General features: G+C 69.5%; 115 protein-coding genes, 2 tRNA genes, 1 other RNA gene and 2 pseudogenes (2 of these 120 cut by a window edge). 55 read left to right on the top strand and 65 right to left on the bottom strand.

Features of this window, described 5'->3' with window-relative positions; genetic code table 11:
• Positions 1-202 carry the 5' portion of a DUF1702 family protein gene (locus tag HNR40_RS07940; RefSeq protein WP_184959280.1) on the bottom strand. It extends 683 nt beyond the left edge of the window, so only the first 202 of its 885 coding nucleotides appear in the window; its start codon is at positions 200-202; the stop codon falls past the left edge of the window.
• Between the two features lie 119 nt (positions 203-321).
• On the opposite strand from HNR40_RS07940, the gene HNR40_RS07935 reads away from it, so the two are divergent.
• A complete protein-coding gene (locus tag HNR40_RS07935; RefSeq protein WP_184959279.1) occupies positions 322-858 on the top strand; it encodes an RNA polymerase sigma factor in 537 nt (178 codons plus the stop codon).
• Positions 845-1291 carry a hypothetical protein gene (locus tag HNR40_RS07930; protein WP_184959278.1) on the top strand — a complete coding sequence of 149 codons (447 nt, stop codon included), beginning with the start codon at positions 845-847 and terminating at the stop codon, positions 1289-1291. Before HNR40_RS07935 ends, HNR40_RS07930 begins: the two co-directional genes overlap by 14 nt.
• Here the strand turns inward: HNR40_RS07930 and HNR40_RS56120 are convergent.
• Together HNR40_RS56120 and HNR40_RS07920 are read right to left on the bottom strand one after the other, a co-directional pair.
• Positions 1284-3833: a helix-turn-helix transcriptional regulator gene (locus tag HNR40_RS56120; RefSeq protein WP_184959277.1), complete on the bottom strand. Its 2550-nt coding sequence runs from the start codon at positions 3831-3833 to the stop codon at positions 1284-1286. The genes HNR40_RS07930 and HNR40_RS56120 overlap by 8 nt on opposite strands.
• Positions 3834-3853: 20 nt before the next feature.
• Positions 3854-4903 (bottom strand): hypothetical protein, encoded by a 1050-nt coding sequence (locus tag HNR40_RS07920; RefSeq protein ID WP_184959276.1) that lies wholly within the window; start codon positions 4901-4903, stop codon positions 3854-3856.
• Positions 4904-5057: 154 nt separating this feature from the next.
• On the opposite strand from HNR40_RS07920, the gene HNR40_RS07915 reads away from it, so the two are divergent.
• Positions 5058-5984 (top strand): NADP-dependent oxidoreductase, encoded by a 927-nt coding sequence (locus HNR40_RS07915; RefSeq protein WP_184959275.1) that lies wholly within the window; start codon positions 5058-5060, stop codon positions 5982-5984.
• A 97-nt stretch (positions 5985-6081) separates the two neighbouring features.
• On the opposite strand, the gene HNR40_RS56115 is transcribed toward HNR40_RS07915, so the two are convergent.
• Complete coding sequence (locus HNR40_RS56115) at positions 6082-6249, bottom strand: DUF3073 domain-containing protein (protein WP_184959274.1); 168 nt, start codon at positions 6247-6249, stop codon at positions 6082-6084.
• Between the two features lie 87 nt (positions 6250-6336).
• On the opposite strand from HNR40_RS56115, the gene HNR40_RS07905 reads away from it, so the two are divergent.
• A complete protein-coding gene (locus tag HNR40_RS07905) occupies positions 6337-6672 on the top strand; it encodes an ArsR/SmtB family transcription factor (protein ID WP_184959273.1) in 336 nt (111 codons plus the stop codon).
• Here HNR40_RS07905 and HNR40_RS07900 read toward each other — a convergent pair.
• The gene (locus tag HNR40_RS07900) at positions 6663-7223 is read right to left on the bottom strand and encodes a DUF3159 domain-containing protein (protein WP_184959272.1); all 561 of its coding nucleotides are present in this window, start codon (positions 7221-7223) and stop codon (positions 6663-6665) included. The genes HNR40_RS07905 and HNR40_RS07900 overlap by 10 nt on opposite strands.
• A gap of 75 nt (positions 7224-7298) precedes the next feature.
• Between HNR40_RS07900 and HNR40_RS07895 the strand changes: the two genes are divergently transcribed.
• Genes HNR40_RS07895 through HNR40_RS07885 form a run of 3 tightly spaced genes read left to right on the top strand, consistent with a single transcriptional unit; the run spans position 7299 to position 9631 of the window.
• Positions 7299-7811 (top strand): PadR family transcriptional regulator, encoded by a 513-nt coding sequence (locus tag HNR40_RS07895; RefSeq protein ID WP_184959271.1) that lies wholly within the window; start codon positions 7299-7301, stop codon positions 7809-7811.
• Between the two features lie 10 nt (positions 7812-7821).
• Positions 7822-8700 (top strand): 1,4-dihydroxy-2-naphthoyl-CoA synthase, encoded by an 879-nt coding sequence (locus HNR40_RS07890; RefSeq protein WP_184959270.1) that lies wholly within the window; start codon positions 7822-7824, stop codon positions 8698-8700.
• A gap of 7 nt (positions 8701-8707) precedes the next feature.
• Positions 8708-9631, top strand: coding sequence for an aminoglycoside phosphotransferase family protein (locus tag HNR40_RS07885; RefSeq protein ID WP_184959269.1), 924 nt, complete (start codon positions 8708-8710; stop codon positions 9629-9631).
• 2 nt (positions 9632-9633) lie between these two features.
• Here the strand turns inward: HNR40_RS07885 and HNR40_RS07880 are convergent, their stop codons facing one another.
• On the bottom strand, positions 9634-10095 hold the full coding sequence (locus HNR40_RS07880) for an HPP family protein (RefSeq protein WP_184959268.1): 462 nt from the start codon (positions 10093-10095) through the stop codon (positions 9634-9636).
• A 37-nt stretch (positions 10096-10132) separates the two neighbouring features.
• Positions 10133-10987, bottom strand: coding sequence for an alpha/beta fold hydrolase (locus tag HNR40_RS07875; RefSeq protein ID WP_221339959.1), 855 nt, complete (start codon positions 10985-10987; stop codon positions 10133-10135).
• Positions 10988-11075: 88 nt separating this feature from the next.
• On the opposite strand from HNR40_RS07875, the gene HNR40_RS07870 reads away from it, so the two are divergent.
• Positions 11076-11585, top strand: a complete 510-nt coding sequence (locus HNR40_RS07870; RefSeq protein WP_184959266.1) for a CGNR zinc finger domain-containing protein — start codon at positions 11076-11078, stop codon at positions 11583-11585.
• 103 nt (positions 11586-11688) lie between these two features.
• Here HNR40_RS07870 and HNR40_RS07865 read toward each other — a convergent pair whose 3' ends face one another.
• The gene (locus HNR40_RS07865) at positions 11689-12612 is read right to left on the bottom strand and encodes an NADP-dependent oxidoreductase (RefSeq protein WP_246508377.1); all 924 of its coding nucleotides are present in this window, start codon (positions 12610-12612) and stop codon (positions 11689-11691) included.
• An 80-nt stretch (positions 12613-12692) separates the two neighbouring features.
• On the opposite strand from HNR40_RS07865, the gene HNR40_RS07860 reads away from it, so the two are divergent.
• From HNR40_RS07860 to HNR40_RS07840, 5 genes are all read left to right on the top strand, one after another.
• Entirely contained in the window at positions 12693-12878 is a 186-nt protein-coding gene (locus tag HNR40_RS07860) for a hypothetical protein (RefSeq protein ID WP_184959265.1), read from the top strand.
• Between the two features lie 47 nt (positions 12879-12925).
• A complete protein-coding gene (locus HNR40_RS07855; RefSeq protein WP_184959264.1) occupies positions 12926-13417 on the top strand; it encodes a DUF1269 domain-containing protein in 492 nt (163 codons plus the stop codon).
• 140 nt (positions 13418-13557) lie between these two features.
• On the top strand, positions 13558-14115 hold the full coding sequence (locus tag HNR40_RS07850; RefSeq protein WP_184959263.1) for a hypothetical protein: 558 nt from the start codon (positions 13558-13560) through the stop codon (positions 14113-14115).
• Positions 14115-16199, top strand: a complete 2085-nt coding sequence (locus HNR40_RS07845; RefSeq protein ID WP_184959262.1) for an SPFH domain-containing protein — start codon at positions 14115-14117, stop codon at positions 16197-16199. Before HNR40_RS07850 ends, HNR40_RS07845 begins: the two co-directional genes overlap by 1 nt.
• 4 nt (positions 16200-16203) lie before the next feature.
• On the top strand, positions 16204-20970 hold the full coding sequence (locus tag HNR40_RS07840; protein ID WP_184959261.1) for a DNA repair ATPase: 4767 nt from the start codon (positions 16204-16206) through the stop codon (positions 20968-20970).
• A gap of 326 nt (positions 20971-21296) precedes the next feature.
• Here HNR40_RS07840 and HNR40_RS07835 read toward each other — a convergent pair.
• The 3 genes and pseudogenes from HNR40_RS07835 to HNR40_RS07825 form a co-directional block, all read right to left on the bottom strand.
• Positions 21297-21938, bottom strand: a pseudogene (locus HNR40_RS07835) (ATP-binding cassette domain-containing protein); the annotation flags it as partial.
• A gap of 389 nt (positions 21939-22327) precedes the next feature.
• Positions 22328-23497: pseudogene (locus HNR40_RS07830) on the bottom strand (ATP-binding cassette domain-containing protein); the annotation flags it as partial.
• 162 nt (positions 23498-23659) lie between these two features.
• Positions 23660-24163, bottom strand: coding sequence for a MarR family winged helix-turn-helix transcriptional regulator (locus tag HNR40_RS07825; RefSeq protein WP_184959258.1), 504 nt, complete (start codon positions 24161-24163; stop codon positions 23660-23662).
• A 51-nt stretch (positions 24164-24214) separates the two neighbouring features.
• Between HNR40_RS07825 and HNR40_RS07820 the strand changes: the two genes are divergently transcribed.
• Complete coding sequence (locus HNR40_RS07820) at positions 24215-25360, top strand: FAD-dependent monooxygenase (RefSeq protein WP_184959257.1); 1146 nt, start codon at positions 24215-24217, stop codon at positions 25358-25360.
• A gap of 7 nt (positions 25361-25367) precedes the next feature.
• Here HNR40_RS07820 and dapA read toward each other — a convergent pair whose 3' ends face one another.
• Positions 25368-26243: a 4-hydroxy-tetrahydrodipicolinate synthase gene (dapA, locus tag HNR40_RS07815; protein ID WP_184959256.1), complete on the bottom strand. Its 876-nt coding sequence runs from the start codon at positions 26241-26243 to the stop codon at positions 25368-25370.
• Between the two features lie 71 nt (positions 26244-26314).
• On the opposite strand from dapA, the gene HNR40_RS07810 reads away from it, so the two are divergent.
• Positions 26315-27175 (top strand): LysR family transcriptional regulator, encoded by an 861-nt coding sequence (locus HNR40_RS07810; RefSeq protein ID WP_184959255.1) that lies wholly within the window; start codon positions 26315-26317, stop codon positions 27173-27175.
• On the opposite strand, the gene HNR40_RS07805 is transcribed toward HNR40_RS07810, so the two are convergent.
• The 3 genes from HNR40_RS07805 to HNR40_RS07795 are packed head-to-tail and all read right to left on the bottom strand — an operon-like array spanning position 27165 to position 29057.
• Positions 27165-28103, bottom strand: a complete 939-nt coding sequence (locus tag HNR40_RS07805; protein ID WP_184959254.1) for a serine hydrolase domain-containing protein — start codon at positions 28101-28103, stop codon at positions 27165-27167. The genes HNR40_RS07810 and HNR40_RS07805 overlap by 11 nt on opposite strands.
• A gap of 34 nt (positions 28104-28137) precedes the next feature.
• Complete coding sequence (locus HNR40_RS07800; protein ID WP_184959253.1) at positions 28138-28536, bottom strand: VOC family protein; 399 nt, start codon at positions 28534-28536, stop codon at positions 28138-28140.
• Positions 28537-28550: 14 nt separating this feature from the next.
• Positions 28551-29057: a PadR family transcriptional regulator gene (locus tag HNR40_RS07795; protein ID WP_184959252.1), complete on the bottom strand. Its 507-nt coding sequence runs from the start codon at positions 29055-29057 to the stop codon at positions 28551-28553.
• Positions 29058-29113: 56 nt separating this feature from the next.
• On the opposite strand from HNR40_RS07795, the gene HNR40_RS07790 reads away from it, so the two are divergent.
• The 4 genes from HNR40_RS07790 to HNR40_RS07775 all read left to right on the top strand — a co-directional run bounded on the left by HNR40_RS07790 (position 29114) and on the right by HNR40_RS07775 (position 32971).
• Positions 29114-30526, top strand: coding sequence for an MDR family MFS transporter (locus HNR40_RS07790; RefSeq protein ID WP_312896228.1), 1413 nt, complete (start codon positions 29114-29116; stop codon positions 30524-30526).
• Positions 30527-30600: 74 nt separating this feature from the next.
• Entirely contained in the window at positions 30601-31602 is a 1002-nt protein-coding gene (locus HNR40_RS07785) for a polyprenyl synthetase family protein (RefSeq protein ID WP_184959251.1), read from the top strand.
• A gap of 88 nt (positions 31603-31690) precedes the next feature.
• Positions 31691-32353: a hypothetical protein gene (locus tag HNR40_RS07780; protein ID WP_184959249.1), complete on the top strand. Its 663-nt coding sequence runs from the start codon at positions 31691-31693 to the stop codon at positions 32351-32353.
• Positions 32354-32971 carry a thymidylate synthase family protein gene (locus tag HNR40_RS07775; protein WP_184959247.1) on the top strand — a complete coding sequence of 206 codons (618 nt, stop codon included), beginning with the start codon at positions 32354-32356 and terminating at the stop codon, positions 32969-32971.
• Positions 32972-33066: 95 nt separating this feature from the next.
• On the opposite strand, the gene HNR40_RS07770 is transcribed toward HNR40_RS07775, so the two are convergent.
• Both HNR40_RS07770 and HNR40_RS07765 read right to left on the bottom strand, forming a co-directional pair.
• The gene (locus HNR40_RS07770) at positions 33067-34497 is read right to left on the bottom strand and encodes an MFS transporter (protein WP_184959245.1); all 1431 of its coding nucleotides are present in this window, start codon (positions 34495-34497) and stop codon (positions 33067-33069) included.
• 21 nt (positions 34498-34518) lie between these two features.
• Entirely contained in the window at positions 34519-35235 is a 717-nt protein-coding gene (locus HNR40_RS07765; protein WP_312896227.1) for a class I SAM-dependent methyltransferase, read from the bottom strand.
• A gap of 124 nt (positions 35236-35359) precedes the next feature.
• Here HNR40_RS07765 and HNR40_RS07760 point away from each other — a divergent pair, with 124 nt between their 5' ends.
• Positions 35360-36751 (top strand): LCP family protein, encoded by a 1392-nt coding sequence (locus tag HNR40_RS07760; protein ID WP_184959241.1) that lies wholly within the window; start codon positions 35360-35362, stop codon positions 36749-36751.
• Here HNR40_RS07760 and HNR40_RS07755 read toward each other — a convergent pair.
• Positions 36748-37221, bottom strand: coding sequence for a tetratricopeptide repeat protein (locus HNR40_RS07755; RefSeq protein ID WP_184959239.1), 474 nt, complete (start codon positions 37219-37221; stop codon positions 36748-36750). The genes HNR40_RS07760 and HNR40_RS07755 overlap by 4 nt on opposite strands.
• A 69-nt stretch (positions 37222-37290) precedes the next feature.
• Between HNR40_RS07755 and HNR40_RS07750 the strand changes: the two genes are divergently transcribed.
• A complete protein-coding gene (locus tag HNR40_RS07750) occupies positions 37291-38226 on the top strand; it encodes an ATP-binding protein (RefSeq protein WP_184959237.1) in 936 nt (311 codons plus the stop codon).
• 88 nt (positions 38227-38314) lie between these two features.
• Complete coding sequence (locus HNR40_RS07745; protein ID WP_184959235.1) at positions 38315-38701, top strand: SCO5389 family protein; 387 nt, start codon at positions 38315-38317, stop codon at positions 38699-38701.
• On the opposite strand, the gene HNR40_RS07740 is transcribed toward HNR40_RS07745, so the two are convergent.
• Positions 38670-39704, bottom strand: a complete 1035-nt coding sequence (locus tag HNR40_RS07740) for an LLM class flavin-dependent oxidoreductase (protein WP_184959233.1) — start codon at positions 39702-39704, stop codon at positions 38670-38672. The genes HNR40_RS07745 and HNR40_RS07740 overlap by 32 nt on opposite strands.
• 55 nt (positions 39705-39759) lie before the next feature.
• Between HNR40_RS07740 and HNR40_RS07735 the strand changes: the two genes are divergently transcribed.
• From HNR40_RS07735 to HNR40_RS07725, 3 genes are all read left to right on the top strand, one after another.
• The gene (locus HNR40_RS07735) at positions 39760-40245 is read left to right on the top strand and encodes an RrF2 family transcriptional regulator (RefSeq protein ID WP_184959231.1); all 486 of its coding nucleotides are present in this window, start codon (positions 39760-39762) and stop codon (positions 40243-40245) included.
• Positions 40246-40317: 72 nt separating this feature from the next.
• Positions 40318-40755: a carboxymuconolactone decarboxylase family protein gene (locus tag HNR40_RS07730; RefSeq protein WP_184959229.1), complete on the top strand. Its 438-nt coding sequence runs from the start codon at positions 40318-40320 to the stop codon at positions 40753-40755.
• A 4-nt stretch (positions 40756-40759) separates the two neighbouring features.
• A complete protein-coding gene (locus HNR40_RS07725; RefSeq protein WP_184959227.1) occupies positions 40760-42019 on the top strand; it encodes an FAD-binding oxidoreductase in 1260 nt (419 codons plus the stop codon).
• Here HNR40_RS07725 and rnhB read toward each other — a convergent pair.
• Complete coding sequence (gene rnhB, locus HNR40_RS07720) at positions 42016-42687, bottom strand: ribonuclease HII (protein WP_184959226.1); 672 nt, start codon at positions 42685-42687, stop codon at positions 42016-42018. The genes HNR40_RS07725 and rnhB overlap by 4 nt on opposite strands.
• A 10-nt stretch (positions 42688-42697) precedes the next feature.
• Positions 42698-43633 (bottom strand): LysR family transcriptional regulator, encoded by a 936-nt coding sequence (locus HNR40_RS07715; protein ID WP_184959225.1) that lies wholly within the window; start codon positions 43631-43633, stop codon positions 42698-42700.
• A 79-nt stretch (positions 43634-43712) separates the two neighbouring features.
• On the opposite strand from HNR40_RS07715, the gene HNR40_RS07710 reads away from it, so the two are divergent.
• The 3 genes from HNR40_RS07710 (at position 43713) to HNR40_RS07700 (ending at position 48973) form a co-directional block, all read left to right on the top strand.
• Positions 43713-44996, top strand: a complete 1284-nt coding sequence (locus HNR40_RS07710; RefSeq protein WP_184959224.1) for a pyridoxal phosphate-dependent aminotransferase — start codon at positions 43713-43715, stop codon at positions 44994-44996.
• Positions 44997-45099: 103 nt separating this feature from the next.
• A complete protein-coding gene (locus tag HNR40_RS07705) occupies positions 45100-45747 on the top strand; it encodes a GNAT family N-acetyltransferase (protein WP_184959223.1) in 648 nt (215 codons plus the stop codon).
• Between the two features lie 244 nt (positions 45748-45991).
• Positions 45992-48973, top strand: coding sequence for an AfsR/SARP family transcriptional regulator (locus HNR40_RS07700; RefSeq protein WP_184959222.1), 2982 nt, complete (start codon positions 45992-45994; stop codon positions 48971-48973).
• 277 nt (positions 48974-49250) lie between these two features.
• On the opposite strand, the gene HNR40_RS07695 is transcribed toward HNR40_RS07700, so the two are convergent.
• Complete coding sequence (locus tag HNR40_RS07695; RefSeq protein ID WP_184959221.1) at positions 49251-50651, bottom strand: DUF7059 domain-containing protein; 1401 nt, start codon at positions 50649-50651, stop codon at positions 49251-49253.
• A 130-nt stretch (positions 50652-50781) separates the two neighbouring features.
• Here HNR40_RS07695 and HNR40_RS07690 point away from each other — a divergent pair, with 130 nt between their 5' ends.
• Positions 50782-51084 (top strand): hypothetical protein, encoded by a 303-nt coding sequence (locus HNR40_RS07690; protein ID WP_184959220.1) that lies wholly within the window; start codon positions 50782-50784, stop codon positions 51082-51084.
• Here HNR40_RS07690 and HNR40_RS07685 read toward each other — a convergent pair.
• Genes HNR40_RS07685 through HNR40_RS07675 form a run of 3 tightly spaced genes read right to left on the bottom strand, consistent with a single transcriptional unit; the run spans position 51059 to position 53177 of the window.
• Positions 51059-52033, bottom strand: a complete 975-nt coding sequence (locus HNR40_RS07685) for an NAD(P)-dependent oxidoreductase (protein ID WP_184959219.1) — start codon at positions 52031-52033, stop codon at positions 51059-51061. The genes HNR40_RS07690 and HNR40_RS07685 overlap by 26 nt on opposite strands.
• 35 nt (positions 52034-52068) lie before the next feature.
• The gene (locus HNR40_RS07680; RefSeq protein WP_184959218.1) at positions 52069-52668 is read right to left on the bottom strand and encodes a TetR/AcrR family transcriptional regulator; all 600 of its coding nucleotides are present in this window, start codon (positions 52666-52668) and stop codon (positions 52069-52071) included.
• On the bottom strand, positions 52665-53177 hold the full coding sequence (locus HNR40_RS07675; RefSeq protein ID WP_184959217.1) for a GNAT family N-acetyltransferase: 513 nt from the start codon (positions 53175-53177) through the stop codon (positions 52665-52667). The genes HNR40_RS07680 and HNR40_RS07675 overlap by 4 nt, the downstream gene beginning before the upstream one ends.
• Before the next feature lie 60 nt (positions 53178-53237).
• Here HNR40_RS07675 and HNR40_RS07670 point away from each other — a divergent pair, with 60 nt between their 5' ends.
• Positions 53238-53705: a winged helix-turn-helix transcriptional regulator gene (locus tag HNR40_RS07670; RefSeq protein ID WP_184959216.1), complete on the top strand. Its 468-nt coding sequence runs from the start codon at positions 53238-53240 to the stop codon at positions 53703-53705.
• Here HNR40_RS07670 and HNR40_RS07665 read toward each other — a convergent pair.
• Positions 53679-54326, bottom strand: coding sequence for a VC0807 family protein (locus HNR40_RS07665; protein WP_184959215.1), 648 nt, complete (start codon positions 54324-54326; stop codon positions 53679-53681). The genes HNR40_RS07670 and HNR40_RS07665 overlap by 27 nt on opposite strands.
• A gap of 127 nt (positions 54327-54453) precedes the next feature.
• Between HNR40_RS07665 and HNR40_RS07660 the strand changes: the two genes are divergently transcribed.
• From HNR40_RS07660 to HNR40_RS07650, 3 genes are all read left to right on the top strand, one after another.
• On the top strand, positions 54454-55233 hold the full coding sequence (locus HNR40_RS07660) for an SURF1 family cytochrome oxidase biogenesis protein (protein WP_184959214.1): 780 nt from the start codon (positions 54454-54456) through the stop codon (positions 55231-55233).
• A gap of 696 nt (positions 55234-55929) precedes the next feature.
• A complete protein-coding gene (locus HNR40_RS07655) occupies positions 55930-56673 on the top strand; it encodes a tyrosine-protein phosphatase (protein ID WP_184959213.1) in 744 nt (247 codons plus the stop codon).
• Between the two features lie 1033 nt (positions 56674-57706).
• Positions 57707-58903: an amidohydrolase family protein gene (locus HNR40_RS07650; protein WP_184959212.1), complete on the top strand. Its 1197-nt coding sequence runs from the start codon at positions 57707-57709 to the stop codon at positions 58901-58903.
• On the opposite strand, the gene HNR40_RS07645 is transcribed toward HNR40_RS07650, so the two are convergent.
• From HNR40_RS07645 to HNR40_RS07635, 3 genes are read right to left on the bottom strand one after another with little or no spacing between them, the layout of a single operon-like run.
• Positions 58884-59255, bottom strand: a complete 372-nt coding sequence (locus HNR40_RS07645; protein WP_184959211.1) for a YkvA family protein — start codon at positions 59253-59255, stop codon at positions 58884-58886. The genes HNR40_RS07650 and HNR40_RS07645 overlap by 20 nt on opposite strands.
• 58 nt (positions 59256-59313) lie before the next feature.
• Entirely contained in the window at positions 59314-60732 is a 1419-nt protein-coding gene (locus HNR40_RS07640; protein ID WP_221339957.1) for an amidase, read from the bottom strand.
• 14 nt (positions 60733-60746) lie between these two features.
• Positions 60747-61706, bottom strand: coding sequence for an LLM class F420-dependent oxidoreductase (locus HNR40_RS07635; protein ID WP_184959210.1), 960 nt, complete (start codon positions 61704-61706; stop codon positions 60747-60749).
• A 105-nt stretch (positions 61707-61811) separates the two neighbouring features.
• Between HNR40_RS07635 and HNR40_RS07630 the strand changes: the two genes are divergently transcribed.
• A complete protein-coding gene (locus HNR40_RS07630) occupies positions 61812-61994 on the top strand; it encodes a hypothetical protein (protein WP_184959209.1) in 183 nt (60 codons plus the stop codon).
• Here HNR40_RS07630 and HNR40_RS07625 read toward each other — a convergent pair.
• Positions 61963-62631 (bottom strand): TetR/AcrR family transcriptional regulator, encoded by a 669-nt coding sequence (locus tag HNR40_RS07625; protein ID WP_184959208.1) that lies wholly within the window; start codon positions 62629-62631, stop codon positions 61963-61965. The two genes, HNR40_RS07630 and HNR40_RS07625, sit on opposite strands and share 32 nt — an antisense overlap.
• 354 nt (positions 62632-62985) lie before the next feature.
• Here HNR40_RS07625 and HNR40_RS07620 point away from each other — a divergent pair, with 354 nt between their 5' ends.
• The gene (locus tag HNR40_RS07620) at positions 62986-63414 is read left to right on the top strand and encodes a hypothetical protein (RefSeq protein ID WP_184959207.1); all 429 of its coding nucleotides are present in this window, start codon (positions 62986-62988) and stop codon (positions 63412-63414) included.
• Positions 63415-63798: 384 nt separating this feature from the next.
• On the opposite strand, the gene HNR40_RS07615 is transcribed toward HNR40_RS07620, so the two are convergent.
• The 5 genes from HNR40_RS07615 to HNR40_RS07595 all read right to left on the bottom strand — a co-directional run bounded on the left by HNR40_RS07615 (position 63799) and on the right by HNR40_RS07595 (position 67706).
• Positions 63799-64857: an aspartate-semialdehyde dehydrogenase gene (locus HNR40_RS07615; RefSeq protein WP_184959206.1), complete on the bottom strand. Its 1059-nt coding sequence runs from the start codon at positions 64855-64857 to the stop codon at positions 63799-63801.
• Positions 64854-66143 (bottom strand): aspartate kinase, encoded by a 1290-nt coding sequence (locus tag HNR40_RS07610; RefSeq protein WP_184959205.1) that lies wholly within the window; start codon positions 66141-66143, stop codon positions 64854-64856. Before HNR40_RS07610 ends, HNR40_RS07615 begins: the two co-directional genes overlap by 4 nt.
• Positions 66144-66229: 86 nt before the next feature.
• Positions 66230-66760 carry a DUF5063 domain-containing protein gene (locus tag HNR40_RS07605; RefSeq protein WP_184959204.1) on the bottom strand — a complete coding sequence of 177 codons (531 nt, stop codon included), beginning with the start codon at positions 66758-66760 and terminating at the stop codon, positions 66230-66232.
• Positions 66753-67352 (bottom strand): recombination mediator RecR, encoded by a 600-nt coding sequence (gene recR / locus HNR40_RS07600; protein ID WP_184959203.1) that lies wholly within the window; start codon positions 67350-67352, stop codon positions 66753-66755. The genes HNR40_RS07605 and recR overlap by 8 nt, the downstream gene beginning before the upstream one ends.
• 3 nt (positions 67353-67355) lie before the next feature.
• Positions 67356-67706: a YbaB/EbfC family nucleoid-associated protein gene (locus HNR40_RS07595; protein ID WP_184959202.1), complete on the bottom strand. Its 351-nt coding sequence runs from the start codon at positions 67704-67706 to the stop codon at positions 67356-67358.
• 315 nt (positions 67707-68021) lie between these two features.
• Between HNR40_RS07595 and HNR40_RS07590 the strand changes: the two genes are divergently transcribed.
• Positions 68022-69455, top strand: a complete 1434-nt coding sequence (locus HNR40_RS07590; RefSeq protein WP_184959201.1) for a GAF domain-containing protein — start codon at positions 68022-68024, stop codon at positions 69453-69455.
• Between the two features lie 111 nt (positions 69456-69566).
• Here HNR40_RS07590 and HNR40_RS07585 read toward each other — a convergent pair whose 3' ends face one another.
• Complete coding sequence (locus tag HNR40_RS07585) at positions 69567-72254, bottom strand: DNA polymerase III subunit gamma and tau (RefSeq protein WP_184959200.1); 2688 nt, start codon at positions 72252-72254, stop codon at positions 69567-69569.
• Positions 72255-72284: 30 nt separating this feature from the next.
• Positions 72285-72380: signal recognition particle sRNA small type (gene ffs / locus HNR40_RS07580), an RNA gene on the bottom strand.
• 83 nt (positions 72381-72463) lie between these two features.
• On the opposite strand from ffs, the gene HNR40_RS07575 reads away from it, so the two are divergent.
• Positions 72464-72548, top strand: a tRNA-Ser gene (locus HNR40_RS07575).
• A 90-nt stretch (positions 72549-72638) separates the two neighbouring features.
• On the opposite strand, the gene HNR40_RS07570 is transcribed toward HNR40_RS07575, so the two are convergent.
• Complete coding sequence (locus HNR40_RS07570) at positions 72639-73046, bottom strand: VOC family protein (RefSeq protein ID WP_184959199.1); 408 nt, start codon at positions 73044-73046, stop codon at positions 72639-72641.
• Between the two features lie 5 nt (positions 73047-73051).
• Positions 73052-73495, bottom strand: a complete 444-nt coding sequence (locus tag HNR40_RS07565) for a helix-turn-helix transcriptional regulator (protein ID WP_184959197.1) — start codon at positions 73493-73495, stop codon at positions 73052-73054.
• Between the two features lie 113 nt (positions 73496-73608).
• Between HNR40_RS07565 and HNR40_RS07560 the strand changes: the two genes are divergently transcribed.
• A complete protein-coding gene (locus tag HNR40_RS07560) occupies positions 73609-74064 on the top strand; it encodes a hypothetical protein (protein WP_184959196.1) in 456 nt (151 codons plus the stop codon).
• Here the strand turns inward: HNR40_RS07560 and HNR40_RS07555 are convergent.
• A complete protein-coding gene (locus HNR40_RS07555; protein WP_184959195.1) occupies positions 74061-74522 on the bottom strand; it encodes an NUDIX domain-containing protein in 462 nt (153 codons plus the stop codon). The genes HNR40_RS07560 and HNR40_RS07555 overlap by 4 nt on opposite strands.
• A gap of 16 nt (positions 74523-74538) precedes the next feature.
• Positions 74539-75177, bottom strand: coding sequence for a LysE family translocator (locus HNR40_RS07550; protein WP_312896226.1), 639 nt, complete (start codon positions 75175-75177; stop codon positions 74539-74541).
• Positions 75178-75253: 76 nt separating this feature from the next.
• On the opposite strand from HNR40_RS07550, the gene ypfJ reads away from it, so the two are divergent.
• Positions 75254-76201 carry a KPN_02809 family neutral zinc metallopeptidase gene (gene ypfJ, locus HNR40_RS07545; RefSeq protein ID WP_184959194.1) on the top strand — a complete coding sequence of 316 codons (948 nt, stop codon included), beginning with the start codon at positions 75254-75256 and terminating at the stop codon, positions 76199-76201.
• Positions 76202-76314: 113 nt separating this feature from the next.
• Positions 76315-76614, top strand: a complete 300-nt coding sequence (locus HNR40_RS07540; RefSeq protein ID WP_184959193.1) for a type II toxin-antitoxin system VapB family antitoxin — start codon at positions 76315-76317, stop codon at positions 76612-76614.
• Positions 76615-76617: 3 nt separating this feature from the next.
• Here HNR40_RS07540 and HNR40_RS07535 read toward each other — a convergent pair whose 3' ends face one another.
• From HNR40_RS07535 to HNR40_RS07515, 5 genes are all read right to left on the bottom strand, one after another.
• Entirely contained in the window at positions 76618-77004 is a 387-nt protein-coding gene (locus HNR40_RS07535; protein ID WP_184959192.1) for a hypothetical protein, read from the bottom strand.
• Positions 77005-77123: 119 nt separating this feature from the next.
• Positions 77124-77210, bottom strand: a tRNA-Ser gene (locus HNR40_RS07530).
• 10 nt (positions 77211-77220) lie between these two features.
• On the bottom strand, positions 77221-77658 hold the full coding sequence (gene tadA, locus HNR40_RS07525) for a tRNA adenosine(34) deaminase TadA (protein ID WP_184959191.1): 438 nt from the start codon (positions 77656-77658) through the stop codon (positions 77221-77223).
• Between the two features lie 14 nt (positions 77659-77672).
• Complete coding sequence (locus tag HNR40_RS07520; protein WP_184959189.1) at positions 77673-78149, bottom strand: tRNA adenosine deaminase-associated protein; 477 nt, start codon at positions 78147-78149, stop codon at positions 77673-77675.
• A 16-nt stretch (positions 78150-78165) separates the two neighbouring features.
• On the bottom strand, positions 78166-78675 hold the full coding sequence (locus HNR40_RS07515; protein WP_184959186.1) for a tRNA adenosine deaminase-associated protein: 510 nt from the start codon (positions 78673-78675) through the stop codon (positions 78166-78168).
• 154 nt (positions 78676-78829) lie between these two features.
• Here HNR40_RS07515 and upp point away from each other — a divergent pair, with 154 nt between their 5' ends.
• From upp to HNR40_RS07485, 6 genes are all read left to right on the top strand, one after another.
• Complete coding sequence (gene upp / locus HNR40_RS07510) at positions 78830-79468, top strand: uracil phosphoribosyltransferase (RefSeq protein WP_184959184.1); 639 nt, start codon at positions 78830-78832, stop codon at positions 79466-79468.
• Between the two features lie 111 nt (positions 79469-79579).
• Positions 79580-79804: a hypothetical protein gene (locus tag HNR40_RS07505; protein WP_184959181.1), complete on the top strand. Its 225-nt coding sequence runs from the start codon at positions 79580-79582 to the stop codon at positions 79802-79804.
• Positions 79805-79901: 97 nt separating this feature from the next.
• The gene (locus HNR40_RS07500; RefSeq protein WP_165977494.1) at positions 79902-80060 is read left to right on the top strand and encodes a hypothetical protein; all 159 of its coding nucleotides are present in this window, start codon (positions 79902-79904) and stop codon (positions 80058-80060) included.
• Entirely contained in the window at positions 80057-80587 is a 531-nt protein-coding gene (locus tag HNR40_RS07495) for a PH domain-containing protein (protein ID WP_184959179.1), read from the top strand. Before HNR40_RS07500 ends, HNR40_RS07495 begins: the two co-directional genes overlap by 4 nt.
• A 97-nt stretch (positions 80588-80684) precedes the next feature.
• On the top strand, positions 80685-82025 hold the full coding sequence (locus HNR40_RS07490; RefSeq protein WP_184959176.1) for a helix-turn-helix domain-containing protein: 1341 nt from the start codon (positions 80685-80687) through the stop codon (positions 82023-82025).
• A gap of 148 nt (positions 82026-82173) precedes the next feature.
• Complete coding sequence (locus HNR40_RS07485) at positions 82174-82851, top strand: FadR/GntR family transcriptional regulator (RefSeq protein ID WP_184959174.1); 678 nt, start codon at positions 82174-82176, stop codon at positions 82849-82851.
• On the opposite strand, the gene HNR40_RS07480 is transcribed toward HNR40_RS07485, so the two are convergent.
• On the bottom strand, positions 82852-83136 hold the full coding sequence (locus HNR40_RS07480; protein WP_184959172.1) for a hypothetical protein: 285 nt from the start codon (positions 83134-83136) through the stop codon (positions 82852-82854).
• 60 nt (positions 83137-83196) lie between these two features.
• Between HNR40_RS07480 and HNR40_RS07475 the strand changes: the two genes are divergently transcribed.
• Positions 83197-83631, top strand: coding sequence for a MarR family winged helix-turn-helix transcriptional regulator (locus tag HNR40_RS07475; RefSeq protein WP_312896225.1), 435 nt, complete (start codon positions 83197-83199; stop codon positions 83629-83631).
• A 317-nt stretch (positions 83632-83948) separates the two neighbouring features.
• Here the strand turns inward: HNR40_RS07475 and dnaN are convergent, their stop codons facing one another.
• The 3 genes from dnaN to HNR40_RS07460 all read right to left on the bottom strand — a co-directional run bounded on the left by dnaN (position 83949) and on the right by HNR40_RS07460 (position 87225).
• On the bottom strand, positions 83949-85049 hold the full coding sequence (gene dnaN, locus HNR40_RS07470; RefSeq protein WP_184959168.1) for a DNA polymerase III subunit beta: 1101 nt from the start codon (positions 85047-85049) through the stop codon (positions 83949-83951).
• 104 nt (positions 85050-85153) lie between these two features.
• Positions 85154-85807: a LuxR C-terminal-related transcriptional regulator gene (locus HNR40_RS07465; protein WP_184959166.1), complete on the bottom strand. Its 654-nt coding sequence runs from the start codon at positions 85805-85807 to the stop codon at positions 85154-85156.
• Positions 85801-87225 (bottom strand): sensor histidine kinase, encoded by a 1425-nt coding sequence (locus tag HNR40_RS07460; protein ID WP_246508369.1) that lies wholly within the window; start codon positions 87223-87225, stop codon positions 85801-85803. The genes HNR40_RS07465 and HNR40_RS07460 overlap by 7 nt, the downstream gene beginning before the upstream one ends.
• Positions 87226-87334: 109 nt before the next feature.
• Here HNR40_RS07460 and HNR40_RS07455 point away from each other — a divergent pair, with 109 nt between their 5' ends.
• Positions 87335-88243 carry an ABC transporter ATP-binding protein gene (locus HNR40_RS07455; RefSeq protein WP_184959164.1) on the top strand — a complete coding sequence of 303 codons (909 nt, stop codon included), beginning with the start codon at positions 87335-87337 and terminating at the stop codon, positions 88241-88243.
• Entirely contained in the window at positions 88240-88974 is a 735-nt protein-coding gene (locus HNR40_RS07450; protein WP_184959162.1) for an ABC transporter permease, read from the top strand. The genes HNR40_RS07455 and HNR40_RS07450 overlap by 4 nt, the downstream gene beginning before the upstream one ends.
• 1 nt (position 88975) lies before the next feature.
• Here the strand turns inward: HNR40_RS07450 and HNR40_RS07445 are convergent, their stop codons facing one another.
• Positions 88976-89881, bottom strand: coding sequence for an SMP-30/gluconolactonase/LRE family protein (locus HNR40_RS07445; protein ID WP_184959160.1), 906 nt, complete (start codon positions 89879-89881; stop codon positions 88976-88978).
• 55 nt (positions 89882-89936) lie between these two features.
• On the opposite strand from HNR40_RS07445, the gene HNR40_RS07440 reads away from it, so the two are divergent.
• Together HNR40_RS07440 and soxR are read left to right on the top strand one after the other, a co-directional pair.
• Positions 89937-90374, top strand: coding sequence for an Lrp/AsnC family transcriptional regulator (locus HNR40_RS07440; protein ID WP_312896224.1), 438 nt, complete (start codon positions 89937-89939; stop codon positions 90372-90374).
• 9 nt (positions 90375-90383) lie between these two features.
• Positions 90384-90869 carry a redox-sensitive transcriptional activator SoxR gene (gene soxR, locus HNR40_RS07435; RefSeq protein ID WP_184959158.1) on the top strand — a complete coding sequence of 162 codons (486 nt, stop codon included), beginning with the start codon at positions 90384-90386 and terminating at the stop codon, positions 90867-90869.
• On the opposite strand, the gene HNR40_RS07430 is transcribed toward soxR, so the two are convergent.
• The 3 genes from HNR40_RS07430 to HNR40_RS07420 all read right to left on the bottom strand — a co-directional run bounded on the left by HNR40_RS07430 (position 90866) and on the right by HNR40_RS07420 (position 96394).
• On the bottom strand, positions 90866-91318 hold the full coding sequence (locus HNR40_RS07430; RefSeq protein WP_184959157.1) for a universal stress protein: 453 nt from the start codon (positions 91316-91318) through the stop codon (positions 90866-90868). The two genes, soxR and HNR40_RS07430, sit on opposite strands and share 4 nt — an antisense overlap.
• A 120-nt stretch (positions 91319-91438) precedes the next feature.
• Positions 91439-92404: a small ribosomal subunit Rsm22 family protein gene (locus HNR40_RS07425; RefSeq protein WP_184959156.1), complete on the bottom strand. Its 966-nt coding sequence runs from the start codon at positions 92402-92404 to the stop codon at positions 91439-91441.
• A gap of 126 nt (positions 92405-92530) precedes the next feature.
• Positions 92531-96394 (bottom strand): replicative DNA helicase, encoded by a 3864-nt coding sequence (locus HNR40_RS07420; protein ID WP_312896223.1) that lies wholly within the window; start codon positions 96392-96394, stop codon positions 92531-92533.
• A 281-nt stretch (positions 96395-96675) separates the two neighbouring features.
• On the opposite strand from HNR40_RS07420, the gene HNR40_RS07415 reads away from it, so the two are divergent.
• Both HNR40_RS07415 and HNR40_RS07410 read left to right on the top strand, forming a co-directional pair.
• Entirely contained in the window at positions 96676-97977 is a 1302-nt protein-coding gene (locus HNR40_RS07415; RefSeq protein ID WP_184959155.1) for an MATE family efflux transporter, read from the top strand.
• A gap of 83 nt (positions 97978-98060) precedes the next feature.
• Positions 98061-99515: an APC family permease gene (locus tag HNR40_RS07410; protein WP_184959154.1), complete on the top strand. Its 1455-nt coding sequence runs from the start codon at positions 98061-98063 to the stop codon at positions 99513-99515.
• On the opposite strand, the gene HNR40_RS07405 is transcribed toward HNR40_RS07410, so the two are convergent.
• The 7 genes from HNR40_RS07405 to rpsF form a co-directional block, all read right to left on the bottom strand.
• Entirely contained in the window at positions 99512-100255 is a 744-nt protein-coding gene (locus HNR40_RS07405; protein ID WP_221339954.1) for an amino acid ABC transporter ATP-binding protein, read from the bottom strand. The two genes, HNR40_RS07410 and HNR40_RS07405, sit on opposite strands and share 4 nt — an antisense overlap.
• On the bottom strand, positions 100252-101094 hold the full coding sequence (locus tag HNR40_RS07400; protein WP_312896222.1) for an amino acid ABC transporter permease: 843 nt from the start codon (positions 101092-101094) through the stop codon (positions 100252-100254). Before HNR40_RS07400 ends, HNR40_RS07405 begins: the two co-directional genes overlap by 4 nt.
• Entirely contained in the window at positions 101091-101954 is an 864-nt protein-coding gene (locus HNR40_RS07395) for an ABC transporter substrate-binding protein (RefSeq protein ID WP_184959152.1), read from the bottom strand. Before HNR40_RS07395 ends, HNR40_RS07400 begins: the two co-directional genes overlap by 4 nt.
• Positions 101955-102374: 420 nt before the next feature.
• A complete protein-coding gene (gene rplI / locus HNR40_RS07390) occupies positions 102375-102821 on the bottom strand; it encodes a 50S ribosomal protein L9 (protein WP_184959151.1) in 447 nt (148 codons plus the stop codon).
• A 16-nt stretch (positions 102822-102837) separates the two neighbouring features.
• Positions 102838-103074: a 30S ribosomal protein S18 gene (gene rpsR, locus HNR40_RS07385; RefSeq protein WP_020543048.1), complete on the bottom strand. Its 237-nt coding sequence runs from the start codon at positions 103072-103074 to the stop codon at positions 102838-102840.
• Between the two features lie 63 nt (positions 103075-103137).
• The gene (locus tag HNR40_RS07380) at positions 103138-103692 is read right to left on the bottom strand and encodes a single-stranded DNA-binding protein (RefSeq protein WP_184959150.1); all 555 of its coding nucleotides are present in this window, start codon (positions 103690-103692) and stop codon (positions 103138-103140) included.
• A gap of 80 nt (positions 103693-103772) precedes the next feature.
• Positions 103773-104063: a 30S ribosomal protein S6 gene (rpsF, locus tag HNR40_RS07375; protein WP_184959149.1), complete on the bottom strand. Its 291-nt coding sequence runs from the start codon at positions 104061-104063 to the stop codon at positions 103773-103775.
• Between the two features lie 186 nt (positions 104064-104249).
• Here rpsF and HNR40_RS07370 point away from each other — a divergent pair, with 186 nt between their 5' ends.
• A complete protein-coding gene (locus HNR40_RS07370) occupies positions 104250-104552 on the top strand; it encodes a hypothetical protein (protein WP_184959148.1) in 303 nt (100 codons plus the stop codon).
• Between the two features lie 52 nt (positions 104553-104604).
• On the opposite strand, the gene HNR40_RS07365 is transcribed toward HNR40_RS07370, so the two are convergent.
• Positions 104605-104766: a hypothetical protein gene (locus HNR40_RS07365; RefSeq protein WP_312896221.1), complete on the bottom strand. Its 162-nt coding sequence runs from the start codon at positions 104764-104766 to the stop codon at positions 104605-104607.
• A 96-nt stretch (positions 104767-104862) separates the two neighbouring features.
• Between HNR40_RS07365 and HNR40_RS07360 the strand changes: the two genes are divergently transcribed.
• Positions 104863-105609, top strand: coding sequence for a deoxyribonuclease IV (locus tag HNR40_RS07360; protein ID WP_184959147.1), 747 nt, complete (start codon positions 104863-104865; stop codon positions 105607-105609).
• Positions 105610-105666: 57 nt separating this feature from the next.
• Here the strand turns inward: HNR40_RS07360 and HNR40_RS07355 are convergent, their stop codons facing one another.
• The 3 genes in view from HNR40_RS07355 to HNR40_RS07345 are tightly spaced (each overlapping or abutting the next) and all read right to left on the bottom strand, a layout consistent with a single transcriptional unit that may run on beyond the window.
• Entirely contained in the window at positions 105667-106725 is a 1059-nt protein-coding gene (locus tag HNR40_RS07355) for a mannosyltransferase family protein (RefSeq protein WP_184959146.1), read from the bottom strand.
• Positions 106722-108026, bottom strand: a complete 1305-nt coding sequence (locus HNR40_RS07350) for a glycosyltransferase family 87 protein (protein WP_184959145.1) — start codon at positions 108024-108026, stop codon at positions 106722-106724. The genes HNR40_RS07355 and HNR40_RS07350 overlap by 4 nt, the downstream gene beginning before the upstream one ends.
• Positions 108023-109691: the 3' portion of a transglycosylase domain-containing protein gene (locus HNR40_RS07345; RefSeq protein WP_184959144.1), read on the bottom strand. Its footprint extends 641 nt past the window's final position; 1669 of the gene's 2310 nt are visible here — the last part of the coding sequence; the start codon falls outside the window, past its right edge — the gene reads right to left on this strand; the stop codon is at positions 108023-108025. The genes HNR40_RS07350 and HNR40_RS07345 overlap by 4 nt, the downstream gene beginning before the upstream one ends.

Here is a 109691-nt window from a genome sequence, read left to right as displayed (position 1 = left end):
ACGCCATCCCGGCGCCTTCGTAGGCGAACCCCCACATCTCCGGCGCGAGCCCGGAGACGTCCATCCCGTCGGGACCCGCGGCGTTGAACCCGGCCACGAAGGCCAGCCCGACGGCTTCCAGGTGGCCCCTCGCGGGCCCGAGCCGGAACCCGCGCCGCTCGAAATCGACCTGTGCGGCATCCTGACATAGGAGCTTTCTCATGCGTCCCCCCGCCAAGAAGGTAGGGACGTGACAGAGCGTGAACAAGCCTGCACACGACCGCATGAGGTGTTTATCGCCCCGGCATGAACCTTCCCGGACCATCACCCGACTGGACAGGCATGAGCGACGAGTTGCTGGTGGTCCGCTGCCAGCTCGGTGAGCGCGACGCGCTGGCCGAGCTGGTCAGAACATGGCACAAACCCGTCTGGACCTACGTGCGGCGCATGCTGGACGCCGAACGGGCCGACGACGTCACCCAGGAGGTCTGGGTGGCGGTGCTGCGCGGCCTGCCCCGGCTGAAGGAGTCGGGCAGGTTCGCGCCGTGGCTGTTCACCATCGCGCGGCGCGCGGTCGCCGACCGGCTGCGCGCCGAGTACGCCCAGCCGCCACCGGAAACACAGCCCCAGCCGGCCGGCCCGCAGGGTGACGCCTTCGAGGCGGCACTCGACCGGGCCGAGCTGGTCGGCGCGCTGTCCGCGCTGCCCGTGCGGGAACGGGACGTGCTCGCGCTGTTCTACCTGGAGGACTTCTCCCTGGAGGACTGCGCGCTGATCTGCGGAGTGCCGGTCGGCACCGTCAAGTCGCGGCTCAACCGCGCCCGTCGCCTGCTGTCGGAACACCTCACGCGAAAGGGATACGGCCATGAACTCGCCTGATGACATCATCGCCAGGTTGTCGCCCGTGCTGTCGCCGTGGCGGCGCGTCGGCGGGCTGACCGCGCTGATCGCCGGGCTCGCCGGCGCCGTCGCGCTGGGCGCGCTGTGGCTGACCGAGCCGGAACCACTGCCGGACCGCCTGCACCTCGGCTTCGGCCTGCTCCTTGCCCTCTGCCTCGTCTGGGCCGGATACGGCGGGTGGGTGCTGGCCCGGCGGACACCCATGTTCGCGCTGGACCGGGTGGTCGCGGGCTGGCTCGCGGTCGCCGCCTCCACCTTGACTGCGGTGTTTCTCGCCGTGGTCGGCGTCGTGCGCGACACGCCGGTCCTGTTCGTGGTGGGGCCGCTGTGCGTGGCGGTCGCGGCGGTGGTGACGTTCCTGGCTCACCGCCGGCGCAACGCCCTGCTGCGCAGGAAGGCCGAGCTCAGCTGAACAAGTGGGCCAGCTCGGTCCTGGTGGCCACGCCGAGCTTCGGGAAGGCCCGGTAGAGGTGGTGGCCGACGGTCTTCGGGCTCAGGAAGAGCTGGGCGCCGATCTCCTTGTTGGTGGCGCCCGTCGCGGCGAGCCGTACCACCTGCAGCTCTTGCGGGGTGAGGGCGGCCATCGCGTCGGGCGCGGCCTGCGCTGCGGTCTCGCCCGCGGCGCGCAGCTCGGCGCGGGCGTGTTCGGCCCACGGGTGCGCGCCCGCCCGCTCGAACGTCTCCAGCGCGGCCCGCAGCTGCGTGCGGGCCTCGGCCTTGCGCCGCTCACGGCGCAGCCACTCCCCGAACAGCAACCTGCTGCGGGCCTGCTCGAAAGGCCTGGCCCCATCCTGTACGGCCAGCGCGAACAACTCCTCCGGAGCCTCGGCCAGCAGGGCGCGGCAGCGGGCCAGCACCGCGTCGGCCCACGGCTGACCGGCGGCCCGCGCCCACCGCTCGAAGCGCTCAAGCGGTTCTGCGGCCCGGTCGGGACGGCCCAGCCTGACCGCCGCCTCGACCTGGTCGGGCGCGAAGTAGAGCGCGTGGTTCTGCCCGGTGAGCTGCTCCATGCGCTCCAGCGCCGCCTCGAAGCGGCCGCGCCCCAGGTCGAGCAGCGCGCCCGCGCGCTCGGCCCACTCGCCCTCGCCCTTCTCCTCCTCGCCGCGTACCGCGGCCAGCGCCGCGAGCAGGCCGCGCGCGTGCGCCTCGCGCTGGCGCTGGCCGGTGTCCCCGGCGATGCGGACGGTCTCGTCGACGCTGGCCGCCGCCTCGTGGAAGCGGCCCAGGAAGAACTCGGCCTCGGCCAGCGTGCCCAGCACCCCGGCCAGCCAGCCGATCATGCCACGCTGCCGGAACTCGCCCGCGAGCACCAGCATCGTCTCGCGCGAGCGGGCGAAGTCGCCGCTGAAAAAGTCCACCATCACGGTCGCCAGCCGCTCGCCGACCAGGCCGGCGCGGCGCTGGGGCATCGCGGCCACGTTCTCGCGCAGGATCCGCAGCCCCTCGCCGGGATCGCCGGACATCAGCTCGGCCGCGCCGCCGATGGCCGCCGCCAGCGACTCCTGCCCCGGCATGCCGGCCAGCAGGCCGTGCACGCGCCGCATGCCCGCGGGGTCGGCGCGCGTCCAGGCCGCCCTGGCCGCGTCGGTGAGCAGCCGTACCCGGGCCTCGCCCTCGGCACGGTCGGCCGCCTCGATGAGGATCGTGTAGGCGGCCCGCGAGTCGCCGTCCTCGAAGGCCACCTTGGCGCGCAGCGTGGCCAGCGCGTCCGGGTCGCCGCTCAGCCGCAGCGCCTCCTCGACCAGGCCGCCGGCCCGCCCGTTCTGTCCCGCGTCCGCCGCCGTCTGCGCGGCCGAGGTCAGTCGGCGCAGCCGCCGCTCCGGGTCCGGGGTCAGGTGCGCGGCGCGTTCCAGGGCCGCCGCCGCGGCCGCGTACCCGGTGCGGTCGCGTGCCCGCTCCGCCGCCGCTTCCAGTGCCGCCGCGACCTCCTCGTCCGGCCCGGTCGCCGCCGCGGCCAGGTGCCACGCCCGCCGGTCCGCGTCGGTCGCGGTCGCCGCCAGCGCCCGGTGTACGGCCAGCCGCTCGACGAACCCGGCGCTCTGGTAGGCGGCCGCCCTGGTCAGCGAGTGCCGGAAGGAGACCGTGGAGCCCCGCACGCTCACCAGCCCCTCGGCCTGGGCCAGCGCGTCATCGGGCAGCCCGAGCTCGCGGGTGGCGGCGAGGATCGTGCCCAGCTCGCCGGTGCCGGCCGCCGCGGCGACCACGAGCGCGCTGCGCGCCCGCGAGGGCAGGACGGCGATGCGCTGCCCGAAGGCCTCCTGCAGGCGGCGGGGCAGCGGCAGCGGCCCGACCTCCGCCAGCGCCGAGGCGGGCAGTTCGAGCAGGGCCAGCGGGTTGCCGCCCGACTCCTCGACCACCCTGTCCCTGACGTGGGGCGGCAGGCCGGGAAGGTGGCCGGCCAGCAGCGCCTGGGCATCCTCCCGGTCGAGCCCCTCGACCCGCAGCTCGGGCAGCCCGGCCAGCGACGCCTCGTCCCGGGCCGAGACCAGCATCGCCACACCCTCGGCGTGCAGGCGGCGGGCGGCGAACAGCAGGGCCTCGGCGGAGGCCCGGTCGAGCCACTGGGCGTCGTCGATCAGGCAGAGCAACGGCGCGTTCTCCGCGAGCAGCGTCAGCGTGGCCAGGCCGATCATGAACCGGTCGGCCACGCCGTCGGTGGCCAGGCCGAACGCGGTGCGTACGGCGGCGGCCTGGGGTTCGGGCAGGGTGTCGAGGTGGTCCAGGACCGGGCGCAGGACCTGGTGAAGGGCGGCGAAGGGCAGCTCCGACTCGCTCTCCACCGCCGATCCGCGCAGGACCGCGAACCCGTCGGCCCTGCGGCCCGCGTGCTCCAGCAGGGCGCTCTTGCCCACGCCTGGCTCGCCACGCAGGACCAGCGCGCCGCTGCCGCCGGCGCGGGCCGTGCCGAGCAGCCGCTCGATCGCGGCCAGCTCGTCCTTCCTCCCCTGAAGCACGCCCCAGAACTTAGCAAAGGTCAGGGAGGGGTCTGGGCTGCGTACGCGGTGGGCAGGAAGCAGGAGATCGTGCCCTGGCCGGGGTTGGTGACGCCGACGGCGACCGGCACGTCCGTACGGGATGTGTCGAACGTCATCATGAGCGCGTCGTGGTCGTGGAAGTTGGGGTCGTACAGGGCGAAGGTGACCCCGGTGCCGCTCACGTGGTAGCCCCAGACGAGCACCTGGTGGTTCTTGCCCAGGTCGGCGGGGTTGAGGCTCTTGGTCTTCACCAGGCAGATCGGCCGCGGGAAGCCCTGGTCGATCCAGTCCTTCACCCTCGGCCAGGAGTCCCTGACCATGATGGCCGAGCGGCCGGACATGAGCCCGATCGGCTCGAAGATGCCCTGGTCGGTGTCGGGGTAGGCCGGGTTCATCAGCTTGAGCAGGCTGAGCGGCAGGTCGGGCAGGTCGAAGGAGTCGAACAGCCGCGAGACGAAGTAGTCGAACAGCGGCACCCCTTCACCGGCGGGCGCGACGGTCTGCGCGGGCGCGAGCTGGTTGGACAGGAAGTAGTCCATGGCCGCGTAGACCATGCCGCCGCACAGCCCGTTGGTGGCGTCGCCGATCGGCAGGCTCACCACGCCGAGGTCGAGGTGCTTGAGCGTGGTGCCCTCCGGCCAGGAGTTGTTGAAGTGGAAGCCGTGCAGGCTGGGCCGGAACGTGGTGGTGTGCCACTGCGAGTTCTCCAGCACCCAGGACACCCGGGCGTTCTCGCCGTCGCCGCCGCTGCGCAGCAGCGCCTTGCCCGCTATGCACACCTCGTTGAACGTGTTGGCCCCGACGAACGGGTTGCTCCAGTGCATCTCGATGATCGGCCCGCCGTCGCCGACGCGGTACTGCACGCGGCCCTCGGTGCCGGTGGCGACGCCGTCCGACTCGCTCTCCCAGCTCACGGTCTCGCCGGGGACCACGGTCTGCGGGGGTTCGATGCCGTTGGTCCACACGCCGTGCATCAGCGCCTCGAAGTTCTTGCCGAGGATCTCTCCTGTGGTGTTGGTGAAGGTCACCGCCACACTTCTGGCCGCCATGGCCACCACCTCGCTTTTTTTCGCAATCGCTTTTTTCGCAATCGCTTCCTTCGCAATCGCTTCCTTCGCACCCAGCGTGCGGCCGGTCACGGATGGTGTCGTGAGTACGCCCCTACTCAGGTTGGCAAACCGGACACGCGGGCATGTATTTCCCATGCGTGCCATCGCCATCTCCGGCTACGGGCAAGAGCCCGAGCTCATGGAACTTCCGAAACCGACGCCGGGCCCCAACGGCGTCCTCGTCCGGGTCCACGCCGCCGGTCTCAACCCGGTCGACTGGAAGATCGCCGAAGGGGAGTTCAAGACCCCCGGGCCCTTCCCGAAGGTGCTGGGCATCGACGGCGCCGGGGTCGTGGAGGCGGTCGGCCCCGCGGTGACGGCGTTCCGCCCGGGAGACCAGGTCTACGGTCAGCTCAAGGGCAGCTACGCCGAATACGCCCTGGCGACCTCGGTCCTCGCGCGCATGCCCGCCGGCATGATCTTCACCCAGGCCGCCGCGATCCCCGTCGCGACCACCACCGCCTACAACATGGTCGAGACGGCCAAGATCGACCAGGGCAAGGTGGTCCTGGTCTCCGGAGCCACGGGCGGTGTGGGCCAGCAGGCGGTGCAGTTCGCCGCCAACGCCGGCGCCAAGGTCATCGCCACGGCCACCGCCGACATGGCCGAGCACATGCGCGGCCTCGGCGCCGCCGAACTCGTCGACCACACTCTCCGCCCGGTCGCCGAGCAGGTGCTGCAGCTTCACCCCGACGGCATCGACGCGGTGCTCGACACCGTGAGCACCGACCCGGCCGCGCTGGATCAACTCGCCCAGACGGTACGGCCCGGCGGCACGGTGGTCACCACGGTCTTCTCCGCGGACCCGGCCGCCCTGGCGGCCAGAGAGATCACCGGAGTCAACCTCGACAACAAGGCCGGCGCCGAACTCCTGGTCCTGCTCGCCGACCTGATCGACGCGGGCCGGATCAAGGTCCGCATCGACGATGTGGTGCCCCTGTCCGCCGCCGCGACGGCGCTGGCCAACAACAAGGCCGGCCGTTCACGCGGCAAGACCGTGATCGAGATTCAGCCCCGATAGCCGGTCCGACCGACCCGGAGCCCGAGACGCGAGAAGGCCGTGTCGCGCCGCCCGGTCCCTTCCCGGACGGCTGGCACACGGCTTCTTCGCACCCGCCTCAACGGGCGGGCTCGGACTCCTGGTCATGTGGTACGCCAGAGCCCTCATCATGCGACGTGTCCGCAGACAACTCCCTGCGCAACGCGTCGATGTCCATGTGTTGGCTGGTGTACTTCAGCTCGCGAGCGACCTTGGTCTGCTTCGCCTTCTGTCTTCCTCGGCCCATGGCAACTCCCTATTCCCCGGGTGTCATCCTAACCAACGACATTGCGACTTGAACAATTATGCAACTGCGCTGGATTAGCCTAGACGCATGCCCGTCCCGCTCTACCAGGCCAAGGCCGACTTCTTTCGGACGCTCGGGCACCCCGCTCGCATAAGGGTGCTGGAACTTCTCCAGGAGGGGCCGCTTCCGGTCCGGGATCTCCTGGCCCAGATCGACATCGAGGCATCGAGCCTGTCGCAGCAGCTCGCCATACTTCGCCGGGCAGGGGTCGTGAGCGCCGAGAGGGAGGGCAGCACCGTCGTCTACTCCCTGGCCACGCCCGAACTGGCCGACCTGCTCGACGCGGTCCGCCGCATCCTCACCGAGATGCTGGTGGACCAGGGCGAGCTACTGGCCGAGCTGAGGGCGGAAGCTCACGGCTGAATCCGGTACTTCGCCCGCAGATGCTTGGGGTACCACCCCGTGAAGAGCGCGGGCGCCACGAACGTGACCACCTTGACGGTGATGACCACGGCGGTCGCGTGCGGCGCCACGCTCAGCACCCAGGTCAACGCCAGGGCGGCGAACGTGAACGCCACGGCCCAGGCGGCGGTGATCACCACGTTGACCCGATAGAACTCCGGTCTGTGATGAACGTCACTCGGGGTCATGGACCTGGCGATGCCGAGGGTGAACGGCCGGCGGATGGCCAAGGAGCCCCAGGCGGTGCCCGCCAGCCACAGGTTGACGAGGGCGGGGCCGTACATGGTGAGGGGTGAGTCGGGGTCGGCCAGCGACAGGGCCGTGATGATGGCGAAGAAGACGACGGCGCTCGACTCGATCACCATCTCGTCCCAGTTCTTGCCCTTGATCCGGTCGATCACGACGAGCACGAGCGCGGTGGCGAGGCCGGTGATCGCGCCCCAGCGCCACTCGTCCCCGGTGGCGATGATGGCGTAGGCGATCCAGGGGATGAATCCCAGCAGGCCGGGCATCGAACTCTCCTTCGACGTTCCACTTGAGACATGTCGAAGCTAGAACCTCCTCTAGAGATATGTCAATATAGGAACATGAGTCTTCGCCACGCCGTCCTGGGTCTACTCTCCGAAGGTCCCGCGAGCGGATATGACCTGCTCAAGCTCTTCGACGCGTCCTTGAGCAACGTCTGGCCGGCCACGCAGAGCCAGCTCTACACCGAGCTCGGCAAGCTCGCCGACGCCGGGCTAGTCAGCGTGTCGGCGGAGGGACCCCGCGGCCGCAAGGAGTACTCCCTCACGGAGGCGGGCCTGGCCGAGCTGCGCCGGTGGATCATCGACGTCGAACCGGTCGGCACGGCCCGCAGCGACATGCTCCTGCGCGTCTTCTTCCTGGCCCAGGTCGACCCCGAGCAGGCGCGCGGCTACATCCGCCGCCAAGCCGAGATCGGGCGCAAGCACCTGGAGTACCTGGAGAGCATCCGCGCCTTCGTCGAGGAGGGCACCGACAACCTCTCCGTGTACGGCAGCATCGCCCTGGAGTGGGGCCTGCGCTTCACCAGGACGCAGCAGGAGTGGGCCGAATGGGCCGAGAAACAGATCCGTTAGGCTCGCCGTCATGGTCTCCGAGCTGTTCGATCCCCAGGCGTGGAAGGAAGTCGAAGGCTTCGACTTCACCGACATCACTTACCACCGCGCCGTCGACCAGGGCACGGTGCGGATCGCGTTCAACCGCCCCGAGGTGCGCAACGCCTTCCGCCCGCAGACCGTCGACGAGCTCTACCGCGCCTTCGACCACGCCCGCCAGAGCGTCGACGTGGGCTGCGTCCTGCTCACCGGCAACGGCCCCTCGCCCAAGGACGGCGGCTGGGCCTTCTGCTCCGGCGGCGACCAGCGCATCCGCGGCAAGGACGGCTACCAGTACGCCGACGGGACCCCGGCGACCGGCCGCCTGCACATCCTCGAGGTGCAGCGCCTCATCCGCTTCATGCCGAAGATCGTCATCTGCGTCGTCCCCGGCTGGGCCGCCGGCGGCGGGCACAGCCTGCACGTCGTGGCCGACCTGACGCTGGCCTCGCGCGAGCACGCCCGCTTCAAGCAGACCGACGCCGACGTGGCCAGCTTCGACGGCGGCTTCGGCTCCGCCTACCTCGCCCGCCAGGTCGGGCAGAAGTTCGCCAGGGAGATCTTCTTCCTCGGCGACACCTACACCGCCGAGGACGCCCACCGCATGGGCATGGTCAACGCGGCCGTCCCGCACGCCGAACTGGAGAGCACGGCCCTGGAGTGGGCGCGGAAAATCAATGGCAAATCGCCCACCGCGCAGCGCATGCTGAAGTACTCCTTCAACCTCATCGACGACGGCCTGGTCGGACAGCAGGTCTTCGCCGGTGAGGCGACCCGGCTTGCGTACATGACGGACGAGGCGGCGGAGGGTCGCGACTCGTTCCTGGAGAAGCGCGAGCCCGACTGGTCGCCCTTCCCCTGGCATTTCTAGGACGTTTGTGACGAAGATCGAAGTACCCGCCAAGCTCATCAGCAACCACGACGAGATCGGCGAGGGCGAGGAAGGCGGCCCCACCTGGATCGCCGGCCTGCCCGCCCTGGCCGAGCGCTACCTCGACGAGTGGGGGCTACGGCTCGACGGGGAGCCGATGCACGGGTTCGTCTCGCTCGTGCTCCCCGTGACCGGGGCCGACGGCGTACCGGCCGCGCTCAAGCTGCAGCCGGTCAACGAAGAGAACGCCAGCGAGGCGATGGGCCTGAAGGTCTGGAACGGCGACGCCATGGTCCGCCTCCTGGACGAGGACCCCTCCACCGGCACGCTGCTGCTCGAACGGCTGGAGGGCCACCGCACGCTGGCCACGGTCGCCGACGACACCAAGGCCCTGACGATCCTGGCCGACCTGCTCGCCCGCCTCGTGGCCTATCCGGCGCCCGAGGGCATGCGCACCCTCGCCGACATCGCCCAGGACATGATCGACGAGACCCCCGAAGCGGTGGCCGCCCTGGCCGAGGAGAGCGACCGGGAGTGGCTGAAGACGTGCGCCTCCGTCGTCGCCGAGCTGGTCACCGAGCCGGGCGACCGGCTGCTGCACTGGGACATGCACTACGAGAACGTCCTGGCCGCCGGGCGCGAGCCGTGGCTGGCCATCGACCCCAAGCCGCTGGCCGGCGACCCGGGCTTCGACCTGTGGCCCGCCCTGGACAACCGCTGGGACGACGTCGTGGCCACCGGCGACGTGCACCGCGCCGTGCGCCGCCGGTTCGACCTGCTGGTCGACCGGCTCGCGCTCGATCCCCGGCGGGCCGCCGGCTGGACGTACGGCCGGCTCCTGCAGAACGCCCTGTGGGACATCCAGGACGGCGGCACCTCGCTGGACGAGGACCAGCTGGCGATCGCCGAGGCGCTTCGCCCCCGCCTGTGACCTCACTTCCAGGAGGTCGGGTAGCTGTGGCCGGGTAGGAGCTTTCCGAGCACCACCCCTCCGGCGATCACCACGGCGCTGGCGAGGATGACCGGGTTGAGCAGGTAGAGCGGCTCCGGAGCGGTGAGCCCGACCAGCGCCGCGGTCGCGGCCGCGGGCGGATGCGGCGCCTTGAGCAGCATCATCGGCGCCGTCGACAGGGCGGCGGCCACCGCCGCCGTCCACACCGAAGGCGCCGCGACCGAGGTGATGAGCAGCGCCAGGGTCGTGGCGCTGACGTGCCCGAGCACGATGCTGCGCGGCTGCGCGAACGGCGCCGCCGGAGCCAGCGCCACGATCCCGGCCGTGGCCGCGAACGGCAGGGCGAACAGCGCCAGGCCGGTGGCGCTGGTGATCCCGGCCAGCAACAGGAGCCCTGCCAGGGCCGCGGTCGTCGCGCTGACCACGTTCTTGAGCGGCGGCATCAGTCCGACACCCCGACCACGTTCATGAGCGCCGACATTAGTCCGACAGCCCGTGCAGGAAGTCGCGGATCAGGGCGGCGCTCTGGCTCAGCCGGGTCGTGAGCGGGAAGTGCCCGGCGTCCAGCAGGTGCACGCGTGCCTCCTTCACGTCGCGGGCGTAGGCGCGGGCGCCGTCCGGGCCGAAGATCTCGTCGCCCCGGCCCCAGACCGCCAGCAGCGGAGGCTGGTGGGTGCGCAGGTACTCCTGCCAGGCCGGGTAGCGGCCTGGGTTGACGCCGTAGTCCAGGAAGAGCGCGAGCTGGATCTCCTGGTTGCCCGGCCGGTCGAGCAGCGCCTGGTCGAAGGCCGCCCGGTCGGGGTTGACCAGCGAGGTGTCGGGGACGCCGTGGGTGTACTGCCACTGCGTGGCCTCGGGGGTCAGCAGGGCGCGCAGGGCGTCGCCGTTCTCCTGGGAGGGGTCGGCCCAGTAGGCGCGGAGCTGGTCCCAGAACGGGGTCAGGCCCTCGTCGTAGGCGTTGCCGTTCTGGGAGACGATGCCGGTGATGCGCTCGGGGTGGCGCAGCGCGAGGCGGAAGCCGACCGGGGCGCCGTAGTCGTGCACGTAGATCGCGTATTTGCGGACGCCGATGGAGTCCAGGAGCTGGTCCACGACGTCGGCCAGGTGGTCGAAGGTGTAGTCCCAGGTGTCGGCGGCGGGCGCCGAGCTGTGGCCGAAGCCCGGGTAGTCGGGGGCGATCAGGTGGAACTCCCCGGCCAGCTCGGCGATCAGCTCCTGGTAGGCGATCGACGAGGTCGGGAAGCCGTGCAGCAGGACGAGCGTGGGCGCCGACGGGTCTCCGGCCTCGCGGTAGAAGACGTTCAGCCCCTCGATGACCGCGGTGTGGTAGCGCATGATCACTCCTTAACCGGCTAAATGCTGTTTGCTGGTTAAGTGATAGCATGACTGGCATTAACCGGTCAAATGGCTTTGAGAGGTTAGGATGAAGATCCGGCCGCTGCGCGGGGAGCCCGTCGGGCTGGACCTGGTCGACACCACCTGGATGTGGCAGGAGGAGCTGGTCGACCAGTTCGACACGGCCGAGGGGGTCGAGGCCTGGCTCGCCGATCACGGGCTGCCCGGGGGACCTGGCGTGCGGGAGCGGCTGGTCGAGGCGCGGGCCGCCATGCGCGACGCGCTCGAAGGACGGGGGCACGAGCGGCTCAACGCGGTGCTGGCCCACGGGAGCCTGCGGCCTCAGGTCGGGGCGGACGGGCCGTACGAGATGGTGGTCGTGGACGAGCCCGGGTGGCACGCGGCGTGGGTGGCGGCGGCCGACCTCGTGCGCGTCATGGGCGGGCGGGTCAAGCACTGCGCGAACCCGCGGTGCGTGCTCTGGTTCCTGGACGTCAGCAAGAACAGCAGCCGCCGCTGGTGCTCCATGGAGGTGTGCGGCAACCGGGCCAAGGTCGGGCGCTTCAACGAACGCAAGCGCCCGACCGGCCCCTCCTAGAAACCCTCACCCCACGTGTCTTCCCAGAGGTGAGGTCCTTGCCGGGTGTTCCGAGGTCTTGTCAGGTGTTCTGGTCGGGTGTTCCAAGGTCTTGTCGGGTGTCTTACGGGATCACGATGGCGATCTTGCCGCGGCCGTGGCCGGTCTCCATCTCGCGGTGCGCGTCGGCGGCCTCGGACAGCGGGTAGGTGCTGCGGATGTGGTACTTGAACTCGCCCGCCGCCACCTGCGCGGCATAACGGCCCAGGCGCTCGGCCAGCCGTTCGCCCACGGTGGTGCGGATGCCGAGCCCGGCGGCCTTCTCGTGCTCGAACAGCGTGAGGATGCGGTCGCGATCCGCCACCAGCTCCAGTGAGACCTCCAGCGCCTCGCCGCCCGCGCCGTCCAGGGCCGCGGTGACGCCGTTCGGGGCCAGGGCGCGGACCCGGTCGGCGAGGCCGGGGCCGTACTCGACGGGGATCGCGCCGAGATCGCGCAGGTAATCGTGGTTGACGGCGCGGGCGGTGCCGATGACCGTGGCGCCGCGCCGGATGGCGATCTGCGTGGCGGCGCCGCCGACGGACCCGGCAGCGCCGTGGATCAGCAGCGTGTCCCCGGCTCCGATCGCCAGGTTGTCGATGGCGATCTCGGCCGTCTGCACGCCCGCGGTCATCGCCCCGGCCACCTCCCAGGCGAGTCCGGCGGGCTTCGGCGTGACCGACGCCGACGGCACGACCGTGTACTCGGCGTAGGCGTTGAGCTGCGTGAACCCCAGCACCTCAGCGCCGATCGCGAAGCCGGTCACGCCCTCGCCCACCTGGTCGATCACTCCGGCGAACTCGTTGCCGGGAACGCGCGGCAGGTCGCCGGCGATGCCGGGCGGGGTCCATCCGGCGCGTACCGAGGTGTCGTACGGCTGCACGCCCGCGGCCTTGACCCGCACCCGGACCTGTCCGGGGCCCGCCTGTGGCGCGGGCAGTTCCATGACCTTCAACACTTCTGGGCCGCCGAACTCGGCGAACGCCGCTGCCTTCATCACTTCGCTCATGCCGACGAGGATGCATCCTCAACTTTGCTTGAGGTCAACCCGGTGACTTAAACTTCCCGCCAAAGGAAGGGCAAGCGACCATGCAGAAGATCGTCCACGTCAGGCCCCTCGACGACGCCATCGGCCACGAGGAGTCGCACGACTGCCCGTGCGGCCCGACCGGTCAGGGCGTGCACAACTCCGCCACCAAGAAGATGGTCGGCGTGATCTTCCACCACCACGGGCTCCAGCCGTGCCACGAATGGGAAGCATCCGACCTCGCGTAACCATCTGTGTACTATCGGTGAGGAGCTCATAGAAATCGGGGGACGGCATGAGCAACCTCATCGTCATCGACTATCCGGACGTCGCGACCGCGGAGACCGTACGCACGCGACTGTTCGAGCTGCAGAAACAGAACCTCATCACGCTTGAGGACGCGGCCATCGTCGAGCGCAGGGAAGACGGCAAGATCAAGCTTCACCAGACCACCAGCACCACCGGCATCGGCGCGGCGGGCGGGGCGCTGTGGGGCGGCCTCATCGGGCTGCTGTTCTTCATGCCGCTGCTGGGCATGGCGCTCGGCGCGGCCGCGGGCGCGGCGGGCGGCGCCCTCACCGACGTCGGCGTCAACGACGACTTCATGAAGGAACTCGGCGAGAAGATGCCCCCGGGCACCGCCGCCCTCTTCCTCCTGGTCCGCCAGAGCACACCGGACAAGGTCATCGAGCAGATCGCGCAGTACGGCGGCGAGATCATCAAGACCTCGCTCAGCACCGAGGACGAGAAGCACCTCAAGGAGGCCGTCGCGGCCGCGCGCGCCTGACACTTCCCACCCGAGGAGCGACCGGATTTCCGGTCGCTCTTTCGCATGTACGGCGCGGCAAACATCCCCATATCGGGAACTTTCCGCTTTACTTCGTCTTTACCTGTATAGAGTCCGACGGGGGATGTACCAGGGGGAAGATGTCTGAGTTCTTACAAGCCGTGCTGGGTTTTCCGACAATCCTGTTCAGCTTTCTGCTCGTGATCGTCGTCGCCTATTGGGTGATCGCGCTCACCGGCCTTCTGGACCTGGACGACGTCGACGCTTCCTGGCTCGGACTGGCAGGCGCGCCCGCCGGAGTGACGCTGTCGATCGTGATCACGCTGGGCTGGCTGCTCAGCCTGGTCGGCGGTCAGCTCGTCTCCGCGGTACACCTGCAGATCGCCGTGCTCATCGTGGCCCTGGCCGGCGGCTGGCTCGGGGCCCGCCTGCTGGTCGTGCCGCTCCGCCGCCTGTATCCCGACGAACGCGGCCCCTCGCGCCACGACTTCGTCGGCCGGCACTGCGTGATCCGCACCGGACAGGTCACCGCCGACTTCGGCCAGGCCGAGGTCACCGCCGCCGACGGGTCATCCGCGGTCGTCCAGGTCAGGACGACCGGCGACGACCGGCTGGCCCGGGGCGACAACGCCCTCATCTTCGACTATTCCTCCTCCGGGGAATTCTTCCTGGTCATGCCCTATGAAAGGGATCACTGATGGGTGTCATCTCCCTCGGCCTGGCGATCACGCTGGCCGTCGCCCTGCTCGTCGTCATCGCCATCCTCGTGGTCATCAGCCGCCTCTTCCACAAGGTCGAGCAGGGCAAGGCGCTGATCATCTCGAAGGTCAACCGGGTCGACGTGACGTTCACGGGCGCCGTCGTGCTGCCCGTCGTGCACAAGTCCGAGACCATGGACATCTCGGTGAAGACGATGGAGATCGTCAGGTCCGGTCGTGAAGGACTGATCTGCCGCGACAACATCAGGGCCGACATCCGCATCACGTTCTTCGTCCGGGTCAACAAGACCGCCGAGGACGTCATCAAGGTGGCCCAGGCCATCGGCACCGCGCGGGCCAGCGGCGAGGAGACGCTGCAGGAGCTGTTCAACGCCAAGTTCTCCGAGGCGCTCAAGACCGCCGGCAAGCACCTGGACTTCGTCGACCTCTACACCAAGCGCGACGAGTTCCGCGACGAGATCCTCCGGCTCATCGGCACCGACCTCAACGGCTACAGCCTTGAGGACGCCGCGATCGACTACCTGGAGCAGACGCCCCTCCACAACCTGGACAAGTCCAACATCCTCGACGCGCAGGGCATCCGCAAGATCACCGAGCTCACCGCCATCGAGCACGTGCGGACCAACGAGTTCCAGCGCAACGAGGAGAAGGAGATCACCCGCCAGAACGTGGACGCCCGCGAGGCGATCCTGGAGCTGGAACGCCGCCAGGCCGACGCCGAGACCAAGCAGAAGCGCGAGATCGAGACCATGAGGGCGCGCGAGGAGGCCGAGACCGCCCGCGTGCAGGCCGAGGAGCGGCTCAAGGCCCAGGCCGCCAACATCAGGACCGACGAGCAGCTCGGCGTCCACAACGAGAACCGCGCCCGCGAGATCGCCGTCGCCGAGAAGAACAAGGAACGCGTGATCGCGATCGAGACCGAGCGGATCGAGAAGGACCGCATGCTGGAGGTCATCGCCCGCGAACGCGAGACCGAGCTGTCGCGCATCTCCAAGGACAAGGAGGTCGAGACCGAGAAGCGCTCGATCGCCGAGGTCGTGCGCGAGCGCATCGCGGTCGACAAGACCGTCGCCGAGCAGGAGGAGAACATCAAGCGGCTGCGCGCGGTCGAGGAGGCCGAACGGCTGCGCCAGACCACGATCATCGCCGCCGAGGCCGAGGCTCAGGAGAACCTGGTCAAGGACATCAAGGCGGCCGAGGCCGCCGAGGCCGCCTCGAAGTTCCGCGCCCGCGAGGAGCTCGTGCTCGCCGAGGCCAGGCAGCAGGCCGCCGACCTCGACGCCCGCGCCAAGATCCGGCTCGCGGAGGGTGTCCAGGCCGAGAGCGCCGCGGCGGGGCTGGCCGAGGTGCAGGTGAAGGAGCGCGACGCGGCGGCGATCGAGAAGGTCGGCCGCGCCGAGGCGATGGTGCTGAGCGAGCGCCTGCGCGCCGAGGCCGAAGGCGCCAAGGCGATGGCGCTGGTCGAGGGCGACCGGCTCAAGGCCCGCGCCGAGGGCGAGCAGGCACTCGCGCTCGCCGCCGCCGCTGCCGTCGGCGAGAAGCTCAAGGCCGAGGCCGAGGGTCTGACCGAGAAGGCCGCCGCGCTGGCCGCGCTGGACGAGGCCTCGCGTACGCACGAGGAGTACCGCCTGCGGCTGGAGGCCGACAAGGAGATCCACCTCAAGCGCATCGACGTGCAGGCGAAGGTCGCCGAGTCGCAGGCCAGCGTGCTGGCGGCGGGGCTGGCCAAGGCCGACATCGACATCGTGGGCGGCGACACGATGTTCTTCGACAGGATCGTGGGCTCGATCACCGCGGGCAAGGCGGTCGACGGGTTCGTGGAGCACTCGGCGGTGGCCAGGACGCTGGCGGAGCCGTACCTCAACGGATCGGCGAGCCTGCCCGCGGACCTCGCGGCGATCGTCGGCGGGATCGGCACCGAGGACCTCAAGAACATCACCGTGTCCGCGCTGCTCATGCAGATGATCCAGAGCGGTGGGCCGGAGGCGAAGCTGACCGAGCTTCTGGAGACCGCGCGCAGACTCGGCGTCGCCGACTCCTCGGTCGCCGCGCTGAGGGCCTGAGCGCATGGCGGATCTTGAGGCGGGCACCTATGAGGTGCTCAGGAACCGCCTTCAGTCGCAGGCCAAGCTGCTGGCGCAGGCCGCGGAGGCGGTCAACGACGAGCGGCTGAAGGTCTTCGGCGGCGCCGAGCTCACGCTGCTCGGCACGGAGCGGATCAGGACCGAGAACAACTGCGTGCCCAGGGACATCATCTCCGTCGGGGAGGTGATGGTGTTCGGGTACAACGTTTTCATCGGACTTAAGCCGGAAACGGCTGTGGACGACGTGTTCTCCGTCCACAGGTTCACCCGCGACGGCGAAGCGTTCCGGTTCGATCCGGCACAGTGGGACGCGCTCACCGACCCCGCGTTCCAGAAGGACTTCGCCGAGTTGTACCGGTACTACAAGGAGACCCGCCTGCAGACCCTGCGGCAGGTCGAGGGCAAGTTGCTGGCCGTCTTTCAGACCGGGCCGAGCGACAGCAAGGTCCTGCGCTGGGACGTGTCCGGCAAATACCTCGACAACCGGGGCGAGCGCGACCACGTGTTCCCGGCGTCCCACGACTTCGAGTGGACCGTCACCACCCGCGACGACCACGTGCTCGGCCGCCATCCCCACATCTCCATCGAGGGCGAGGTCTTCGTCGAGACCGTCGGCGGCGACCTGACCATCAAGGTCGAGGACAACACCGAGATCGGCCACGGGATCTACTCCGAGCCGGTCACCGAGCCGCTGCAGTCGCTGGCCGACGCCGACGTCTCCTACGCCCGGGTCGGGCCGCTCATCCTGCTGCGCGTCCGGCCGTACAAGGAGCCGGAGTGGCGGCACCTGGTGTTCAACACCAGGACCAAGGCGGTGGTCCGGCTCGACGGCATCGGGCAGGCCTGCCGGAGGCTGCCGGAGGACCAGGGGCTGATCTTCCCCGGGGGCTACTACCTGGCGACCGGGGTCAGCAAGACGTTCGACCTCGACGTCAGCGAGCTGGAGTTCGAGCGCGTGGTCCGCTCGCCCAACGGCGAGGACGTGCTCTACGTCTTCCATGCCCGGGGTGACGGGCGGTCGTTGCTGCTGCCGTACAACGTGATCAGGAAGGAGGTGGCCAACCCCATCCCGTGCCACGGGTTCAGCCTGTTCGACGACGGCACGATGGTGGTCTTCCGCGCCACCTCCGACGAGCCGACCCGGGTCCATCCCATGCAGGTGTGGCAGACGCCCTATGTCTCCGACACCTACGCCGCCGCCCAGCCCACCGGCTCGGGGCCGCTGGAGCGCATCGGCAACGCCGAGCTGGTCCGCGGCATCTCCGACTGCCTGTCCGTGGCGCGCATGGTCGAGGAGATGTCGCCGTCGGCGGCGACCTTCGAGGCGCTGATCGCCGCCTGTGAGCGGGCCTTCGACCACTACCACTGGCTCGGTGAGCACGGACTGCGCACCCCGCTCACCGACGTACGCGCCACCGCCGGCCAGGTGCTCGACGAATACGAGAACGTCGAGCAGCTGACCGCGCAGGCCGCGCGGACGCTGGCCGCCGCCGAGGAGGAGACCGTCACCCTCGTCCGGCAGGCCCGCGGTGACCTGCCGGCCGGCGCCGACGCCTGGGTCAGCCTGCTGGCCACGCTGCGCCGCGCGCAGGGGCGGCTGGTGACGCTGCGCGAGGTCCGCTACATCGACCTCACCCGGCTCGACTCGCTGGCCGGAGAGCTCACGGCCGAACTCAAGGAGACCGGCACCCGGGCGGTCACGTTCCTGCAGGGTCCCGATGCCTTCACCGGCTACCACAGCGCGGTCGAGCGGCTCGCCGCAGACGCGGGCGCGATCGCCACGGTGGCCGACGCCGTCCCGGTGGCGGAGCTGCTGGCCGACCAGGCCGAGGGGCTTGAGGTGGTCACCGAGGTGGTCGGTTCGCTCGACATCGCCGACGCCACCGTGCGCACCTCCATCCTGGAACGCATCGCCGAGGTGCTCGGCGGCGTCAACCGCGCCCGCGCGGTGCTGGAGGGGCGGCGCAGGGAGCTGCTGTCCAGCGAGGGGCGGGCCGCCTTCGCCGCCGAGTTCGCGCTGCTCGGGCAGGCGATCACCGGAGCGCTGGCCATGGCCGACACCCCGGAGCGCTGCGACGAGCAGCTCGGCAAGCTCATGCTGCAGTTGGAAGGGCTCGAATCCCGCTTCGGGGAGTTCGACGACTTCGCCGCCAAGCTCACGACCAAGCGGGAGGACGTCTACGAGGCGTTCTCCGCCCGCAAGCAGAGCCAGCTTGACGAGCGGGCCCGCCGCGCCGACCGGGTCTTCGCCTCGGCCGAGCGCATCCTGGGCAGCGTCGCCAGGCGGGTGGCCGGGCTGGCCTCGCTCGACGAGGTCAACACCTACTTCGCCACCGACCCCATGGTCGCCAAGCTCCAGTCGGTCTCCGCCGAGCTGCGCACCCTGGGCGACCCGGTGCGCGCCGAGGAGCTCGACGGCCGGGTCAAGGCCGCCCAGCAGGAGGCCGGGCGCTCGCTGCGCGACCGGCTCGACCTGTTCGACGCGGGCGGCGAGACGCTGCGGCTGGGGCGCCACCGCTTCGCGGTCAACACCCAGCCCGTCGACCTCACGCTGGTCCCCCACGACGGCGCGATGCAGTTCGCCATCACCGGCACCGACTACCGCGCGCCGGTCCCGGCCGACTTCGCCGACACCCGCCCGTTCTGGGACCAGTTGCTCGTCTCGGAGACGCCCGAGGTCTACCGCGCCGAGCACCTGGCCGCCGCACTTCTCGGCACCTCCGACCACCCGTCAGCGGATCTCGTACGGCGGGCCGCCGAGGAACGCTACGACGAGGGCTACGAACGCGGCGTCCACGACCACGACGCCACCCTGATCCTCGACGCCCTGGTCCGCCTGCGCGACGGCGCCGGACTGCTGCGCTACTCCCCCGAGGCCAGAGCGGCGGCGCAGCTCTTCTGGGCCTTCCACACGGACGAGGTTTCACGTAAAACATTCACCACCAGAGCGTCTTCCCTGGTCAGAGCACGCGAGGCATTCGGCGCCAACGAGGCCGTGGCCGCCCTGGCCGAGGAACTGTCGTCTCTGATCACCGCCGCCCCCGGCGTGGCCCGGCTGGCCGGGGAATACCTCGTGGAGGAGCTGGCCACCACCCCGCCCGGCTTCGTCACCAGCAAGGCGGCCCGCGCCCTAGTGGACAACTTCCGCGCAAGGCTGGGTCCGGAGGCGCAGCGCTCGTTCGAGGACGACCTCAGCTCCCTCGATCCGCCCGCGCGCATCCAGCTCGCCGAGGCCTGGCTGGGCGCCTTCGACCAGTCACCCGAGCTGCCCGAGGCCATCGCCCTGCAGCTCTGCGGCGACCTGCCCCGCTACGCATCCAGCGCGACCGTCACCGCCGTGGTCGAGGGCCTGCTCGGCACCCACCCGCGCATCACCGAGCGCACGCTGCCCGTGCGGCTCGACGAGATCCTCACCAGGACCAGGATGTTCGCCACCGAACGCGTCCCCGCCTTCCGCGCCTACCAGAAACGCCGCGTCGAACTGGTCGCGGCCGAACGCGACCGTCTGCGGCTGGACGAGTACAAGCCCAAGGTCATGAGCGCCTTCGTACGCAACCGCCTGCTCGACGAGGTCTACCTGCCGCTCATCGGCGACAACCTGGCCAAGCAGCTCGGCGCGGCGGGAGCGGGCAAACGCACCGACCAGATGGGCCTCCTGCTGCTCATCTCCCCGCCCGGCTACGGCAAGACCACCCTCATGGAATACGTCGCCAGCCGCCTGGGCCTCGTCTTCGTCAAGGTCAACGGCCCGGCCCTGGGCCACGCCGTCACCTCGCTCGACCCGGAGGAGGCTCCCGACGCCACCTCCCGGCAGGAGGTCGAGAAGATCTCCTTCGCGCTGGAGACCGGCAACAACACGCTCCTCTACCTCGACGACATCCAGCACACCTCGCCCGAGCTGCTGCAGAAGTTCATCTCGCTGTGCGACGCCCAGCGCCGCATCGAAGGCGTCTGGAACGGCCGCACCCGCACCTACGACCTGCGCGGCAAGCGCTTCGCCGTGTGCATGGCCGGAAACCCCTATACCGAGTCCGGCAAGCGCTTCCGCATCCCCGACATGCTCGCCAACCGGGCCGACGTGTGGAACCTCGGCGACGTGCTGTCCGGCCGCGACGAGCTGTTCGCGCTCAGCTACGTCGACAACGCCCTCACCTCCAACCCCGTCCTGGCCCCGCTCTCCACCCGCGACCGTGCCGACGTCGAACTGCTGGTACGGCTGGCGCGCGGCGACCAGACGGTCCGCTCCGACCAGCTCAAGCACCCCTACTCCAAGGTCGAGCTGGACCAGATCCTGTCCGTGCTGGCCAAGCTGGTGCGGGTGCAGGAAGTCGTGCTGGCCAACAACCAGGCGTACATCGCCTCGGCTGCCCAGTCGGACGACGCGCGTACCGAGCCGCCGTACAAGCTGCAGGGCTCCTACCGGAACATGAACAAGCTGGCCGAGCGGATCGTGCCCGCCATGAACGACGCCGAACTGGAAGCGGTGATCGACGACCACTACGTAGGCGAGGCCCAAACCCTCACCTCCGACGCCGAAGCCAACCTCCTCAAGCTCGCCGAGCTCAGGGGACGCCTGACCCCGGAGCAGCAGGAGCGCTGGACCACCATCAAGGCCGCGTACCTGCGCACAAGGGCGCTGGGCGGAGCCGAGGACGACCCGGTAACCCGAACGGTAGGCGCCATCGGCCTCCTGACAGACCGCGTCACCGACATCACCACCGCCATCCGCCAATCCACCCCCAACCCCTAACCCCAACTCGCCCGGTAATCCCGCCGCCCTGCCGCCCCGCTGACCGGGGCGGCGGCGCGGGGACCGACCCACGCGCAGGCCACCCCGCCTGGCTCGTGCGTCGGGTCACCCGGCTGCCTCGTCTGACTCGCCCCGGTCATCCGCTTCCGCCCAACCCTGCCTCGCGCCTGCTGCCTTCTCTGGGCACCATCCACGCCAGGCTCTGACTACAGGGCACCGAACGGACGGGCCCCGTGCCGGAAGCGCCGTGCGGACTGGTCCTGGCCGTAGGCGCCGGATGGGCATGTTGGCGGTGTGCCCGTCCACAGGGTGTGGATGGGCGTGGGTTATGTGGGTTGGAGGGTGGTGGCGTGGCCGTTCTTGAGTTCCAGGCGTGAACCCTGGAAGGCGGCACGCATGCGGCGGTCGTGGGTGACGATCACCACTGCGCCCTGGTAGACGGACAGGGCCTCCTCTAGTTGTTCCACGAGGAGTGGGGAGAGGTGGTTGGTGGGCTCGTCCAGGAGGAGCAGGTCAACGGGGCGGCTGACCAGGCGGGCGACGTCGATGCGGCGGCGCTGGCCGTACGACAGCTGACCCACCCGCAACCGCAGGTCCGCAGGGCGGAACAGCCCCAGGGACAGCAGTGCGTCGGCGTGCTCGTCGATGGTGCCCGGCCGGCCCTCGGCGAACGCGCCCAGCACGGTCCGGTCCATCCGGCCCGGCCGGTCCTCCTGCCGTAGGTATCCCACGCGGGGCGGGCGCTTGACCGTCCCGGCGTCGGGCACCAGCTCGCCGGACAGCACCTGCATGAGCGTGCTCTTGCCTGCCCCGTTGGGTCCGGTGACCAGCAGACGTTCGCCGGGCAGGATCCGCAGGGAGCCCAGCCTGAGCCGCTCGCCCACCCGAACCCCACCAAGCTCCACCAACCCAACCCGCTCCACCCCACCAACCTGATCTGGTCCCGCCACCTGATCCAGCCCTGATGCTCCGTCCCGTCCAGACGCCCTGTCCAACGCAGACGCCCTGACCAACCCAGACGCCCTGTCCAACCCAGACGCGCCGTCCGGCCGGACTGCTTGTTCCGACCGGGGAGCACACATCCTGCCGGGCTCGGCCGCAGAGACCTGGTCGGGGCTGGTCGCCCCGCGACGCCCGGCCATGGGTACCCGATCTGCCGCAGCCGCCGTCACGCTGTCCGGCCCGTCCGTCGGCACTCGGCCTGGTTGAGTCGCGGAGATCCGGTCGGGACCGGCTGGGGAGGGTTGGGCGGGGGTGGTGAGGTGGTTGGGGACCGTTCTGGAGAGGTGGTTGGGGACCGTTCTGGAGAGGTGGGGTGGGCGGTGAGGGTGGTGGGAGCAGTGAGGGGGGTGGGGGTGAAGCGGAGGGGGGTTGGTGGGGGTGGGACGGGGTGGGTGCGGAGCCAGTCCAGGCGTTGGTTGGACTGGCGGATGCGGCTCATCGCGCCATGTGTACGGGAGCGGGCGCGCCAGGCGCCGGTGCCCATGCCGGCCTTGGCGACCTTGCGGGGGATGGCGCCGAGGCGGGAGGCGTTGGCGTCGACGAGGGTGGCGTGGCGGGCCAGCTCGTTCTTCCACTCTTCGTGCTCCAGTGCCCATGCCGCCCGCTCGGCCGCCTTCGCCGTCAGGTAGCCGGTGTAGCCGTTGCCGTAGCGGCGTACCTGGGACTGGTCGACCTCCAGGATCGTGGAGGTGATCCGGTCCAGGAACACCCGGTCGTGGGTGATGGCCACGACTGTGCCGCTGTGGGCGCGGAGGTGGTCTTCGAGCCAGGTCACGGCCTGGTCGTCCAGGTCGTTGGTGGGTTCGTCCAGCAGGAGTAGCTCTGGTGCTGCGGCTAGGGTGGCGGCCAGGGCCAGGCGGGAGCGTTCGCCGCCGGACAGGGTGTCCAGTGGGCGTGCCCGGTCCAGGCCGGGGAGGCCCAGCCCGTGCAGAGCTACTTCCACTCGGGCATCGGCCTCGTATCCGCCCCGTGCCTCGAAGGCCGCCACCAACTCGCCGTAGACAGCCAGTTCCACCTCCAGTCCGGACGCACCACTTGAGGGCGTTCCTCCGGCGGTGGCGCCGGTCCCGCGCGTCCCGGCCTCCGTGGACACGTCACCCGTGGGTGAGGTGGCCGTGCCGCTGGTCAAGGTGGCGGGGGTGGCGGCCGTGGGAGTGGGGGCCGTGGTGTTCGTCGAGGTTGTGTCGGCGCTTGCCAGGCGGGCTTCTGCTGTGCGGATTTGGGCTTCCAAGGCGCGCAGGTCGTGGAGGGCCCGGTCGATGGCGTCGGTCACCGTGGATCCGGTGGGCAGGTCGAGGGCCTGGGGGAGGTAGCCGATGCCGCCGGGTGCCACGACGGTGAGTTCGCCGTTGTCGGGCGTCTCGACCCCCGCGATCAGCCGCAGCAACGTGGACTTCCCCGAGCCGTTGTCGCCGATGACCCCGATCTTCTCACCGGGTTTCGCAGTGAAGGTCACCCGGTCAAGGACGACGCGGTCGTCGTAATGCTTGGTGATGTCTGAAAGAGCTAGTTGGGTAGCACGCATAAAGCAGCCACCTCCGATTCTCGGCACACATGCCGCATCGAAAACGAACGGATCGATGGCGGAACGGATCGCGGAGCAGCGGCTCTACGCGTCCGGTGCGAGAATCACAGGGAACCCATGCGGATCAGGTTGGGGTGAATAGGGGGATATGTCAAGCCCTAATCACGGAGATCGGCGAGGCTGGCGTTCGGTGAGGATGGCGGTCGCGGCGCGCTGGACCGCCGCGGCCTTGGTCGTGTAGTCGAGGATCAGTTCCAACTGCTCATCCGTGTACGCGTCGTACAGATCAGCCAGTCCCCGCATCAACGGCTCGAACACCTCGATCGCCTCGGCACTCGCCCCGGCCAGCTGCTCCGGGTTGATCTCGACGATGATCCGGCGCCGGTCCTTGAGGTCGCGGATGCGGCGTACCATCCACTTCGCCTCCAGCCGATCCACCAGCCCGCTCACCGACGCGGGAGCGAGGCCGGTGTGCTGCGAGAGTTCGCCCGCGGTCAGCGGCCCGAGGCGTTGGAGCAGGTCAAGGGCCTTCCACTCGGTCACGCCGAGCCCCAGCATCCCGCTCATGACGGTGTGGTACATGACCGCGGCGTTGCTGCTCTCCCGTCCCGCGTCGCCGAGCGCCTGGAGAAGATTCTTTCGGTGTTCCGAAATATCTCTGGACATACCCTCTCCAATCGCCATATATTTCGTTCGACCGAACGAAAGGTTATCACGATGAAGGCTCTCATCACAGGGTGCGGGATCGGCGGACCGGCGACCGCGATGGCGCTGCGCGAAGCGGGCATCGAGGCGGAGATCTTCGAGGCTTACGGCGCGACGGCGGAAGGCGTCGGCTCGTTCCTGAACGTCGCCTCCAACGGCCTGTCCGCCCTGCGCGTCCTCGACACGCACCGCGAGGTCATGGCCGCCGGAATCCCGACCCCGCGCATGGTCATGACCAGCGGCTCCGGCAAACACCTCGGCGAGGTCGCCAACGGCCTGGCACTCGACGACGGCACCGTCAGCCACACGATCCTGCGCTCCGACCTCTACCGCATCGTGCGCGACCAGGCCACCGCGCGCGGCATCAAGATCCGGTACGGCAAGCGCCTCGTCTCCCTGGACGACACCGGCGACCAGGTCGTGGCCCACTTCGCCGACGGCACCCAGGCGACCGGCGACATCCTGATCTCGGCGGAAGGCGTGCACTCACGCACCCGCACCCTCCTCGACCCGAAGGCCCCGGCGCCCCGCTACTCCGGCCTGTACAGCTTCGGCGGGATCACGACGTTCCCCGGCCTGACCGGCGAACCGGGCACGTACCACATGATCTTCGGCAAGAAGGCGTTCTTCGGCTACGCGGTGGCGGACTCGGGTGAGATCTGGTGGTTCGCGAACCTGCCGCGTGAGGAGGGCGACGTTCCGGCCGACTGGCGGCCGCTGCTCGTCGAGGCCTTCCGCCACGACGGCAACCGCACCGCCGACCTCCTGCGCGAGAGCCCGATCGGGGATGGTTTCCCGGTGTACGACCTGCCGTCCATCCCCACCTGGCACAAGGGCCGGGTCGTGCTGACCGGCGACGCCGCGCACGCCACCTCGCCCAGCGCGGGACAGGGCGCCTCGCAGGCCATCGAGGACGCGATCGTACTGGCCCGCTGCCTGCGTGACGCCCCTGACCACGGCGCCGCGTTCGCCGCGTTCGAGAACGAGCGCCGGGAGCGGGCCGAGCGGGTGGTGTCGTACTCGCGGACCATCAGCAACAGCAAGGCCGCCGGACCGGTGGGGCGGGTGTTCCGCGACCTGATGATGCCGTTGTTCCTGAAGAAGGCGGCCAGCCAGGAGTCCCTGTCCTGGTTGTACCGCCACCACGTCTCCCTGTGATGAAAGGTCAGCTCATGGTGGACAGGACGGCGGTGGCCTGGGTGACCGACTGGGCGCTGGCGGGCAGGAGCGGCAGCCGTACCTCCGCGGTGGGGATCAGCCCGCGCTCGTGCAGCACTCCCTTGATCACCGTGGGGTTGGGCTCGGCGAAGAGCGCCGCGGACAGGCGCGCCAGCCGGTGTCCGAGCGAACGTCCGAGAGCGGCGTCACCCGACTCCCAAGCCTCCACCAATGCGACGAACCGGTCCGTGGCCAGATGCGCGGAGGCCAGGATGCCGCCGGAGGCGCCCAGCGCGAGCAGCGGCGAGATGAACGCGTCGTCCCCGCCCAGCACCTCGAACCCGGTCGGCAGGTCGGCCAGCAGATCGATGGCGTCCTGGTCGACGCCGCCCACCGCGTACTTGACCCCGGCGATCATCGGGTGCGCGCCCAGTTGCCGCAACGTGGCGGCGCAGACCGGCTGACCGGTCCGGTAGGGAATGTGGTAGATCACCAGCGGCACCGGCGACGCCTCGGCCAGCGCCTCGAAGTGCGCGATCACCCCGCGCTCCGACGGGCGCAGGAAGTACGGCACCGGCACCAGCGCCGCCGTCACCCCGGACGGCAACGCACGCAGGGCGGCGATCGTCGAGCGGGTGTCGTTGCCCGAAACGCCCACGATCAGCGGAACGTCCCGCTCACCGGACACCCGCACGCAGTTCTCGATCACCGCGGCGCGCTCCTCGGCGGTCAACATCGCCACCTCGCCGGTCGTGCCGAGCGCCACGAGCCCGCTCGCCCCCTGGTCGAGCACGTGGTGCGCGAGCTTCTCGAACGCCTCCAGATCGACCTGGTCGCCCGCGGTGAAGGGCGTGATCAGCGGTACGTAGATTCCTCTCAGCATCCTCCGAGGGTGCGGCACGATCATTGATTAGGTCCAGCGCCGATTCCTACCGTCGAGCCTAAGCTTGTCTTATGCTCGATCCCCGCAAGCTCCACCTCCTGCGCGAACTCGCCCAGCGCGGCACCATCGCCGCCGTCGCCGAAGCCGCCAACTTCACCCCGTCGGCGGTGTCCCAGCAGCTCAGCGCCCTGGAACGGGAGGCAGGGCTGCCGCTGCTCGAACGCACCGGCCGCACGGTCAGCCTGACCCCGGCGGCCCACGTGCTGGTGACGCACGCGCATGCCGTACTTGAAGAGCTGGAGCGGGCGACGGCGGCGCTGGCCGCGCTCAGCGATGGGCCGGGCGGGCCGCTGCGGATCGGCGCGTTCCCGTCGGCGACCAGGGTGCTGTTGCCGCGCGCGCTCGCCGAACTCGCGGCGGGCCACCCGGCGCTGGAGCCGATGGTGTCGGAGATCGACCCGGCGGACGTGTCGGCCGCGCTGCGGGCGGGCGAGCTGGACGTGGCGCTGGTGCACGAATACGACTTCGTGCCGCCTGTCGTGGATCTGGGGATCTGCGCCGAGCCGCTTTTCGAGGAGCCGATGTACCTCACCGACCGGCCGTCGATCCGGGACGCCCGCGACGACCCGTGGATCATGAGCAAGCCGGGCACACTCTGCCACACCATGGCGATCCGGGCCTGCCAGGCGGCCGGGTTCGAGCCGCACGTGCGGCACCACGTGGACGACTTCGACACCGTCCTCGCCTTCGCCGCCGCAGGTCAGGGCGTCGCGCTGGTGCCCGGCCTGGCCGCGCAGGCGCCGCCGCCGGGCGTGCGCCTGACCCCGCTGCCACTCTCCCGCCGCACGCTCGTCGCCTACCGCAAGGGGTACGGCCGGCATCCCGCCATCCTCGCCGCCGTGGCCGCCTTCAGGAGCGCGGTCACCCGCTGAGCACGGCGTCCATGACGGCGGAGGCGCTCGGCTGCCCGAAGTCGTTGTACTCGCCCGCCGCGGTCGCCACGACCAGTTCCTCGCCCGGTACGACGAAGAGCCGCTGCCCCCCGTTCCCAAACCCGGCGAACCACCCGTCGCCCAGATACCACTGGTACCCGTAACCCGACCCGTCCTCCCGCGCGACGTGCCGCGTGAGCGAGCGCGTGATCCACTCCCCGGGTACGATCCCCCGTCCGCCCTCCAGCACGAGCTGCCCGACGGCCGCCAGATCGCGCGGCGCCAGCCGTAGACCGGAGGCGGCCGAGACCGCGCCGTCATCGCCCGCCATCCACTCGAACGAGATCCCGAGCGGATCGAACAGCGTGTCCCGGGCGAAGGCGTCCAGCGTGGTGCCGACGCCTTTGACGATCAGCCGGCCGATCAGCGCGGAGGCGCCGCCGCAGTAGTCCCAGCGGGTGCCGGGCTCCTCGACGACCGGGCGTTCCAGGACATAGCGATAGCGGTCCGGCGCCATCTCCATCGCGATCTCGCTGTTGGCCGGGCTGGTGTAGGGGACGCTTTCATCCCATTCGAGGCCCAGCGTCATGGTCAGCGCGTGGGCGACGGTGAGGTTCCGCTTGGACTCGGCCAGGTCCGGATACTCGGGGAAGGCGGCCATCAGCGGCTCGTCCGGATCGGGCACCAAGCCCTTGCCCAGGGCGATGCCGTACACGAGGGCCGTGATGCTCTTCGTCACCGACCTGATGTCGTGAAGGGTGTCGCGGTCGAAGACGACGGTGCCGATCGAGTCGTTCCACTTGAAGTCTTCGCCCTGGCCATAGCGCTCAAGCACCGTCTGGCCACCACGGATCACCACAAGACCATGCAGGCCGGGCGCGCCACCGTCGCGGATGACCTGGTCGACTCGTTCAGCAAGTTCCGTCATGGGGGATACCGTCCCATCTCACATGGTGTGAGAGTCAAGGCCGGTCGTGGTGGCAGACCGCCTCCAGCATGATCCCCGCCGGATCCAGCCAGTACGTCGCGTAGTAGGGCGGCGGATACTCCGGGAAATTTCGTGGCTTCTGGAGGATCTGGCATTCCATGCCGATTGCCCAGTCATGCGCCGCCCGTACCGCCGACCGGCTCTTGACCATGAAGGCCAGATGCTGCAGCCCGGTCTGGTGCCTGCTGTAGGCGCTCTCCGTGAGCGCCGGATAGAAGAAGAGGTACGTCCCCGGTTTGCCCCCCGCCGGGCGGAAGGCGAACTGATCGGCCATGTCCAGGTACTTCTCGAAGCCCAATAAGGGCATCAGCGCGTCGTAGTAGGTCCGCGCGCTCTCGAGGTCGGGAACGTTGACTCCGATATGACCGATCATCGGTAGATCATTGCCTATTTGGTGCGCAGCGCGTGGAGTGTTTCGTCGGCCCACTCGATCGTCGCGCGCGTCTGGGCCAGGCCGAGGCGCAGCGCGTACTTGCCGAACTTGGGGTTATCCGCGACGGGCGGCAGGCATTTCAGATCGTCCAGGCGTTTCTGCGCCCGCGCCTTGACTCGCTCGACCGCCGCGATGGCCTCGTCCGTGTCGAGAATCGGCAGGAGAAACGCCTGCAAAGCGGTCTCGCTGCGGACCGTCACGGCCGGCTCGCGATCGGCGAGCCAGTCGTGCAGCTGCCGCGACCCCTCGTCCGCGATCGTGTAGATCTTGCGCCCCCTGGCGCCCTCGGCCTCGACCGCGAGGAGCCCGTCGGCGGCCATCCTCACCAGTTCCGGATAGATCTGCGTGTGTCCGGCCTGCCAGACATGGTTGAGCGAACCTTCGAACAGTTTGGCCAGGTCGTAACCGCTCGCCGGGCCCTTGGCGGCCAGCAGGCCGAGCAACGCGATCCGCAGGGACATGCTCCGGAGCATACCCAAGACTTGACATGTAAAGACTTACATATGAACCTTCACAGGTGACGACTGACATAAAGCCCCGAAACGACACCCTCCTTGTAGCCGCCGCGCTCGGCGGGATGTTCATCGCGATGCTGGACCAGACGATCGTGGGCACCGCTTTGCCCCGCATCACCGCGGAACTGGGCGGATCCGACCTCTACACCTGGGTCGTGACCGCCTACTTGCTCACCTCGACGGTGACGATGCCCCTGTACGGCAGGCTGTCCGACCAATACGGCAGAAAGCCGCTGTTGCTGATTGGCATGGCCATCTTCATCCTGGGCTCGGCCCTGTGCGGCCTCGCGCAGGACATGACCCAGCTCATCGTGTTCCGCGCGATCCAGGGCCTGGGCGCCGGAGCACTGGTCCCGTTGTCGCTCGCCCTGGCGCTCAGCCTGTTCCCGCCCACCCGGGGCGGCAGCCGGGTGCAGGGCGCCATCGGCGGCGTCATGGCGCTGAGCTACCTGGCCGGCCCGTTCCTCGGCGGGCTGTTCACCGACCACGCGACCTGGCGCTGGGCCTTCTACGTCAACGTGCCGATCGGCCTGGTGCTGCTCGCCGTCGTCGCGCGCAACCTGCCCCACCAGCCCGGCACCGGCCGCGAGCGCCCCGACTACCCGGGCATCGCGATCTTCAGCCTGGCGATCGGCGCGCTGCTGATCGGCCTGACCGAAAAGGGCATCGACGGCAACACCTGGACCAGCCCGCCGGTGCTGGGGCCGATCGGGCTCGCGCTGGTGCTGCTCGCCGCCTTCGTCGTCGTGGAACGGCGGGCCGCCTCGCCGATGATGCCCATGCACCTGTTCGCCGGCCGCAGCTACACGCTGGTCAACGTGACCTCGTTCTTCACCGCGTTCGTCATGTACTCCGGTGTCGTGTTCCTGCCCCGCTACTTCCAGGAGGCGCTCGGCGAGGACGCGACCACCTCCGGCCTGCGCATCTACCCGCTGATGCTCGGCATGCTGGCGGGCAGCTGGATCATGGGCGTCCTCATGTCCAGGACCGGCGTCTACAAGCCCTGGCTCGTCGCCGCGCCCGCCCTGATGATCGTCGGGACGCTCCTCTGCCTGAACCTGACCGTCCACACCTCGGGCTGGCTGCTCATCATCTGGATGTCGCTGATCGGGCTGGGCATGGGCCCGATGCTGTCCGGCCTGACGGTCGCCGCCCAAGCCTCCGTCGCACCCCAGTACCTCGGCACCGCCTCCGCCAACCTGAACTTCTTCCGCCAGATCGGCGGCTCCCTCGCCCTGGCCCTGGCCGGAACCACCTACACCTCCATCCTGACCGAGCAGACCCCGCTCCACGGCCTGCCCGCCGCCCACGCCTCGGCCGCCGCCCTGATCATCCCCGTCCTGGGCGTGGCCGGCGCCCTGATCGCCCTGGTGGCCCTGATCGCCCTCCCCAACACCCGCCTGGCCCTCCCGTGAGACTGGTGGGTCTCCTGAGAAAAAACTCAGCGTCTCTCAGGTACGGCACAGCCACCGCGACGCAGTCTGGAGGTATGGATCAGTTGCTGCGAAACCCGGCGATCGTCAACGGCCTCCGCAAGGTGGAAACGCGCGTAGAGCGCCTGAGCGGTTCTTCGGCGCTGCCGGGGATCAACGCCGGCGCCTCCCGTGTGATCAACGCCGGCGGCAAACGCCTGAGACCCGCGCTGACGCTCGCCACGGCGATGGCCTTGGGCAAGAACCCCGACCGGAGGGTCATCACAGCAGCAGCCTGTGTGGAACTGATCCACGCGGGCTCGCTGGTCCACGACGACCTGATGGACCGCGCGACCGAACGCCGGGGCGCGACGACGCTCAACGCCGACCTGGGCGACGGCAAGGCCCTGGTCATCGGTGACTTCATGCTGGCCAGAGCGGGCCTGGCCGCGATCACCTCGGTCTCCCGCCCGGTCGCGGAAGTGCTGGCTGCCACGGTGGTGGAGCTGGCCGAAGGCCAGTACCTGGAGACCACGGACCTCTTCAACCCGCACCGCACCGAGGCCAGTGCGCTGCGCTCGATCACCGGCAAGACCGCGGCGCTCTTCCGGGCCAGTTGCCTGGTGGCCGCCGTCTGCGCGCAGGCCTCCCCGGAGGACCGGGCGAGGATGGCCGCGTACGGCGAGCGGTTCGGCCTGATCTTCCAGATCCTCGACGACCTCCTCGACCTGACCGCCACCAGCGAGCAACTCGGGAAACCCGCGGGCAACGACCTCAAACAGGGCGTCTACAGCCTCCCGCTAATCCTGGCAAAAGCGAATTTCCTCACAAATGGCGACATATCACTACAAAGGGGAATTTCGGATGAGCAAGTAGCCGAGATCCTCACCAGGCTCCGCCAGACCAAGATGGTTGAGACGACCATCGAATACTGCCGCGGACTGGCCGCCGAGGCCGTCACCGCACTCCCCGAGATCGGCAACCAGGAGATCGCCGGAATCCTCCGCTCGCTGCCCACCTCATACATCGACACAATCATCAGAACCATCAACCGACCTGCACTGACAGCCACGAGTTGAGATTTGTTGGAATGATTGGCAGGAATGCCAGTCAAATCCCGGAAACTGTGCTCATACTGGATTCACCGGGCCATCCAGGAGCACGCTCATGCGGAAGTCATCCCCCTCACCGGGGCCGCTCGAAGCGACCCACTTCCTCCAACTAGCCGCCGTGGACTTCAGCGGCATCTACCAGGTCCACCTGGCCGCGAAGGAAGAACGGCTCAAGATGACCAGGCTCGCGATGAGCCTGTTGTCGGTGCCGTTCCTCGCCACGATCGCGCTGACCAGTGCCAAGGTCGTCAATCCGCAGGATCTGACGACCTGGCAGACCGTCCCCGCGTACCTCTTCGCGCTGGTGGCCGCCTTCGGGCTGCTGGGGGTGCTGCCGTTCCTGCGCCTGATCGAAGCGGTCAACGCGCACGGCAGGACGGCCAGAGCCATCAACAACTTCCGCCTGCTGTACACGGCGCAGTTGAAGGACGAGCTCGACTGGACACCCAACCTGCCCGTCGACCCGCGCTTCCCGGAGACGTACGCGCCGCTGACCTGGCCGGGCATCAACGTGATGATGATGGCCCTGGTCAACTCGGCGTACCTGACAGTAGGCATTACCGGACTGTCCAGGACGTACCCGAACCTGCTCCTGCTGCTGACCAGCATCCTGCTCGTGGCCCTGGTGCACTACTCGATCTACTACGTGCGTTGCAACGTGACAAGGCGACGCCGACTTCCCCACAACCCCTACAAATTCCCGAATATGGAGACGTAAATGGACAGCCCAGTGCAATGGGCGTCATGTGGGGAGGCGTGGATCGGTCTGATCCGCCATGTCTGGATTTCCGGCGTCCCAGCCGACGACGACCGCGGCCCCGTCATCGAGGGCCCGCCCGTGCTGGTCGAGATCACCCGCCCCCGCCCCGCCGACCCCATCGTCGAGCGGTACGGCGACGCCGCCAAGCTGGCCCTCTACACCAGGAAGTTCACCGAGGACACGATCGTCGAGCCGTTCAAGTACAGCTACGGCGCCCGCATCAAGGGCCAGCTGACCTGGGCGGCGGAACTGCTGCGGGCCAGGCCGTACAGCAAGAGCGGCTGGATCTCCCTGACCACCCCCGGCGAGCCCTATGACTCGGTCCCCTGCCTGACCGGCCTGGCCTTCCGGGCCCGAGACGACCGCCTGCTGATGACCGCCACCTTCCGCTCCCAGAACGCCTTCACCAGCTACCTGAACTACCTGCCGCTCGCCGACGTCCAGGCCGAGATGGCGCGGAACCTCGGCCTGGACCAGGGCCCGATGCGCGTGTTCGTCGACGTCCCCCACCTCTACCTCGCCGACGCCGGCGCCGCCCTCCGCGTCATGCGCCCCACCCTCCCCCGCCTCCTCTGACCCCCGGGCACACAAGCCACCAGCACGCCAACCACCCCATGGACCCGCAAGAGCGGAAGACCCAGCGCAGCGCCCAGCCGGAAGCTCGGAGGGGGTTAGGTGGGGGTTTTGGCGGACAGGGGGGTGGCTATGCGTTCGAGGCTTTGGCGTTCGGCCTTGACGCCGAAGATCAGCTCTACGAGTCCGGCGGCGATCATCAGGATCGCTCCGATGGCGAACGCCAGCGCCGTGTCGCCCGGGACGCCGCTCTCCACCAGCGCCGCGAACAGCAGCGGCCCGGCGATGCCACCCGCCGCCGTCCCGATCGCGAAGAAGAAGGCGATGGCCATGGCCCGCGTCTCCATGGGGAAGATCTCGCTGACCGTCAGATAGGCCGAGCTGGCCCCGGCCGACGCCACGAACAGCACCACCGACCAGCAAGCAGTCAAGGTCACGGCGGTCAGCATGCCCTCGTTGAACATCCAGGCCGTGCCCAGCAGCAACACCCCCGACCCGATGTACGTGGCCGAGATCATCGGCACCCGCCCCACCGTGTCGAACAGCGGCCCGAGCAGCAAAGGCCCCAGGAAGTTCCCGACCGCGATCACCGCGAAGTAATACCCGGTATACGTATCAATCTGGTAGAAAGTGGACAAGATCTGCGCGTACCCGAACGTGATGGCGTTGTAGAGGAACGCCTGTCCGATGAACAACGACAGCCCCAGCACGGTCCGCTTGGGGTAGAGCGCCACGAGGGTGTGCGCGATCCGGATGAACCCGATCGACTTGCGCTGGTGGACCGTGATGGACTCGGACGGCTCGGGCAGGTCGCCGGCCACCTGCTCTTCGATCTCGCCGACGATCCGCTCGGCCTCCTTCTCCCGGCCGTGGATGAACAGCCAGCGTGGGCTCTCGGGCACGTTCCTGCGTACCAGCAAGATGGCCAGGCCCAGCACCACGCCGAGCCCGAACGCCACGCGCCACCCGATGTTGACCGGCAGGTCGTTGAGCAGCGGGACGGTCAGCAGGGCGCCTCCGGCGGCGCCGAGCCAGTAGCTGCCGTTGATGAGGATGTCGACGCGGCCGCGGTGGCGGCTGGGGATGAGTTCGTCGATGGCGGAGTTGATCGCGGCGTACTCGCCGCCGATGCCGAAGCCGGTCAGGAAGCGGAACAGGAAGAACCACCACGCGCTGAAGGAGAACGCGGTCATCAGCGTGGCGACCAGGTAGACCACCAGCGTGATGATGAAGAGCTTCTTGCGGCCGAACCGGTCGGTCAGCCAGCCGAAGAACAACGCGCCCGAGCACGCCCCGGCCACGTAGAGGGCGGCGGCGAGGCCGGCGACCTGGGCCTGCGTGATGTCCAGGCCGCTGCCGGGTTTGGCGAGCTGGGCGGAGAGGTTGCCCACGATGGTGACTTCGAGGCCGTCCAGAATCCATACGGTCCCCAGGCCGATGACGATCATCCAGTGCCAGCGCGACCAGGGCAGCCGGTCGAGTCTGGCGGGCACCTTGGTGGTGATGGTGCCGGTCTCAACACCGCTCATGAGACAACCCGGTACCCCGGATCACCTCTTGTAGGCCTCCACCATCCGGGTGGCGAACCACGGCCCGCCGTACCAGAATCGCCAGCCGAGGTCGCGTCGCCGCACGTCAGAGGCGCCGAGGCCGCGCAGGACCGCCTCGTACTCCTCGGTGCGCTGGAAGTCGGCGATCAGCAGGCGGCCGCCCGGCGCGAGCACGCGGTAGGCCTCGCGGACGGCCTCGGCGCGTCCCTCGGCCGTGCCGATGTTGTGGATGGCGAGGCTGGAGACGACCGCGTCGAAGCTGTCGCCGACGAACGGCAGCGCCCGCATGTCGCCGGTGACGAGTTCGATCCGGTCGGCGACGCCTTCGGCCTCGGCGTTGGCCAGGGTGGCGGCGGCGCGGTTGCCCGACTGGTCCTTGGTGCGCCACAGGTCGAGGCCGGTCGCGTACCCCTTGGACAGCCGCCGCGCGGCGGCCATGAGCACCGCGCCGCGCCCGCAGCCGAGGTCCAGCACACGTTCGCCGCCGTCGAGGTCGTCGAGCTCCCTCGCCCAGATCTCGAACTTTCCGCGGCGAGTGGTGTACGCGTAGCTGAACGCGCTGGCCAGGGTATATAGACCTCCGAGGAGGAAGGCGACGCCGGCGGGCGCCACGTCATAGGCGAAGGAGACGATCGTGAGAGCCAGCAGCACAAGGGCTCCCACGACCAGTCCCGCGAAGGGCAACGGCGCGTCGAATCCATACTTTCCACGTCTCACACTCACGTTATATCGCAAGTTTCCGTTGCCGTGAATTGACGCGCCACACTCCGGATTTTGTCCCAATCATCCCTAAACCGTTACTAATCTGAGATGATCTGCTCGAAACGGGGGTTGGCAGGGGATGGCAGCCAGAGATCGCGAATTCAGCCTCGGCGCCAGCATCGCGCTGACCTTCGGCTCGGCCTTGCTGTGGGGGGTGGCCCATCTGGCCACCGGCCGGCGGCGTACCGGCCTGGCGCTGATGGCCGTCTACGCGCTGCTGCTCGCCTCCGTGCTGACCGTGGTCACCGTGCTCGGCAGCCACCTGCTGTCGCTGGCGGTCCAGCCGAGCTGGCTGACGACCCTCACGGTCACGCTGATCGCGATCGCCGTCGCCTGGTCCACGGTGATCATCTGGTCCTATGCCCTGGTACGGCCGGCCGCCTCCGACACCGCCGCCCGCAAGGCCACCACGATCCTGGCCGTCGTCCTGTGCGTCCTGGTCGTCGCCCCGACCGCCTACGCCGCCCGCCTGGCCTATGTCTCGCGCGACGTGGTCACCACGCTGTTCAACAACACGAACACCGCCCCGGTCGTCGCCGCCGACCCGTGGAGCGGGGCCGATCGGGTCAACATCCTGCTCGTCGGCGCCGACGCCGCCGCCAACCGGCCGGGCGTGCGTACCGACAGCATGACCGTGGCCAGCGTGGACGTGGCCACCGGCGCCACCACCCTGCTCGGCCTGCCGCGCAACCTGGAGAACGTGCCCCTGCCCGCCGGCCCGGCCCGCCAGCGCTTCCCCTACGGCTTCACCGGCGAGCCGCCGTACACACCCGGCCTGCTCAACGAGGTCTTCCAGTACGCCGAGGACTACCCCGAGATGACCCCCGGCGTGCACAAGGGCCAGCGCGGCCCGGCGCTGCTCAAGCAGACGATCAGCGGCATCCTCGGCATCCCGGTCACCTACTACGCGATGGTTGACATGTATGGCTTCGCCCAGATCGTCGATGCCATGGGCGGAGTCAAGGTCACCATCAAGGAGCCCATCGTCTACGGCAAGTACCGCGAGGGCCTGCTGCCCGCCGGCACCCGCAAGCTCTCCGGCGAGGAAGCGCTCTGGTACGGCCGCTCGCGCACCGACAGCGACGACTACGTCCGCATGGGCCGCCAGAAGTGCCTGCTCAACGCGGTGGCCAAGCAGGCGGACCCGATGACCGTGCTCAACAGCTTCGAGAGCCTGGCCACCGCCACCAAGCGGGCCATCTCCACCGACATCCCGCAGAGCCTGCTGCCCGCCCTGGTCGACCTGGCGCAGAAGGTCAAGGACACCAGGATCCGCAGCCTCAGCTTCGTGCCGCCGCTGATCAGCACCGCCTACCCCGACTGGCAGCTGATCAGGCGCAAGGTCGAGCAGGCGCTGGCCGAGCGACCGGCGAACAAGACCGCCACCGCCCCCGGCGAACGCCCGACACCCACGCCGACGCTGGCGCCGAGCGCCGACCGCCCGATCGCCCTCGACGAGACCTGCGGTTAGTCCACGACCAGGTCGAGGTTGTCGGCGTAGTAGGCGAGCGCGCGGCCGTAGCCACCGGCCTGCTCGCCCTCCGACACCAGCTTCAGCAGGGAGCTCACCGCCTCGCGGTGGGCTCCCTTGTTGTGCAGCGCCATCGCCCGGAAGGCGCGCAACGCCGGATCGCCCGGGAACTCGCCCAGCCCGCGCTCCAGCATCTCCAGCGCCTCGTCATAGCGGCCGAGCACCCGCAGCGTGCTGCCGAACCCGGTGAACACCCCGAGCCGGTCATCCGCCCGCAGCTCAAGCGCCTTCTCGTAGTACGGCACCGCCTCGCTCTCCAGCCCGAGCCGGTCGTGCGCGTAGGCCGTCTCCCGCGCCACGTCCGGATCATCCGGATACGCGGCCGACACCTCCAGCAGCGCCGCGTGTGCCTCCTCCAGCTTGCCCGCCCGGTTCAGTTCCGCGACTCGCGCCAAAGCTTCATCTCTCATGGCCGCAGTGTGGCATGATGAGCGCACCCGAGAACGAAAACGGTTTTCAAAACCAAAGGAGGCTCCGGCGTGCGCGTGGCATTCGTGGGGAAGGGCGGCAGCGGCAAGACCACCATGTCCGCGCTGTTCGCCAGATACGTGGCAGGCCAGGGCAGCCCGGTCGTCGCGGTCGACGCCGACATCAATCAGCACCTCGCGCTCGTGCTCGGCCTCGACACCCAGCCCGAGCCGCTCGGCGCCCGCCTCACCGAGATCAAGGACCTGCTGCGCGGCGACAACCCGCGCATCCCCTCGGCCGCCGCCATGGTCAAAACCACCCCGCCGGGACGCGGCTCGCGGCTGCTGACGTTCGAGGACCTGCCCTACTCGGTGGCCACGCCCGAGGGCCCGCGGCTCATGGTGACCGGCCCGTTCGGCGAGGAGGACCTCGGCGTCGCCTGCTACCACTCCAAGGTCGGCGCGGTCGAGCTCCTGCTCAACCACCTGGTGGACGAGGCCGGCGAATACGTCGTGGTCGACATGACCGCCGGGGCCGACTCCTTCGCCTCCGGGCTGTTCACCCGCTTCGACCTGACCGTGCTCGTCGCCGAGCCGACCCGGCAGGGCGTCAGCGTCTACCGGCAGTACCGCGACTACGCCGCCGACTTCGAGGTGCCGATCGCGGTCGTCGGCAACAAGGTGCAGGACCCAGGCGACGTCGAGTTCCTGCGCGAGCACGTGGGCGACGACCTGCTGACCTGGATGGAGCACTCGCCCGCCGTGCGCGCCCTGGAGCAGGGGCGGCCGTTCGAGCTGACCGATCTGGAGACCGGCAACCTCGACGCGCTGGCCGTACTGCTGAAGCAGCTTGACGCGCAGCCCAAGGACTGGGCGCGGTTCGGCCGCCAGACGGCCGAGTTCCACCTGCGCAACGCCCGCGCGTGGGCCAACGAGCGCACCGGCCTCGACCTCGCCACGCAGATCGACCCCGCTTTCGTGTACGGCCCGGCCGCGCTGGCCCAGTAGACGACTGTCCCCCTCCCGCCATCTGGAGCCCTCCGGGGCTCTCACCTAGCGTCAGATAGATCCCCTTCTTCCATAGTGAGGAGACAGCATGTCGCTGACCGTTCCGAACGATCTGCTCGACCAGGCCCGTGCCGGAGAGGTCGACGACGCGGCCTTCGTCGCCTGCGTACGCGACTCCCTGCCCTACGCCTGGTCGGTGATCAGCGAGCTGGTCCAGCAGCGTGGTGAGAGCGGCGCCGAGTTCGCCGACAACCAGGTACCGCCGCCGTCGGAGGAGGCGCGGGGACAGCTCCTGCGCTGCCTCGCCAGCGACTCGATGCGCGGCGCGCTGGAGCGCCACTTCGGGGTACGGCTCGCCTTCCAGAACTGCCACCGGGTCGCCGTCTTCGACCCGTCGGCCGAGAAGGCGCACGCCGAGTTCGTGACTCCCAGGGCGCAGATCCTCAACCAGAAGCCGGAGCTGGTGGACTGCTAGCCGGCGGCACGGGGCCCGGCGGTGTCGGCCGCCGGGCCCTCGGCAGCACTTCCCGCCCGAGGCGGCGGATGTTGTCCAGAGTCCGGTCCGGCCCGCCGCCCTCGACCATGAGGACGAGGTGGCGCAGGCCGGTGACCTCGGCGGTGCGCCGGATCCGCTCGACACAGAGATCGGGGTCGCCGACCGGGTGCGTCCGACTCAAGAAGTCCACATATTTCGGGATATCGCGGGGCGGGCGAGCCCGCCCATCCACCGGCACATATCCCGCCAGACCCGGCTCCAGCCAGCGCGGCATGGCCTCCCTGAGCTCCCTCACCGCCCGCTCGGTCGAGTCCCCCACGAACCCCACGGCCGCCGCCACATGCCCCCCGACACCACCAGACAGGGCCGCGTGCTCGCGGAGCAACGCCGCCTTCTCCTCGTCGCCGACGTGCATGCCCAGCAGCATCGGCAGCCCACGCTCCGCCGCCAGCGCCAGCGTCGCCCGCGACGTGCAGGCCACCACCGGCCGCATCCGGGCCGCCGGGACCATCTCCACCTCACGGAACCTGAAGAACTCCCCGTCGGCCGCGACCCGCTCCCCCGACATCGCCGCACACAACACGTCGAGCGACTCCGCGAACCCGCGCTCGTAGCGCTCCACGCCGGTGCCGAGCACCTCCAGCTCCAGCCACGGCCCGCCGCGCCCGACCCCGAGCGTGAACCGGCCACCGGACAGATGGTGCAGCATCGCCGCCTGCTCGGCCAGCGCCACCGGGTGCCAGGCCGACAGCACGCTGACCGCCGTGCCGACGCCGATGCGCCGGGTCCGGCCCAGGGCCAGCGCCGCGAGCGTGGTGGCCGACGGGCACACGCCGTACGACATGAAGTGGTGTTCGGCGATCCACACGTCGTCGAACCCGGCCTCCTCGGCGGCCTCGATCCACTCCACGACCTGGGCCAGCGCCTGACCGGCTGCCTGCCCGGGAAACTGGGCAGCGATCAGAAAGATCCCGATGCGCACCCCTCAGATGCTAACCGGGTTGCGCTTCCTATTCTGGAGGTCTAGTATCCAGGATATGCGGATGAACGAGGGCGTCGAGTGGGCGCTGCACAGCTGCGTCAACATGACGTGGCTCGACCAGGACGAGGCGGTCACGGCGAAGAAACTCGCGGCCTTCTACGAGTTGCCGGCCGCCTACCTCAACAAACAGCTTCAGTCCCTGGTGAAGGCGGGCATCCTCACCTCCACCTCGGGCCCGCGCGGCGGCTTCAGGCTGGCCAGGCGGCCCGACCAGATCACCCTGCTCGACATCGTGACGGCGATCGAGGGCCGCGAGGACGCGTTCCGCTGCGAGGGCATCCTGCGCAAGGGTCCCGGTGGCCGCGACGACGTCGACTATCGCGCGCACTGCGAGCTCTCGATGGCCATGCGGCAGGCCGACCTCGCCTGGCGCAAGTCGCTGGCGGGCAAGACCGTCGCCGACATCGCCGCGACCGTGCAGCGCAAGCACCCGAACACCCGCGAGGGCACCCGCGCCCGCTTCGAAAGCCTGCGCGCCTGAGAAAGCGGTTGAGCGAGCTTCTTCCGTAGCCAGATTCTAGATATTAAACATCCAGGAAAGCGAGAATAACCCATGACCGCCCGCATCAAGATCGGCACCGCCGGGTACCAGGGCCTGCTGGCCGTCGAGGCCCACCTGCGCCGCTGCGACGTCCCCCAGAGCACCCTGGAGCTGCTCCGCCTGCGGGTCAGCCAGATCAACGGCTGCGGCTACTGCGTCGACATGCACGCCCGCGACGCCAAGAAGGCCGGCGAGAGCGACGAGCGCCTCTGGTCAGTGGCCGCGTGGCGCGAGGCGCCGTACTACACCGACGAGGAACGCGCCGCGCTGGCCCTGGCCGAGGCCGCCACCCGCCTGAGCGACAACCCGGCGGGCGTGCCCGACGACGTCTGGGACGACGCCGCCGATCACTACACGGAAGAGCAGCTGGCCGCCCTAGTCATGGCCATCGCGAACATCAACGCCTGGAACCGCATCAACGTCACCGTCCGCACCACCGCTGGAGCCTGAAACCATGAACATCGAGAACTTCGACGGCCCGATCCTGCGCCCCGGCGACGCCGCCTTCGAGCAGGCCACCAAGCCCTGGAACCTGGCGATCGAGCAGCCCGTCCTGGCCGTCGCCCACGCCGCGCACGCCGCCGACGTGGCAGCTCTGGTCCGCCACGCGGCCGCGCACGGCCTGACCGTCACCACCCAGCCGAGCGGCCACGGCGCCAGCGGCGACACCGAGGGCACGATCCTCCTGCGCACCTCCCGCCTGGACGAGGTCACCCTGGACGGCCGCGTGGCCAGGGTCGGCGCCGGCGTCAAGTGGGGCAAGCTCCTCGAAGCCGCCGGCCCGCACGGGCTGACCGGCGTCGCCGGCAGCACCCCCGCCGTCAACGTGACCGCCTACACGCTCGGCGGCGGGCTGAGCTGGTTCAGCCGCAAGTGGGGCTGGGCCGCCGACAGCGTGCGCGCCTTCGAGATCGTCGACGCCGAGGGCGCGCCGCGCCGGGTGAGCGCCGAGTCCGACGCCGACCTGTTCTGGGCGCTGCGGGGCGGTGGCGGCGACTTCGCGGTGGTGACCGCGCTGGAGATCGACCTGCGACCCGCCCCTCAGCTGTACGGCGGGCGGCTGCTCTGGCCGGCCGAGCGGGCCCCCGAGGTGCTGGAGGCGTTCCGGCGGGTGACGGCCGTGGCGCCGGACGAGCTGACCCTGTGGCTGGACCTGCTCCAGTTCCCCGGCGCCCCGCCGTTCGTGGCGCTCGACTCCACCTACCTCGGCCCGGAGCGGGAGGCCAGGGCGCTGCTCGCGCCGTTCGGCAAGATCGCCGGGCTGATCTCCGACACCCACGCCGTGCTGCCCGTGCACGAGCTCGGCTCCATCGAGCAGGAGCCGACCGACCCGGGCCCCGGCCAGTCGCACGCCGAGCTGCTGCCGAGCCTGGAGCACGCGGCCGCGCTGCTGAGCGGGCCCATCGACCCGCTGCTCAGCGTGCAGATCCGGCACCTGGGCGGGGCGCTGGCCGGGCCGTCGGACAGCGCGGCGGGGCCGGTGGCCGATCCGTACCTGCTCTACATGTTCGGCATCCCGGGCACCGGTGACGTGGAGGGCAAGGAGATCGCGCTGGCCGCCGCGCTGGGCGGGGAGGGGCGCAAGCCGTACACCTTCCTGAAGCCTGGGGAGAAGGCGGCGCAGGCGTTCGGCGCGGTCGCCTACGAGCGGCTGCGGGAGATCAAGCGGCGGCGCGACCCCAACGGCGTCTTCCGCGCCAACTACCCGATCTAGCCGAACAGGGACTCCTGGCCCTCGCCGACGAGCGGGTCGCGGTGGCGCTTCAGGTGGCGCCACTTCGGCAGGTCGTCGAGGTAGGACCAGGACAGCCGGTGGTGGGGCGTGGGACCGTGCTCGGCCAGCGCGGTCAGGTGGATGGGCGAGGGGTAGCCGGCGTTGTCGGCGAAGCCGTAGTCGTCACAGCCGATCGTGCCCATGTACGCGTCGCGCCGCACCTTGGCCAGCACCGAGGCGGCCGCCACCGAGACGCTCACCGCGTCCGCCTTGACCTCCAGGCGGACCGGCCAGGGCGGGCCGATGTAGTCGTGGGCGCCGTCGAGAATGACCGCGTCAGGGCGGACCGGCAGGGCCTCCAGCGCCCGCCTGGCCGCCCGCGACAGCGCCGCGGTCATGCCCAGCGCGTCGATCTCCGCGTGGGACGCCTCGCCGAAGCCGATGCCCGCGGCCCAGGACTCCAGGTCGCCGATGAGGCCCTCGCGGCGGCGCTGGGTGAGCTGCTTGGAGTCGGTCAGCCCCGCCGGCGGCTCGGACAGATCGCTCACCACGGCGCAGACCGTGACGGGACCCGCCCAGGCGCCCCTGCCGACCTCGTCGACACCCGCGACCAGACGGGTGCTGGGCAGGGCGAGGAGCTGCCGCTCGATGTCGTAGGTGGGCGCCATGCGGCAGAGGCTATCGCTCGGCCAGCCGCAGCTGCTCCAGATCGGCCGCGATGTAGCGGGCGGCCACGTGGATGGCCCGCAGGGTGACCGACACCGACGGCCGGTGGACGCTGGAGGTACGGGCCACCGCGTGCACCTCCCTGCCGACCGGGTCGCCGGGGAAGGTGCGCACCGCGATGCCGCGCACGCCCGCGGCCAGCGCCAGGGACGGGACCGCGGCGATCCCGATGCCCTTGGCCACCAGCGACAGGATCGTCCCGAGGCCCTCGAACTCCCACGGCGTGGGCTTGGTGCCGCCCACGTCGACGAACAGGCGGTCCACGGCCAGCCGGGACGGCTCGCCGTCCGGGGTCGCCATCCACGGCTCGTCGCGCAGTTCGGCCAGGTCGAGCGGGATGTCGGGGTCGGCCAGCCGGTGCTTGCGGGGCACCACCAGCACGAGGGGGTCGTGCAGGAGGGGGAAGACCCGGGTGCTGTCGCTGTCGCGGGCCCTGCCGTACCAGTCGTCGATGAGGGCGATGTCGACCTCGCCCGCCTGCACCTCGCGCATGCCGCGGCCCGAGCGGCTCTGCCCGAGCCGGAGCGACAGCTCGGTGTGGCGGCGCAGCGTGCGGGCGAGGGCGGGCGCGAAGGCGACCGCGGCCGTCGGGAAGGCGGTCAGGACCACGCGCCCGGTGGGACTGCCCGCCTGGGCGGAAAGGTCGGACTCGGCCTCCTCGACCATGGCCAGGATGCGCTCGGCGTGGGCCACCAGACGGCGTCCCGCGTCGGTCAGCTCGGCGCTGCGCGCGGTCCGGTCGAGCAACGCGGTGCCGGTCTCCCGCTCAAGCGCGACGAGTTGCTGGGACACCGCCGACGGGCTGTAACCGAGCGCCGTGGCGGTCGCGGCGATGCTGCCCCGGCGGGCGAACTCGCAGATCAAGGTCAGACGGCGCAGATCGAGCATCGGACTTCCTTATGCCTACCCACATGAAGCCTCGCTTGTACTTATGCCTCTATCCAACCACGCTGGGAACGTGACAAACATGACGGTTACCCTCTCCGCCACGCTGGCGGCCAACGAGGACATCGAGCGAAGACGGCGCGCCGGGGAACGCGTGCTCAACCTCGCCTTCGGCGAGGCCGGGCTGCCCGTCCACCCGGCGCTGCGCGACAAGCTGGTCGCCGCATCCGAGCGCAACGGCTACGGCCCGGTCGCGGGGGCGGCCGAGCTGCGCGAGGCCGCGGCGGGCTACTGGAACCGGCGAGGGCTGGCGACCGACCCCGACTACGTGGTGTGCGGGCCGGGCAGCAAGTCGCTCCTTTACGGCATGATCCTGGCGCTGGGCGGCGACATCGTGATGACCGCGCCGAGCTGGGTCAGCTACGCGGCCCAGGCCGACCTGGTCGGCGCCAAGCCCATCATGGTTCCGGCGCCCCCCGGCGAGGGTGGGGCGCCCGATCCCGACAAGCTCGTCTCCGCGGTGCTGCACGCGCGCACCCAGGGCAGGACCGTACGGTCGCTGCTGGTGACGCTGCCGGACAACCCCACCGGGCGGCTCGCGTCGCCGCGGACCATCCACCGGCTGGTGGAGGTCGCCCGCGAGCTCGACCTGGTCATCATCTCCGACGAGATCTACCGGGATCTGCTGCACGACACGGCGCTGCCGTACACCTCTCCTGCCGATCTCGCGCCGGAGCGGACGGTCATCACGACGGGGCTGAGCAAGAGCCTGGCGCTGGGCGGCTGGCGCATCGGCGTGGCGCGACTGCCGGACGGCGCGACCCAACTGCGCAGGCAGTTGCTCGCGGTGGCCAGCGAGATCTGGTCGGCGCCGGCCGCGCCGGTCCAGGACGCCGCCGCCTACGCCTTCACCGAGCCGCCGGAGCTGGTGGAGCGGGTCAACCAGAGCCGCCGGCTGCACGCCAAGGTCTCGCGGGCGGTCTACGACCGGTTCGTCGAGGCGGGCTGCGCGGTGGCCAAGCCGCAGGGCGGCTTCTACCTCTACCCGGACCTCGGCCATCTGCGGCTGGGCGGCTCCGCGGAGGTCACCCGGATCCTGCTCGACGAGCACGGGATCGGCGTCCTGCCCGGCCACGCCTTCGGGGACGACCCCTCGGCGGCGCGCGTACGGGTGGCCACGAGCCTTCTCTACGGGGAGAGCACCGAGGAGCGGCTGACCGCCCTCAACTCGGCCGACCCGCTGTGCCTTCCGTGGATCTCCGGCAGCCTTGATCACCTGCTCATGGGACTCAAAGAACTGTCCGTGCGGCGGCCACGTGAACGGCACCGCTCGCTGGTGTCACAGTTGGGCGAATCTTTGGGCTGATTCTCCAGGTTGACCTGCGAAAACACCCTGTTTTCCGCAAGCCGAAAATGTTGACCCGCGTCACGTGGTTACAGGTGGGCACAGCAGCCCTCATCATGTGCTCATGCCCGCTCTTGTCACCTTGTCCGGGCGCCTCGTGCGCCTGGAACCTCTCAGCCTCGCGGCGGTCGAAGACCTCGCCGCCGCGGCGAGTGAAGACCGCTCCACTTACGCCTTCACTCGCGTCCCGCATGGCCGGGACGAGGTTGCCTCCTATGTGGAGGCCGCCATGGCTGAGCAGGCGGAGGGCCGCACGATGCCCTTCGCCATCCGGTGGCTGCACACCGACCGTGTGGTCGGTGCCACCCGTCTGATGAACCTGGAGTACTGGCAGGGCCCCATGCCCTGGCCGCCGGGTGCTCGCGCGACGGTGGGCGACGTCCCGTCCGTGGCGGACATCGGTTACACCTGGCTGGCCGCTTCGGCCCAGGGCACAGGTGTGAACCGGGAGAGCAAGTACCTCATGCTCTCGCTCGCCTTCGAGACCTGGAACGTCCACCGCATCACGCTCAAGGCAGATGTAAGAAACGAACGGTCCCGGGCCGCCATCGAGGCCCTCGGCGCACACTTCGACGGGGTGCGGCGAGCGGAAAGCCGAGGCGCCGACGACACGGTCCGAGATACCGCGTTCTATTCGATCTTGAGCTCAGAATGGCCCGCGGTCCGAGAACGCCTGTCAGGCAGACTCGGGCTTGTCGAGGCCGCCGCATAGCAACCGTCCGCTAAGGCCCCGCCCGACATATCAGGGCGGGGCCCCTCATATCTATGGGGACGGGCACGGCCGCCCCCGTATCGGGGCCATGCCCGCTGCTCTATCAGCATCACCGGCCAGGCTCAACACCCGATCAACGGCGAATCAACGCTTCGGTTAACGAATTGGCTCATGCCTATGTGTTAGGCAATTATGGATCTATCATTTGGTAACAAATCGTTCCATTGCCTGGGAGACACACGGCATGGCTGGTCACGCCATCGAAAGCGAGCTGCGCTTCGCTGTGCTCGGTCCCGTTCGCGCGTGGCGCGGCGACCAGGAAGTCGATTTGGGTACCCCGTTGCAGCGCTCCATTCTGGGCATGCTTCTGTTGCGGGAAGGCCGGGCGGTCACGCCGACGGAGATGATCGACGCGGTGTGGGGCGAGGACGCGCCGCCGCGCGCGCTGGGCGCGTTGCGCACCTACGTCTCCCGATTGCGCACGGTGCTGGAGCCCGACCGTCCCGCGCGCACCCGTCCCGAGCTGCTGACCTCCGTCGGCCGCGGGTACGCGCTGCGCCTGCCTGACGGCGCCCTTGACCTGACCCGCTTCGAACGCGGCATCACCGAGGCCGACGCCGCCCGCCGGGCGGGAAAGCCCGGGGAGGCGGCCAAAGGCATGCGCGACGCGCTGGCGTTGTTCGAGGGCGAGCCGCTGGCCGGCGCCGTCGGCCCGTACGCCGACCACCAGCGCGACCGGCTGATCGAGCGCCGCCTCAGCGTGGTCGAGACGCTCATGGACGTCGACCTCGAGCTCGGCAACCACGCCGCGATCGTCTCCGAGCTGGTCGCGCTGACCGCCGACCACCCCCTGCGTGAACGGCTGCGCGCCCAGCTGATGCTGGCCCTGTACCGGTGCGGCCGGCAGGGTGACGCGCTGGCGGTGTTCACCGAGACCCGCGAGGCGCTGATCGAGGAGCTGGGCGTGGAGCCCAGCCGCGAGCTGACCGTGCTGCACCAGCGCATCCTGGCCGCCGACCCGGCGCTGGCCGTCTCGATCGTGGTCGACCTCAGCGACGACACCGAGGACGTGGAGGAGCCGGCGCACGAGCTGCCGCGCCCGGCGCAGCTTCCCGCCGCGGTCAACGACTTCACCGGCCGAAAAGAGATCGCCGGACGGCTGCGCACGCTGCTGTCCTCGGCGCACAGCGGCACCCACGAGGGTGTCCCGGTCGCGGCGATCTGCGGCATCGGCGGCGTGGGCAAGACGGCGCTGGCCGTGCACGTGGCGCACCTGTCCGACGACCAGTTCCCCGACGGCCAGCTCTACGCCGACCTGCGCGGCTACACCGACGAGGCGACCGCGCCGGAGTCGGCGCTGGGCGCGTTCCTGCGTGCGCTGGGCATCCCGCCGGACGTGATCCCGGAAGGGCTGTCGGAGCGCTCGGCGCTGTATCGCTCGCTGCTGGCCGAGCGGCGCATCCTGGTGCTGCTCGACAACGCCCGCGACGCCCAGCAGGTCAGCCCGCTGCTGCCGGGCACGCCCGGATGCGCGGCGATCGTCACCAGCCGGGTCAAGCTGGCCGACCTGCCCTCGGCCCGCCTGATCGACCTGGACGTGATGGAGCCGGACGAGGCGCTGTCGCTGTTCGCCACCGTGGCCGGGCCCGAGCGGGTCGCGGCCGAGCACGGCGCGGCCATGGACGTGGTCGCCGCGTGCGGGTTCCTGCCGCTGGCGGTGCGGATCGTGGCCGCCCGGCTGGCCGCCCGCCCCTCCTGGACGGTCACCTCGCTGGTGTCGCGGCTGACCGACGAGCAGCGCCGCCTGGACGAGCTGCGGGTGGGCAACCTGGCCGTCGAGGCCACCTTCGCGCTCGGCTACGGCCAGCTCGACGCCGCCCAGTCGCGGGCCTTCCGCCTGCTGTCGCTGCCCAACGGGCCCGACATCTCCGCCGGGGCGGCCGCCGCGGTGCTGTCGATGAGCACGTTCGAGACCGAGGACCTGCTGGAGTCGCTGGTCGACGCCAGCCTGCTGGAGGCGCCCGCTCCTGGCCGTTACCGCTTCCACGATCTGCTCAAGCTGTTCGCCCGCCGTACCTTGGAGAAGTCGGAGCGGCCGCAGGCGCGCACGATGGCGTTGCGGCGGCTGCTCGGCTTCTACCTGGCCTCCTGCCAGTCGGCGCACCGGCTCGCCTATGAGGGCAGCATGATCTCCGACAACCTGGTCGTGGTCGGCAGCGGGCGCATCTTCACCTCGGCCGACGAGGCGGTGGCGTGGCTGATCGCCGAGGGCGACGCGCTGTTCGCCGCGATCAACCAGGCCGCCTCGGCCTCGCGCACCGGCGAGCAGCTGCTGCCCGCGGCCGACATGCTGCTGGCGATGGAGCCGCTGCTGGAGTCGGGCACCCACACCCGCGAGTTCGACCTGGCCACCCGGGCCGTGCTGGCCACCGCGCAGCGCATCGGCGACGCCGGCAGCGAGCTGCGCGCCCGTTACGTGCTGGGCCGGGTGCTGTTCGCCGGCAACCAGCTGCAGCAGGCCGAAGAGCAGTTCAGGATCGTGCACGAGCTGTCGGTGGACCGCGAGGAGAAGGTCGTCACCGGCGAGGTGCGCAACGCCCTGGCCGTCGTCGTCGGCCGCCAGCGCCGCCACACCGAGGCGCTCAACTGGTTCGACGCCGCGATGGAGTTCTACCGCGAGAACGGCGTGCCGGCCGGTGAGGCGCTGGTCCTGTCCTACTCCGCCCGCGACCACCTCGGCCTCGGCCGCCCCGAGGACGCCATCGCCGCGGCCGAGAAGGGCCTGGCCATCTTCACCGAGATCGGCAGCGGCGCCGGCACCGCCCGCGCCCGCTACCACCTCGGCATCGTCCTGTCGCGGGTCGGCCGCATCGCCGAGGCCGTCCACCACCACGCCGAGTGCCTTTCCTTCTTCCGGGCGAGCAAGCAGCGGGTGTGGGAGCAGCGGGTCTGCTCGCGCCTGGCCGAGACGTTCATCACCGCCGAGCGCTACTCCGACGCCGTCCGCCACGCCGAGCAGGCGCTCGTGGTCAGCAGGGAGATCGGCCACCCCTACGGCGAGGCGCTCTCACTCCAGGTGCTGGGCAAGGCGCTGATGGGCCTGGGGAGCACGACCCGCAGCACCGACTGCCTACGTCAGGCCTTCGACATCTTCTCCAGGCTCGGCGCCCCCGAAGCCGGGGACATCAAGGCCCTCCTCGACAGCGCTCAGGTCGTCGAGACCTGAGTACAGCTCGTCGTCGAGTCGCGTCATCCATACGTGGTTGATCAAGGCTGCCCCTTGGTGGGAGCGGAAGGTTACAGCCCGGCCGGTCATCTACCACCACGCTTCGCTAGGGGGCCCGGTTATCCGGATGCTCCACGTGGCGGCTAGCCGCCTCACATCGACGACCGGCCGGACCAGACACGAACCTCGAACCCCCCAGGTCCGTGTCTGTGCGCCTAGCTTCTCCCGGGCTTGTCAACGTCCAATCAACGCGGAATCAATGTCCTTGTCCGTTGACTCACACGTGGAAGAAGCCCTCGGCGATCAGCGGGCGCAGGGCGTCGGCGTGGAGCTGCTCGCCGTCGCCCACCAGCTCCGCGATCACGTTGAGCAGCGGGCCCAGGGCCAGGTCGCCGTCGCAGACCCCGGCCAGGGCCGCCTCCACCGTGCCGACGTCGCGGGTCCTGCGCAGGCCCCTCGTCTGGCGGAGCACGATCTTCATCGGGTCCTCGGCGCCCGGCCGGCCGACGCGTTCGTCCAGCAGGCCATCGACCGTGCGCAGGCGGGCCTCGTCCAGGCCGCCGGCGCGGTGGGCGGCGGCGATCGCGTCCAGGACGCCGTCCACGTACTGGCCGACCGGGATCTCCACCTGGTGGGTCAGCTGCTCGACCCGCACCACCGGGTCCAGGGTGCCGGAGTTGCGGATCGTGATCCAGCCGAAGCCGATCCCCTCGACCTTGCGCTCGTCGAACCACGACAACCACTCGTCATAGTGCCGGGCGTAGCCGGGGGTGCCCTGCTCGGCCGCGTCCTTGAGCCACAGCTCGACGTACTCGGCCGGGTCCTGTACGTCGCGCTGCACCACCCAGCCGTCGCAGCCGGTCTCGCCCAGCCAGCCGCCCACGCGGTCGCGCCAGTCCTCGCCCTCGACGTGGAGCCAGTTGGCCAGGAAGTGGGCCTGGCCGTCGGGGTTGAGGTGGCGGGGGGCCTGCCGTACCAGTGCGCGGCAGAAGTCGTCGCCGCCCACCTCGCGGTAGGTGAGCTTGCCGGCGGGTGAGATCACGAACGGCGGGTTGGAGACGATCAGGTCGAACAGCTCGTTCTGGACGGGCTCGAACATCGAGCCGGTCCTGGCGTCCACGCCGGTGATGCCGGACAGCGCCCAGCTCAGGCCGGCCAGTTCGACGGCGCGCGGGTTGACGTCGGTTGCGGTGATCCGCTCGGCGCGCCCGGCCAGGTGAAGCACCTGCACACCGCAGCCGGTGCCCAGGTCCAGCGCGCGCTCCACCGGGCGGCGGGTGACGAGCTGGGCCAGGTTGGCCGAGGCGCCGCCCGCGCCCACCACGTGGTCGGGGCTCAGCGCCGGGTCGCCGGGGCGTACCTTGCGGTCGGAGACGAGGTAGCCGTCGGTCTCCCACGGCTGCAGGTGAACGGTGGCCCGTACCTCGTCGGCAGCGGTCGTGACCAGGCCCGAGGCCAGCACCTCGGGGGCGACGCTCTTGGCCGGCACGGGGACGCCCAGCCAGAACAGGCGGATCAGCGTGGCCAGCGGGTCGCGTTCGGCCGTGGTCCGCAGGGCGGGGACCAGTTCCTCACGCGCGAGCGCACCGGCCGCCACCGCGCCCAGTCGGTCGCGGACTCCGTCGATGGTGTAGCCGGTCTCCAGCAGATGCTCGCGCAGTCGTTCCACGGATCCCATCCTTCCACCGCGGACCGCAACTCACCCCAGACACCGGCGCAAGATCAGAAACTCTGCGTAACCATACTGTTACGGAGCTACCCAAGCGTTCTGCAAGCGGGCAGCAAGGCGCCCGCGGTATCTGTAGGAGGTGCTGATCCCCTGCCTCGCCTGCGAGTCCCGGTTCAGGCCCGACGATTACTTCCGCGCCTGCACCGACTACAACCGCGGCCTGGATCTGGTCTCGTGGATCTGCCCGAGCTGCGGCAACCACGACGACCTCAGGGTGCTGCCGGGCGAGCTGGGTTTCGGCTACCCCTGTCGCGGGCGCTTCGCCGTACACGATCGGCTGCGGGTGCCCGGCCTGCGCAGGCAGCGCGGCGAGCTCCGGCTCGACATCTCTCTCGACGCTCACAGCTGGCGGATCGCTACAAGAGTCCGGCTACCGGTATGACCGGCGGGCAGAGGTAGGCGGGCCGCTCTCCGCGCAGGGTGCGCCCGATGTCGGCCACCAGCGCGTGCGCGTGCTCGACATGGCTCTCCCCGGTGGCCGCGCCGAGGTGCGGGGTGAGCACCACGTTGCGCAGCCTGGTCAGCGGGTGGGCCGGGTCCAGCCACTCCCCCTCGAAGTGGTCGAGTCCGGCGCCGCCGAGCTGACCCCACCGCAGGGCGTCCACCAGCGCCGCCAGGTCGTGCAGGGCGCCGCGCGAGGTGTTGAGGTAGATCGCTCCCGGGCGCATGGCGGCGAACTCGGCCGGGCCCATGAAGCCGCGCGTCTCCTCGGTCACCGGCACGTGCAGGGAGACTACGTCGGCCTCGGCGATCAGTTCCGGCAGCGTGTGGAGGGCCTCCGGGGTGTAGGGGTCGCAGGCGATCACGTTCATGCCGAGGCCCTGGGCGCGCCAGCGCAGCGCCCTGCCGACCCGGCCCAGGCCGACGATGCCGATCGTGCGGCCGGACAGGCGCAGGCCGCGGTGGCGCTCGGACGGGGGGATTCGGCCCCGGTAGACGCGGCCGCGCCGTACCTCGCGATCGGCGGTCACGACGTGGCGGCTGACCGCGAACAGCAGCGCGATCGCGAGCTCCGCGACCGCGTCGGGGTCGCGGTCGGCGGCATGGAGTACGGCGACGCCGCGCTCGGCGGCCAGCGCCAGGTCGACGTTCGTCGACGAGCCGACACAGGCCACGATGTCGAGCGGGAGGGACAGGACCGACACGCGGACCTGGTCACCCTCTGTGACGATCACCGAGGCGCCGGTCTCGATGACGAGGTCGGCGAGTTGCTCGTCGGAGAAACCGAGGCTGGGCCGAGCGGGAACCTCGGCCAGGTCGGCGAACTCGCCCAGGCTGGCGAGAGCGGTCTCCGGCAGGGTGGGCAGGACCAGCGCCCGAGGTCGTCTCACATTTGTGACAATAACATCACAGAGGGTACTCGTCCCTATGCCTCCGGACGTTGGCGCAGGCTCTGCCACGCGGCCTCGCCCAGGCCCTTGATCTCCTCGTCGGTGGGCGTGTGGGCGCCGGCGAACCACAGGCGGCACATCTCCTGCGCCGGGCCGAGCCACAGCACGTAGCACATGGTCGCGTGGACGGGCTGGAGCAGGCCGTTCTTCATGTGCGGCTTCCACCAGTCGGAGACCTGGCGGAAGAACGCGCGGCGGGCGTCGGCGACCTCCTGGCCGCCGGGCTCGTTCTTGCGCGGCGGCCGCTCGCTGACCAGGATGCGGGCGCGTTCGGGATGCTCGCCGGCCCAGCGCATGTGGAAGGCCACGACCGCCTCGATGCCGTCGCGAGCCTCGGTCCTGCTGGTCAGCTCGGCCAGGAACTCGGCCTGGTAGACCGCGAGGATCTCGGAGTAGAGCACGCCGAAGACGTGTTCTTTGCTGGCGAAGTGGTGGTAGAAGCTGCCGACGCTGACGCCGCTCTCCTCACGGAGGCTGGCCAGCGTGGTGGCCGACACCCCGTCCTGGCTGAAGCGGCGGAGGGCGCCCTCGATGATGCGGGTACGGCCGTCGCGTCCGTTCTTGACACTCTTCACGCAGTCAATGGTGAGCCAACAGAACCTTGTTCCGCAAATACCACCGCCTGCTTGATCATAGCGGTCACCTCGACCGAACCGGAAGAGACCGTCATTTTCGCGTCGGGCCAGGCCCTCCGGATCATGCGCAGGGCCCGCCGGTTCTCGCCGAGAACGTCCATGGCGACGGTGGTCGCGCCCCGGATGGCGGCGCGTATCAGCAGCGTGTCGACCAGTTTCGGCCCGATGCCGATCCCCTGCCACTGGTCGGTGACGACCACCGCCACCTCGACGTCGGCGCAGCCGCCCCGGTAGCTCATCGCGTGCGCGACGATCTCCCCCTCGTTCACGGCGACCAGCGCGTCCCTGAGCTCGTCGATCTTCATCAACGCGCCGACCAGGCCGGCCGACGGACGGCTGAACCCCGTGAAGAACCGCAGCGTCTGCGTGTGCAGCGACAACCCCGCGAGGAAGCACCGGAGCGCGGCCTCGTCCCCCGTGCGTATGGGGCGAATCTGGGTTCCTTTCATAGACTCAGCGTCTCGCGGCACGCCTGAGTCTGTCAACTAGACTCAGGTATGATATGCGGCATGAACGTGCCCTTCCGGGTGAACAACTGCTCGATCGAGCGGACCCTGGACGTCGTCGGCGAGAAGTGGACCTTCCTGGTGCTGCGCGAGGCCTTCAGCGGCGTACGGCGCTTCGCCGACATGCAGGCCATGACCGGCGCGCCGCGCCAAGTGCTCAGCGCCCGCCTGGCCCGGCTCGTCGACGAGGGGCTGCTGCGCAAGGTGCCCTACCGCGAGCCCGGCCAGCGCCAGCGCGACGAGTACCGGCTGACGGAGAAGGGGCGCGACCTCTATCCGCTGCTGGTCGCGCTCATGCACTTCGGCGACAAGTACCTCTCCGACGCCGCCGGACCGGCGGTCGAGCTCACCCACCGCGACTGCGGCGCCCCCATCGAGCAGTACTTCCGCTGCGCCGACGGCCACGAGGTCAGCGGACCCCGCGAGGTCACGCCGGAGCCCGGCTCAGGCGCGGAGCTGAAGAGCGCGTAGGCAGCGGCGGAAGTCCAGCACCGAGGCCACCGCCATGGCCGTCATCAACAGGGCCACCAGCGACGTGCGTAGGGCCAGGAACGTCCCGATGGTCTGGCTGAGCAGGATCCACAGCGTCAGCGTGCCGTTGACGAACTGCGCGCAGCCCCAGGCCAGCGACTGGCGGACGAAGAAGCGCCGCATCACCGGATGCCCCGCGACATGGCCCGGCAGCGGCACCAGGTCGAGCGTGATCCGCTCCGCCAGCGGCCTGCGCCCCCGGGCCGTGGCCAGGAACACCAGGCTCACCGCGAAGACCCCGCACGTCGGCGGCAGGAAGAACCACCGCACGTCCCCCGCCGCCAGCGCGACCACCACCCGCGCCGTGATGCCCACCGCGGCCAGGATCACCGTGCCCGGCATCGGCAGACCGCGCACCAGGCGCACCGCCATCCCGCCGAACACCCACGCAGCCGAGACCGCCATGCCCGCCACCTCGCCGCCGACCAGCATGCCCGCGTAGAAAAGCGCGACGGGCAAGATCATGCTCTCCAGTACGCGCGGCGCCGCGTGCAGCAGGAGCGTTCCCATCCGGGGCAGCACGAAGGCGGTGGGCGCCGGTGGCGCGACGAGAACGGTCATTCAGGACGTCTTGCTCTTGAGGGGCGGCACGAGTCCCGACCGTACGCGATCACCTGCGCTTTGGTAACCCGTTCGACCAGATCGGGCTGAGTGAGGAACCACCACTCCCGGTGCCTACCCTTGAAGGGTGTACCGGTTCCTCCTGACCCCTCGATGGGTGGCGCTCCACATCGTGGTGCTGCTGGTCATCCCCGCCTTCGTCTTCCTGGGCAGGTGGCAGTTCGGGCGGTTCGAGGAGCGCTCGGCCAACAGCGAGCGCGTCACCGCCAACATCACGGCCGCGCCGGTGCCACTGAGCTCGCTGGCCGGGCCTGGCCGTGCCGTCAGCGAGGAGGACCGCTATCGGCTGGTCACCGCGTCTGGCTCCTACGATCAGGCACACGCCCTCGTGGTACGGCGGCGGCCCCAGGAAGGGCGGCCCGGATACTTCGTGCTGACCCCGCTCGTCACCGGCGACGGGCAGGCCGTGCTGGTGAACCGGGGGTGGGTCAAGGCCGGGGCGAGCGCTGATGCTCCGCCGGAGGTGCCTGCGCCGCCTGCCGGACAGGTGAATGTCACTGGGCGGCTACGGCTGACCGAGACCGAGGAGACCAGCGGGATCAAGGAGCGGGGCGGGTTGCCGCCTGGGCAGGTGCTTCTGATCAATCCTGGGAAGATCGGGGCGGCGCTGCCGTACCGGCTGGTGGACGGCTATGTGGAGCTGACCGAGCAGCGGCCGACGGCCGCCTTGGCGCCGGAGCCTGTGCCTGCGCCGGATGTGGGGTCGGGCGGGGGGCTCAACCTGGCATATGGGGTGCAGTGGTGGTTGTTCATTGGGCTGGCGATCGGCGGGTGGATCCTGCTGATCCGGCGCGAGGTGGCCGATAGAAAGGCCGCCGAGGAGGGTCCTGTCCCGGTCGAGGCATGAACCTGCAGGGCAAGGGCTTGCACATGGGCGCGCTTCGCGCGTTCCTGGGTTCCAGGCGTTTCTCCAGTCGAGCTGAAGCTCGACCCCTGAAGGTCCTCCCTCCGGTCGGGCTGTCTACTGAGGCCCCACCCGTTGCCCAGCCAAGTGGTTGAGCAGCTGGACCCCACCCCGGACAAAGGCGCTCCGCACGCCATCCCGTCGGGCCAAGGCCCGACTCTCACGCTTTCGCCCCCTTGATAACCTCAACCGTCTACGCACGGCAATCGGTCGAATACGAGCCCCTCGGAATGTGAGCCGGAGCGTTTAAGCCAGCGGGGCAGAGAACTGTGCCGCGTCGAAGGCAATACCTACACGTCGACCGACAGAACCCCTCGTTTTCCCAGGAGGCGGGTTGCAGACAGGTTCGACCCCCCGGCCATGCAGCGGGGCAGGGCTTGGGGCGCCTAAGGATCAGGTCGGCCCTGCCGATCCGGCGCGAGGTGGCCGAAAGGAAGGCCGAGCAGGAGGCCCCCGACGCGGTCGAGGTATGAGGCGGAACCCGTACGCGGCCGAGGTGTGGGGCGGACCCCGCACGAGGCTCCCGGCGGCGTGGAGGCATGAGGCGGGACCCCGCACGAGGCTCGCGGCGGCGTCGAGGTGTGGGGTGGAATCCGCAGGAGGCTCCCGGCGCGGGCGAGGTGTGATTACGTTCTAGGTGTGACCCGCCATATCGAGTTCACCAATATCCACAATTTTCGCGACGTCGGTGGATATGTCGCCCATGACGGGCGGAGTGTGCGGTGGCAGCGGCTCTACCGGGCCGACTCGCTCGGCTGGCTGGCCGGGCCGGACATCGCCGCGTTCCGCGCCCTGAAGGTCAGGACCGTCATCGACCTGCGGCATCCCGCCGAGGTCGAGAAGCGCGGGCGCGTACCCGAGACCGAAGGGCTGCGCTACCACAACCTCCCCGTGGAGGGCCGCACCTGGAACCTCGCCACCTTCGACCCGTCGACCGGGGTGGAACGCTTCCTCGCCGACCGGTACCTGGAGGTGTCGGAGGACGGCGTCCCGCTCCTGCGCTCGGCCATCGAGACCATCGCCGAGGCCGACAACGCCCCCGTCGTCATCCACTGCGCCGCCGGCAAGGACCGCACCGGCATCCTGACCGCGCTGGTGCTGTCGCTGGCGGGCGTGGCGGCCACGGACATCGTCGCGGACTACGCCCTGACCGGCTTGGCCACGCCCCGCTTCCTGGCGGACTGGCAGACCAGGAACAAGGACGCCCTCATGTGGGCCGGGTACGGGGCGGCACCGGCGGGGGCAATGGAACTGTTCCTGGCAGAGATGGACCAGCGCCATGGCTCGCTGCAGGCGTACTGCTCAGACGTCCTGGGCCTGGACCCCAAGACGATCACCAAACTGCACGCCCATCTCCTGACTGACCCGATCTCGCCTGGGTAGGTGGGGCCGGGGTCCGCAGTGAGCAGCACCCTCACAGCAGCGGACCCCCTGGCCCGGGATCGCCACCCCACCCCCTCCAGGCGATCTCGGGCCCCAAAGGCAAGGCCTTGCACAAAGGGCCTCCCTTCGGTCGGACTGTCCTTCTTGAGGCCCCACCCCCTGCCCAGCCAAGTGGTTGAGCAGTTGGAGCCCGCCCCGGACAAGGCGCTCCGCTACCGCTCCACACGCCACCCCGTCGGGCCAAGGCCCGACTCTCACGTTTTCGCCCAAGACTTGACCGGGCATCCCGCCTGGATCGGCAACATGTGACCCGGGCCGGCGACGAAACCGCCACCCGTCCTGGAGAGCAGGTTCCTGGCCGCGTTCCTGAGGGTGAGGCAGTCACGGGGTGAGCCTGACGGGCAACAGGACGCCCCCGCGCTCCCATCGCCCAGCAGCGACCTGGAGACCGGCGACCTGCCGGACATGTTCGGACAGGCGGTGACGAGTCGCCGGATGACCACCCACGGCTCCTCACCGCACCAGCGGGGTGCCGCGAGTCCCGGAACCGAACCGATGCCGGCGGCTCGGGAGACCCCCAGCGGCTCACACGCCCGTTTGACGACTAGCGCCATGTCGAAGCAGCCTCCGACATGGAGAGCGCTTCTGGGCCGAACTCGCCCGGCCGCTCACAAATCCATGAGGAGGTAGAGCAAGGCCGCCACGCTCGTGCCACTGACGACGTCGCCCTTGCCGATCAGCCGCCGGACGTCTGCGAGCGGAACCCACTCGATCCGCTCCGCCTCCCAGCGGCGCCAGGGTTCACGGGCGGAGCCCCATCGGCCCGGCCGTAGAGCCGATGCTCCAGCCACCGCAGCTCCCGCAGACGCCACAAAGGGGATTCCAGGGCCACGAAACACCCGAACACCAGAGCGTCAAGACTGGTTGTCAAGGAGTTCCGGGGGTGAATGCGGCGGTAGGGCGGGGGTTTGGGGCGGTTGACGGGGGCTTGGCAGCTTGTTCGAGGTCATGCCGTCGTCGTACGGTTACCTGCGTGACTACGCCGCTGCTCCCCGACCCCGAACCGAGGCGGCGCGACTACGTGATCATCTCCGCCGACGATCACCTGATCGAGCCGCCCGACCTCTTCGAGGACCGGCTGGCGGAGAAGTACACCGAGGTCGCGCCCAAGGTCGTGGAGACGGAGGCGGGTCACCAGGTCTGGCGTTACGGCGGAGCCACGTACCCGTGCGCCGGCATCGACGTGGGCGCCGGCATGCCACGCGAGCAGTGGACCCTGGACCCGGTCAGGTTCGAGAACATGCGCCCCGGCTGCCACGACATCGAGGCCCGGATCCAGGACATGGACACGGCAGGCATCTGGGGCGCGCTGTGCTTCCCCGGCATGCTGGCCGGCCAGTCCGGCATGCCGTTCGCACGGACCAGAGACCAAGAACTGGGCCTCGCGCTGGTGAAGGCCTGGAACGACTGGCACATCGACGTCTGGGCCGGCACCTACCCCGAGCGGATCATCGGGCTTCAGCTCCCGTGGCTGCCCGACCCGGACGTGGCGGCGAAGGAGATCCGGGCCAACGCCGCCCGCGGGTTCAAGGCGGTCGTGTTCCCGGAGTTCCCGACGAGGCTGCGGCTGCCGTCGATCCATTCCGACCACTGGGACCCGTTCTTCGCCGCGTGCGAGGAGACCGGCACCGTCGTCTGCCTGCACACCGGGGACTCCAGCTGGTCGCCGGTGCCCTCCCCCGACACGCCCATCGAGGCGATCACCACGCTGATGCCGACGAGTGCCATGTTCGCCTGCGCCGACTGGCTGTGGTCGGGCATCCCGCTGCGCTTCCCGAACCTGCGGGTGCTCATCGTGGAGGGCGGGGTGGGCTGGCTGCCGATGCTGGCCGAGCGCGCCGACTACGCCCTCGACCACCCGGTCGCGGGCGAGGCGTCGTGGGAGGGCGGGCTGAAGCCGAGTGAGGTCCTGCGCCGCAACTTCTTCTTCGGCACGCTCGACGACCACGCCCTGTCAGGGGTACGGCTGGCCGTAGGCCTCGACCACGTGCTGCAGGAAAGCGGATACCCGCACTCCGACTCGACCTGGCCCGACACCCAGCAGGCGGTGGCCAGGAACCTCGGCCAGCTCCCGCCGGCCGACATCGCCAGGGTCGCGTACGGCAACGCCGCCCGGCTGTTCGGGCACCCGTTGCCGTCGCGAGCGTGGCTCAGGCGCGAGGAGCTGTAGGCGGAAGGTTGGGAGGAACGGCCGCGCCCTGGATGACCTTGTGCTCCCAGCCGATGTAGCGCCCGCTCTCCCCGATCAGAGAGCTCATCAGCCAGAGGAAGACGCCGAAGTCGTCGGCCACGCCGACGAGCAGGAGGAAGTCGGGGATCACGTCGATGGGCGAGATCAGGTAGACCACGCCGAGCCCCATGAGGGCGAGCTTGCTCTTGCCCATGCCCGGATACCGACCCCGGGTCACGGCGCTGATCATGCGCGGGATCGCGCGGACCCGCTTCATGAGACCCGGGGAGCCGGGCTCGCTCACGTCGCGATATGTACGCCAGACCGCTGCCGCGCGGCTTGCTTTAGGCATAGGTGCGCCACCTCCTTCACGACATAACGTGTTACCCGCTCAGGTTGGTTCCTAACGATCAGCGCATGGCGGGATGCTCGAAGGGGCGGGCGGTTTCGATCTGGGCGGCCAGCCGTACGAGAAGGTCCTCGCGGCCTGTGGCGGCGACCAGCTGGACACCAACGGGAAGGCCCGCGGCGGTCCTGTGCAGGGGCAGGGAGATGCTGGGCTGGCCGGTGGCGTTGAAGGCGGAGGTGTAGGAGACGGCGTGGGCGGTGCGGCCGAAGCCGGTGCTGAGGTCGTCGGGGGGCAGCCAGCCGAGCGGGAACGGCGGCACGCCGAGCGAGGGCGCGACCAGCACGTCGAAGCCGGAGCGCCACCAGGCGGCCATGCGGCGGCGGAAGCCGTCCATCCACTGGACGGCGAGGATGTGCTCGACGGCGGTGCGCTGTGCGCCGGTCTCGGCCATGGCGCGGTTGCGTGGTTCGAGTTCGTCCAGGGAGACGGGGCGGCCGCGCCAGGCGCCGACGCTCTGGACTTCGGCGGCGACGTTCGCGGCGACGAGGGCGCCGAAGTGCTGGGGGAAGTCGGGGTTGCCGAGTTCGTCGGGGTGGCCGGGTTCGACCTTGTGGCCGAGGGACTCCAGCAAGGTCGCGGCGGCGGTGACGGCGGCGGTCAGCTCCTCGTGCTCGGGTACGTCGCCGCGCGGGTGGCGGGTCACGAAGCCGACGCGCAGCCGTCCCGGTTCGGCGCCCACCTCGTCGGCCAGCGGGCGGGGCAGCGCTGGCGCGGTGTAGGGGTCGCCCTCCTCCAGGCCGGCGATCAGGTCGAGCACGGCGGCGGTGTCTCGGACGGTCCTGCTGACCAGTCCGGCCACCGAGAACCCGCTCCAGCCCTCCCCGCCCGACGGCCCATAGCTGGTGCGGCCTTTGGTGGGTTTGAGCCCCACCAGGCCGCACAGGGACGCGGGGATGCGGATCGAGCCGCCGCCGTCGCTGGCCGACGCCACCGCGACCATCCCGGCCGCCACCGCAGCCGCTGAGCCGCCGCTGGAGCCGCCCGCCGAGTACCCGGGATCGTAGGGGTTGCGCGTGGGCCCGAACGCGACCGGCTCCGTGGTGATCGTGGTGCCGAACTCCGGCGTGCTGGTCCTGCCGAGGATCACGAACCCGGCCGCCTTCAGCTTGGCCACGCTGTAGGCGTCCGCGGCGATCCTGACCCCGTCCAGCGTGCGTGACCCGGCGTTGTACGGCTCGCCCTTCTCCACCCAGCCGAGATCCTTCAGCAGGATCGGCACCCCGCGAAACGGCGTGCCGCCGGGCAGCGCGTCCGCCTCGGCCAGCGCGCGCTCGAAGCGCCGGTGCACGACCGCGCCGATCTCACCGTCGTGCTTGACGATCTTCGCGATCGCGGCCTCGGCCAGCTCGCGCGGCGAAACCCGCCCATCCCGTACGGCCTGCGCCTGCCCGACCGCGTCCAGCCCGAGGATCTCGTCCACAGGTGCTCCCTTGGCTAGCTCTTGGGCGCCAGCGCGCGTACCGCCTGGTCGATGGAGACCTCGCCGGCGGGGATCGGAGCGAGCACGGGGGTGTCGAGCCCGTTGGCGACGTACTCGCCGATCCTGGCACGGCAGGTCGCGGCGTCGCCGTGCACGATCAGCGCGTCGACCACCTCGTCGGGAATGGACTTGAGCGCGGCCTGCCGGTCGCCCGCCGCCCACGCCTCGTGCATCGGCCGCAGCACCTCGCCGCGCCCCAGCCAGTCGTGGAAGGCCGCGTACGCGGGCACGGTCAGATAGGCCGCCAGCATCCAGCGCCCCAGCTCGCGCACCCTGTCGGCGTCCTCGGTCACGCAGACGAACAACCGGGCGATCAGCTCGGTCTCCCCGCCCAGCTCGGCGCGGACCTTGCGCACGTCATCGGGCGAGAGCCAGTTGGTGATCGCGCCGTCGGCCTCGCTCGCCGCCAGGTGCAGCATCCGGGGCCGCAGCGCGGCCAGCACGATCTTCGGCGCCACCCGGGGCGCCCGCTCCAGCTTGAAGCCCTTGACCTCGAACGTCTCGTACCGCTCCGACACCTTCTCCCCCGCGAGCGCCTTGCGCAGGAAGCGCAGCGTGTCCCGGGTGCGCTGGTACGGCCGCGCGAACTCCACCGCGTTCCACCGCCCCACGACGGCCGGAGAGGACGACCCGATGCCGAGCACGAAGCGGTCGGGCGCGAGATCGGCCAGCGTGGCCGCCGACATGGCCAGCAGCCCGGGGCCGCGGGTGAAGACCGGGACGATGGCGCTGCCCAGCCGCAGCCCCGGCGCCCACTCCCCGGCCATGGCCAGCGGCGTGAACCCGTCGGCCCCGTTGACCTCGGCCGACCAGGCGTCGGTGTAGCCGAGCGCGGGCAGTTCGGCGATCAGCTCCTTCGACGCGGCCAGCGAGCGGTCGGAGAAGGGGATCGTCATGCCCCAGTTCTGTGTCATCGCACCCTCCAGCTTGTTAGGGCGACCATACCAACCAGCCGGTATGTACGCGCCACTTGATCGCGGTTAGCCGCTTCCAGCGCTCTGACGTGCTAAAACATCCCCGTGAGACGAACCCGGCTGCTCGCGGCCGTAGTACTGACCGGCGGCCTGGCGATCCCCTTCCTGGCCTCCGTGATCGCCGTGGCCGCGGAGGACGCCGGCCCCACCTGCGCGCTCCCCGCCACGATGCTCCCGCTGTGCTCGGGCACGCCGATCAAGCCCGCAGCTCATGCACGGCCCCGATGAAGTCCTTCGTGATCCCCCGCAGTCCGGGCAGATGGGACAGGCCCACGAGCCGGTCCACGAGCGGCACCGTCACCTCGATCAGCCGGTAGGTGCGCTGGCACCCCGGTGAGGTGTCGTGCACCCAGAACAGCACCATGCCCATCGACAGCAGCCACAGCAGCTCGGGCAGTTCCTCACGCAGCTCGGAGTCCATCTTGTCCCGCGAGCCCTCGACCACCTGCCGGTAGATCGCGATGCCGGCCTCCCTGGCGGGAGAGGACTGGGCGCTGAACGGGCTGAGCGGGTTCGTCGGCTCCGCCGCGTGCTTGAAGAACTTCACCGCGAACTCGTGGTACGGCTCCGAGACGCGTACCCACTCCCCGAGCACGCCGCTCAGCCGGGCCGCGAACGAGCGCTCCGTCGCGAGCAGCTCTCGGCAGGCCTCCTCGTGCTCCGTCTGGGCGCGGTCGTAGTAGGCCTGGATCAACGCCTCCTTGCTCGCGAAGTAGTAGTAGGCGTTACCTACGGATACCCCGGCCTCGGCCGCGATTGCCCGCATCGTCGTCGCATCGAAGCCGCGCTCCCGAAACAGTCTCAAGGCCGTCTCGACGATGACCTCTCGGGTGCTCTCCGATCCTCGGTTTCGGGGTTCGGACACCCTCGTCACTTTACGGGCAAGACCGGCTGTAGGTCATGAAGCCGCACGGTGATCGCCGCCACAAGGCAAAGATCGCTCTGAGGAAGGGGTCATCTGGTGTGAAGCGTGGGATTGATGTTTCTGGCGGGAGGGCTATTCCGCGAAAAGAGCATCGACATGTGGATACGTGGCAAGGTGCGGCTGATGGTAGTCGCACTCCTCGGCCTTGAGATCTCGATAATCGCATTGGCATCGGCCGCATCCGCTGCTTCGACAGGAGAAGCACGGAAGTCGCCGCCACCGGTAACGCGCACGTACGCGATCGAAGGAGGCATCCAAACCGGACACTGGTTCACGACGGCCGACCCCCCCAAGGTGGACCTGAAGCGGGTCAAGACCCGGCAGGCCGCCGTACGCATCTCACACACCACGGCAGTGGGCCGCCTCAGAAACGCGGGCCTGCGCTGGAAGTCGACGGGCGGCTGCGCCAACCGGCGGCTGAGGTATTGCACCTCGCTGGACTCCGTCCGCACGGCCACGATCGCCAAGATCATCGAGCTGAAGCGGGACAGCGGCTGCAAGATCATGGTGACCGGCGGCACCGAGGCGGGCCACATGCCCGGCCGCTACAGCCACGAGCACGGCTACAAGCTGGACATCTCCTTGAGCCCATGCGTCGACCGGCACATCGCCACCAGCCACACCCGCGTGGGCACCCGCAGCGACGGCTCGCCCCTGTACCGTTCCTCAGACGGCACCGTCTTCGCCAAGGAGTCCGACCACTGGGACATCCTGTTCCGCTGAGGACCCCGAGGCCCGGCCCCGCAGCCGGCACGCACCAGACCCGCGCCAGGCGCCCAACCGCGCTGTAGGCCGCCCAAAAGGGTCCCGTGCCGGGCCAGGCCCACCCAACCGCACCCGACGCCAGTAGGGCAGCCTGTGCCCAAACCACCGACGCTTGTCACACGCGGACCGACCGAGGCACCTGCCCTCCGCCGCTTTTCGGCGCCGGTACGGCGAGCACCCACACGGCCGAGCCCGGCGCAACGCGCACGGCGGGGAGCCGTAGAACCCGGTCAAGAGGGCCTTGTGACGGCGAGGACCACGTCCGACGTGAGAAGCGCCCGATGACCGGGGGCGACCCACGCCGGACGGAGGCGGATCCGGCGGCCTCGCCGTAACGAAAAATCAGAGCTCAGCAGCAACCAGCTCAGCGATCTCGGCGGCATTGAGAGCCGCCCCCTTGCGCAGGTTGTCGCCGCAGACGAACAGGTCCAGCGTGTTGGGGAAGTCGATCGCCTGCCGGACCCGTCCCACATAGGTGGGATCCGTGCCGACCACCTCAAGCGGCGTCGGCCACACACCGTTGGCCGGGTCGTCCACCAGCACCACCGTCGGCGCCGCGGTGAGCACCCGGTGCGCGTCAGCCACCGTCACTGGGCGCTCGAAGCGCGCGTGCACCGCCAGCGAGTGCGTCGTGACCACCGGCACCCGCACGCAGGTCGCGGAGACCTTCAGCTCGGGGATGCCGAGGATCTTGCGGGACTCGTTGCGCAGCTTGAGCTCCTCGGAAGCCCAGCCGTCCTCCTTGAGCGAGCCCGCCCACGGCACCACGTTGAACGCGATCGGCGCCGGGAACGGCGAGTCGGCGGGCAGCTTCTTGTCGAGGATCTGGCGGACGTCACCGGCCACCTGGCCGACGTTGCGGTCACCGGCCAGCGCCTCGACCTCGTCGTAGAGACGGGCCGAACCCGCCACCCCCGCGCCGGACACCGCCTGGTAGGAGGCGACGACAAGCTCCTGCAGGCCGTACTCGGCGTGCAGGGCGCCCATCGCGGCCATCATCGACAGCGTGGTGCAGTTGGGGGTGGAGATGATGTTGCGCGGCCGCTGACGGGCGTCGAGGGGGTTCACCTCGGGGACGACGAGCGGGACGTCCGCGTGCATGCGGAACGTGCCGGACTTGTCGATCGCGATCGCGCCGCGCTCGGCCGCGACCGGCACCCATTCGGCCGACACCTCGTCGGGCACGTCGAAGATGGCAATGTCGATGCCGTCGAAGACCTCGGGCACCAGCGCCTGGACGACGACGTCCTCGCCACGGACCTTCAGCACCTTTCCGGCGCTGCGCGGGGAGGCCACGAGGCGAATCTCGCCCCAGATGTCCGCCCGGTTGGAGACGATGTCGCGCATGACGGTGCCAACCGCACCCGTCGCGCCCACGAGTGCGAGATTAGGCCTGCTCATCTGCCACTTCCTCCGTACACCACTGCTTCCACCTGGTCTGCGTCAAGGTCGAACGCCCGGTGGGCGGCGGCAACAGCCGCGTCCACACCTTCCTGCTCGACGATCACCGAGATGCGGATCTCCGACGTGGAGATCATCTCGATGTTGACCCCCGCGTCGGCGAGGGCCGCGAAGAACGTCGCGGTCACGCCGGGGTGCGAGCGCATGCCCGCCCCGATCAGCGAAACCTTGCCGATCTGGTCATCGAACAGCAGCGACTCGAAGCCGACCTTGTCCTGGATCTTCTTCAGCGACGTCAGCGCCGTGGAGGCGTCCGTCGTGGGAAGCGTGAAGGAGATGTCGGTACGGCCCGTCGCCGCGGCCGAGACGTTCTGCACGATCATGTCGATGTTGATCTCGGCGTCGGCCAGGGTTTTGAAGATGTGGGCAGCCTCGCCGACCTTGTCGGGAACCCCGACAACGGTGATCTTGGCCTCGCTCCGGTCGTGCGCGACGCCGGAGATGATCGGCTGCTCCATCTCGGTTCCTTCACTCGCTTCGTTCGGGGTGTAAGGGTCGGACACGACCCACGTGCCTTCCTTGGTGCTGAAGGAGCTGCGTACGTGGATCGGCAGGTTGAAGCGGCGAGCATACTCGACACACCGGAGATGCAGGATCTTCGCGCCGCATGCCGCCATCTCCATCATCTCCTCATAGGAGATCTTGGGGATCTTTCTGGCGGCCGTCACGATCCGGGGGTCGGCGGTGAAGATGCCGTCGACGTCGGTGTAGATCTCGCAGACGTCGGCCTCCAGGGAAGCCGCCAGCGCCACCGCGGTGGTGTCGGAGCCGCCTCGGCCGAGGGTGGTGATGTCCTTGGTGTCCTGCGAGACGCCCTGGAATCCGGCCACGATCGCGATGCGGCCGTGGTCGAGCGCCTCCCGGATACGGCCCGGCGTCACGTCGATGATGCGCGCGTTGCCGTGGGAGGAGGTGGTGATCACACCCGCCTGCGATCCGGTGAACGAGCGCGCCTCATGGCCCAGGTTGGCGATCGCCATCGCCAGCAGGGCCATCGAGATGCGCTCGCCCGAGGTCAGCAGCATGTCGAGCTCGCGGCCCGGCGGCAGCGGCGACACCTGCTCGGCCAGGTCAAGCAGCTCATCCGTCGTGTCGCCCATGGCAGAAACGATCACGACCACGTCGTTGCCGGCTTTTTTCGTCGCGACGATCCGCTGCGCGACCCGCTTGATGCAGGACGCGTCGGCGACGGACGAACCACCGTACTTTTGCACAACGAGCGCCACGAGAGTCTCCCGGTCTGGACTGTGAGCTGCCAGTCTACCGACGAGCCTCCGTGACACCGCTGGCCCGGACCACTATGTGGACAGGACTATGTGGACAGGGCCTCTTCCGCCACGTCCAGTCGCGTGTGCGCGGCGAGCGCCTGAAGTGCGCGCATGGCCGCGCCCGCGTGGTTGCCCCAGGTGTTGAAGTACGAGTATTGCCACCACCACAGCGCCTCGTGCGGGCGGCCCGCCTCGAAGTGCCGCAGCCCGTGGATCAGGTCGGCCGCGACCGCGGTCAGATCGTCCGAGAGCCGGTACGGCGTGACCGCCGTGTCCTTGTAAGGATCGAACACCTCGGCGTAGTCGTCGACCGCGCCCAGCAGTTCGGCCAGCGCGGTGCGCACGCCGTCGATGTCCGGGTCCTCGCTCAGCGGCGGCTCCCAGTTGCCGGACAGGATCACGTCCTGGCTGGCCCCCAGCTTCGCGCCCGCGAGGCTCACCTGCGCCACCTCGACCAGCAGCAACGACCAGATGCCGTCGCCGCCCTCGCCGCCCGCGACCCTGGTCAGGCCGTCGACGTAGTTCTGTGCGTGTCCAGCGATCTCATCAGCGAGAGCGCTCCACTGGTCAGACATCCAGCAGCCTCCGTCCTTCGAACGCGCGGCCCAAGGTGACCTCGTCGGCGTACTCGAGATCACCGCCCACAGGCAGACCGCTGGCCAGTCGTGTCACCTTGATGCCCATCGGCTTGACCAGACGGGCGAGGTAGGTCGCCGTCGCCTCCCCCTCGAGGTTGGGGTCGGTGGCGAGGATGAGCTCGGTCACCCGGCCGTCGGCCAGGCGCGTCATGAGCTCACGGATGCGCAGATCGTCGGGACCCACCCCGTCGATCGGGCTGATCGCGCCGCCCAGCACGTGATAGGTGCCGCGGAACTCGCGCGTCTTCTCGATCGCGACGACGTCCTTGGACTCCTCCACCACGCAGATCACGTGGGTGTCCCGGCGGGGATCACGGCAGATTCGGCACTCTTGCTCCGCGGCGACGTTGCCGCACGTACTGCAGAAGCGCACCTTCTCCTTGACCTCGAGCAAGGCGTGCGCCAGCCGCTTCACGTCTGCGGGATCGGCCGCGAGCAGGTGGAAGGCGATCCGCTGCGCGCTTTTGGGACCGACGCCGGGCAGCAGCCCGAGCTCGTCGATCAGGTTCTGGACGACCCCTTCGTACATGGCCTAGAACCCCGGCAACTGTCCGAGACCGCCGCCGCCCAGTCCCTGGGCCAGCGGGCCGAGCTTCTCCTGCTGCAGCTCGTCGGCCGCGCGGAAGGCGTCGCGGACGGCGGCGATCACCAGGTCCGCGATCGTGTCCGCGGTGTCCTGCGCGTCGCCGGCGTCGATGACGCCCGGGTCGATCTTCAGTTCGAGCAGCTCACGAGCCCCGTTGACCACGGCGGTGACCATGCCGCCACCCGCCGAGCCCTCGACCTGCGCCTCGTTGAGCTCCTGTTGGGCGCTCGCGAGCTGCTGCTGCATGAGCTGTGCCTGCTCCAGCAGCTGCTGCAGGTTGACATCCCCTGGATTCACCTTCGTGCGCTCCTCATGGCTCCGCGTCGTTGACTGCCACGAGCCTACGGTGTTTGGGCGCAGTCCCGCACTGCGGAGAGCAGGTGTTTCCGTTTGATGGCCGGGTCCCGGCCCCCCTCCAGCGTCCGGGACCCGGCCAGCACGCCGACCGGAGCGGCCGCACCACGCCGACGTTTCAGTGGAGGACGCTAGCGGCGGCAACGTTGCACACAGGTTGCGATCGTTCAATCACCCTGCGCAATCCCCCGAACGGCTTGCGCTGGGAACCCTTGACCGCGAGGGTGATTCATAGGGGTTGACTACTTGGAGTGGCCGATGAGTTACGCCAGTCTCGATGCGTACTCCCGCAAACTGCGCGGGGCCCATGAAGCCGCATGGACGGGCGCCACCTTGCCGGAGGGCGCTCCACGCCGGCTCATCTCGGCGTCCTGGGAGCGATCCATCCAAGCCGGCGTCGATCCGGAGAACACCGCCGCGCCGCTCGTCTACGACGTGTCCCGCATCAACGACGTGCGCGAGTCGCACCCGCTGCAACCGCTGCTGCCGCTCCTGGCCGGCACGCTCACCACCATGGCCGACGCCAGCGGGCACGTCGCCATCATCACCGACGGTGATGGCAACATCCTCTGGCGCGATGGCAACCGCACGATGATGCGCCGCGGCGACCGCGTGGGCCTCGCCGACGGGCACAAGTGGTCCGAGGGCAGCGTGGGCACCAACGGCATCGGCACCGCACTCGCCGACCGCACGCCCGTGCACGTCTACTCCGAAGAACACCTGATGCGGGTCCTGCACGTCTGGTCCTGCAGCGCCGCTCCGATCGTCGACCCCGACACCGACGAGGTGCTCGGCATCGTCGACATCAGCGGCACCGCCCCCAGCCTCCACCCCGCCACCGTCGCCCTGGTGACCGCCACCGCCAAGCTCGCCGAGTCACAGCTCACCGTCCGCATGTACGAGCGCGACGAGCGCCTGCGCCGCCGCTTCGACGGGCTGCGCGACCACGCCGGCATCCTGGTCACCGCCACCGGCCGGGTCATCGCCGGCGACCCCGGCGGCCTGCTCGGCGAGCGCATCGCCCGCCCCGCCGCGGGCAGCCGTTACGTCCTCCCCAGCGGCCGCGCCGTACTCCTCGAACCCTTCCACGACGGCTACCTCCTGCGCGTCACCACGGAGAGCGCGCCGCCCACGCTCCAGCTCACCTTCCTCGGCGAAGGCCAGCCCACCGCCCGCCTGGGCGGCCGGCACATCGCGCTGTCGTTGCGCCACGCCGAGATCCTCGCCCTGCTCGCGCTCCACCCCCGCGGCCTGACGGCCGAACAACTCTGCTTCTACCTGTACGGCGACGCCGGCAACCCGGTCACCATCCGCGCCGAGATCCACCGGCTCCGCTCCCAGCTCGGGGACACCGTCGGCGCGAAGCCGTACCGGCTGACCTCGCCCGTGGAAGCCGACTTCGTCGAACTGCGCAGCCTCCTGGCCTCCGGCGACCCCTCAGCCGTGGCCCGCGCCTACCCCGGCCCATTGCTGCCACGCTCAGAGTCCCCCGAACTACGCCGAGCCCGAGACGAGCTCGAAGTCCAGGTACGCGCGAGCCTGCTCCGCAGCGGCTCCCCTGAAGACCTGTGGATCTACGCCCAGACGGCGAACGGCCGCGACGACATGCAGATCCTGGAACGGCTCAGCACCACCCTGCCCACCACCGACCCCCGAGCCATAACCGCCAGAATCCGCCTACGCTCCCCCTGACCGGCGGATTGGCCAGGTGACGTGCGGTCGATCCCGGACAGGTGACGTATGGCCGATTGGCCGGATACGCGCGGTCGGTCCCTAGCCGGTGACGTGTGGCCGATCGGCCGGTTACGTGTGGTCGATCTCGCCGATGACCTGGGCGCCGAGTTCGCGCTGGAGCAGGGCCATGCCGCCCACGGCGTCGAGGTCGGCGTCGGCGTCGTTGAGCGGGTCCACCTCGTCGGAGTCGGCCCCCTTGCTCCGCCCCGGCACCGCGTCCGGCCACGCGGAGGCACCACCCTGGCGAGGCTTGGGCGCCCGCGGCCCCGACTGGGCCGCCGCCTGAGCCGCCGAACGGGCCGCGGCGATACCACCGGTCTTCGCGACAGCCGCCTGGCCGGGATCGGGCATCGGCGGCGAACCCGGGCTCATGTCATCCGGCGCATCGGGCCACGACTCGTCCGTGGTCGCTCTGGCCGAACCGGCGGCGTCCTCGGCCGTGGCTACTGAGGCCTGCGCCTGGGGCGGGTTGTCAGGCGTGCTGGGTCCCGGCTGACCCTGCGCGCTCTGATCGGAAGCCGGCTGGTTGCCAGGGTTGCCCTGCTGAGTGGCAGGAGAGCTCGGCGAGTTGCCCCCCTGCGAACCCGGATTGCCCCCCTGCTGGCCCGGGTTGCCGCCCTGCGGACCCGGATTGCCCCCTTGCGGACCTGGGTTCCCGCCCTGCTGACCCGGATTGCCACCTTGAGGACCTGGGTTCCCGCTCTGTGGACCGGGGCGGCCGCCCTGAGGGGCGCCACCGCGACCACCGGGGGCGGGTGAGCCGCCGACCACCGCTTCCACCCGCCACTTGCCACCGAGCACGTCGCCCAACGCGCTGGCGACGACGGCGTCCTTGCCACCGCCGGTGAAGTTCTTCATCGCGCCGACCTGGGCGAAGCCGAGCGTGACAATGTTGCCCTCGACGCCGACGACCTGCGCGTTGGTGCTGACGTTGGCCCAGACGACGATGCTCCGCTGCTTCAGCGCCGCCAGCACGGCAGGCCACTGCGACAGAATCGCCCCAGGCCCACCAGCCCCTTGCCCGGCCGCCACACCCCCGGCATCCCCGACCCCCGCCCCACCAGCGGTCACACCAGCCGCGCCATCACCTGCATGTCCACCGGCCAACCCGCCTGACCCGCCGGGTCCGCCGGGTCCGCCCGCCGAACTGCCAGGGCCGCCTGTCGATCCGCCAGACCCGCCCGGCGAACCACCGGACATGCCGGAACCACCGGACATGCCGGAACCACCGGACATGCCGGAACCACCGGGCGCGCCCGGACCACCGGCGCCGGGTCGCACCGCCTCAGGCCAGTCGCCACCCGCCGCACCGGCGCTCACGCCGCCCGGTCCACCTTGCGCCTCGGGACCACCCTGAGTCACCGACCCACTCGCGCCATGAGCACCTGGGCCGCCCGAGCCAGCCCCGGCAGCACCCGCGTCACCTGCCCCACCGGAGCCCTGACCGCCGGACACCGCTCCCGCGCCGCTGGGCACACCAGCGGGTCCTGCCTGACCACCAGGCTGGCCAGAGGCGACCGGGTGACCGGCAACGCCTGCGTGACCGGGGACGCCTGCCGTACCAGATGAGAGAGAGGGGCGGGTGGCCATCTGGGCGACCACGCCGCCGCGCTCCAGGCGCTCCAGGCGGGCCAGCAGCGCTTCCTCGCCCGCCGTCGCGCCCGGCAGCAGCACGCGCGCGCACATGAGCTCCAGCAGCAACCGCGGCGAGGTGGCGCCGCGCATCTCGGTGAGGCCCGCGTTGAAGATCTCGGCGGCGCGGGTGAGCTCGGCCGGGCCCATGGAGGCGGCCTGGAGCACCAGGCGCTCGAGTTCGTCGGCGGGGCGGTCGAGCAGGCCGCTGGAGGCCGCCTCGGGGACGTTGGCGAGGATGACCAGGTCGCGGAAACGTTCGAGGAGGTCGGCGGCGAAGCGGCGCGGGTCGTGGCCGCCTTCGATGACGCGGTTGACCGCGCCGAAGACCTTGGCGCCGTCGCGTTCGGCGAAGGCGGCGACGACCTCGTCGAGCAGGTCGCCGTCGGTGTAGCCGAGCAGGGAGACGGCCTTGGCGTAGGTGATGCCGTCGTCCTCGGCTCCGGCGAGCAACTGGTCGAGGATCGACAGCGAGTCACGCGCCGAGCCCGCGCCGGCGCGCACGACGAGCGGCAGCGCGGTGGGCTCGTAGGGGACGTTCTCGGAGCTGAGGATCTCCTCCAGCAGCGCCCGGAGCGTCGCGGGCGGCATCAGCCTGAAGGGATAGTGGTGGGTACGCGACTTGATCGTGCCGATGACCTTTTCCGGCTCGGTCGTCGCGAAGATGAACTTCAGGTGCGGGGGCGGCTCTTCGACGAGTTTCAGCAGCGCGTTGAAACCCTCGCGGGTCACCATGTGCGCCTCGTCGATGATGTAGATCTTGTAGCGCGCGGACACGGGGGCGAAGAACGCCCTCTCCCGCAGGTCGCGCGCGTCGTCCACGCCTCCGTGGGAGGCGGCGTCGATCTCGATCACGTCGAGGTGGCCGGGCCCGGTGGCGGCCAGCGCCACGCAGGACTCGCATTCACCGCAGGGGTCGGGAGTCGGACCCTTCTCGCAGTTGAGGCTTCTCGCCAGGATTCGGGCACTGGAGGTCTTGCCGCACCCGCGCGGCCCGCTGAACAGGTACGCGTGGTTGATCCGGCCCATGCGCAACGCCTGGCGCAACGGCTCCGTGACGTGATCCTGCCCCTTGACCTCCGCGAAGGTCCCGGGGCGGTACTTGCGGTAAAGCGCAAGGCTCATGCGACCATCCCGCCTGCAGGGGGCTCCCAACGAAGAGACCCCCCGCACACCCGCCAGAGCCCGCTTATCCTTGCTGCCTTCCGGCCCTGGGGAGGTTCACAGGATGACGCCGCGCGAGGGGTCCTTGGACAGTCTAGCCACAACCGGCAGTGCTTGCTGCAGCGAAATCGTGGTCTCCAGACCGCCGGGAGTCCGGTAAGCTCATCCGCGGAGGATTCGCCTAGTGGCCGAGGGCGCACGCTTGGAAAGCGTGTATAGGGCAACCTATCAGGGGTTCAAATCCCCTATCCTCCGCTCGCTCAGAGGGCTCGCGCCGAGATCATCGGTGTGAGCCCTTTTGTTTTTGGTCTCAGTTGAGCCCTGGCGGGACGGCTGAGCGGGCGTTCAGGTCTGGTTGATGCGGACCATGTTGCCCGCCGGGTCGCGGAAGGCGCAGTCGCGCAGGCCGTACGGCTGGTCGGCGGGTTCCTGGACGACGTCGGCCCCGGCGGCCTGGACGCGTTCGAAGGTGGCGGTCAGGTCCGAGGTGGCCAGGACGATGCCCGCGTAGCTGCCCTTGGCCATCAGTTCGGCGATCGTGCGGCGCTCGTCGTCGCTGAGGCCCGGGTCGCTGCCGGGCGGTTCGAGGACGATCGAGGTCTCCGGCTGGCCGGGCGGGCCTACCGTGATCCAGCGCATGCCCTCGTAGCCCACGTCCTTGCGCACCTCGAAACCCAGCGCGTCACGGTAGAAGGCGAGCGACTTCTCGGGGTCGTCGGCGGGCAGGAATGTCTGGTGAATCGTGAGGTTCATGCACCTCACGGTAGGTCGGCACGGGCGGTGGCCGCTTCTCGATTCCTGATCGGTCGCATGATCCGCTTGGCGACGCACGCGGGGATGCCTTCGGCGTCGTTGGCGGCCAGGCGGCGGTAGGTGCTCGGCGACATGCCGACCAGTTCGGAGAACCGGGTGCTGAACGTGCCCAGCGACGAACAGCCCACCGCGAAGCAGACGTCGGTGACCGAAAGGTCGCCGCGCCGCAGGAGGGTCATGGCGCGTTCGATGCGCCGGGTCATCAGGTAGCTGTAGGGCGATTCGCCGTAGACGGCGCGGAACTCCCTGCTGAGGTGCCCGGCGGAGATGTGCGCGCCGCGTGCCAGCGCCTCCACGTCCAGGGGTTGCGCGTAGTCGCGGTCGATGCGGTCACGCACGCGGCGCAGCAGGACGAGTTCGCGCAGGCGCGGGTCAGAGCTGCTGGTCACGGCTTTAGCCTGCCCTGCGCACCGGCGCGCTGTCCACGCCGTCCCCTCCGGGTGGGAGTGGCCTCCCCCGTCCGGGGGAGGGATCGGGCGGCCCGCCTGGCTACGTTCGGGGCATGGCGATGGCGCGCTGGCCGGCGTACACGATGACCGTCTTGTTTCTCGGGTACGGCGCCGGCAAGGCGGTGTTCGCGGCACAGGGGAAGCTGGGGTTCCCCGGTGGGCCGGTGGTGCCCGCCGAGGAGTATGTGAGCTATGCCCGCGATGTGATGAACGTGACCATGGCCCAGTGGTTCGCCGCCGCGAACGGGCTGATCGGCGCCGTGCTCGTCATGGCCACGGTGACCAAGGTGGGGCGCCGGGTGCCGCGGCCGCTGATGCTGGCGGTGCTCGGGGTCGTGTTCCTCGGCGTCGGGGCGGGCATGGTGGTCATGATCGCGGACGGGTTCTTCGGGCTGGGCGTGGGCTGGCGGTGGTACCACGGCGTGCTCGGGATCGTCGTGCTCGGCCTGCTGACCGCGACGGTCTGGTCCTACGCGCGGGCGACCCGGCGCGCAGGCCCGGCCGGCTAGGCGCTCTCCGGCGCCAGGAAGCTCGGGGCGCCGGAGCCGCGCGCTGAGGCCGCGGCGGACAGGCGGGTGAAGGCGTGCGGCCGGAGCAGCTCGGCGGCGGTTTCCATGGGGAAGAAGCCGTAGTCGTCGAGTTCCTCGGCCTGCAGGGTGATCGGGGTTTCCGGGTCGAGGGTGCCGCAGTCGAACATGAAGTGCACCGACGGCAGCGGGCAGGTGTCCAGCGGCATGAGCCACTGGGTCACCAGCAGGCTGCCGGGCGTGGTGACGAGGCCGAGCTCCTCCTCCAGCTCACGGGCACAGGCCTGCGACGGGTGCTCGCCCTCGTCGATCAGGCCTCCGGCGAAGTTCCAGTGGTCGCGGTAGTTGGGCTTGACCAGGAGTACCTGCCCCCGCGGGTCCGTGATGTAGGCCGCGGCGGCGGCGACGAGCTTGTTGACCGACATCCAGAAGTCATCCACGCGATCACCCTAGGCCTCAGGCGACGACCGCCTTGGTGCGGTCGGTGGCCATGTGGACGGCCATGGCGCCGAGGACGCTGCCGGTCACGTACCGCTGGATGCGCACCCAGCGCGGGTGCGTCGCGAGGAACGCCGCCAGCGCACCGGCCGACAGCGCGATCAGCGCGTTGACCAGGGTGCCGATGAAGATCTGCACGGACCCCAGCGCGAGGCTCTGCAGGAGCACGTGTCCCATCGACGGGTCGATGAACTGCGGAAGCAACGAGAGATAAAGGATCGCGATCTTGGGATTGAGCAGGCAGGTGAGCAGGCCCATGGCGAAGAGCCTGCGCGGCCGCTCGACGGGCAGCTCACGGGCCTCGAACGCGGAGACGCCGCCCGGCTTGATGGTGTTCCAGGCCAGCCACAGCAGGTACGCCGCGCCGGCCAGCTTCAACGCCGTATAGGCGGCGGGCACGTAGGCGAACAGAGCGGTCAGTCCCAGGCAGGTCGCCGTCAGATAGACGGTGAAGCCGAGCGCCACGCCCGTAAGAGAGATGAGGCCGGCCCGCCGGCCTTGGGTGATCGACCGCGAGACCAGATAGATCATGTTAGGGCCGGGCGTCAGCACCATGCCCAGCGAAACCAGCGCAATTCCCACCAAACCAGCTGTCACCCCACAAGGGTAACCTGGTGCCAGAAATGGCCGATTACGGAGCGTATTAGAACGGCCACCCGGGAAGTCGTCTCACATGCAGTTCGACGATGACGCGAAGCTCGACCCGTCCGAGATCGAGGACGTCCGAGCGACCGGCCCCAAGCAGGGCGGCGGCGGGGGCATGATGCCCGCCGGATGCGCGTCGCTGCCGATCAGCGGCAAGGGCGGCGGCTGCCTGCTGGTCATCCTGGCGATCGCGGCGCTGTTCGTGTTCAAGATCGTCCCGTCCCCGTTCACCGGCGACCAGCAGCAGCCGCAGGGCGGCGGGCAGGCACCGCCCGCACCGGCCGTCACACCCAGCGGGAACCTGGCCGAGCGCTGCAAGACCGGCGCCGACGCGGACCAGTCGGAGGACTGCCGCATCGTCGGCATCGTCAACAGCATCCAGACGTACTGGAAGCAGGCCTTCGCCGCGCGCGGCGGCAGCGCGTACACACCGGCCAAGACGGTGCTCTTCTCCCGGGCCGTCAACACCGCCTGCGGCGCGGCCGACTCCGCGGTGGGCCCCTTCTACTGCCCCAGCGACCGCAAGGTCTACCTCGACCTCACGTTCTTCAACACCCTCCAGCGCGACTACGGCGCCGAAGGCGGGCCTTTCGCCCAGGCCTACGTCATCGCCCACGAGTACGGTCACCACGTCCAGAACCTCCTGGGCACCATGAACCGGGTCGGCAACAGCCGTCAGGGCGCGAGCAGCGGAGCCGTACGCCTGGAACTGCAGGCCGACTGCTACGCCGGAGTCTGGGCGAACAACGCGGTCAAGACCGGTTTCTACAGCGAGCCGTTCACCCAGGCCGACATCGACCAGGCACTCAGCGCGGCGGCCGCGGTCGGCGACGACAGCATCCAGCGCAAGGTCCAGGGCCGGGTGACGCCCGACGCGTTCACCCACGGCACCTCGCAGCAGCGCGAGAAGTGGTTCACGGTCGGCTACCAGACCGGTGACCCCAAGCGTTGCGACACGTTCACCGGAGCGATCTGAGGGCTTTCCCCGGCGGCCACACCGCCGGTGTTCGCGGCGAATGCGACGCGCGCCGACCTGGGCCGACGGCGGTGGAGAGCGCAAGAAATCGGATTCTCTCCTAAAATCAATGGGTGATCTTTAAGTTGGTCGGCGACGGACGTCCTTATCCCGAACATGGTCTGACGCACCGCGAGTGGGCGCAGATACCACCACGGCAGGTCCGGCTCGACTCGCTGGTCACCACCAAGGCCATGCTCGACCTGCACTCTCTGCTGGCCGCCGACTCGACGTTCTACGGCGACCTGTTCCCGCACGTGGTCCAGTGGCAGGGCGAGCTCTACCTGGAGGACGGCCTGCACCGGGCGCTGCGCGCGGCGCTGCACCAGCGGTCCATCCTGCACGCCAGGGTGCTCGAACTGCCTGCGAGCTGACGCTCAGCGGCGGTAGTACGGCTTCGCCTTGACGCTCGCGTAGCGCTGCCAGAGGCCGCCGTTGTCCTCGAAGTCGTACCAGGCGTCCTCAAGGCGGTCGTCCACGACGTTGCAGGTGCTGGTGCGGGAGTGGCCGCGCCTGATCGGGCCCACGTAGATGGTGCCCTTGCCGACGTACCTGCCGTTGATGTGCAGGCGGCAGGTCCCGCCCACCCAGGCGATGTTGCGACGGCTGTTGTTGGTCACCTTGATGCGGATCGCGCAGGCCGACTCGCACCACCCGAAACTGAGCTTCAGCCGCACCGGCGCGGCGGCCGCCGCCTGGGCCGGTGGAGTGACCAGCGTCCCGGCCAGGGCCAGGCCGGAGACGAGCGCGATCAGACGTTTCACGGAAAACCCCCGGTAAAGAAACAGTCAAGTCAGCCCATTTGATCACACGCCATCGCGGACGGTCATGAGAAACGCGAAGAGCCGCCGGCCCTGTCCGGGTCGGCGGCTCTCGTGCCAGGCGGTGGTGGTGGGATTTGAACCCACGGATGAGTTGCCCCATCACACGCTTTCGAGGCGTGCGCCCTCGGCCACTAGGCGACACCACCGCCGACGAGCTTACCGGATCCGCCGAGTGGCGAAGAACTCCTTAAGTACCGCGGAACACTCATCGGCGAGCACGCCCATGACGACCTCCGGGCGGTGATTGAGCCGGCGGTCCCTGACGACGTCCCACAGCGAGCCGACGGCGCCGCCCTTCGGGTCCACCGCGCCGTACACGATCCGGTCCACCCGGGCCAGCACGGCGGCTCCCGCGCACATCGTGCACGGCTCCAGGGTGACCACGAGGGTGCAGCCGATCAGGCGCCAGGCGCCGCGTGCCGTGGCGGCCTGCCGTACGGCGAGGATCTCGGCGTGGGCGGTGGGGTCGGCGCTCGCCTCGCGGTCGTTGCCCGCGCGGGACAGGACCTCGCCGTCGGCGGAGAGGATCACGGCGCCGACGGGGACCTCGCCGCGCGCTCCGGCCAGCCGGGCCTCCTGGAGCGCCAGGCGCATCGCGGCCGCGTGGGTCAACGCAGGCGGTCCAGCTCGTCGGCGAAGGCCAGGCGCTCGGCGATGACCGACAGGACGTCGGCGGGCAGCACGCCCTCCTCCATGCTGAGCTCCAGGAGTTCCTCGGAGCTGACGCCGAGGTCGCTCAGCAGCTCGAAGTCGCCGGACGGCTTCACGCCGAGTCCGTTGCCCTCCTTGTCGGGCGCGACCCCGGCGAACTCGGCGAACAGCTCGCCGAGTGTGTCGGTCAGGCTGGCGTGCGCGTCGGACAGGAAGACGCGCGGCTCCTCCTCGCCCGTGTAGCGGGCGATGGCGAACCACTCGTCCTCGACCTCGACGCACAGCAGCGCCAGCTCGTCGCCGACCAGGCCCAGACTCTCCTGAACGGCGTCGCCGAGATCGTCGACGAACTCGGCCGCGCTGAGGTCGACCTCGGCACCGCTCCAGCCGTTCTCAGTCCTGACGAAAGCCGCAGAGAAGGTGTTAGAGGCCATCCCGAACTCCCGTGAGTCAGCCGAAGACCGATTCGATGGCGCGCTCGAACGGCTCGGAGAATCCGAGTCGCCCGGCGATGCTGGACAGGACGTCCTCGGGCAGCAGGTCGATGTCGCCGGACAGGATGCCCAGCTCCATCTCGTCGAGTCCGAGGTCGGCGAAGATCGACAGGTCGCCCGCGGGCAGCACCGTGTCCTCGTCCTGGAGGATCTCGTCGAGCTCATCCTCGTCGGGGATCGGGACGTCGATGTATTCGAGGACCTGCTGGGCGAGCGGGAAATCCCAGGAGGCGGCGATGTCGGACAGGAAGACCTCGACCCGCTCTCCGAGAACGCGCAACGCCACGAAGAACTCATCCCCAACGGCGACCAGGCCAATCGTGCCGCTCTCGCTCGGCTGCTGGCGGAGCGCGTGGATCAGGCCGTGCAGGTCGGAGGTGAGCCCGATTGGAAGTAGTTCGGCGTCCCAGCAGCCGTCTTCGCGATAGATCACGACGGCAAAATCAAGGGCGTCTTCGTCTGCCATCGTCCATCCACCCGATCCCTGACCTGACGGCCACTAGTAGGGCACCCAATCGTTCCAGACGTGCCTACCCGCTGTGGGTGGCTCCGACCAAATTGTGATCAAAACCAGTTCCGCGACGTGCCGGTACGTTCCACACAAGATAGCGTTGTCCCTTATGGAAACCCTCGTCGTCGATCATCCATTGGTGGCGCACAAGCTCACCGCGCTGCGGGATGTCCGCACCGACTCGCCGACGTTCCGCAGGCTCGCGGACGAACTGGTGACTCTGCTGGCGTACGAGGCCACCCGTGACGTCCGGGTCAACGACGTCACGGTCCAGACGCCCGTCGCCGAGGCCCATGGTGTACGGCTGGCGCGGCCGTACCCGCTGGTGGTCCCGATCCTGCGGGCCGGGCTCGGCATGCTGGAGGGCATGACGCGGCTGCTGCCCACGGCGGAGGTCGGTTTCCTCGGCATGATCCGCAACGAGTCGACGCTCCAGGCGGAGACCTACGCCACCCGGCTGCCCGACGACCTGTCGGGACGGCAGTGCTACGTCGTGGACCCGATGCTGGCCACCGGCGGCACGCTGGCGGCGGCGATCCAGTTCCTGTTCGACCGGGGCGCGGTCGACGTGACGGCGCTCTGCCTCCTGGCGGCGCCGGAGGGCCTGGCGCACATGGACAAGGTGTTCGCCAATTCCGGCAAGCCCATCCGCGTGGTTACGGCCGCCCTTGACGAGCGTCTGAACGAGAACGGCTACATCGTGCCCGGCCTCGGGGACGCCGGCGACCGTCTCTACGGCGTGGTCTGAGAACCTCTTTCCCTCTCCATGGACCTGCTCTTCGTTACATACTGTGTTTGTGTGGGTACGAAGAGTAAGGAAGCCGTCCCATTTTCCGGGATGCGGGCGTGAGGGAGCACGATGAGCGATCGCACCGAAGCCGATCCGAGTCCGTACGCGGACGTCGAGACGGCGCTGCGCGACGAGTTCGCCGGCGTCCACTCCGCGACCACGGTCACACGCTGCGTCGAAGCCGCTCATTACGGTGCGCTCGAGGTGACCGGCTACGCCCATGCGGGCCTTGTCGAGCGGATCGCGCGTAAGCACCTTCACGTCCTCGCGCTCGTGGCCAGCGAGCGCGGCTAAGAAGATCACAACTATCCGGCGCAGTTGCGCTTTACCCCGGCTAGGTAGTGGGTAACGTATACGGCGGGTGTAGTGGGTAAGTGGTACGGAGGCGACAGTGCAGGTCAAAAAAGTCCTCACCTACGGTGGTATCGCATTCGTTGCGTACTACCTGTTCGCGCGACCAGCGGACGCCGCTGACGCGGTCAGAGGGGCGTTCGACACGGTCTTCAACGCGGCCGACTCGCTGGCTCAATTTGTGAACAGCCTCGCATGAGACTTGTGACCCACGGGGACTCTGCTCCGTCGTCGGTCAACCGCTACCTACTCCCCCACGAACACCAGGTCATCATGGTGCGGCGTCACCCAGCCGTGCTGCTCCGTCCGGTCGCCGAGGTCTTCGGCGGCCTGATCATCGCCGGGCTGCTGAGCAAGTTCTTCGGCGACAAGGGGGGCGGCACGGCCCTCGTCGTCGTCTGGTGGCTCTGGCTGCTGCTCTTGATCCGTTTTGTATGGAAAGTCGCGGAGTGGTCGGTTGACTACTTTGTGGTGACCTCGAAGCGGATGCTGCTGACCACGGGTCTGATCACCCGTAAGGTCGCGATGATGCCGCTGCAGAAGGTCACGGACATGAGCTTCCAGCGGTCGCTGCTCGGGCGCATGCTCGGTTACGGGGAGTTCATCCTCGAGTCGGCGGGCCAGGACCAGGCCCTGTCCAACGTGGAGTACATTCCCTACCCCGAGACCCTGTATCTGGAGGTCTGCCAGATGCTTTTCCCCAGCAAGGACGACGGCGACGATTAATCTCCACGTAGGGAATTCTTCAGGCGGGGATACCCGATTCGGCTACTTCATGCAATCATTTGCGTGTTGTTGACCCTTCCCCGCCTTGAGAGATGAGATGCCGAGTCAGGGAACCATCGGTGACCGCGTCCGAGGACTGCGGCTGAACAGGCGGATGTCCCAAGCCCAGCTGGCCGGGCCCGACCTGTCGGACAGTTACGTCTCACTCATCGAGTCAGGCAAGCGCACGCCGACTCCTGTCGTAGCCCGCCTCCTCGCCGAACGGCTGGGCTGCACCACCGAATTCCTTCTGCACGGCATCGAGCCACGGCAGCGCATCGACACCGAGCTCGGGCTGAGACACGCCGAGCTGGAGCTGCAGCACGGCGACGCGGCCACGGCAGCCGAGCGCTTCACCGAGATCGTGAAGGCCGCGGACGAGGAAAACGCGATGCTCACCGCGCAGGCCCGCTTCGGCCGTGCGCGCGCACTCGAAGCACAGGGCCGCCTCGGGCAGGCCGTCGAGGCGTTCGAACGGCTGCGCCGCGAGGCCGCCGCCCACCCCGAGCGCCTGGCCGACCTGCCGCTGACCGTCGCGCTGAGCCGCTGCTACCAGCGGGCCGGCGACCGGCTCAGGGCACGCGACCTGGCCGCGAACGCGCTCGCACAGGCGTCCAGGCTGGCGATCATGCAGGGTGAGCTCGCGGTGGACCTCGCCGCGGCGCTGATCGAGACGCAGGGGGAGGGCGACTCGGCGGCGATCACCTTCGTCAAGCAGGTTCTGGACGTAAGTGGCGTACCGCGCGTTGTGGACCGTTCCGGAGAGATCCACGCACTGTGGCAGGCGAGCATCGCCGCGGCCGCGGGCGAGGACTCCGCTCTGGCGGTCCGCCTGGCCGACGATGCCATCATGGCCGGTCGCACCGGCCGGATCGGGCGCCAGCTCGCCGTCACCGCCATGCGGTGGGCGAAGCTGGAAACGTCTTCGATCGACGAGGCCGAGGTACTCGCCGCCGCCGCGACGACCGTCTTCGCCGGGCTGCCCGGCACGGCCGCCGAGCACGGCGAGAGCCTGGTCGCCCACGCTCAGGTACGCCTGCGCGCCGGCGAGCCCACCAAGGCGGGCGAGCTGGCCGGAGCCGCGATCGACCTGCTCGCGAGCTCACCGATCAAGGCCGAGGCGCACCTGGTGATCGCCAAGGTCTCGATGGGGCTGGGCGCCGACGCCTCCGCGCACCTGGACGCCGCCCGCGACGTGCTCGCCGGGCTCGGCCGTCCGATGTACGGCTCCGACCGGCAGGCCGCGCGTTCCTGGCGTGAGCTCGGTGATCTCTACGGCGAGGCGAACGCGCCCGACCGGCAGACGGCGGCCTACCGCAGGGCGCTCGAAGCGGCAGGCGTACGCTCGTTCATGGCGGGGGTTACAACCGACGCCCAGATCAAGCACGGCAGCAGTTAGCCGACTCCGCTGACCAGGGCCTATCGGTGGAGGCCCTGGTGATGGCACCTGCCCGGCAGGCTTAGACTTGCGCCTCTCAGGCAGGAATAATTAGGGTCTACCAGTCATTGACTCATAGGATGATTGGTTTCCCCGGAGGAGGCAGACTGTGAGTCTGCGTACGGCACAGCGGGCATCGCTCGTGGACCAGGTGATCGATCAGCTCAAGGAGCAGATCACGTCAGGGTCGTGGCCGTTGAACGGCAAGATCCCGACCGAGACCGTTCTGGCCGAGCAGCTCGGGGTCGGTCGCAACACGGTCAGGGAAGCCGTACGCGCGCTCACTCACGCCGGCCTGCTCGACTGCCGCCAGGGCGACGGCACGTACGTACGGGCCACCAGCGAGCTGTCCGGGGCCATGCTGCGCCGGCTGCGTCAGGCGGAACAGCTGGAGATCCTCGAAGTGCGCCGCGCGCTGGAGGTCGAGTCGGCCCGCCTGGCCGCCACCCGCCGCACCGACGCCGACATCCTCAACATCGAGAGCCGTCTGGCCGAGCGCGACCGCGCCTGGGAGGCCGACGACCCCGACGCGTTCGTGGAGGCCGACCTGGCCTTCCACATGGCCGTCGCGCATGCCACGCACAACCTGGTGCTCATCGACCTCTACGAGGACTTCTCGGCCGCGCTGCGGGCCAGCATCACCGCCGCGGGCACCTCGCTCAACAAGAGCTACATCCCGCACGACGCGATCGCCCGCGCCATCGCCGCCGGCGACGCCGCCGCGGCGGAGCGGGCCGGGCACGCGTGCATGGAGCACATCCTCATCGCCCTCACCGACGAGAGCTGATCAGTCCTCACGAGTGCCCTCCTCGGCCACCACCAGGGCGTCGATCGCGGCGAAGAAGGCCGCGATCCCCGGCAGGTTGGCGCCCTTCTCCCGTGAGGCGGCGAAGTCCGCGGGCGAGCGCCATTCGACGACGTCCAGCCATTCGTCGCCGGGCAGGCGCACCAGGCGGGCGTTCAGGAACCCCGCGCGGTCCTTCGCGAAGTCGGCCAGCATGGCGGGACGCGCGGCCAGGAGCTCGTCGGTCCTCGCCGCCTTGAAACGGGTGAGTTCCACGGTTGTCGTCATGCGGCTAAAGTATAGTAAGGATTTTTGATAGTCAAGATTAGTGACTATATGGAGGTCGCCGTGCGGCGCAGCGAGCGCAAGAAGATCGACCCCGACCTGGGGATCCTCGCCAGCCGGACGTTGTTCGCCTTCCAGCGGGAGCTGTTCTCCACCATCGCCAACCAGGGCCACAGCCGCATCCGGCCCCGGCACGGCGCCATCCTCGCCTACCTGGACCCCGAAGGCAGCCGCGCCACCGACCTTTCAGCCCAGTCGGGGCAGCACAAACAGGTCATCGGCACGCTGGTGGACGAGTTGGTGGAGCTGGGATACGTGGAACGCCGTCCCGACCCGAAGGACCGGCGGGCCAAGCTGATCGTGCCCACGGAACTCGGCCTGGACCAGATGGTGAAGGCTGACGCCCTGGCAGAACAGATAGAACGCCGCCACGCGGCCAAGGTGGGAGCCGCCGAATGGGCAACCTTCAAACGCGTCTTCCAATCCCTCACCACCTGACGCCAGACCGCCGGATTCGCACGGTCATCTGAACCGCCACGCCGCAGGCTGGTCGGAGGCTGGTCGGAGGCTGGTCGGAGGCGCGAAACCCAGAGGTCAAGGGCTCGTGGGCAGCCGGAAGCATGAGAGCTCGGGCTCAGGGTGCTCCGTGGCCCTGGGATTGGGGGCTCGGGATCGTGGTTATCGATGGGCCGTTGCGGTGGGGCATGTGTCCGACGTGAGAAGCGATCCCCCCGATCTGCGCCAGGGCACGGCGGCGGGTGGTGTGGGGGCGGCTTCGCCGTAACGGATAGAGAGCCGCAACGGAAAAAGAGACGTCACCCCTGGCGCAGGGACATCACGAGGTAGCGGAAGTCGGGGGCCGCGTCGCCGGGAACGTCTTGGATGAGGGCCGGGCGCGTGGAGGATTCCATGTTGATACGGGCCAGCTCCGTCTCCACCCCGGTCAGGCCGTCGAGCAGGAAGTGCGACTGGAACGCCATCTGGATCTCGTCGCCGCCGTGCAGTTCGCATTCGACGATCTCGGTGCCGCGGCCGATGTCGCCGCCGCCCGCCTGGATCAGCACCTGGTTCTTGCTGAACGTCAGCCTGATCGCCGTGTTGCGCTCCGCCACCAGCGCCACGCGCTTGATCGCCTCCACGAACGGCGTCACCCGGACGTCGGCGCGGATGGACCAGTCGGCGGTCAGGCGGGTGCGGTAGTCGATGAACTGCTCGTCGAGCAGCCGGACCGTCGTGCTGCGGCCCACGCTCTCGAAGCCCGCCACGCCGTCGCCCATCGCGATCAGCACCTCGCCGCCGCGCAGCGACTTGGCCACCTCGACCAGCACCTTCGCGGGCACCATGGCGGAGACCGCCACGTCGGGCCGGGCCGGGCGCCAGGTGAAGTCACGGGCGGCGATGCGGTAGCGGTCGGTCGCTGCCATCGCGACGTTCTCGCCCTCGATGTCGACGCGGATGCCGGTCAGCATGGGCAGCGTGTCGTCGCGGCTGGAGGCGGGCGCCACCTGCGTCACCGCGCTGGCGAACACGCCCCCGCCGATGGCGCCGATGCCCGGCGGCATCGTGGGCAGGGTCGGGAAGTCGTCGACGGGCATCGTGATCAGGCCGAACTCGGCGCTGCCGCAGGTCAGGATGGCTTCGGCGCCCTCCGTCACGATCTGGACGTCCTCGGCGGGCAGGCTGCGGCTGATCTCTGCCAGGAGGCGGCCGGGGATGAGCACCTTGCCGGGCTCGGCCACGTCGGCCTCGACCCTGGCCTGGGCGGAGACGTCGTAGTCGAACGCCGCCAGGCTCAGCTCGTCGCTCGCCTCGATCAGCAGCCCGGACAGCACGGGCACGACAGGCCGGCTGGGCAACACCCTGGCCGCCCACGCCACCGCGTCTGCCAGCACATCACGGCTAACCCGGAATTTCACCTGATCTACCCTTTCGTGTCACCTGCCTTCTATGAAGGTATCCGGTGCCACCGACAAAGCATCCCTTCACCGGCTGTTGAGACCGTCACCGGCTGTTGAGACCGTCACCGGCTGTTGAGATAGGTGAGGACGGCCAGCACCCGGCGGTTGTCGTCGTCCGACGGCGCCAGGTCGAGCTTGGCGAAGATGTTGGCCGTGTGCTTGGCCACCGCGCTCTCGCTCAGGTAGAGCCGCTGCGCGATCGCCGCGTTGGAACGTCCCTCGGCCATGACCTCCAGGACCTCGCGTTCGCGCGGGGTGAGGGCGGCCAGGGGTTCGTTGCGGGCGTTGCTGGCCAGCAGCTTGGAGATGACCTCGGGGTCCATGGCGGTGCCGCCGGCCGCCACCCGGCGTACCGCGTCGACGAACTGGTCGGCGTTGAAGACGCGGTCCTTCAGCAGGTAGCCGATGCCGCCGGTGCCGTCGGCCAGGAGTTCGCGGGCGTAGAGCTGCTCCACGTGCTGGGACAGCACCAGGATCGGCAGGCCCGGGATCTTCCTGCGCGCCTCCAGGGAGGCCTTGAGCCCCTCGTCGGTGAGGGTGGGCGGCAGCCGTACGTCCACGACGGAGACGTCGGGGCGCAGCTCGATCAGGGCCTTCAGCAGCTCGGGACCGGTCTCCACCGCGCCCACGACGGTGAAGTCGTGCGCCTGCAGGAGGCGGACGAGACCATCGCGGAGCAGGTACAGGTCTTCTGCTATGAGAACGCGGTTCAGCATCGGTTGAATGATAGGCGGGGCGGGGCCCACTGGCTCTTCTGGGAATGGGTCGCGGGGATCAGGACGGCCGCCGCGTACATGGTGCCGCCGACCAGCATCATCAGCGCGATGACCGGCCACTGCCACGGCTCCGGCAGGTAGAGGGCGAGGAACCAGGCCTTCTCGTCGATGGAGAAGACCTTGAAGATGGCGGCCACCATGCCCTGCGGGAAGAACGGGCACCAGGCGGTCAGCCACAGGAAGACGACCACGCAGGTCTTCCACAGCGGCATCTTGGGCACCGCGCCGGACGACCCCTTCTCGGGCAGCGACCGCGGCAGCTCCATCGTGACCGTGGTGGGGCCGCCGGGCGGGCTGTGCAGGGCGAGGACGCCGTCGAAGGCGGCCAGCCGGCGTTCGATCCCGGCCAGGCCGCTGCCCTTGGCGGGGTCGGCGCCGCCCAGGCCGTCGTCCTCGACGGTGATGCGCAGGTCGCCGTCGTGCTGGCTGATGTCGACGCGGGCGCGCTCGGCCCGACCGTGGCGGGCGGCGTTCGACAGCAGCTCGCTGACGGCGAAGTACGCGGCCGCCTCCACCGGCGCCTCAGGACGGTGCGGCAGGTCCACGTCGACCTCGACCCGCAGCGGGCTGTCCATCGCCATCGCCCGTACGGCGTCGCCGATCCCCCGCTCGGCCAGCACGGGCGGATGGATGCCGCGCACCACGCGGCGCAGCTCGGTCAGCGTGTCGGCCGAGGCGTCGCGGGCCTTGGCCAGCAGGGCCTTGGCGGCCTTCGGGTCCTTCTCGATGAGCTCCTCGACGGCGCCGATCGTCATGCCGAGCGCCACCAGCCTGGCCTGGGTGCCGTCGTGCAGGTCCCGCTCGATCCTGCGCATCTCGGCGGCCTGGGTGTCGTTGGCCAGATTGCGCACCCTGTCCAGGTGACGTACGCGCCCCGCCAGCAGGCTCGCCGCGGTGGGCGCCAGCAGGGCGCGCGCCCACAGGGCGTACAACCTGACCCCCACGCGCGGCAGGAGGATGAGCAGCGGCGCGAGCGTGATCTTGACCATCGGGTCCCACAGCAGCCACAGCGAGTCCCGCCAGGAGGCCGTGTCGCTGATCAGCCACTTCCAGCGGTTGCTCCACTCGGGCACCCGCGGCGTCTTGTAGAGCGTGCGGTCGTGGCGGTACCAGCCGTCCGGCTGCGGCTGCACCGGCGGCGGCTTCGGCAGGTACGGCGGGGCGATCTCGACCCCGGCCCACTCCCGGGCCCAGCGCCGGGTCAGCTCGGCCGCCCACCGGACCATCATGACCTGCGGCGGATACAGGAACACCATGCCGAACGCGAAGGCCAGCGTGAGCATCGGCAACGCGACCAGCAGGATGCCGACCTCGACGAACGCCATGGCGAGCAGCAGCATCGCGCGACCGAATCTCATGCCCTTCAGTGTGCAGGAACCCGGCGAATCAGACACTGCATCTAAGTACACCCTTGCCTGGGAGCTAGCGCGATTCCCCCGCGTAACAGGTGTTTCTAGCGTCTGAGGCATGGACCTGATCGAAGTCACCAACCTCCGCAAGAGCTACAAAGACCATGTGGCCGTCGAGGACGTCTCGTTCTCCGTCGAGGAGGGCGAGATCTTCGGCATCCTCGGGCCCAACGGAGCCGGCAAGACCACCACCGTCGAGTGCGTCTCCGGCCTGCGCCGCCGCGACGGCGGCCAGATCAGCGTGGCCGGCGTCGACCCCGGCCGCGACCGGGACCGGCTGCGCCGCATCCTCGGCGCCCAGCTCCAGAGCTCCCAGCTGCCCGACCGCATCAAGGTCTGGGAGGCCATGGACCTGTACGCCTCCTTCTACCCCGATCCCGCCGACTGGCCTGAACTCCTCGACCTGGTCGGCCTGACCGCCAAGCGGAACGCCATGTTCGCCAAGCTCTCCGGCGGCCAGCGGCAACGGCTCTCGGTGGCGCTGGCGCTGGTCGGGCGGCCGCGCGTGGCCGTACTGGACGAGCTGACCACCGGACTCGACCCGCAGGCGCGGCGCGACGTGTGGGAGCTCGTGGAGCGCATCCGCGCCGACGGCGTGACGGTCCTGCTGGTCACCCACTTCATGGAGGAGGCCGAACGGCTCTGCGACCGCGTCGCCCTCATCGACGGAGGCCGGGTGGCCGCCGTCGACACCCCCGCCGGGCTGGTCGCGGCCGTGGACGACGAGCAGGAGGTCAGTTTCCGGCCCTCCTCCCCCGTCGACGAGGCGATCCTGCTCGCCCTGCCCGAGGTGCGCGCGGTCGAGCGCAGCGGCGCCCGGCTCGTCGTCAGGGGCTCCGGCAATCTCGCGCCCGCCGTCACGCTGGCGCTGGCCGAACACCAGATCGTCCCCACCGACCTGCGCATCGAGCAGGCCAACCTGGACGACGCCTTCCTCGCCATCACCGGAAAGAAGCTCATCCCATGATGAAGATCCTCGCCGTCGAGACCAAGCTCCAGCTGCGCGAATGGCCGGGCATCGCGTTCACCGCCGGGCTGCCGCTGGCGTTGCTGCTCGTGCTGGGCAGCATGCCGGGCTTCTCCGAGATCAAGCCCGAGCTGGGCGGCCAGTCGCTCAACGACACCCAGATGCCGGCCATGATGACCATGCTCGCGCTGCTCACGCTGGCCTTCACCGTGCTGCCCACGACCCTGACCGCCTACCGCGAGCGCGGCGTGCTGCGCAGGATGTCGACCACGCCCGTACACCCGGCCCGCGTGCTGGCCGCCCAGCTCGTCATCAACCTCGCGATCGCCGCCCTGTCCACGCTGCTGCTCATCGTCTGCGCCCGTCTCGTGCTCGGCACCGTCCCGCCGCGCGCCCCCGTCGCCTTCGCCCTCGTCTATCTCCTCGGTACGGCGGCGCTCCTGGCCATGGGCCTGGTGGTGGCGGCGATCCTGACCAACAGCAAGGTCGCGGCACCGGTCGGATCGGTGATCATGTTCCCGCTGATGTTCGTCGCCGGCATGTGGATCCCGCGCGAGCTCATGTCCCCGGTCCTGCGCACGATCGGCGACTTCTCCGTGGCCGGGCCGTTCGCCCAGGCCCTGCGCGACACCTGGGCGGGCAACGCGCCCCAGCTGCCGCACCTGGCCGTCATGGCCGGTGGGCTGCTGGTGTTCGGCGGGCTGGCCGTACGGCTGTTCCGGTGGGAGTAGGTCAGCCCCAGACCGGGCGGGCGCCGCGTACGCCGGACAGGATCGAGTAGAGCGACGAGGTGGCGGTGATGAACAGGCGGTTGCGCTTGGGGCCGCCGAAGACCAGGTTCGCCACCTGCTCGGGGAACTTCAGGCGGCCCAGCAGGGTGCCGTCGGGGTCGTAGCAGTTGACCGCCTTGCCGCAGGCCGCCCAGACCCGGCCGGTGTCGTCCAGGCGCAGGCCGTCGAAGCTGCCGTGCTCGGTGTCGGCGAAGACCTTCCCGCCGGTCAGCCGGCCGTCCTCGTGCACGTCGAACAGGCGGATGTGGTTGGCCTGGGTGTCGGCGACGTACAGCTGCTTCTCGTCGGTGGAGAACGCCAGGCCGTTGGGACGCTCGAAGTCGCCGGCCACGACGCGTACCTCGGCCGTGCTCGGGTCCACGCGGTAGACGTGACAGCCGTCGATCTCCTGCTCGGCCCGATGGCCCTCGTAGTCGCTGATGATGCCGTACGGCGGGTCGGTGAACCAGATCGAGCCGTCGGAGCGCACGACCACGTCGTTGGGGCTGTTGAGCCGCTTGCCCTTCCACCGGTCGGCGATCACGGTGACGCGACCGTCGGCCTCGGTCCGGGTGACCCGGCGGGTGCCCTGCTCGCAGGAGATCAGCCGCCCGACCCGGTCGAGGGTGTTGCCGTTGACGTAGTCGGCCGGCTGGCGGAAGGGGCCGACGTGGCCGGTCATCTCGTCCCAGCGCAGCAGGCGGTCGTTGGGGATGTCGCTCCAGACCAGGAAACGTCCGGCCGGGAAGTACACCGGGCCCTCGGCCCAGCGGGTACCGGTGTGAAGCACCTCCGTCCACAGGTCCCCGCGGATCTCGGCGGCGCGCGGGTCGAACGGCTCGAACTCGGTGGGAATCACGGTCGTCATAGCAGAAGCAAACCTCATCCGGCAACGGAAGGCCATGGCCGACTACCATCCTGTTGTGGACAACATTGACAGGATGCTGGTCGGTCAGCTCCAAGAGGACGCCACGCGTTCGTACGCCGCGCTCGGCAAGGCAGTAGGACTGTCCAGCGGCGCCGCCCACGAACGGGTCCGCAAACTGCGCGAACGCGGCGTCATCCGGCGCACCACCGTCGACGTGGACCCGGTCGCCACCGGACGGGGCGTGCTCGCGTACGTCCTGGTGGACGGCAGCGTGTGGATGGGCGGCACGACCGAGCCGCTCAAGGCCATCGACGGCGTCGAGGAGGCCCACATCATCGCCGGTCCCGCCTCCGTCCTGGTCAAGGTCCGTACGGCCGGCACCGAGCAACTCCAGGAGGTGCTGCGCGAGATCTTCGACATCGACGGCGTCACCGGCACCCAGACCATCGTCGTGCTGGAGACCCTCTTCGATCGCCCGACGCAGGTGACATAGGCTGCGCAGATGAGCAAGGCGCCGTGGAACTCCAAGGAGCTCACCGTAGGCCAGCTGTCCGAGCGCAGCGGTGTGGCCGTCTCCGCGCTGCACTTCTACGAGACCAAAGGCCTGATCGACAGCCGCCGCACCACCGGCAACCAGCGCCGCTACTCGCGCGACACCCTGCGCAGGGTCGCCTTCATCAGGCTCGCCCAGCGCATCGGCATCCCGCTCAAGACCATCAAGGACGCCCTCGCCGAACTCCCCGAGGAGCGCACGCCCAACCGCGAGGACTGGGCCAAGCTCTCCGCCGCGTGGCGCACCGAACTCGACGACCGCATCGAGCAGCTTCAACGGCTGCGCGACGACCTGACCGACTGCATCGGCTGCGGGTGCCTGTCACTCGACCGGTGCGTCCTGGCCAACCCCTTCGACCGCCTCGGCGACGAAGGGCCGGGAGCCAGGCGCATCGACACCCGGCTCTCCCCGGCCTCCAACTGCGCCGCCTGCTAGTCCTTGTTCTTCGTCGGCGGCACGATCAGCGTCGGGCGGTGCGCGTGGTGCAGCACGTGGTTGGACACGCTGCCCAGCAGCACCGAGCGCACCCCCGCCAGACCTCGCGAACCGGTCACGATGAGCGAGGCGTCGATCTCGTCGGCCACGTCCACGATGGTGTTCCAGATCGACTCGCGGTCGGCCACCGCGCGCGCCGTCACATCGTTCAGCCCGGCCTTCACCGCCAGCTCGGCGCCCTCCTTGGCCTGCTGCTCGGCCAGCTCCTTCCACTCCTCGCCCTGGTCGGAGATCAGCGCGGGGCCGGCGATGGGGTGCCGCTTCAGCTGCACGAGCAGCGGCTCCCACACCGTGATCACGACAGTCGACTCCTGGGCGAGGTGCTTGCCCGCGAACTCGATGGCCGCCTTCGCGTCGGCGGAACCGTCATAGGCGATCAAGATGGTCATGGCTTCTTCCCTTCGCTGTAGTCATCTGCTAAAGCGCCGCGAAGATCAGCCCGATTCCGCCGCCACGTGTCTACTGGGTCACACCGGCCGCCGCTGGGTTCACAGCGGCGGCCCCTGGGGTCATACCGGCGGCCAAGCGTCGCCCCACGCGGTGTCGCGGGCCACGCGGTAGAGCTCGCCGTCGCGCTTGGACACGTTCTGGTCGCTGACGCCGTCGCCGCACAACGTCAGCGTCACCAGCCCTTTGCGGGTACGCGGGTGCCGCAGCACACGCGCTCCCGGCGGCGTGACCGGCGCCGACGTAGCCACGACGTAGGAGAACTTCTCGTCCTCGAACCCCAGCGAGCCCGCCTTGAGCCGCCGGTGCAGGCTCTCGCGCGGCAGCCGCGCGGCGAAGTGACACCAGTCTCCGGCCGCCAGCGGGCAAGCCCCGTCATGGGGACACGGAGCCGCGATGTTCATCCCCAGCTCGACCAGAAGATCCCGCACCGCCAGCACCCGCGCGAACCCATCAGGCGAACCAGGCTCGACCACGGCCAGCATCCCCGCCCGCCCGGCCAGCCGCCTGATCAACGGCAGCCGGGCCGCCTCCGGCAACTCCCCCAGCACGTACGACACGGTCACCAGGTCGGCCGGTTCCGTGGTGATGTCCTTGGCCAGATCCGCCTGGCGCCAGGCGGCCTGCCGTACCGCGGGATGGGCGGAACGCGCGGCCAGCGCCCGACCGAGACCGGCGGCCGCGCGGTCACGCTCAAGAACGGTCACCTCACCCAGCCCAGGCCAGCAGTCGGCAGCCGCCCAGACCGCCGCGCCGGTGCCACCCCCGACGTCCAGGTGAGTACGCGGCCCGAACCCCGGCGCCACGACTGCCGCCTGAGCCAGCGCGAACCGCACGGCAGCGAAGGTGGCCGGCATCCGAACCGCCGCATAAGCAGCCACATCAGTCGCCGACCGCAACGCCGGCCGGTCGATGGGACGGTGATAACGCGCCGTGAGCTCGGCGGCCGAGGCGGCCAGATCGTGCTCACGGTGGAACTCGAGCTCTTCGGTCAGGGCATGCCTGAGCTCGGCAGGCAGGGCATACAAAAGGAGACTCCTCGGCTGGAGAAGGGACGCTGGGACCGGATGACGTCCTTGACCTGCATGGCCACCTCCTGGGATCGCCAGGCAGGCTAACTCCGCGACGGCAGGCGCGTCATCCGGTTTTTCGCGTCAGTGCTGGGCCATGTCGACGAACCGGCTGTAATGGCCCTGGAAGGCCACGGTGACCGTGGCGGTGGGACCGTTACGGTGCTTGCCCACGATCAGGTCAGCCTCGCCGGCACGCGGCGACTCCTTCTCGTAGGCATCCTCCCGATGCAACAGGATGACCATGTCCGCATCCTGCTCGATCGAGTTGTGGACGCTGATCCCGTTGGCCACGAAGTTGTGGGTGCCGAGCACGGTCGCGTCGTAGACGGGCTGTTCGCCCAGGCTTTCGACGGAAGCGATCTCATCCCAGAACACGTCGTTCGTGGCGAGGATGTCCAGCTCGGCGTCGTCGAGAATGGCGGCGATCCGGCCCATCCGGCCGCGGCTGGGCGCGGGCTTCCACATGGCGCTGCCGCAATACTGCGTGCCGAGCTGGGCGGCGAACTCGCGTTGAGTGGTTCCCCGCTCCGTCAGAGCCTCGCGGACGCGATCCCACACCTCACGCGGGACGGTGTCGAGGTTGGTGTTGCCCGCCATCTTCCGGAGCGTTGCGGTGCACCGGCCGGCCTGTGTGGACCGCTCGCCGTGCACACCCACGTCGTCCAGGAACCGGAGCTGGTTGTCAGCACCGTAGATCACCAGCTGAAATCCCGGCCGGTGGTCGCCCTTCCTGATCTCCTTCACCCGCGTCATCACGTTGAAGCGCAGCAGCAGCCGCGCCACGTCGTCGATCAGGCGCCGGCTCGTGGAGGCGTAGTAGATCCGTGCCTGCCCGGCCTTCTCGTCCCACCAGACGCATCCGTCGGTCGCCCACAGGTGCCGCAGGAACAGCGCGATCTGCCGCTTGGAAAGCGAGAAGACATCGTCGGGGACGAACTTCTCGTGACTGCGGAGGCCGAACAGCCCCAGACCGTCCAGCCAGGCGGCGATCGGATTGCGCTTGCCATGGGTGAGGCGATACGGGGCGGGCAACCGCAGCGTGGTCACCCGCGCTGCGGGGTAGTCGTCCCGGACCGCGCTCACGCCGAAGTGTCTGGCGGCTCGGGTCACGGTACTCAGGCACATCTCGTCCTTGCTGGCATACCGGATCGGCTGCCGCTTCACGAACGAGCCGTCACCGATCATGTGCCCGAGCATGATCAGCTGATCGTCCGGCCACTCCTGAAGCCGTTGGGGCGCGGGGGTGTGACGCGGGACGGCGAGGCGTGCCCCCGGGGACAGTTCGCCCAGGGGACGCCAGCCGTCGAGGGTCATGAAGGGGTGATTGGCCGTCGCTTTGATCTCCCGGCCGGACCTCAGCCGCAGCCGGAAGACCTCCTTCACACCGCTGGGAAACACGTGGGTCATGGTCTTCGGGACGAGCCGGAGCCTGTCGTCCAGAGACCACACCGGGATGTCGCGCGCTCCGGACTCCAGGAGTTCCCCCAGCGACACCTCGGCTCCGGTGTCGGCCCGGAGTACACGGGTGTCCGCGGTGAGGCAGCCGGACTCACGCAGGTCGCTGACCTGGGGGCGTTTGTCGGTGCGTTGCTCGGGGCCGCGGTTGAGCTGGGACATCGCGATGACCGGGACCTCGAGCTCCTTCGCCAGCAGCTTGATGCCTCGGGAGATCTCGGAGACCTCGTTCTGGCGGCTTTCCGTCTTCTTCGGGGAGCTCATCAGCTGGAGGTAGTCGATGATGACGAAGCGCAGGTCGTGGCGTTGTTTGAGACGCCGGCACTTGGCCCGGATCTCCATCATGGACATGTTGGGCGAGTCGTCGATGAACAGCGGCGCCTCGGCCACCTCGCTCATCCGCCGGGCCAGACGGGTCCAGTCGTCGTCGCTCATCATGCCGGAGCGCATCGCGTGCAGCGCCACCCTGGCCTCGGCGGAGAGCAGGCGCATGGTGATCTCGTTGCGCGACATTTCCAGCGAGAAGATGACCGTGGTCATCCCGTTCCTGATCGCCGCCGACCGGGCGAAGTCCAGGCCGAGCGTGCTGTTGTGCGTGGGGATACAGGCCCTGCTGGCGAGGTACATGTGGTCGGCGTTGTCGACCTCAACACACCGGAGCGGGCGTGAGGCGATCGGGCGCACATCGACGATGTAGCGGACACGCGTGGCGGCGTGCGCCGTCTCTACCTGCCGATCACTCTTGCGAGACAGCCGGAACACCTTTTCCGCGGCCGTGAAATTGATCATGTAGCAGGTCGAGGATTCCTCGGTCCTGCCGCGGACCGGCTTCGTCCGCATCGTCGCGCGATAACCAAGGCTAAGGATCAGCTCCAGGGTGTCCTCGGCGAGCCGCCGGTTGGTCACCGCGAACTGGATCTGCCCGCTGAGGCTCACATAGCCGTCGGAATCGAGAAGGCCCGCCAGCAGGTCGCGGCGCTGCCGCTCCGAGCCTCGCAGATAGGCGGGAGGGATGTGCTTGTTGCCCAGCAGGTCGAGCTTGCGGAGGACGCCAGTGATCGTGCCGTGGTCGTTACGGCACGACTGGCACTGACGCAGACCACTCGAAGGTCCCCCGCAGTCGGGGCAGGTGGGAGCAGGCGCCGGAGGCCAGATGAATCTCGCACGGCCGCCACAGCTCCGCCCGCACGTGCGAACTTGCGCCGTCAGGCCCTCTCCTCGGAGGTTGGCCACGACCTCGGCGTCCATCGTGGTGATCCGCGCAGCCGCGCTGGTCCCGTCGCCGAGCCAGAGACCGAGCGTGTAGGGGGACAACGGCAGATCCCGTTCGGGAAGTTCGAAGGCGGCGGCCACCACGACAGCATGATTCGGACGACGATCCGCCGACCCGCATCGCAGCGTCGCGGCGATTTCCTCGGTGGTCACGACGGGCTCGTGATCGAATTCCTCGCCCACCGTCGCGACCGCTTCGCGGTGGGTGAGAAGGCTCACGCCATCACCCGCGTACGCGGCGTGCGCCTCCCGCACCCGGCGAACGGAGCCCTCGGACCAGCGCATGGACCTCTTGGCCTCGGACGCCTGGCGGCGGGCGGCCCGGGTCGTGGTCCGCCACTGGTGCTGCGCATCGGCGACGATCACCGTTCCGTCGCTGAACTCCACCTCGTAGCAGGGCCTGCCGTACATGACCTCTGTTGCCGCCACGACGCGGGTGGGCTTGCCGTCCGCCCCGATCAGGGCGTCGCCGACGGCGACCTCTCCCATCGTGGTCCAGCCCGTTGGTGTGGGCAACGGGGTGTCGAGCGCGAGGGCCTTGCCCATGGCGGGACGGGCGGCCACGACGATCATCTGGCCCGGGTGGAGGCCGTTGGTGAGCTGGTCGAGGTCCTGGAAGCCGGTGGGGACGCCGACCATGTGACCGCCGCGGCTGCCGATGGCCTCGAGTTCGTCGAGGGCGCCGGGCATGATCTCCGACAGCGGGCGGTAGTCCTCGGAGGTGCGGCGCTCGGTGACCTTGTAGATCTCGGCCTGGGCGCGGTCGACCAGGTCGTCGACCTCTTCGTTCTGGCCGCCGTAGCCGTAGGAGACGATGCGGGTGCCGGCCTCGATGAGGCGGCGCAGGATGGCCTGCTCGCGGACGATCTTCGCGTAGTAGCCGGCGTTGGCGGCCGTCGGGACGACGGCGGTCAGCGTGTGCAGGTAGGCGGCGCCGCCGACCCTGGCCATCTCGCCGCGCTTCTGCAGTTCGTCGAAGACGGTGACGGCGTCGGCCGGCTCGCCTCTGCCGTAGAGGTCGGTGATGACGTCGTGGATGATCTGGTGCGCGGGCCGGTAGAAGTCGTCGGAGCGCAGGATCTCGATGACGTCGGCGATGGCGTCCTTGGACAGCAGCATGCCGCCCAGGACCGACTGCTCCGCCTCGATGTTGTGGGGCGGGGTACGTTCGAAACTCGGGCCGCCACCGCCGCCCGGCTCTTCGTCGTCCATGCTCACCGCGCCCCCTCGAACTAGCAGGCGGTCGCACCACCCCCACTTGTAGCCGACCGGTCTGACAGTTTCGCGGGTTCCGCGAGGTACGGCAACGCGGCCTGTGGACAAGGTTGTGGTCAAGCTGTGCACGACGCGCCTCAGGGTGTGTGGAGCACTGTGGACAGCCCTGGGGATAACTCTGGACAGTATCCCCAGAGGCCCCTTTGACCTGGGGAAACAATGTCCACCGACTGTGGAGGAAAGAAAGTTGCCGCGACACGCCGTGTAAGGCTCATACTAGACAAATGCCCATTACCACCCAGGATCGGGAGATTCTCCGACTAGCCGTGCCCGCCTTCGGGGCACTGGTCGCCGAACCGCTCTTCCTGCTCGCCGACTACGCCATCGTCGGCCACGGCATGGGCACCACCGCGGTCGGCGCGCTGGGCGTCGCCGGCACCGTCCTCGCGACCGTGGTGAACCTCTGCGTCTTCCTCGCCTACGGCACCACCGCCTCCGTCGCCCGCCTCACCGGAGCCGGGCAGCATGCGCGCGCCATGCGCAGCGGCGTGGACGGCCTCTGGCTGGCGATCGGCATCGGCCTCGCCGTGATCCTCGTCGGCTGGCCGCTCGCGCCCGCCGTGGTCGGCCTGTTCGGCGCGGCCCCGGACCAGGCCGTGCAGGCCGTCGTCTACCTGCGCATCAGCCTGCTCGGCACCCCGGGCATGCTCGTGGTGCTGGCCGGCACCGGCGTACTGCGTGGCCTGCAGAACACGCTCGCCCCGCTCGTCGTCGCGATCGGCTCCTTCGCGCTGAACGCCGCGCTCAACGCCTGGTTCGTCCTCGGACTCCACTGGGGCATCGCAGGTTCGGCCTGGGGCACGGTCATCGCCCAGACCGCTGGCGCCGCCGTCTACCTCGTGATCGTGGTCAGGGGGGCGCGGGCCCGAAGCGTCGCACTGCGCCCCGACTGGGCGGGGATCGGGCAGGCGGGCACGGCCGGGTTCGCGCTCCTGGTGCGGACCGTCTGCCTGCGCGTGGTGCTGATCGTCGCGACCGTGGCGGCCACCCGCATGGGCCGGCCGGAACTGGCCGCGTACGCCATCGCCACCCAGGTCTGGACGCTGCTGGCCTTCGCACTCGACGCGATCGCCATCGCCGGGCAGGCGATCACCGGACGGGCGCTGGGCGCCGGGGACGTCGCCGCGACCAGGGCGGCCACCACCCGGATGGTGCGCTGGGGCCTGTGGTCGGGGGTGGTGCTGGGCGCGCTGGTGCTGGCGGCCAGGCCGTGGGTGCCGGGGCTGTTCGCCGCCGACCCGCAGGTCACCGCGGAGTTGCTGGCGGTGTTGTGGCCGGTCGCGCTCTTCCAGCCGATCTGCGGGATCGTGTTCGTCCTCGACGGCGTGCTCATCGGCGCGGGCGACCAGAAGTACCTGGCGTGGGCGGGGGTGTGGACGACGCTCGCCTATCTTCCGGCCGCGCTGTTCGCCGCCGGATGGGGCATCGTTGCTCTTTGGTGCGCGCTAGGGGTGTGGATGATTGCACGACTGATCACGCTGGTACGGCGGGCCGCCGGCACTGCATGGCTGGTGACCGGGGCGTAACCGTCCCGTGCTTGTCGTCGGGTGAGCGGTGAGGCACTGTGAGCGAGTTCACAGAGCTGAGTGGGTTGCCTTTGTCCACGATCATGCGCCGTTTACCACCGTCCGAGGCCACCGGGTTACGCACCGGTGCCCGGCACCGCCTCGCGCAACTTTACCGTCCCGCCGATCTTGTGGTGCTCGGCCTGGGCGCGACGATCGGCGCCGGCATCTTCAGCGTCGCCGGAGTGCAGGCGGCGACCGCCGCCGGGCCGGGCGTCCTGCTGTCCTTCATGATCGCCGGCATCGCCTGCCTGCTCGCGGCCCTGTGCTACGCCGAGCTGTCGTCCACGATGCCGACCTCCGGCACCGCCTACACCTTCGCCTACGTCATCTTCGGCGAGGTCTGGGCGTGGGTCATCGGGTGGGCGCTCATCCTGGAGCTGCAGCTCGCCTCGGCGGTCGTGGCCAGGGCGTGGGCCCTGTACGCGGCGCAGCTGCTGACCGACTTCGGGATCCGCCTGCCGTACCCGGAGGCGTTCTCCGATGGCTTCGCCCTGTTCATCCTGGCACTGCTGACCGGCATCGTCTCGCTGGGCGCGCACGTCGGGCTGCGGGCGCTGTGGGTGATCGTCAGCGCCAAACTGCTCGCCATCGCGGCCGTGCTGGTCGTGGGCGCGATGCACATCGACGTGGCCAACTTCGGCGACTTCTTCGTCGAGGCCAAACCCTCGCCCACGCCGCCGGACACGGTGCTGGAGGTGGTGTTCGGGCAGAGCCAGACGTTCGGCTGGTTCGGGGTGTTCGCCGCCGCCTCGGCGATCGCCTTCGCCTACATCGGCTTCGACCTGGTGACCACGGCGGCGGAGGAGACGGTCAACGCACGGCGGGCCGTACCGAAAGGCGTCATCAGGAGCCTGGTGATCGCCACGGTCATCTACCTCGGCGTCGCGATCGTGATGATCGGCATGGTGCCGTACGCGCAGATCGACGTCGACGCGCCCCTGTCCGGAGCGTTCCGGATCGCGGGCGTCGACTGGATGGTGCACGTCATCGACATCGGCGCGGTGCTCGGGCTGACGACCGTCATCCTGGTCCTGCTGGTCGGGCAGACGCGCGTGATGTTCTCGATGGCCCGCGACGGCCTGCTCCCCCGCGGGCTGGCCACGATCAGCCGCCGCTTCCACACCCCGTCGCGGGTGACGTGGGTGATCGGCGTGATCGCGATGCTGCTCACCCAGTTCGTGCCGGTGTTCACGCTGCAGGAACTCGTGGTGCTCGGCGCGCTGTTCGCCTACCTGTTCGTGGCGGTGGGCGTGATCGTGATGCGCCGCCGCCTGCCCGACCTGGAGCGCGGCTTCACGGTGCCGCTCTCGCCGTGGCTGCCGGGCCTGTCGATCGTGGCGACCGTATGGCTGATGGTGAACCTCCAGGTGCTCACCTGGGGGTGGTTCGCGCTGTGGATGGCCTTCGGCCTCGTCGCCTATCTCCTGTACGGCAAGCGCCACAGCCTCCTGGCGGCCAACCACGCCAAGGTCGGCCGGGGCCGCCACAGACGCTAGAACCGCCCCGACTCCAGCACGGTGCTGAGGAAGTCACGGGTGCGCGGATGGCCGGGATCGGTGAAGATCTTCTCCGGCGTGCCCTTCTCCACCAGCACGCCGTCGTCCAGGAAGCAGACCGTGTCGGCGATGTCGCGGCAGAAGCCCATCTCGTGGGTGGTGAGGATCATCGTCATGCCCGTGTCCTTGAGCTCCCTGATGACCCCCAGCACCTCGCGGACCAGGGCCGGATCCAGCGCCGACGTCACCTCGTCCAGCAGCATCAGCCGAGGCTGCGTGGCCAGCGCCCGGATGATCGCCACCCGCTGCTGCTGGCCGCCGGAGAGCCGGTCGGGATAGGCCTCGGCCTTGTCCGCCAGCCCGAACCTTCCCAGGAGCCCCCGCGCCTGCTCCTCCGCCTCCCGCCTGCCGATCCCGTGGACCTGGCGGGGCGCGAGCGTGATGTTGTCGAGCACGCTCATGTGCGGGAACAGGTTGTACGCCTGGAACACCGTCCCGATCCGCTTACGCACGTCGTCGACGTCCGCCCGGGGATCGGTGATCTCCTGCCCCTCCAGGTAAACGGCGCCGTCGTCGACCGTTTCCAGCAGGTTGACGCAGCGCAGCAGGGTCGACTTCCCGGAACCCGAGGCCCCGATCAGGCAGACCACCTCGTGCGAGTGGACCTCCAGGTCGATGCCCCGCAGCACGTGGTGGCCGTCGAAGTTCTTCCAGACGCCCTCGATCGTCAGCACGCTCATGCCCCACGCCGCCTCTGGGTTCGGGCGGCCAGGTAGTCGGTGAACCTGGCCATCGGGATGGTCAGCAGGATGAACAGCAGCGCCGCCACCAGGTAGGAGGTGTAGTTGAACGTCTTGGCGGCGTGGATCTGCGCGGCGCGCAGCGCCTCGACGGCGCCGATGGTCGCGACCAGCGACGTGTCCTTCTGCAACGAGATGAAGTCGTTCAGCAGAGGCGGCACGACCCGCCGGGTGGCCTGCGGAACCACCACGAACCGCATCGTCTTCGCATGGCTCAGGCCCAGCGACCTGGCCGAGGCAACCTGGCTCGGATGGATGGACTCGATGCCCGATCGGAACACCTCGGCCACGTACGCGCTGTAGGACAGCGTCAGCGCGATGATGCCCAGCGTCGGCGCGTCGGACGGAATCCCCTGCAGGTTGAGCGCGGGCAGACCGAACCCGATCAGGTAGATCAGCAGCAGCGTGGGGATGCCGCGGAAGAAGTCGACGTAGAAGATCGCCAGCGCCCGCAGCGGGAAGAAGACCGGGGCCTTCAACCCCCGCACCAGCGCCAGCAGCAGACCGATCACCAGGATCAACGGCTCGGCGATCAGGAAGATCTTCACGTTGAGCATGAAGCCTTCGAGCACGTCCGGCAGCGCCCTGACGAAGTGCTCGGGGCTGAAGAAGGTCTCCTGAACCCGCGGCCACCCCGGCGCGTTGACCACCACGCCCGCGATCAGCAGCAGGAAGATGATCGTCGACGCCGTGGCCACGGACGCCGAACGGCGGGCCCGTGACTTGCGGACCCGCTCGCGCTCGACCTGCCGACCGCTCTTGACCCAGGCGGTGGTCACTTCAGTTCCGGGGCCCCGGCGGCCGAGCCGAGCCACTGCTGCTCGATCTTGGCCAGCTCACCCTTGGACTTCAGCGCCTCGACGGCCTTGTCAACACAGGGCTTCAGCGCGCTGCCCTTCTGCATGACCAGCCCGAACTCCTCCGGCGTGCCCCCGGTCGAGCTGAACTGCCCAACGATCTTGGACTTCTCGACCTGGGCGGCGGTCACGTAGAAGGCGGTCGGGAGGTCCACCACGAGGGCGTCGACCTGCTTGTTCTTCAACGCGTTGACCGCGTCGATCTGCTCGTTGTAGACGTTGGGGTCGTCGGCGGGCTGGATGACGTCCTTCACCGCATCGAGCGACGTGGTGCCGACCTGGACACCGATCTTGGCGTCCTTGAGTTCCGCCAGGCTCTTCGCCCCCGCGTACTTGGAGCCCTCGACAGCCACGATCGCCTGCTTGACCGTGTAGTAGCCCTTGGAGAAGTCGACGACCTTGGCCCGGTCAGGCGTGATCGAGACCTGGTTGACGTCGAAGTCGAACTTCTTCGGCCCCGGAGCGAACGCCGAGTCGAACTTCACCGTGCTCCACTGCACCTCGTCGCGGTCGAACCCCAGCTCACCGGCTACGGCGAAGGCCACGGCACTCTCGAACCCCTGCCCGTTGGCCGGATCGTCGTCCTTGAACCACGGGTCGTAGGCGGGCTTGTCGGTGCCGATCGTCAGCTTGCCCGCGGTGGTGAGCTTGAGCTGGTCCTTGGTGCAGGCGGTGGAGGCCGAGGGTGCCGCGGAGGCGCCCGTGGTGTTGTCGGCGGGGGCACAGGCGACTGTGGCGGCCGCGAGCGCGCCGAGCGCGAACAGCATCGAGGGACGGACCATGGCTGAGCCTCCAGGGAACACGGGGAAGAACGTTCCACATTCTACTAAGGTCAGCTAGGAAATAAGCCACGACCAGCCCTTACACCCCGTAACCCCAACCCCCAGCAACAGCCCACTCCGATCACCCGGCCAAGGCCCCCGCAGAAGCACCAACCCTGGGCAGTCGCCCCACGTCCCGATCAGGTGCGGTGATGGCATCACGGTAGGCGGTTGTGGTTGTGGGTGGTGAAGGTGAGCCGTTGCGGTGGGGACCACGTCCGACGTGAGAAGCGACCCCCACGATCGGCGCCCGCCAGCGTCGGCGGGTGGCGGGGGGAGGGCGGAGCCGTAACGGATAGGGGCGGTGTGACAGATAGAAAACGCCAAGGCCCTCCACCGCAGGAGCGGAGGAGGGCCTGAGCCGAACGGGAAGGCGCGCCGTCAGCCGGCGATGACCTCCACGTCGATGGAGGCGGAGACCTCCGGGTGGAGCTTGACGCTGACCTTGTGGCTGCCGAGGCTCTTGATCGGGTTGACGATCTCGATGCGGCGGCGGTCGAGGATCGGGCCGCCGGCGGCCTTGACCGCGTCGGCGACGTCGCCCGTGGTGACCGAGCCGAACAGGCGGCCGCTGTCGCCGGCGCGGGTGGCCAGCTTGACCTTGAGGGCGCCGAGCTGGCCGGCGACCTCCTTGGCGGTGCCGAGGTCGCGGATCTCGCGGGCGTCACGAGCCTTCTTGATGGACTCGATCTGCTTCTCGCCGCCACGCGACCAGCGGATCGCGAAGCCGCGCGGGATCAGGTAGTTACGGCCGTAGCCGTCCTTGACCTCGACGACGTCGCCGGGGGCGCCGAGGCCGGAGACCTCGTTGGTGAGGATGAGCTTCATATCGACGAAACCTCCCTTAGCGCGCGGTGCTCGTGTAAGGCAGCAGAGCCACCTCACGCGCGTTCTTGATCGCGGTCGCCACGTCGCGCTGGTGCTGGGTGCAGTTGCCCGTCACCCGGCGGGCACGGATCTTGCCGCGGTCGGAGATGAACTTCCGCAGCAGAGCCGTGTCCTTGTAGTCGACGTAGGAGATCTTGTCGTGGCAGAACAGGCAAACCTTCTTCTTGGGCTTGCGCAGTGCCGGCTTAGCCATCGTGGTGCTCCTTTCAGAGCCCCGCTGTGATGCGGGAATGGACTCGGGCTTGTGGACTGGTGATTAGAAAGGCGGTTCGTCGCTGAAGTCGTTGCCGCCGCCGCCGAAGCCGCCGCCGCTCTGCTGCTGACCGCCGCCACCGCCGCCACCGAAACCGCCGCCCTGGGACGGGGCCGGGGACGCGGAGGCCCACGGGTCGTCGGCGGGACCGCCGCCGAAGCCGCCGCCTCCGCCACCGCCACCACCCTGACGGGAGGTGCGGTTGACCTTGGCGGTGGCGTTGCGCAGGGACGGGCCGACCTCGTCGACCTCGACCTCGTAAACCGTGCGCTTCTCGCCTTCCTTGGTCTCGTAAGACCGCTGCTTGAGCCGCCCCTGAACGATGACCCGCATGCCGCGCTGCAGCGACTCGGCGGCGTTCTCGGCCGCCTGACGCCACACGTTGCAGGTCAGGAAGAGGCTTTCGCCGTCCTTCCACTCATTGGTCTGGCGGTCCATGAACCGCGGAGTGGACGCGACTCGGAAACGAGCCACGGCTTGACCCGTAGGGGTGAAGCGCAGCTCCGGGTCGTCGACGAGGTTGCCGACGATGGTGATGACGGTGTCGCCTGCTGCCATGGCTAGGAGCCTTCCTGAACTTCTTGGGTTACCGGCTCAGAGTACGGCTGCCGCCCGACAAAAGCCGGGAGACAAGCTTGTTAGTGCACGTCCGGGCGCAGGACCTTGGTGCGCATGATGCCCTCGTTGAGGTTCATCTGCCGGTCGAGCTCCTTGACCGTCGCGGGCTCCGCGGACAGGTCGATGACGGCGTATATGCCTTCCGACTTCTTGTCGATGTCGTAGGCGAGGCGGCGACGGCCCCAGACGTCGACCTTCTCCACGGTGCCGCCGTCGTTGCGGACGACGGTGAGGAACTGGTCGAGGGACGGTGCCACCGTACGCTCATCGAGCGAAGGGTCCAGAATGACCATTACTTCGTAACGACGCATGCGGGACTCCAACCTCCTCTGGACTCTTGCGGTCACGACGATCTGTCGTGACAGGAGGACGCTGACGTTTCTGCCCAGGCGCCCCTTTCGGCGCCAAAGGTCAATCACAACGCAGCCCGACCAGGTTACCAGCCGCTCACGGATGGGAAGGCCTGTAGGGACAAGGGGGTGGTGACCGTGCCACACATGCTGGAACCGTCCGACAGCGAACGCTCCATGCTCGCCCTCAACAGCGACGGCCACGCGCATCCGCGTGAGAACGCCCTGGCAGTGGCCACCCTGGTCGTCGGCCTCGTGGCGTTCGTGGCGACGTTTTTCACCGGCGGGCACGCCGTGGCGTCGTGGGCCGGCGCGCTCGGCTTCGGCATGGGCCTGTACTCGCAGTACGTCTCGGTGACGACGGGCGAACGGGTTCTCAACATCATCGGCATCGTGGCGGCGTTCGTCGGCGTGGCGCTCGGCATCGCCCGAGGCGGCTTTCTTCCGTAAAGCGGTTCTCTTCCGTAAAGAGGTCTGAGGGGCCGCGAAGGGCCCCGCAGACTCATCCGCCCAGGTGCAGATCGACACCGAGCAGGATCAGGAACCACAGGAAAACGGCCAGCAACGCCTCGGCCAGGTCTTTGAGCAGGGCCGGGGTGATGTAGTCGTGGATCCACGCAACGTAGATCCCGACGAGCACGTAGATCAGGAATATCAGGCTCACGCCTCTGCGATACAGCGCCATCACGCTCCTCAGGTGGTCGGGGGGCTCCAGGCGACTGCCCTGAGAACGTCGGACCAAACGGCTACCCTCGAAGCCATGGTGCTCATCGGTGCTCATGTCGACCAGGACGATCCCGCCGCCCACGCCGCCGAGGTCGGCGCCGAGGTGGTGCAGTTCTTCCTCGGCGATCCCCAGGGCTACAAGGGCCCGGTCCTGCCGGACAAGCCGGTCGAGGGAGTGGAGATCTACATCCACGCCCCCTATCTGGTCAACGTGGCCACCACCAACAACAAGATCAGGATTCCCAGCCGCAAGCTGCTCACCCAGCACCTGACGGCCGCCGCCGACCTCGGCGCCAAGGGCCTGATCGTGCATGGCGGCCACGTCGGCAACAGCGACGACCCCCAGGTCGGCTTCGACAACTGGCGCAAGGTGTTCGAGCGCCTGGAGGAGCGCCGCATCCCCGTCCTCATCGAAAACACCGCGGGCGGCGGCAACGCGATGGCCCGCAAGCTGGAGCGCATCGCCCGGCTGTGGGAGGCGCTCGACGGCTTCGACGTGGGCTTCTGCCTCGACACCTGCCACGCCCACGCCGGCGGCGAGGAGCTCGTCGACCTGGTCGACCGGGTCAAGGCCATCACCGGCCGCATCGACCTGGTCCACTGCAACGACTCGCGCGACGACTTCGACTCCGGCGCCGACCGGCACGCCAACCTCGGCGAGGGGAAGATCGACCCGGAGCTGATCCTCGCGGTCTGCCGGGCGGCCGGCGCCCCCGTCATCGTCGAGACCCCCGCGGCGGGCCAGGCGGAGGACATCGCCTTCCTCCGCAAAAACCTCTGATACACAGCCTGTGGATAACTTCCCTGGATTACCGAGCCGCAGAAGTGGGTAAGGGCGTCAGCCCGCCCACGCGCCGGTGAGGAACCGCACGGTGTTGAGCACCATCAGCGGCCCCGACACCATGGCGTACGCCGCGATCACCCACCGGTGCCGCAACCGCGCGATCGCCACCCACAGGGGAAACCACAGCAGCAGCGAACGCGGGATCGACAGGTAGTAGGCCGAGGTCATCAGCGCCCCGGCCTGCAGCCCGCAGTAGACGACCTCGCTCCAGCGCCGCAGGACGAGCAGCCACACCAGCCCCAGCACCGCCACGGCGACCCCGGCGATCTCCATCCGGAACGCGACCGCGAACTCGTCCCCGCCCATGGCCGCGTCCCACGTCTTGCCGAACGACTCCCAGGGCCACACCATCTCCCGGCCCCAGCCGGCCTCCTGCGCGTGCTTCCACGCGAACCAGTCGCCCGAGCGCGCGTAGTGGAAATACGAATACCCCGCCAAAGGCAGAAGCGGTACGGCCAGCCAAGGCGCCTGCCGGAGCGCGGGCCGGGACGCGGCGAACTCCACCCACAGGGCCAGCGCCAGGAACAACCCGGTGATCCTTACACACGAGGCGCCCGCGGCCAGCACGGCGGCCACCGGCCAGCGCCGCTGCCTGGCGGCCAGCCACGCCGGCACCGCGAAGGCCAGGAAGAGCGACTCGCTGTAGCCGGCGGCCAGGAAGACGGCGGTCGGGAAGAGAAGCAGCGCCAGCACGGCCACCCAGCCGGTCCCGCCCTCAAAGACGGCCAGCCGGGCCAGGAAGATCGTCGCCACCGCCCCGGCGACCAGCGAGATCAGCAGCCCGGCCAGCGCCCAGTCGGGTACGACCAGGTACACCAGCCGGAGCGCCATCGGCAGCCCGGGAAAGAACGCGGGCAGCCCCGCGTCCGGCGGCCGGCCGGGTACTCCGTCGTAGCCGTGCTCGGCGATGACGACGAACAACCCGGCGTCCCAGGCCCGCCACTTGCCCAGATAGTCCTGCAGCGAGACGCCGAGCAGCGTCGCCACGAGCAGTCCGACGCGCGAGCCGAGCCACAGCAGCAGCGCGTCACGCTCGGCCGAACGAGTGATCATCGAGAGGCGGGCAGCAGGGTGTAGCGGTCGCGGGCCTCGTCGAAGACGCCACCGATCTGGTCGTCGACGCCGCCCTGCCGTACCACGTCCTTGTCGGGACGGAGAATGTCCCGCACGACGAAGCCCATCATGATGCCGATGGTGATCACGCGGCCCCACACCGCGGTGAAGTACGTGTCGTCGCCGATGCCCAGGTCGGCCCGGTCCAGCGGCGGCTGGGCGAGCAGGTAGAGCCAGATGGCGAAGAAGTACCAGACCTCGGCCACCTGCCACAGGGCCAGCGGCTTCCAGTTGGGCCTGGCCAGCACCGCGAACGGCACCAGCCACAGCACGAACTGCGGCGACCACACCTTGTTCGTCATCATGAACGCGGCCAGCGCCAGGAAGCAGATCTGCGCCAGCCGGGGACGGCGCGGCGCGCCCAGCGTGAGCACCGCGATGCCGAGCAGGAGCACGGCCAGCGAGGCGGTGCCGAGCAGGCTCACGTCGGCGGTGCCGAGCACGGGCCAGCCCTTGTTCTGGAAGAACAGCCAGGGCGAGCCCCAGTCGACGCCGCGTTCCTGGGAGAAGACGTAGAAGCGGCGCCAGCCGTCCCAGGCGAAGATCATGAACGGCACGTTGACGACGAGCCAGGCGGCCAGCGCCGAGACCAGCGTGACGAGGAAGGGCCTCCATCGGGCGGTGCGCAGCGTGAGCAGGAAGAGCGCGCCCAGGAACATCAGCGGGTAGAACTTGGTGGCGATCGCCAGCCCGAGCAGCACTCCGGCCAGGACCTGCCGCTTCCTGGCCCAGGCCAGCAGCATGCCCATCGACAGCGCGCCGGCCACCAGGTCCCAGTTGATGTAGGCGGCCAGGATGACCGACGGCGCGAGCGCGTACCAGAGGGCGTCCCAGCGGCGGGTCGGGCCGGCCACCGCGGCCATCAGCAGCACGCCGATCACCAGGCAGATGCCGAGCAGCACGACGGTGATGTCGTAGAAGCGCACGCCCTGCGTGGCCACGTCGCCCGCGGACCTGACCAGCCAGGCGATGCCCTGCATGACCTCGCCCAGCACGACCGGGTATTCGACCTGCTTGTCGAAGGGGACCTGGGCGAAGTAGGGGTTCTCGGTCGACAACTGCCGGTCGAAGTAGAGCGGGTAGATGTCGGTGTAGCAGAAGTTGGTGTAGGTGGTGACCTGGTCGTTCCACCCGCCGGTACGGCACGGCAGCCTGACCAGGTACGCCAGCGTCGCCCCCAGGGCGGCGAACAACCCCAGGGGCAGGTACGAAGCCGCCCTTATGTGGACAGGCGGCTTCATCCGTCCTCGCGGCGGCTCGGCATCGGATCGGGAACCGTCGCGCCGCCGCCCATCATGCCGTCGTCCTCGGGGAAGCCGTTCTCGTTGGGGTCGATGCTGACGTTGCCGTCGTCGTCACAGGCAGGGTCGAGGAGCGGGCAGTCGGTCGGGTCCTCGAACGGGTTCTCCGGGTCGACCGTGCGCGTGGGCGTCGGAGTGGGCTTGGGCGCCAGATTCTCCGGCACTCCGTAGTCGGCGCGCGGCGGGAACTGCTCGACCTTGTCGTTCTTGGTGGCTTCCAGCATGAACGTCTTCCAGATCGCCGCCGGGTAGGTGGCGCCCTGGTAGCCGCCGGGCAGCGGGGCCTCGAAGGCCGTGGAGTACGGCTTCTGCGGCGTGTACTTCTTCTCCTTGGACGAGTCCTTGCCCCGGTACCAGGGGCAGTTGTCGTGCACGGGCCGCACGACCTTGCCGCCCTTGGTCTTGCACTGCTGGCGGTACATGCCGACCGCGGTGGAGACCTGCGGGGTGAAGCCGACGAACCAGACGTCCTTGTTGTCGTTGTTGGTGCCGGTCTTGCCGGCCACCGGGCGGTTGTACAGGGCGGCGTTCCTGCCGGTGCCGCTCTTGACCACGGCCTGCAGGGCGACGGTGGCGTCGGCCGCGGCCTGTTCGGAGATCACCCTTACCGATGAGTACTGCTTCTCGTCGAGGACGACCTGGCCGGTCTTCTTGGTGGCCTTGATGATCACGTGGTTCTCGATGTGCTTGCCGGCGTTGGCGAAGATCGAGTAGCCGCCCGCCTGCTCGACCGCGGTCACGCCGCCGGAGCCGATGGTGAGCAGGTACTTCTGGTCTTTCTGCACCTTCTCCAGCCGCGCCCTGTCGATGCCCGCGCGGGCCGCGATGTCCACCACGCTGTCGAGGCCGACCTTCTCCCCCATCTTCGCGAAGGCGGTGTTGATGGAGCTGGCCGTGGCCTTGATGACGTCGACCGAGGCCGCGCCGGAGGCGTGGTCGTTGTCGATCTCGGTGGTGCCCTCCAGCTTGATCGGCCCCTTGGCCGGCAGGTAGCTGCGCAGGCTGTAGCCCTGCTCCAGCCAGGCCGCGAGCACGTAGGGCTTGAAGGCGGAGGCGGCCTGCTTCACCGACTGGAACGCGTCGTTCCACGCGTCGTACTGGTAGTCGTCGCCGCCGTAGAAGGCGATGACCCGTCCGTTGGTGGGGTTGACCGCGGCCAGCGTGGCCATGACCTCGTCGGGGGCGTTGCGGGTGTGCTGGTTGACCGCCCGCTTCGCGGCCTCCATGAGGTCCTTGTCGAAGGTGGTCCTGATGTCGTAGCCGCCGGTCTTGAGCTCGTCAAGGTCGATGCGGGTCTTGCGTTCCATCTCGTTGATGGCCGTCATGATCATGTAGCCGTCGACGCCGTTGAAGTAGTCGATCTGGCGGTCCTTGACGCGCTTGGGCGCGACCGGCGACTTCGCCTTCAGGTTCGCGTACGCCTGGGGGTCGAGCTTGGCCATCTGGTCGAGCACGTACGTGTAGCGGAACTGGGTGGCTTCCAGGTTGCCCGACTTCTCCGCGGCGTCGAAGGAGGAGGGGTTCTGGATGCGGCCGGCGATGTAGGCGCCCTGTTCCGGGGTGAGCTCGCTCACCTTCTTCTTGCCGAAGAACGCCTCGGCCGCC

This window comes from Nonomuraea endophytica (genome assembly GCF_014203235.1).
Taxonomy (GTDB): domain Bacteria; phylum Actinomycetota; class Actinomycetes; order Streptosporangiales; family Streptosporangiaceae; genus Nonomuraea; species Nonomuraea endophytica.
This window is presented reverse-complemented; position numbering and strand designations above follow the sequence as displayed.

Coding starts and splice junctions, on each gene's coding strand:
- HNR40_RS07935 (WP_184959279.1), top strand. CDS start 322: ATGAGCGACGAGTTGCTGGTGGTCCGCTGCCAGCTCGGTGAGCGCGAC.
- HNR40_RS07930 (WP_184959278.1), top strand. CDS start 845: ATGAACTCGCCTGATGACATCATCGCCAGGTTGTCGCCCGTGCTGTCG.
- HNR40_RS07920 (WP_184959276.1), bottom strand. CDS start 4,903: ATGGCGGCCAGAAGTGTGGCGGTGACCTTCACCAACACCACAGGAGAG.
- HNR40_RS07915 (WP_184959275.1), top strand. CDS start 5,058: ATGCGTGCCATCGCCATCTCCGGCTACGGGCAAGAGCCCGAGCTCATG.
- HNR40_RS56115 (WP_184959274.1), bottom strand. CDS start 6,249: ATGGGCCGAGGAAGACAGAAGGCGAAGCAGACCAAGGTCGCTCGCGAG.
- HNR40_RS07905 (WP_184959273.1), top strand. CDS start 6,337: ATGCCCGTCCCGCTCTACCAGGCCAAGGCCGACTTCTTTCGGACGCTC.
- HNR40_RS07900 (WP_184959272.1), bottom strand. CDS start 7,223: ATGCCCGGCCTGCTGGGATTCATCCCCTGGATCGCCTACGCCATCATC.
- HNR40_RS07895 (WP_184959271.1), top strand. CDS start 7,299: ATGAGTCTTCGCCACGCCGTCCTGGGTCTACTCTCCGAAGGTCCCGCG.
- HNR40_RS07890 (WP_184959270.1), top strand. CDS start 7,822: ATGGTCTCCGAGCTGTTCGATCCCCAGGCGTGGAAGGAAGTCGAAGGC.
- HNR40_RS07880 (WP_184959268.1), bottom strand. CDS start 10,095: ATGCCGCCGCTCAAGAACGTGGTCAGCGCGACGACCGCGGCCCTGGCA.
- HNR40_RS07875 (WP_221339959.1), bottom strand. CDS start 10,987: ATGCGCTACCACACCGCGGTCATCGAGGGGCTGAACGTCTTCTACCGC.
- HNR40_RS07870 (WP_184959266.1), top strand. CDS start 11,076: ATGAAGATCCGGCCGCTGCGCGGGGAGCCCGTCGGGCTGGACCTGGTC.
- HNR40_RS07865 (WP_246508377.1), bottom strand. CDS start 12,612: ATGAGCGAAGTGATGAAGGCAGCGGCGTTCGCCGAGTTCGGCGGCCCA.
- HNR40_RS07860 (WP_184959265.1), top strand. CDS start 12,693: ATGCAGAAGATCGTCCACGTCAGGCCCCTCGACGACGCCATCGGCCAC.
- HNR40_RS07855 (WP_184959264.1), top strand. CDS start 12,926: ATGAGCAACCTCATCGTCATCGACTATCCGGACGTCGCGACCGCGGAG.
- HNR40_RS07850 (WP_184959263.1), top strand. CDS start 13,558: ATGTCTGAGTTCTTACAAGCCGTGCTGGGTTTTCCGACAATCCTGTTC.
- HNR40_RS07845 (WP_184959262.1), top strand. CDS start 14,115: ATGGGTGTCATCTCCCTCGGCCTGGCGATCACGCTGGCCGTCGCCCTG.
- HNR40_RS07840 (WP_184959261.1), top strand. CDS start 16,204: ATGGCGGATCTTGAGGCGGGCACCTATGAGGTGCTCAGGAACCGCCTT.
- HNR40_RS07825 (WP_184959258.1), bottom strand. CDS start 24,163: ATGTCCAGAGATATTTCGGAACACCGAAAGAATCTTCTCCAGGCGCTC.
- HNR40_RS07820 (WP_184959257.1), top strand. CDS start 24,215: ATGAAGGCTCTCATCACAGGGTGCGGGATCGGCGGACCGGCGACCGCG.
- dapA (WP_184959256.1), bottom strand. CDS start 26,243: ATGCTGAGAGGAATCTACGTACCGCTGATCACGCCCTTCACCGCGGGC.
- HNR40_RS07810 (WP_184959255.1), top strand. CDS start 26,315: ATGCTCGATCCCCGCAAGCTCCACCTCCTGCGCGAACTCGCCCAGCGC.
- HNR40_RS07805 (WP_184959254.1), bottom strand. CDS start 28,103: ATGACGGAACTTGCTGAACGAGTCGACCAGGTCATCCGCGACGGTGGC.
- HNR40_RS07800 (WP_184959253.1), bottom strand. CDS start 28,536: ATGATCGGTCATATCGGAGTCAACGTTCCCGACCTCGAGAGCGCGCGG.
- HNR40_RS07795 (WP_184959252.1), bottom strand. CDS start 29,057: ATGTCCCTGCGGATCGCGTTGCTCGGCCTGCTGGCCGCCAAGGGCCCG.
- HNR40_RS07785 (WP_184959251.1), top strand. CDS start 30,601: ATGGATCAGTTGCTGCGAAACCCGGCGATCGTCAACGGCCTCCGCAAG.
- HNR40_RS07780 (WP_184959249.1), top strand. CDS start 31,691: ATGCGGAAGTCATCCCCCTCACCGGGGCCGCTCGAAGCGACCCACTTC.
- HNR40_RS07775 (WP_184959247.1), top strand. CDS start 32,354: ATGGACAGCCCAGTGCAATGGGCGTCATGTGGGGAGGCGTGGATCGGT.
- HNR40_RS07770 (WP_184959245.1), bottom strand. CDS start 34,497: ATGAGCGGTGTTGAGACCGGCACCATCACCACCAAGGTGCCCGCCAGA.
- HNR40_RS07760 (WP_184959241.1), top strand. CDS start 35,360: ATGGCAGCCAGAGATCGCGAATTCAGCCTCGGCGCCAGCATCGCGCTG.
- HNR40_RS07755 (WP_184959239.1), bottom strand. CDS start 37,221: ATGAGAGATGAAGCTTTGGCGCGAGTCGCGGAACTGAACCGGGCGGGC.
- HNR40_RS07745 (WP_184959235.1), top strand. CDS start 38,315: ATGTCGCTGACCGTTCCGAACGATCTGCTCGACCAGGCCCGTGCCGGA.
- HNR40_RS07735 (WP_184959231.1), top strand. CDS start 39,760: ATGCGGATGAACGAGGGCGTCGAGTGGGCGCTGCACAGCTGCGTCAAC.
- HNR40_RS07730 (WP_184959229.1), top strand. CDS start 40,318: ATGACCGCCCGCATCAAGATCGGCACCGCCGGGTACCAGGGCCTGCTG.
- HNR40_RS07725 (WP_184959227.1), top strand. CDS start 40,760: ATGAACATCGAGAACTTCGACGGCCCGATCCTGCGCCCCGGCGACGCC.
- rnhB (WP_184959226.1), bottom strand. CDS start 42,687: ATGGCGCCCACCTACGACATCGAGCGGCAGCTCCTCGCCCTGCCCAGC.
- HNR40_RS07715 (WP_184959225.1), bottom strand. CDS start 43,633: ATGCTCGATCTGCGCCGTCTGACCTTGATCTGCGAGTTCGCCCGCCGG.
- HNR40_RS07710 (WP_184959224.1), top strand. CDS start 43,713: ATGACGGTTACCCTCTCCGCCACGCTGGCGGCCAACGAGGACATCGAG.
- HNR40_RS07705 (WP_184959223.1), top strand. CDS start 45,100: ATGCCCGCTCTTGTCACCTTGTCCGGGCGCCTCGTGCGCCTGGAACCT.
- HNR40_RS07700 (WP_184959222.1), top strand. CDS start 45,992: ATGGCTGGTCACGCCATCGAAAGCGAGCTGCGCTTCGCTGTGCTCGGT.
- HNR40_RS07695 (WP_184959221.1), bottom strand. CDS start 50,651: ATGGGATCCGTGGAACGACTGCGCGAGCATCTGCTGGAGACCGGCTAC.
- HNR40_RS07675 (WP_184959217.1), bottom strand. CDS start 53,177: ATGAAAGGAACCCAGATTCGCCCCATACGCACGGGGGACGAGGCCGCG.
- HNR40_RS07670 (WP_184959216.1), top strand. CDS start 53,238: ATGAACGTGCCCTTCCGGGTGAACAACTGCTCGATCGAGCGGACCCTG.
- HNR40_RS07665 (WP_184959215.1), bottom strand. CDS start 54,326: ATGACCGTTCTCGTCGCGCCACCGGCGCCCACCGCCTTCGTGCTGCCC.
- HNR40_RS07645 (WP_184959211.1), bottom strand. CDS start 59,255: ATGCCTAAAGCAAGCCGCGCGGCAGCGGTCTGGCGTACATATCGCGAC.
- HNR40_RS07635 (WP_184959210.1), bottom strand. CDS start 61,706: ATGACACAGAACTGGGGCATGACGATCCCCTTCTCCGACCGCTCGCTG.
- HNR40_RS07615 (WP_184959206.1), bottom strand. CDS start 64,857: ATGAGCAGGCCTAATCTCGCACTCGTGGGCGCGACGGGTGCGGTTGGC.
- HNR40_RS07605 (WP_184959204.1), bottom strand. CDS start 66,760: ATGTCTGACCAGTGGAGCGCTCTCGCTGATGAGATCGCTGGACACGCA.
- recR (WP_184959203.1), bottom strand. CDS start 67,352: ATGTACGAAGGGGTCGTCCAGAACCTGATCGACGAGCTCGGGCTGCTG.
- HNR40_RS07590 (WP_184959201.1), top strand. CDS start 68,022: ATGAGTTACGCCAGTCTCGATGCGTACTCCCGCAAACTGCGCGGGGCC.
- HNR40_RS07585 (WP_184959200.1), bottom strand. CDS start 72,254: ATGAGCCTTGCGCTTTACCGCAAGTACCGCCCCGGGACCTTCGCGGAG.
- HNR40_RS07570 (WP_184959199.1), bottom strand. CDS start 73,046: ATGAACCTCACGATTCACCAGACATTCCTGCCCGCCGACGACCCCGAG.
- HNR40_RS07560 (WP_184959196.1), top strand. CDS start 73,609: ATGGCGATGGCGCGCTGGCCGGCGTACACGATGACCGTCTTGTTTCTC.
- ypfJ (WP_184959194.1), top strand. CDS start 75,254: ATGCAGTTCGACGATGACGCGAAGCTCGACCCGTCCGAGATCGAGGAC.
- tadA (WP_184959191.1), bottom strand. CDS start 77,658: ATGCGCCTGGCGCTCCAGGAGGCCCGGCTGGCCGGAGCGCGCGGCGAG.
- HNR40_RS07520 (WP_184959189.1), bottom strand. CDS start 78,149: ATGGCCTCTAACACCTTCTCTGCGGCTTTCGTCAGGACTGAGAACGGC.
- HNR40_RS07515 (WP_184959186.1), bottom strand. CDS start 78,675: ATGGCAGACGAAGACGCCCTTGATTTTGCCGTCGTGATCTATCGCGAA.
- upp (WP_184959184.1), top strand. CDS start 78,830: ATGGAAACCCTCGTCGTCGATCATCCATTGGTGGCGCACAAGCTCACC.
- HNR40_RS07505 (WP_184959181.1), top strand. CDS start 79,580: ATGAGCGATCGCACCGAAGCCGATCCGAGTCCGTACGCGGACGTCGAG.
- HNR40_RS07495 (WP_184959179.1), top strand. CDS start 80,057: ATGAGACTTGTGACCCACGGGGACTCTGCTCCGTCGTCGGTCAACCGC.
- HNR40_RS07490 (WP_184959176.1), top strand. CDS start 80,685: ATGCCGAGTCAGGGAACCATCGGTGACCGCGTCCGAGGACTGCGGCTG.
- HNR40_RS07480 (WP_184959172.1), bottom strand. CDS start 83,136: ATGACGACAACCGTGGAACTCACCCGTTTCAAGGCGGCGAGGACCGAC.
- HNR40_RS07465 (WP_184959166.1), bottom strand. CDS start 85,807: ATGCTGAACCGCGTTCTCATAGCAGAAGACCTGTACCTGCTCCGCGAT.
- HNR40_RS07460 (WP_246508369.1), bottom strand. CDS start 87,225: ATGAGATTCGGTCGCGCGATGCTGCTGCTCGCCATGGCGTTCGTCGAG.
- HNR40_RS07455 (WP_184959164.1), top strand. CDS start 87,335: ATGGACCTGATCGAAGTCACCAACCTCCGCAAGAGCTACAAAGACCAT.
- HNR40_RS07450 (WP_184959162.1), top strand. CDS start 88,240: ATGATGAAGATCCTCGCCGTCGAGACCAAGCTCCAGCTGCGCGAATGG.
- HNR40_RS07445 (WP_184959160.1), bottom strand. CDS start 89,881: ATGACGACCGTGATTCCCACCGAGTTCGAGCCGTTCGACCCGCGCGCC.
- soxR (WP_184959158.1), top strand. CDS start 90,384: ATGAGCAAGGCGCCGTGGAACTCCAAGGAGCTCACCGTAGGCCAGCTG.
- HNR40_RS07430 (WP_184959157.1), bottom strand. CDS start 91,318: ATGACCATCTTGATCGCCTATGACGGTTCCGCCGACGCGAAGGCGGCC.
- HNR40_RS07415 (WP_184959155.1), top strand. CDS start 96,676: ATGCCCATTACCACCCAGGATCGGGAGATTCTCCGACTAGCCGTGCCC.
- HNR40_RS07410 (WP_184959154.1), top strand. CDS start 98,061: ATGCGCCGTTTACCACCGTCCGAGGCCACCGGGTTACGCACCGGTGCC.
- HNR40_RS07405 (WP_221339954.1), bottom strand. CDS start 100,255: ATGAGCGTGCTGACGATCGAGGGCGTCTGGAAGAACTTCGACGGCCAC.
- HNR40_RS07395 (WP_184959152.1), bottom strand. CDS start 101,954: ATGGTCCGTCCCTCGATGCTGTTCGCGCTCGGCGCGCTCGCGGCCGCC.
- rplI (WP_184959151.1), bottom strand. CDS start 102,821: ATGAAGCTCATCCTCACCAACGAGGTCTCCGGCCTCGGCGCCCCCGGC.
- rpsR (WP_020543048.1), bottom strand. CDS start 103,074: ATGGCTAAGCCGGCACTGCGCAAGCCCAAGAAGAAGGTTTGCCTGTTC.
- HNR40_RS07380 (WP_184959150.1), bottom strand. CDS start 103,692: ATGGCAGCAGGCGACACCGTCATCACCATCGTCGGCAACCTCGTCGAC.
- rpsF (WP_184959149.1), bottom strand. CDS start 104,063: ATGCGTCGTTACGAAGTAATGGTCATTCTGGACCCTTCGCTCGATGAG.
- HNR40_RS07370 (WP_184959148.1), top strand. CDS start 104,250: ATGCTGGAACCGTCCGACAGCGAACGCTCCATGCTCGCCCTCAACAGC.
- HNR40_RS07360 (WP_184959147.1), top strand. CDS start 104,863: ATGGTGCTCATCGGTGCTCATGTCGACCAGGACGATCCCGCCGCCCAC.
- HNR40_RS07355 (WP_184959146.1), bottom strand. CDS start 106,725: ATGATCACTCGTTCGGCCGAGCGTGACGCGCTGCTGCTGTGGCTCGGC.
- HNR40_RS07350 (WP_184959145.1), bottom strand. CDS start 108,026: ATGAAGCCGCCTGTCCACATAAGGGCGGCTTCGTACCTGCCCCTGGGG.